Genomic DNA, 111,179 nt, shown 5'->3' with positions numbered 1-111,179 from the left:
GGCGCCGTCGGACGTGCTGGTCGACTTCACCAAGCCGCATGTCGTGAAAGACCATGTGCTGCTCGCCATCGACAAGGGACGGCACACGGTGATCGGCACGTCGGGACTGGGTGCTGCCGACTATGCCGACATCGACGCCGCGGCGCGCGCCAACGGCGTCGGCGTCGTTGCCGCTGGCAATTTTTCCATCACCGCCACTCTGATGAAGCGGTTTGCACTTATGGCGGCAAAATACGTGCCGGATGTCGAGGTCATCGATTATGCCAGTGCAAAGAAGCCCGACGCGCCCTCCGGTACCGCACGGGAGCTTGCTGAGGCGCTGGCCGACATCCGCAAGGCCTCAACGGCAAAGCCGGTCTCGGAGGTCTCTGGCGTGCCGGCCACACGCGGGGGTGCGGTCGGCGCAGGCGAGGGGGTGCAAGTGCACGCGCTTCGGCTGCCGTCCTACATCCTGTCCTGCGAGGCGCTGTTCGGTCTGCCAGACGAGCGGTTGACCATACGCCACGACGCCGGCTCTTCCGCGGCGCCTTACGTGGCGGGCACGCTGCTCGCCATCAGAAGGGTACAGCAGATCAAAGGTCTGGTTCGCGGTCTCGACGCGCTGATGGACTGATCCATTTCGGCAGGAATCGGGTGGGAAGCTCTGTCTTGCGAGCATAATTTCCGGTCGACGACACCGGAGATTTTGCCATGACGCTAAAATTCAAAGCCTTGCCAACCGATGCGGTCCGCGCACTTCAGCGCGGCGGGCCGGATGCTTATGGCCTGAAGCCAGAGCGGCAGATTTCAGACGGCGACGGCGTGCCTTGCCGTCATTGCTTGAAGAATGTTGCTGCGGAAGAAGCCTATCTTGTTCTGGCCTATCGGCCTTTTCCGGAGCTGCAGCCTTATGCCGAAACCGGGCCGATCTTCCTTCATGCTGAAGAATGCGAACGCGCTGCCGAGGTTAAGTTGCTTCCCGAAATGCTCGAAAGCAGCGATTACATCGTGCGCGGTTATGGCAAGGACGACCGCATCGTTTACGGCAGCGGCGGCGTCATTCCGACCGACGCCATTGCCGCACGGGCAGAGACGTTGTTCCAACGCGACGACATTGCTTACGTCCACATCCGCTCGGCGCGCAACAATTGCTATCAGTGCCGGATCGACCGCGCGTAACCGGACAGGTCGCACCGGCTTGGGGCTGTCGTACTCCCGTCGCATATCGGCGGTAGAAAGCGACAGTCGATCGATTTACCAACCGCGGATGAACCGGCGGGAATTTTCGACAACCGAGGAAGCGGGGCTTTGGCTCCGCTTTTTTGTTGTCCGGTTATTCCGCGCGCCCGACACTTTTCAGTTTTTCACATAAGAAAAAACCCGTCGGACGAAACCGACGGGCACTGGAGAGGCAGATTCGGACAGCTCAGGCCGCGAGAACGGCCTTCGGCTCGACCAGCTCGTAACCGAGCGCTTCGGCCACTGCGCGATTCGTGACCTTGCCCTTGTGGACGTTCAGCCCGTTGCGCAGATGGTGGTCGTCTACCAGCGCCTTGAGGCCCTTGTCGGCGAGCTGCAGGCCATAATGCAGCGTCGCATTGTTGAGCGCGTAGGCCGAGGTGACCGGCACCGCACCCGGCATGTTGGCGACGCAATAGTGGATGACGCCGTCGACCTCATAGGTCGGCTCGGCATGGGTGGTGGCGTGCGAGGTCTCGAAGCAGCCGCCCTGGTCGATGGCGACGTCGACCAGCACGGCGCCTTTCTTCATGCCCGACAGCATTTCGCGCGTCACCAGCTTGGGCGCTGCTGCCCCCGGGATCAGCACGGCGCCGACGACGATGTCAGCCGAAAAACACTCTTCCTCCAGCGCCTCGACGGTCGAGTAGCGGGTGTGGACGCGGCCGCCAAAGATATCATCGAGCTGACGCAGGCGCGGGAGCGAGCGGTCAATGATGGTGACGTCGGCGCCAAGGCCGGCAGCCATCCGTGCGGCATGCAGGCCGACGACGCCGCCGCCGAGCACAGTGACCTTGCCGGGCAGCACGCCGGGCACGCCGCCAAGCAGCACGCCGCGGCCGCCATTGGCCTTTTGCAGCGCCGTGGCGCCCGCCTGGATCGACAGGCGGCCGGCAACTTCCGACATCGGCGCCAAGAGCGGCAGGCCGCCGCGCTCGTCGGTGACGGTCTCGTATGCTATTGCGGTCACGCCAGAGGCCAGCAGGCCCTTGGTCTGCTCCGGATCCGGAGCAAGATGCAGATAGGTATAGAGGATCTGGCCGTCGCGGAGCTGAACCCATTCGTTGGGCTGCGGCTCCTTGACCTTCACGATCATGTCAGACTTGCCAAAAACGTCGGCGGCCGTCTTGGCGATCGTGGCGCCGGCGGCGCGATACGCGTTGTCATCGGCGCCGATGCCGGCGCCGGCGCCCGTCTCGATAAGCACTTCATGGCCATGCGCGACATATTCGCGGACCGAGCCGGGTGTCAGGCCGACGCGGTATTCATGGTTCTTGATTTCCCGGGGGCAACCGACGCGCATCTTTTTTCTCCTGATCCGGCCCTTTTAGGGCTGTTCCCTGTCTAGAGATAGTGAACCACGAATCGTTCGGTAAGTGTTTGCGAATGCGCTTGCCTGAGAGGTCACTCTTCGATAATCGTTGCGCAAAACATTGGAATTGTCGCAGGAACCCGCAAAAATGCCGCTCGACAGGATTGATATCGCCATTCTCGAGACGTTGCAGAAGGACGGGCGGATACCCAACGCAGCGCTCGCCGAGAAGGTTGGCCTATCGCAGTCGGCCTGTTCGCGGCGGCTGGACAATCTGGAGAAATCCGGAACCATCCGCGGCTATCACGCCCGGCTGTCCAACGCTGCACTTGGGCACCAGATGACGGCGATCGTGCATATATCGCTGTCCGGGCAGTTCGAGAAGACGTTGTCGGATTTCGAGGCGGCGATAAAGCGCTGCCCGAACGTCCTGTCCTGCCATCTGATGTCGGGTGAATATGATTACATCCTGCGCATAGCGGCTAAGGATCTCGTCGACTACGAACGCATCCACAAGGAGTGGCTGTCGGCAATGCCGCATGTGACGAAGATCAATTCGTCCTTTGCCTTGCGCGAAATCGTCGATCGCACAGCCGTGGGAATGAAGCCTGAGCTCGCCTAGGCCCCGAACTCGCCTAGGTGTTGAATGCCTCGGTCACCACACGGTCCATCGGAATGTCGTGCGGCTGTGGGTAGATGGTGACGATGCGCTGCAGATCGTAGCCGACGCCGATGACCAGCGGTTTGAAGGGCATCGCGGCAAGCGTGCGATCGAAGAAGCCGCCGCCATAACCCAGGCGAAACTGCCCGGGATCGATGCCGACGATCGGCGAAATGACGATGTCGGGCAGCACCGGATCGCCCTCGGCCGGTATCGGGATATTCCAGACGCCCTTCTCCAGCCGGTCTCCGTGGGTATAGGCGCGAAAGACAAGCGGCCGGTCTTTCTCGACGACGACGGGCAACGCCGTGCGACCCCCCCGCGCGTTAACGGTCTCCATCCACGGGCGCAGGTCCGGCTCGCCGCGAAACGGCCAGTAGAGGCTGACCATGCGGCCAGCGATGTCGCCGATCACCGCGTCTAGCCCTTCGGCAATGCGCTGCGACATAGCTGCGCGCGTGTCGGCTGAAACGGCAAGGCGGGATACGATCAACCGCTCGCGCTCGGCCTTGCGCCAGCGCCTTACATCGGTCCAGTCGGATAGCGGCGCTTGGAACTCCGGATCGAGCTCGTGCATAAAACAAGGCGGCGAGGCGTATTGCGCTGAGCTTTCGTCTTCATTCCTAGCCATGCTTCACCTGCAATATACTGTTCCAACCAAGTCATATCTGGGACGTAAGCTATATCCGGGAATGAGCCTGCAGCATGCGTATTCACGACATCAAGAGACGAGTCCCAAGCAGTTGCAGCGCAGGTATTGCTGCACTGCACAACGATACTTACATCAGCCTTGGCGAGAGGGATGAGTGAGATGAACATAGCCAACCATCACGTCGTCGTCGTAGGCGCCGGCTTCGGCGGCCTCGAGTTCACCCGCGCACTTGCCGGCGCGCCGGTGCGCATCACCATGATCGACAGGCGCAATCACCATCTGTTTCAGCCGCTGCTCTACCAGGTCGCGACGACGGCGCTGGCCACCTCCGAAGTGGCTTGGCCGATCCGCCATCTCCTGCGCAAGCGCAATGACGTGACGACGCTGCTCGCCACCGTGACCGGAATCGACCGCGACGGCAAGCGCGTGCTGCTGCAGGACGGCGGCACGGTCGCTTACGACACTCTGGTGCTGGCCACCGGCGCGCGGCACGCCTATTTCGGCCATGACGAATGGGAGCCGTTCGCCCCGGGCCTGAAGACTCTGGAGGACGCCACCACCATTCGACGGCGTATTCTTTTGGCTTTCGAGCAGGCCGAGCGGGAAACCGATCCCGCTAAGCGCCAGGCATTGCTGACGCTGGCGGTCGTCGGCGGCGGGCCGACCGGCGTGGAACTGGCCGGCACCATTGCCGAACTGGCGCACGACACGCTGCGCGGCGAGTTCCGCAACATCGACACGCGGCAGACGCGTGTGGTGCTGATTGAGGCCGGCGACCGCGTCCTCTCGAATTTCGCTCCCGAACTCTCCGATTATGCAATGAAGGCGCTCGGACGGCTCGGCGTGACCGTCGAACTCGGCAGGGCAGTTACACGCTGCGATGCCGAGGGTGTCGTCTTCGGCGACACACATTTGCCGGCCAGGACAATTCTTTGGGCGGCGGGCGTCGCCGCTTCGCCGGCCGCCGAATGGCTCGGCACGGCAGCGGACCGCGCAGGCAGGGTGCTTGTCGAGCCCGACCTGAGTGTGCCGGGAAACCCGGAGATTTTCGTCGTCGGTGACGCAGCGCACGTCCTGCGGCCGGATGGCCGGCTGGTGCCGGGCGTCGCGCCCGCCGCCAAGCAGCAGGGACGGCACGTCGCCGCAACGATCAAGGCAAGGCTTGCCGGTGACGCGACACCGCGCCCTTTCAGCTACAGGCATGACGGCGATCTGGCGACGATCGGCAAGCGCGCCGCGGTCATTGATTTCGGCTGGATCAAGCTCACCGGCCGGCTTGCCTGGTGGCTGTGGGGCTTGGCACATATTTACTTCCTGATCGGCTTTCGTAACCGGCTTGCGGTTTCCCTGAGTTGGCTATGGATCTACTTCACCGGTCAGCGCAGCGCGCGGCTGATCACCCAGGGCGACGACGATAAGGGCTGATTGTTCGCCGCCGGACACTCATCGGCGCGTCACCTCCTCTTGATGGAATCGGCTTCTGGACTCGGCTGGATTTCGGCGCGAAGCTTTGCTTCGGGCAGGACTTGTCACGTCGTGGAAGAAAGAGAAAACGAATGTCTCAATTGCGCCACCTCGTCTCACGCCGCGATTTCCTCGCCGGCGTCGCCGCCAGCGGAGCGCTGATCATGCTGCACCCGTTCTCCGCCCGGGCTCAAGCCAATCAGGCGCATCTGAGGATTATGGAGACGACCGACATCCACGTGAACGTGCTGCCTTACGATTACTACGCCGACAAAGCTAACGACACGATGGGGCTGTCGCGAACGGCATCATTGATTGAAGCCGTGCGCAAGGAAGCAACCAACGCGATGCTGATCGATAATGGCGACCTTCTGCAAGGCAACCCGATGGGCGACTACATCGCCTACGAGAGGGGGATGAAGGATGGCGATCTGCATCCGGTCATGAAGGTCATGAACCTGCTCGGCTACGAATGCTCGACGCTCGGCAACCACGAGTTCAACTACGGCCTGTCGTTCATGGACAAGGTGCTGGCCGGTGCCAATTTCCCGTTTGTCTGCGCGAACCTGATCCGCGGCACGGAGCTTGCCGCGAACCCGCGCGACGACAAGCTCTATCTCAAGCCTTACGTCATCCTCGACAGGAAGATCAAGGACGGATCGGGCGCCGAGCAACCGATCAGGATCGGCATCATCGGCTTCGTGCCGCCGCAGATCATGGTCTGGGATCTGAAAAATCTCGAAGGCAGCGTCAAGACGCGCGACATCGTCGAGGCGGCCAAGGCGTGGGTGCCGCAGATGAAGGAAGAAGGCGCCGACATCGTCATTGCGCTCTCCCATTCCGGCATCGACGTGAAGCAAAGCGACCTGATGGAGAATGCCTCCTTCTTCGTTGCCGGTGTCGAAGGTATCGATGCGGTGTTCACCGGCCACCAGCATCTGGTCTTCCCTGGCAAGAAGGACTTTCAGTCGCTGGAAGCTGTCGATACGGCGAAGGGCACGTTGCAAGGCAAGCCCGCCGTCATGGCCGGCTTCTGGGGCTCGCATATGGGGCTGATCGATCTGTTGCTGGAGCGCGACGGATCGACGTGGAAAATCGTCTCGGCGACCTCTGAGGCCAGGCCTATCTTTGAGCGGGTCGACAAGACGAACAAGCCGACGGTCGCTGACGACCAGCGCATCGTCGACGCGCTCAAACAGGACCACGAGGCGACGCTTGCCTATGTGCGCCGGCCGGTCGGCAAAACCTCTGCGCCGCTCTATTCCTATTTTGCGCTGGTCGCCGACGATCCGTCGGTGCAGATCGTCAGCCAGTCGCAGACCTGGTACTTGAAGGACATCCTGAAGAACACCGAGTGGAAGGATATGCCGCTGCTGTCGGCAGCGGCACCGTTCAAGGCGGGAGGGCGCAACGGCGCCGACTATTACACCGACGTGCCGGTGGGTGATATCGCCATCAAGAACGTCGCCGATCTCTACCTCTATCCAAACACGGTGCGCGCCGTCGAAATCACCGGAGCAGAAGTGAAGGAATGGCTGGAAATGTCGGCCGGCATCTTCAACCGGATCGAACCGGGCATAGCCGACCAGGCGCTCATCGACTCCGACTTCCCATCCTATAATTTCGACGTGATCGACGGCGTCACCTACAAGATCGATCTGTCGCAGCCACCGAAATATGATTCGAAGGGTGGGCTGGTGAATGCCGGCTCGAACCGCATCATTGACTTGATATTCGACGGCAAACCAATTGATCCCAAGCGGAAATTCGTCGTCGCCACCAACAACTACCGTGCCGGCGGCGGGGGCAATTTCCCGGAGGTCAATGCCTCGAAGATCATCTACGAAGCGCCCGACACCAACCGCGACGTGATCGTGCGCTACATTATCAGTAAAGGAACCATCAACCCGTCGGCGGACGCCAACTGGTCGTTTGCGCCACTACCGGGAACCAGCGTCATGTTCGAGACCGGCGCCAAGGCGAAGGAGTTTATTGCGCAGGTGAAGTCGCTGAAGATCGAGCCGGCGGGCGAGGGCGAAGCAGGCTTTGCAAAATACCGCGTCACTCTTTGAGGCGAGGATTTGAGCGTCGGCTCGAAACTGTCTCAGCGCTAAGATACTGTCCCGATACGGCCAATCCGTTTGAGACAGGTGTCTCTTCAAGCAGGTGGTGCGAAACGCCGCTTGACGGCAGGCATGACCAGATCCAGCGCGTCCATCGAAATCCCACCGGAATAATCGTCCGGCAGTTGGTCGATCGAGGCGGGGTCGTCGAGGCCTTGTGAAAACTCGCCACCGGAATAGGGACCGAGCAGGTAGACGCGGCTGCCGACGCTGTCCATACGGTCGAGAAAACGATCGGGCCAGCCCCACATCCACTTCGCGACGTTGACGGGAATGAGCAAAGTGCCCTGGCGGCAGGCATGCGGAATGTAGCCACTCCAGCCGAGCGCAGCGTAGCGAAGAATGCAGCGCGTCAGGGATGCGCGGCTCAGCGTGTGCATATCCGGCAACGCTGCCTTCACTGCTTCTATAGGCCTGTCACCGCCATAGACCGTCAGATTGGCGCGCTCGGCCGGCGTCAATGTGGCGAGCCAGGCGGCCAGCATCTCGCCTTCCTTGGGATCGTTGCTTTTGATGTTGATATTGAAGCGCCGGTTCGGGAAGCGCTGTAAGACTTCATCTAGCGACGGCATCATGCCGACACTCTTGCCGCGAAACGGTAAGGTCTTGCCGCCATCGGCAGTGTAGCCATAACCGATATCGAGCGTCTTCAATTCGGACATTGCATGGCTGCGCGTTTCACCCTTGCCGTCGGTGCGACAATCCAGCGTCCAATCGTGGAAGACGGCGAACTTGCCGTCCGTAGTGGGATGGACATCGAGTTCGAGCGCGTCCGCATCGAGCGCGAAGGCGGCTTCCATCGAGGGTATCGTGTTTTCGAGGAAGGAATGGCGCAGCGTCAGCATGCGAGCATGCCGTGCATGTTTCCGATCCGAGGTACGGTCGAAATCCTGAGCCAGGCCGCGATGGGCAAGCACCGAAGGGGTGCCGCCCGGCCGGCTCGACAGCAGCGAGGTGTTGTTGAGCCAGATGCCGCCTGCAGCGACAAGAATTGCAACGAGGGAGATTGTCCGTTTGCGCATGATATGATTCCTGAAGCGGTCGTCGAAACCGACAGGGGTTATCTTTCCAAGGCGCCCTGCAGCGGTAGCGCCATTCTGGCCAGCAGGCAGCGCGGCATACAGACCAAAGGCCGCTAAAATTCGGGGGAGGGTCTCAGCAGGGCCGGAATCGCTATGGTTGCAACCACCCATATGCGCTAGTTTTAGTCATGCGTTATGTCATCGTCATCACGACCGTCACCTTTTTCCTGATCTGGGACGGCATTTACAACCAAGGCCGCTACCTCGACAGGACGGTGAGGGAGGTGACCCGCATCGTGCACTATGTAACCAGCATGGTGTAGTTTCTCTTCGTTGCCACGGTTCGCCGACGCGACAAACCTGCCGATTGACGGCACGCTCCCGCTGACACAAAAGAGCGCCGGTCCAACGGCGAGGAGGCTGGGTTGATCCGGCATATCGTTTTCTTCAGCGCACGGCATAAAGCGGATGTCGAGGCAGTGCGCACGGGTCTCCTGGCGCTTGGCAAGATACCTCATTCGCGTCATTTCGAGGTAACGCTCAACACCAAGGTCGACCCGCTCTCGGATGAGATTGATGTGGTCGTCTACGCCGAGTTCGAGGACGAAGCGGCGCTCGCCGCCTACAAGGCGCATCCGCTCTATGCAGAGACGACCAGCCGGGTCAAACCGCTGCGCGAATTGCGTTATTCGGCCGACATCGTTGCAAGTTGACGAGCTGCTGTCCCCTGCGCCCTGATGTGGTCTTGCCGCTGAGTCGCCGGCTAAGCCCTTGAACCATTTTCAGGAATGAGGCACACCGCGCGGGACATGACCGAGAACACCCCCGCAAGCCCTCATCCGCTCGATCACCTGGTGCTGCCGACCGCGAGCCTCGATGTTGCACGGGCGCGCTTGACCTTGCTCGGCTTTACCGTTGCGCCGACAGGTATCCACTCTTTCGGAACGGAAAACTGCTGTGTCTTCCTCCCCGACGGCACCTATCTCGAGCCGCTCGCGGTCGCCGACAGACAGGCCGTGGCAACGGCGATCGCGAACCGCAATGTCTTTGTCGCGCGTGATCGCACTTATCGCGAAGAAAACGGCGATGAAGGATTTTCTGCCGTGGCGCTGGGCACCGAAAGCGCCGCCGCGGACCACGCGCGCTACATGGAAGCCGGATTGTCGGCGGGAGACATGCTCAGCTTTTCGCGCGCCTTCACCGATGCGGCGGGAAAGAGCGACACCGCATCGTTCAAACTGGCCTTCGCGGCTACAGGCAAGGCAACGGACGCTTTTCTCTTCGCCTGCGAGCGGATCAATGCGCCGAACGTCGACCGCACTGCGTTGCAGGCTCACGCCAATGGCGCAACCGGCATTGTCGAAATCGTGGCAGTCAGTGGCGAACCCTTCGAACAACGCAATGTGATTTCGATCGCAGCCGGGATCAAGGCGCAGGGCGGCACTGTCTATGAGCTGCCGAATGCCGTCGTGACCGTTCTGGATCCTGCAGCCTATTCGGCACGCTTCGGCATTCCTGCCGGCGTGCCATCTGAACTCCGCTTTGCTGGGATCGTCTTTTCGATTTGGCACGGCGATGCCGTCGCCAAGCTGCTTGCAGCCAATTCCGTCGAACACCACATGCGCGGCGGTGATATCATCGTGCCGCCGGCGCCAGGCCAGGGCTCAGCCTTCATCTTCCGGGAGATCGCATGAACAAGCTCAATCCACTGATGCCAAATTCCTCCGTTGCGATCGGCAAGGTCATTTTCGGCAACGGTGCGCCCCTGTCGCTAATCGCCGGTCCATGCCAGCTGGAATCGCGGCAGCACGCTTTCGACATGGCCGGTGCGCTAAAGGAATTGACCGAAAGGCTCGGCATTGGGCTCGTCTACAAGACCAGCTACGACAAGGCCAATCGCACGTCTCTTGGCGGCACGCGCGGTGCGGGACTTGAAGCGGCAATGCCGATCTTCGACGACTTGCGCAAGAATTTTTCGCTGCCGATCCTGACCGACGTCCACACTGAGGAACAATGCGCGATCGTCGCTCCGCATGCCGATATCCTGCAGATTCCTGCCTTCCTTAGCCGGCAGACCGATTTGCTGATTGCTGCTGCAAGAACCGGCAAGGTGGTCAATGTGAAGAAGGGCCAATTCCTCGCGCCGTGGGACATGAAGAACGTCGTCGCCAAGATTATCGGCTCCGGCAACGCCAATGTCTTGGTCACCGAGCGCGGCGCATCCTTTGGCTACAACACCCTGGTGTCCGACATGCGGGCGCTGCCGATCATGGCCGAGATCGGCGCGCCGGTGATTTTCGATGCCACCCATTCCGTGCAGCAGCCGGGTGGGCAGGGCGGTTCGTCTGGAGGCGACCGGCGCTTTGTCGAGACGCTGGCGCGCGCGGCCGTCGCGGTTGGCGTCGCCGGCGTCTTCATCGAGACGCACCAGGACCCCGACAACGCGCCTTCCGACGGTCCCAACATGGTGCCGCTAAAGGATCTTCCCGCATTGCTTGAACGGCTGATGGCGTTCGATCGCATCGCCAAAAGCGTGGGTTGAACCAGCAGTTGCGCCACAGCAGCGCCGCCAAGAAAACTTTGAAGAATTTCGAACCCGCCTGGAACCTTAGCCCGCGGCCCTCATTGTCAAAATCTAATGTCAACGACGACGAGGAGCACACCATGACGACCCAGACGGGACACACCGAAGCCATCGCCGCTTCGCGGGTTATCGGCACATCGGTCTACAATACGGAAGGCACTCATATCGGCGACATCGAGGACGTCATGCTCGACAAATTGTCGAACGGAATCATGTTTGCCGTGATCGGTTTTGGCGGATTTCTCGGCATCGGCGAAAAATACCACGCCATTCCGTGGGCGAGCCTTGACTATGACGAGAACAAGGGCGGCTATGTCGTGCCGTTCACCAAAGACCAGCTGATGGCCGCTCCTTCCTATTCGATCAACGAGCTGACCGGCGCCGACGGCGAGGCCGCGCGTGACGCCTCATACAACTACTACAAGGTCGAGCCTTACTGGCACTGACTAAGTCTCCTGGAATCAAAAAAAGGCCCCCGGAAATCGGGGGCCTTTCGATGTGGGTGGCGGGATGCTACTGCGCAATCTGCAGGGCCGGCAAAGGCGACGATCCCTGCGGGGGTTGCTGATTGTCGCACGACGTCAGGAACGCAGCCGCAATCAGGAACAAACTCACAATACCGCTCAACTGGGACATGGCGAAACTCCTCCTGTTTCGCCCCGCGCGACAACAGCCATAGACCAGAAACCGGCATGCGGCGCATGACAAATGATGACAGCGCTTTGTGCTTCGTGAATCCCAAGAGCGGCAATGGGCGCGGGGCAATATTTGCAACTGCCCCGATTGCGTTTTGCGGCGCTTTGGCTAAGAGGTGCGCGACGCTTCAATCGATCAATCGGGGACATCGCAATGACGGCCATCATCGACATTGTCGGGCGTGAAATCCTGGACAGCCGCGGAAATCCGACCGTCGAGGTCGACGTCGTGCTCGAAGACGGCTCGATGGGTCGCGCCGCGGTGCCGTCCGGCGCCTCGACCGGCGCGCATGAGGCAGTCGAACTGCGCGATGGCGGCCCCCGCTATCTCGGCAAGGGCGTGCTGACAGCGGTCGAGGCGGTGAACGGCGAGCTGTTCGAGGCGATCGGCGGCATGGAGGCAGAGAATCAGATCCATATCGACCAGACCATGATCGAGCTCGATGGTACGGCCAACAAGAGCCGGCTCGGCGCCAATGCCATCCTCGGCGTGTCGCTGGCGGTGGCCAAGGCCGCGGCCGAAGCGGCCGGCCTACCGCTCTACCGTTATGTCGGCGGTACCAAGGCCCATGTGCTGCCGGTGCCTATGATGAACATCATCAATGGCGGCGCGCATGCCGACAACCCGATCGATTTCCAGGAATTCATGATCCTGCCGATCGGCGCGCCGACACTGCGCGACGGCGTGCGCTGGGGCTCGGAGATCTTTCATACGCTGCGAAAGAAGCTGAAGGACGCCGGCCACAACACCAATGTCGGCGACGAGGGCGGCTTTGCCCCCAACCTGAAGAGCGCGCCGGCCGCGCTCGACTTCATCATGGAATCGATCGAGCAGGCTGGCTTCAAGCCTGGCGAGGAGGTTGCACTAGGCCTCGACTGCGCGGCGACCGAATTCTTCAAGGATGGCAACTACGTCTATGAAGGCGAGAGGAAAACCCGCGACCCGAAGGCGCAGGCCAAATATCTGGCCAAACTCGCTGCCGACTACCCGATCATCACCATTGAGGACGGCCTGGCCGAGGATGACTGGGACGGTTGGAAAATGCTGACTGATCTCATCGGCAAGCAAACGCAGCTGGTTGGTGACGATCTGTTCGTCACCAACACGGCGCGGCTGCGCGACGGCATCCGCATGGGTGTCGCCAATTCGATTCTGGTCAAGGTCAACCAGATCGGCTCGCTTACCGAAACGCTCGACGCCGTCGAGACCGCGCACAAGGCCGGCTATACCGCGGTGATGTCGCACCGCTCGGGCGAGACCGAGGATTCGACCATCGCCGACCTCGCCGTTGCCACCAATTGCGGGCAGATCAAGACGGGCTCGCTGTCACGCTCGGATCGCATGGCCAAGTACAACCAGCTCATCCGCATCGAAGAGGAGCTCGGCAAGCAGGCGCGATATGCCGGCAAGTCGATCGTGAAAAGCTGATTTTCGAGAGAAAATCCGTGGCGGCGAGGGCGGGGACATTCCCGCCCTTTTTTGCTTCCTGGCTCCGAATCCAGCAATCCGTAACCGTCCATTAAGCACAATCGGGCGACAAAGGCGGCGTAGAGGATTCGGACCATGTGGACACGCCAGCATAAGCAAAGAAACACCGGCCGGCTGATCATCCCCTCGCTCTGCGTGGTGTTCCTGACTTATTTCGGCTTCCATGCCTATCATGGCGAGTTCGGCATCTATTCCAAGTATCAGCTCGAAGCTGAGACTGCCGAATTGCAGGGCAGGCTCGATGCCGTCAAGGCGCGCCGGATCGATCTAGAGCGCCGCGTTCAGCTGATGCATGAGGGCACGCTGGAGAAGGACATGCTGGACGAGCAGGCGCGCAAGGCGCTTAATCTGTCACACGCCGACGAGATCACCATCATGCTGCCGGCCGCAAGGTAACCTGATTTCAGTTAATCAGCGATATTTGCAATGATTTTAATTGCTTAGATGCATGACAGCCATGCGTTTTCGGCATGGCGAAAGCCTTCCCTGCATGTTAGCCTGCCTCAAATCGGTGGGAGAACTGATCTCCCTCGCTGTCCGCCAAGAGACGCCAACAGGGAGTGATGCATGGCCACCGCCACCAGAAAAGCGCCTGCCAAATCCAAATCAGACGGCAAAACGCCGGGCCTTTCCACCCCAAAGCCTGTTGAATTCACCAAGGACCAGGAGCTTGCCGCCTACCGGCACATGCTGCTCATCCGCCGCTTCGAGGAAAAGGCCGGCCAGCTTTACGGCATGGGCTTCATCGGCGGTTTCTGCCACCTCTACATCGGCCAGGAAGCGGTCGTTACCGGCATGAAGATGGCGCTGATCGATGGCGACCAGATGATCACCGCCTATCGCGACCATGGTCATATGCTGGCCATGGAGTTGTCGCCGCGCGGCGTCATGGCCGAACTGACCGGGCGCCGTAGCGGCCTGTCCAGAGGCAAGGGCGGCTCGATGCACATGTTCTCCAAGGAGAAGCATTTTTACGGCGGCCACGGCATCGTCGGCGCGCAAGTGTCGCTCGGCACCGGCATTGCCTTCGCCAACCGCTATCGCGGCAACAACAATGTGACGCTGACCTATTTCGGCGATGGCGCCGCGAACCAGGGCCAGGTCTACGAAAGCTTCAACATGGCCTCGCTGTGGAAGCTTCCGGTGATCTACATCATCGAGAACAACCGCTACGCCATGGGCACCTCGGTCTCGCGCTCGTCGGCCGAAACGGATTTTTCGCACCGCGGCGCCTCCTTCAAGATTCCAGGCATCCAGGTCGACGGCATGGATGTGCGCGCCGTAAAGGCAGCCGGCGACCTCGCCGCCGAATGGTGCCGCGCCGGCAACGGGCCGCTCATTCTCGAAATGCAGACCTATCGTTACCGCGGCCATTCGATGTCGGATCCGGCAAAATACCGCTCCAAGGAAGAAGTGCAGAAAATGCGCTCCGAACGTGACCCGATCGAGCAGGTCAAAGCACGGCTGCTCGACAAAAAATGGGCAAGCGAGGACGAGCTCAAGGCCATCGACAAGGAAGTCCGCGACGTCGTCGCCGACGCCGCAGAATTTGCCCAGAACGACGCAGAGCCGGATCCGTCCGAGCTCTGGACCGATATCGTACTTTAACGAGAGGGCAAGGACATGCCGATCGAAATTCTCATGCCCGCCCTCTCGCCGACCATGGAAGAGGGTAATGTTTCCAAGTGGTTGAAGAAAGAGGGCGACAAGGTCGCGGCCGGTGACGCCATTGCCGAGATCGAGACCGACAAGGCAACGATGGAAGTCGAAGCCGTGGACGACGGCACGCTTGCCAAGATCGTGGTTCCTGCCGGCACTGAGGGTGTCAAGGTCAACACACTGATCGCTGTGCTGGCCGTCGATGGCGAAGACATCGACGAGGCAGGCGAAGGCATCGGCGAGGAGGCTGTTGAGGCGCAAGCAGCAGCGCCCGCTGCCGCTCCGGCCCCCGCGGCTGCGCCGACCAAGAGCGAAGCGGCAGCACCTGTTGCCGCCGCGCCCAAGCTGGAAATTGCCGCCGATCCGGACATCCCGGCCGGCACCGAAATGATCTCGACCACGGTGCGTGAAGCATTGCGCGACGCAATGGCTGAGGAAATGCGCCGCGACGGCGATGTCTTTGTCATGGGCGAGGAGGTTGCCGAGTACCAGGGCGCCTACAAGATCACGCAAGGCCTGTTGCAGGAATTCGGTCCGCGGCGCGTGGTCGACACGCCAATCACCGAGCACGGCTTTGCCGGCGTTGGTGTTGGCGCGGCGATGGCCGGCTTGAAGCCGATCGTCGAATTCATGACCTTCAACTTCGCCATGCAGGCGATCGACCAGATCATCAATTCGGCCGCCAAGACGCTCTATATGTCCGGCGGCCAGATGGGCGCCCCGATCGTCTTTCGCGGCCCGAACGGCGCGGCTGCCCGCGTCGCCGCGCAGCATTCGCAATGCTATGCCGCCTGGTACAGCCATATTCCCGGCCTGAAGGTGGTGATGCCTTATACCGCCGCCGACGCCAAGGGTCTGCTTAAGGCGGCGATCCGCGACCCGAACCCGGTCATCTTCCTCGAAAACGAAATCCTTTACGGCCACTCCTTCGACGTGCCGAAGATGGATGATTTCGTGTTGCCGATCGGCAAGGCGCGCATTCACAAATCCGGCAAGGACGTGACCATCGTCTCGTTCGGCATCGGCATGACCTACGCGATCAAGGCCGAGGCGGAGTTGCGCGGCATGGGCATCGACGCCGAGATCATCGACTTGCGCACCATCCGCCCGCTCGACTTCGACACGATCATCGCCTCGGTCAAAAAGACCAATCGCCTGGTGGTGGTCGAGGAAGGCTTTCCGCAGAACTCGGTCGGCGACCATATCGCCAATCAGGTTTCGCAGCGCGCCTTCGATTTCCTCGACGCACCGGTCATCACCATTGCCGGCAAGGACGTGCCGATGCCCTATGCGGCGAACCTCGAAAAGCTGGCGCTGCCCAATGTCGGCGAGGTCGTCGAGGCGGTCAAAGCCGTCACGTATCGCTGAGCAGGGTGGGAGGACAAAATGCCAATCAACATCACCATGCCGGCGCTTTCGCCTACGATGGAAGAAGGCAACCTTTCCAAGTGGCTCGTCAAGGAAGGCGACAAGGTTTCGCCGGGCGACGTGATTGCCGAGATCGAGACCGACAAGGCAACGATGGAAGTCGAAGCCGTCGACGAAGGTACGGTTGCCAAGCTGGTGGTTCCGGCCGGCACTGAAGGCGTCAAGGTCAATGCGCTGATCGCGGTGCTGGCGGCCGAGGGGGAGGATGCGGCGGCCGCCGCGAAAAGCGGTGACGGTGCTGCGCCGGCAAAGGCTGAGGCTCCGAAAGCGGACGCCTCCAAAGCTGAAACACCAAAGCCCGAAGCGCCGAAGCAGGAGCCTGCTTTACCTAAGGCGGAAGCGGCGCCGGTCGCCAACGGCCATGCAAACGGTGAGCGCATCTTCGCCTCGCCGCTGGCCCGGCGCATTGCCAGCGAAGCCGGTATAGATGTCGCGGCGCTGACCGGCTCCGGCCCCCACGGCCGCGTGGTAAAGGCCGATGTCGATGCCGCAATTTCCAGTGGCGGCGCCAAGACGGCACCAGCAGCAAAAGCGGCGCCCGCCGGCGCTCCGGCATCTGCGGCCACGGCACCCAAGGCGATGTCGGACGAGCAGGTGCTCAAACTATTTGCCGAAGGCTCCTACGAGCTTGTCCCGCACGACAATATGCGCAAGACCATCGCGCGCCGGCTGGTCGAGGCCAAGACCACCATTCCGCATTTCTATCTGACGCTCGACTGCGAGCTCGACGCACTTCTGGCGCTGCGCACGCAGATCAATGCGGCCGCCCCGGTGAAGAAGACTGAGAAAGGCGAAACGCCGGCCTACAAGCTTTCCGTCAATGACATGGTCATCAAGGCTCTGGCCCTGGCGCTGATGGCGGTGCCGGATGCCAATGCGTCGTGGACAGAAAACGCCATGGTCAAGCACAAGCACGCCGATGTCGGCGTTGCCGTGTCGATCCCCGGCGGCCTGATCACCCCGATCATCCGGCGTGCCGACGAAAAGACGCTGTCCGTCATCTCCAACGAGATGAAGGACCTTGCCGGCCGCGCCCGCAGCCGCAAGCTGAAACCGGAAGAATATCAGGGCGGCACCACGGCGGTGTCCAATCTCGGCATGTTCGGCGTCAAGGATTTTTCTGCCGTCATCAACCCGCCGCATGCGACGATCCTGGCGGTTGGCGCCGGCGAGCAACGCGCAGTGGTGAAGAACGGCGAGATCAAGATCGCGACAATCATGTCGGTAACGCTGTCGACCGATCACCGCGCAGTCGACGGTGCGCTCGGCGCCGAGCTGCTCGTCGCCTTCAAGCGTATGATCGAAAATCCAATGGGCATGCTGGTCTAAGAGAAGGGGACAGGGCGGTGCGGAAATTCTTCACCAGCCTTTTTGCCTTCTTCCTTTCCGGTTTGGCCGGCGGATTGGTGGTGCAGTGGCTCGCCGTCGCCACCAATGCCGACGTGGAGTACATCCTTGTATTCATGATCTCGGCTCTCGTCACCATCTTCGCGACGCTCGCATTCTTCATCGCACAATTCATGTCGGATCCACGACGGGCAACAAAACTGACGGCGATCATAGGGGTAGCATTTTTTGTGCTCATTGGAGTTGCTCTGATCGGCTGGACTTTCTCCCAGCCGCCGGGCAACCGCCAGTGGTCGAGCGATCTTCCTATCGTCGCCGGTCTCGTCCTGCCGGGCATCGCTACGGTTCTGGTCCAGTGGCTTTTTGTGCGCTGGCGATTGGGGCGCTCGCAACCAGGTTTCGGCGGGGCAGCCACATGAAGACGGTCCTCTGCTACGGCGATTCGCTTACCTGGGGCTATGACGCGGCAAACCTCGGCCGGCATCCGCTGGAAGATCGCTGGCCGAGCGTGATGCAGGCGGCATTGGGCAGCGGCGTCGAGGTCATCGCCGAAGGCCTGAATGGCCGAACCACCGCCTTCGACGATCACTTGGCCGGGGCGGACCGCAATGGCGCAAGGCTGTTGCCAACAATCCTGACGACGCATGCGCCGATCGATTTGATCATCATCATGCTCGGCGCCAACGATATGAAGCCGTGGATTCACGGCAATCCGGTCGCGGCCAAGCAAGGCATGCAACGCCTGATCGATATCGTGCTCGGCCACGATTACCCGTTCGATTGGCCGGCGCCGCAGATCCTGATCGTCGCACCGCCCGTAGTCAGCCGCACGGAGAATGCCGAATTCAAGGAAATGTTCGCCGGCGGCGATGAGGCCTCGCTGCGATTGGCGGCGCAGTATTCCGCCCTTGCCGACGCAGCCGGCTGCGGCTTCTTCGATGCCGGCTCGGTGGCCAAAACGACGCCGCTCGACGGCGTCCATCTCGACGCGGAAAATACGCGGAACATCGGGCACGCGCTGGCGCCGCTCGTGCGCCTCATGCTGGAATTGTGAAGGAGAAAGCCGTGGCTGAGAACTACGACGTCATCATCATCGGCTCCGGCCCCGGCGGCTATGTCACGGCCGTGCGCTCCGCTCAGCTCGGCTTCAAGACGGCGATCGTCGAGCGCGAGCACCTTGGCGGCATCTGCCTCAACTGGGGCTGCATTCCGACCAAGGCGCTGCTGCGCTCGGCCGAGATCATGCACTATTCGGATCATCTGAAGGACTACGGCCTGAAGATCGATGGCAAGATCAGCGTCGACACAGCCGCCGTCGTCGATCGCTCGCGAAAGGTCTCGCTGCGGCTCAACGGCGGCGTCGGCTTCCTGATGAAGAAGAACAAGGTCGACGTCATCTGGGGCGAAGCCAAACTGACGAAACCCGGCGAAATCGTCGTGTCGAAATCGTCGAAGAAGCCGATGGAGCCGCAGCCGCCGGCGCCCAAGGGTGTCAAGGGCGAGGGCACCTACAGCGCCAAGCACATCATCCTGGCGACCGGCGCCAGGCCGCGGGCGCTGCCCGGCATCGAGCCGGACGGCAAGCTGATCTGGACCTATTTCGAGGCGATGGTGCCAAAAGAGATGCCGAAATCGCTGCTGGTGATGGGCTCTGGCGCCATCGGCATCGAGTTCGCCTCTTTCTACCGCACCATGGGCGCGGAGGTGACGGTGGTCGAACTGCTGCCGGCAGTGATGCCGGTCGAGGACGCCGAAGTCTCGAAATTCGCGCAAAAGCAGTTCGAAAAGCAAGGCATGAAGATCATCCTAGAAGCCAAGGTGACCAAGGTCGAGAAGGGCACTAACTCGGTCACCGCGCATGTCGAGATGAAGGACGGCAAGGTCGAGAAGATCACCGCCGATCGGATGATCTCGGCCGTCGGCGTACAGGGCAATATCGAGAATCTCGGCCTCGAGACGCTCGGCGTGAAGACGGAACGCGGTTGCGTCGTCGTCGACGGCTACGGCAAGACCAACGTGCCCGGCATCTATGCCATCGGTGACGTCGCCGGACCGCCGATGCTCGCCCACAAGGCCGAGCACGAGGGCGTGGTGTGCGTGGAAAAGATCGCCAATTTCCCCGGCGTGCATGCCACCGACAAGCTGAAGATCCCGGGCTGCACCTATTGCAATCCGCAAGTCGCCTCGGTCGGACTGACGGAAGCCAAAGCGAAAGCCGACGGCAAGGACATCCGCGTCGGCCGCTTCCAGTTCGCGGCAAACGGCAAGGCGATTGCGCTCGGCGAGGACCAAGGCTTCGTCAAGACCATTTTCGACAAGAAGACCGGCCAGTTGCTGGGTGCCCACATGGTTGGCGCAGAAGTAACCGAACTGATCCAGGGCTTCGTCGTGGCGATGAACCTGGAGACCACCGAGGAAGAGCTGATGCACACGATCTTCCCGCACCCGACGCTGTCGGAGATGATGAAGGAGAGTGTACTCGACGCCTATGGTCGCGCGCTGAATGCATGATAAATTAGTTGGGCGAGTCTCACACGAAAGACACAAAGGAACTCGACGGCAGAGCAATTCGTTTCGCACGCATCATCCATCATACAAGGAGAGGGCATATGGAAATGAACGGCGTGGGCTGGGTAGCAGCCATCATCATCGGTGGCCTGGCGGGGTGGCTCGCCGAGATGGTCATGAAGAGCAATACCGGCATCCTCATGAACATCATTCTCGGCATTGTCGGCGCAATCGTGTTGAACGCCATCTTGCAGGCCCTGAACATCGGCATCTTCGGTGTCGGCTGGATCGCCTATCTGATCACCGGCTTCATCGGCGCCTGCATTCTGATTGCGGTTGGACGACTGGTGCGCCGCTAACCTCTGTCGGCACTTGCTATGCGAAAAAGGCCACCGCGGCATGCGTGATCGCGGCCTTTTTCTTTTCGCCGAAAAGTCCTAGATGACGTGGGTAGAGCGAGCGCCGGACAGGCGCTTGCCAATGAGCCGGGTTTCACATGGTCACCGTCCTCGACACGATTGCCAATGCGCCGCGCCTGCGGCATCCCGAAAAGGCGCACAAGCCGGATCAGGACGTTCTGCGCAAGCCTGACTGGATCCGCGTCAAGGCGCCGATGTCTAAAGGCTATGCCGAGACGCGCGAAATCGTTAAGTCTCACAAACTGGTAACGGTTTGCGAAGAGGCGGGCTGCCCCAATATCGGCGAGTGCTGGGAAAAGAAGCACGCCACCTTCATGATTATGGGTGAGATCTGCACACGGGCCTGCGCCTTCTGCAATGTCGCCACCGGCATCCCGACCGCACTCGATCCCGATGAGCCGGCGCGCGTCGCACACGCCGTCAAGCAAATGGGCCTAAGCCATGTCGTCATCACCTCAGTCGACCGTGACGATCTCGCCGATGGCGGAGCTCAGCACTTTGCCGAGGTCATCCGTGCGATCAGGGCGGCAACGCCTCTGACGACGATCGAAATCCTGACGCCCGACTTCCTGCGCAAGGAAGGCGCGCTGGAGATTGTGGTGGCTGCCAAGCCCGACGTTTTCAACCACAATCTGGAGACCGTGCCGTCGAACTATCTGACGGTCCGGCCGGGCGCCCGCTATTTCCATTCGATCAGGCTGTTGCAGCGGGTCAAAGAGCTCGATCCGTCGATCTTCACCAAATCCGGCATCATGGTTGGCCTCGGCGAGGAGCGGAACGAGATCCTGCAGCTGATGGACGATTTGCGTTCGGCCAATGTCGACTTCATGACCATCGGCCAGTACCTGCAGCCGTCGAAGAAGCACCATCCGGTGATACGCTTCGTCACGCCGGAGGAATTCAAGTCCTTCGAGACGATCGGCAAGACCAAAGGCTTCCTGCTGGTGGCGTCGAGCCCGCTGACGCGCTCGTCGCACCATGCCGGCGACGATTTCGCCAGACTACGCGCGGCGCGCGAAGCGTTTCTCAGGAAGTCCGCCTAACAAACTGGTTTCATGCCACAATTCGAAGCCCATCGCCGCGTCGCGCATACGCCTGAACAGATGTTCGCTCTGGTCGCCGATGTCGAATCCTATCCGCAATTCCTGCCGCTTTGCGAGGCACTGACGGTCCGCTCGCGCAAGGAACGCAACGGACGCACGCTGCTCATCGCCGACATGAGCATTGGCTACAAGGCGATCCGCGAGACTTTCACCACGCAGGTGCTGCTGAAGCCTGACGAGAACGCCATCGACGTCAAATACATCGACGGCCCGTTCAAATATCTGAGCAATGTCTGGCGCTTCGACCCGGGGGACGGCCGCGGTTGCAACGTCTGCTTCTTTATCGACTATGAGTTCAAGAGCCGCATTTTGGGTGCGGTCATGGGAACCATGTTCGACCGCGCCTTCCGCATGTTCTCCGAGGCGTTCGAGAAACGGGCCGAAATCATCTACGGCGCGCCATCGGCAGCCTGATCCGCAGCGAGCGCGCGCAGACCCAGCTCAAGCGCATGCCGGACCGTCTCCCTGCGGATGAAATCCCGGCCCTTGTCGGCGAACAGCTGGCATTCGCTGACTACCGGCCGGCCAGCCACGGCAACGCCGAACCAGACCAGGCCGACAGGTTTTTCCGCCGAGCCGCCGCCCGGTCCGGCGATGCCGGTCACCGCCAGGGCGAGCCCGGCCGGCGAATGGGCCAAGGCCCCGGCCGCCATCTCCACGGCAATCTCTCGCGAGACCGCGCCGTGCGCCTCGAGCGTAGCGGTCGAGACGCCGAGCATCTCGGTCTTGGCCTTGTTGGAATAGGTGACAAAGCCGCGATCGACCACCGCGGAAGAGCCGGCAATGTCGGTCAGCGCGGCGATGATCATGCCGCCGGTGCAGCTCTCGGCCGTCACCAGCATGATGCCGCGCTGCTGGCAGGCTTGAAGCAGGGCATCTGCGAGATCGCTATTGCTCATTCAGGGACATCCCCCGGAAATACAACGCTGGCGGTCGCGATGGCCGCTATGCCTTCCTCACGGCCGACGAAGCCGAGCTTCTCATTGGTTGTCGCCTTGATAGAGATGCGGTCGCGCGAAATTCGCAGCATTGCCGAAAGCGCTTCGGTCATGGCCTCTCGATGAGGGCCGACGCGCGGCGCCTCGCAGATCAGCGTGATATCGGCGTTGGCGATGCGGCCGCCGCGCTCTCGCACCAGCTTGGCCGCGTGTTCGACGAAGATGCGTGAAGCGGCCCCTTTCCATTGCGGGTCGGCGGGCGGGAAATGCGTGCCGATGTCACCGGCGCCGCAGGTGGCGAGCAGGGCGTCGGTCAAGGCGTGCAGACCGACATCGGCATCCGAATGGCCGGACAATTTCTTGTCATGCGGGATAGCGACGCCGCACAGGGTGACATGGTCGCCGGGCTCGAAGGCGTGGACGTCGTAGCCGTTGCCGGTTCGGATGTCCGGAAAACGTGGGGCGCTGGAAAGCCGCTGATCCGCCATTGCAATATCCCGTGCCCAGGTCAGTTTGACATTGTCCGGTGAGCCGGGAACGATCTTCACCGGAATGTGCGCCCATTCGGCGATTGCCGCATCGTCGGTGAAATCCGCCTTGCCCAGATGATGAGCCTTTTCGTGCGCAGCCAGGATCGGCCAGAACGGAAAGCCTTGCGGTGTCTGTGCGGCATGAAGCCCGGCCCTGGACACGGTTTCGCCGATCATGCCTTCGGCCGTTTCGCGCTTCAGCGTATCGGCAACGGGCAAGGCAGGCAGTGCTCCCTGGCGCTCGCCAATGGCGGCGATCGTGCGGTCTATCAGTTCCGCGTCGACAAACGGCCGAGCCGCATCATGGATCAGGACCCGGCCCGGCGCATGGCTTCTCAACGCCAGCAGTCCAAGGCGAACGGACTCCTGCCGTGACGTACCACCGGTCACAGCAACGACACGGTCGGCATTTGCGCCGGCGGCGCGACGGAAAAGCGCGCCGTCATCGGCATGGATAGCAACCACGACAGGTCCAATCTTCGGATGCGTCAGAAAGGCGTCGAGTGTGCGTGCAATAACGGCGCCGCCGCCAATCTGCTGATATTGCTTCGGCCCATTGGCCTGTCCGGCGCGCGCGCCGCGGCCGGCAGCAACGATGACCACGGCGACTTTGTCGTCGGCAGCATGCTTTTCGCTCACATCTCTCATGGCGAGACGCTTAGCGCATGATCCAGAAAAGTGGTATCGCTTTCAGAAGACCCAGGATTGATGCGGTCCGGCGATCCTTTTTTTCCCAAATGCGCCTTAATGTCACGACATTGCGCGTTGCACATTGCCGTCGTTCTGGCTAGAGAATGTGCAGCAATCGAAGGTGCTTGGTTTTTGTGCATGCCTGATGTGACCAAATTGGCTTCGCCGCTGGATGTGGGTGGCGTGAGAATCCGCAATCGCGTGTTTCTCGCGCCGATGTCGGGCATCACCGACGAGCCGTTCCGGCAGCGCGCCCATGCCCATGGCGCCGGGCTGGCTGTATCGGAAATGGTGGCGAGCGGTGAGCTTGCAAAGGGCAGGGCTGGCTCGGGCCTGCGGATCCGTCATTCCGGGCTGCCTGTCCACATGGTCCAGCTTGCCGGCCGCGAGGCGGTGCACATGGCCGAGGGCGCGCGAATCGCGGCCGGCGAGGGTGCTGACATCATCGACATCAACATGGGCTGTCCGGCCAAGAAGGTGACGGGCGGCTATGCCGGTTCGGCACTGATGCGAGACCTCGACCACGCGCTGTCGCTGATCGAAGCGGTAGTCGGGGCGGTCGAGGTGCCGGTCACGGTCAAAATGCGGCTCGGCTGGGACGAAGGTGCGCTCAACGCCCCGATGCTGGCCCGACGCGCCGAGCAGGCCGGGGTGAAGATGGTTACGGTGCACGGCCGCACACGTTGCCAGTTCTATCAGGGCAAAGCCGACTGGCGCGCCATCGCACGCGTCAAGCAGGCCGTCTCGATCCCGGTCGTTGCCAATGGCGATGTCGGCTCGCCGGCAGAGGCTGCGTCGATCCTCGACCAGTCCGGCGCCGACGCGGTGATGATCGGCCGTGCGCACTATGGCGCGCCGTGGACTGCCGGCAGCATTGTAGCGGCCGCGCGGGCAGAGCCGGTATCCGGCATGCCGGACAGCCCGCAAGCGCTGAGCGACTACGTCATTGCCCATTACGAAGACATGCTGACGCTCTATGGCGTGGAAAGCGGATTGCGCCAGGCGCGCAAGCATCTCGGCTGGTATCTCGACCGCCACGCCGCCACAAGCGACGACCGGCGCAAGGCCATACTCACATCTTTCGAGCCTGGGCATGTCATTGCCTTGCTGCGCGACATGTTCTCAAGCGCTCCCGAAGCGGCGAACCTGCGGAGGGCGGCATGAACGCCACCGTCACACAGAGCACGGATATGGCGGACGCCGCGCATATTGTGCTCAACACCATTCGTCGGCCGGTGATCATGGTCGATCCGCAAGGCTTCATCACCTTCGCCAATGCCGATGCCGAGGATTTTTTCCGTTCGAGTGCCACGATGCTCGCCCGCAACACGCTGCACAAGCTCATTCCTTTCGGCAGTCCGCTGCTGACGCTTGTCGACCAGGTGCGCGAGCGCCGGGCGCCAGTCAACGAATACCGGGTGGACGTGTCGTCGCCGCGTCTCGGCATCGAGAAGGTAGTCGACCTCTACGTCGCGCCGGTAACGGAATTTCCAGGCTCCGTCGTGGTGATGTTCCAGGAACGCTCAATGGCCGACAAGATCGACCGGCAGATGACACATCGCGGCGCGGCGCGCTCGGTCACCGGCCTCGCCGCGATGCTTGCCCATGAGATCAAGAACCCGCTGTCCGGCATTCGTGGTGCCGCGCAGCTGCTTGAGCTGTCGGCGTCCGACGAGGATCGCGCACTGACCAGGCTGATCACCGACGAGACCGACCGCATTGTCTCGCTGGTCGACCGCATGGAGGTGTTTTCCGACGAGCGGCCGATCGACCGCTACCCTGTCAACATCCATGTCGTGCTCGACCATGTCAAAGCAATCGCCAAGAACGGTTTTGCCAAGCGGATCAAGATATTGGAGGATTATGATCCATCATTGCCTCCGGTTTTTGCCAATCGCGACCAGCTCATCCAGGTCTTCCTCAATCTGGTAAAAAATGCCGCCGAGGCGATCGGCAGCGATCCACAGGGCGAGATCATGCTATCGACCGCCTTCCGCCCGGGCATTCGCGTTTCTGTACCCGGGACTCAGGATCGCGTGTCGCTGCCATTGGAATTCTGCGTACGCGACAACGGTTCGGGTGTCTCCGAGGATATCCTGCCGATCCTGTTCGATCCCTTCATCACCACCAAGCCGAACGGCTCCGGTCTCGGTCTGGCGCTGGTGGCAAAGATCGTCGGCGAGCATGGTGGCATCATTGAATGCGAATCGACGCCGCGCGGGACCACCTTCCGCATCCTGATGCCGGCGTGGAAAGAAACCCAGTTTGGCACCGACGACGACGGTGAAGGAGACCGCAAATGACCGTTCGCGGCAATATTCTCGTCGCCGACGACGATGCGGCCATCCGCACTGTCCTCAACCAAGCGCTTTCGCGCGTCGGCCACGACGTGCGTGTCACCTCCAACGCTTCGACGCTGTGGCGCTGGGTTGCGGCGGGCGAGGGCGATCTGGTTATCACCGACGTTGTCATGCCTGACGAGAACGCCTTCGATATGCTGCCGCGCATCAAGAAGGCGCGACCGGAACTGCCGGTCATCGTCATGAGTGCCCAGAACACGTTCATGACAGCAATTCGTGCCTCCGAAACCGGGGCCTATGAGTATCTGCCGAAACCGTTCGACCTGACCGAGCTGCTCAACATCGTCAACCGCGCACTTTCCGAGCCGCGGCGGCCGAAGATCGATACGCGGGCCGACGAGCCGCCGGAAACGATGCCGCTGGTCGGCCGCTCGGCGGCCATGCAAGACATCTACCGCATGCTGGCGCGCATGATGCAGACCGACCTGACGGTCATGATCAGCGGAGAGTCGGGTACCGGTAAGGAACTGGTGGCGCGCGCGCTGCATGAATATGGCCGCCGCCGAGGCGGTCCCTTCGTCGCCATCAACATGGCAGCGATCCCGCGCGACTTGATCGAATCGGAGTTGTTCGGGCACGAGAAGGGCGCCTTTACCGGCGCGCAGAACCGCTCCACCGGCCGTTTCGAGCAGGCCGAAGGCGGCACGCTCTTCCTCGACGAGATCGGCGACATGCCGATGGAAGCGCAGACGCGGCTGCTGCGTGTGTTGCAGCAGGGCGAATACACCACGGTCGGCGGCCGCACACCGATCAAGACCGACGTGCGCATCGTCGCTGCCACCAACAAGGACCTGCGCACGCTGATCAATCAGGGGCTTTTCCGCGAGGATCTGTTCTACCGCTTGAACGTTGTGCCGCTCAGGCTGCCGGCGCTGCGCGAGCGATCGGAGGACATTCCGGACCTCGTCCGGCACTTCTTCAAGCTCGGCGCCAGTGAAGGCCTGCAGACCAAGCGCATTTCCACCGGCGGCATCGAGCTGATGAAGCGCTATCCGTGGCCCGGTAACGTGCGCGAACTCGAAAACCTCATCCGCAGGCTGGCTGCACTGTATTCGCAGGACGAGATTTCCGCCGAGATCATCGAGGCGGAGTTGAAGACCGGCGAAAGACCTGTCGTTCCAGGTGGCGGCAACCTCATTCCCGATGACCTTTCCATCGGCCAGGCGGTGGAGCATTTCCTGCAGCGCTATTTTGCCTCGTTTGCCGGCGACTTGCCGCCGGCCGGGCTCTATCAGCGAATCCTCTCCGAGGTCGAATATCCGCTGGTCCTCGCCTCGATGACCGCAACGCGCGGTAACCAGATCAAGGCTGCCGAACTGCTGGGGCTCAACCGCAACACGCTGCGCAAGAAGATTCGCGAACTCGGCGTCAACGTCTACAAGTCCTCCAGGCAGATCTAGACGAACCCCTTACGAGCGCTTTCCAGGGGATCGATCACCGAAAGATTTCCGTCTCGGCCACACTTGTTGCATAATCGCCACAATGCGTTGCATACATCCGACGCAATCACTGGCTCTAGACGGCGACATGGCCCTGCACGCACCGACACTGAGTAAACCGCTTTTCAGCAATACCGGCGCGCGAGACGGTCGCCGGCTGCTTGCGCTGCCCGGTGTGATCGCCGTTGCCGGTGCGCTGGTGACGGCGGCGATCTCCTTCGCCATTCTGGTTGGCGCGACGCCGATCACGCCCGACGCGAGGACGACGCTGGCGCTGATTGCGCTTAATGCGGCGTTCGTCCTGTTTCTGATCTTGCTGGTCGGCCGCGAGGTGCATCGCATTCTGATGGCACGCCGGCACGGCAAGGCTGCGTCGCGCCTGCATGTGCGCATCGTTGCGATGTTTGCACTGGTCGCCGCCATTCCCGCGATCATGGTGGCGATCATCGCGTCGATCACGCTCGACATCGGCCTCGACCGCTGGTTCGAGATCCGCACCAAGACGATCGTCAATTCGTCGTTGTCGATCGCCGACGCCTATGTGCAGGAAAACGCACGAAATCTTCAGGGCACGACGTTGTCGATGGCTTACGACCTCGACGCTTCGCGCACGCTCTACGGCCTCGATCGTACCGGTTTCCTCGACCTCATGAACAAGGAGGCGGTGGGACGCTCGCTGGCGCACGCAGCACTCATCAAGCCCGATGGTTCCTTCGTCATGAGCGCCAAGACCGACGCGGACTTTGCCATGCCGGAGCCGCCTGAGGGCGCCGTGGCAAGCGCTGCCGACGGCAAGCCGGTGCTGATAGAACCGCGCACCCGCAACATCATGGGTGCCATCGTCAAGCTGCGCGAGATCGACGGCCTCTATCTCTACACCATCCGCCTCGTCGATCCCGAGGTGATCAAGGCACGGCAGATCGTCAAATCCAACACCGCCGAATATCGAGGTCTCGAAGACAACCGCCGCACCTCGCAAGTGGCTTTCGCGCTTCCCTATCTGTCGCTGACGCTGATCATCATCCTGTCCGCCATCTGGACTGGCATTGCGGTGGCCGACCGCTTGGTGCGGCCGATTCGTCAACTCATCGGCGCGGCCGATGAGGTCGCCACCGGCAATCTCGACGTGGCCGTGCCTGTCCGCCCCTCCGATGGCGACGTGGCCTCGCTCGGCGACACATTCAACAAGATGCTGATGGAATTGAAATCGCAGCGCAACGAGATCCTGTCGGCCAAGGATCTGATCGATGAACGGCGGCGCTTTTCGGAGGCGGTGCTTGCCGGCGTCACCGCCGGGGTCATCGGCGTCGATCCATATGGCATCGTCACCATCGTCAACCGTTCGGCCGAAACGATGCTGGCCATATCCGCCACGGCAGCGCTTGGGCAGAACCTTTCCGCCGTGCTGCCGCATGTCGGCCGCGTCTTCGAGATCGGCCGCAAGTCGGGCAGGCCGGTCTATCGCGAACAGGTCACCTTCTATCGTGCCGGCACTGAACGAACCTTCAACGTGCAGATCACGATCGAAGCCGGCGACGACGGTTCGGAGGATAAATCCTATGTCGTGACAGTCGACGACATTACCGATCTGGTCCAGGCACAGCGTTCCTCCGCATGGGCCGACGTGGCGCGGCGCATTGCCCACGAGATCAAGAACCCGCTGACGCCGATCCAGCTTTCGGCCGAGCGCATCAAGCGCCGCTACGGCAAGGTCATCACCGAGGACCGTGAGGTTTTCGATCAATGCACCGACACCATCATCCGGCAAGTGGAGGACATCGGCCGCATGGTCGACGAGTTCTCGGCGTTCGCCCGCATGCCGAAACCGGAAATGAAGGCAATCGATCTGCGCGATTCGTTGCGCGAGGCCTCGTTCTTGGTCGAAGTGAGCCGCGCCGACATCACCTTCGAGCGCGTCTTCGGCAACGACCCGCTCAAAGGCACGTTCGACAGCCGCCTGATGGCGCAGGCGTTCGGCAACGTCATCAAGAATGCTGCCGAAGCAATCGACGGACTTGATGCAGAGGATCGTCCGCACGGCATAATCCGGATTCAAGCCGGGCGTCAGAATGGCGCGATTCGAATCGACGTCATCGACAACGGCAGGGGCTTGCCCCGCGAAAACCGGCAGCGCTTGCTCGAGCCTTACATGACGACACGCGAGAAAGGCACCGGGCTTGGCCTCGCTATCGTCAAGAAGATCGTGGAGGACCATGGCGGGCGACTCGAATTGCACGATGCACCAGCGGACTTCCACGATGGGCGGGGCGCAATGATCAGCATCATCCTGCCGGTTGCCGCCACCGTTCCGATACGCGGCGAGGGCAAGACGGAACACGAAAAAGAAACTGAAAAGGTCGGTAATGGCGTCTGATATTCTCATCGTCGATGACGAGGAAGACATCCGCGAACTCGTCGCCGGTATCCTGAGCGACGAAGGTCACGAAACACGCACGGCGTTTGATGCCGACAGCGCGCTGGCGGCGGTCGCCGACCGGGCACCCAGGCTGATCTTCCTCGACATCTGGCTGCAGGGCTCGCGGCTCGATGGCCTGGCCTTGCTGGACGAGATCAAGACGATGCACCCGAACCTGCCGGTGGTGATGATCTCGGGCCACGGCAATATCGAAACGGCAGTTTCGGCCATCCGCCGCGGCGCCTATGATTTCATCGAAAAGCCATTCAAGGCCGACAGGCTGATCCTCATTGCCGAACGGGCGCTCGAAACCTCCAAATTGAGACGCGAGGTTTCGGATCTCAAGCTGCGCAGCGGCGAGACTTTCGACCTCATCGGCATGTCGTCGGCAATGAGCCAATTGCGCCAGACCATCGAGCGCGTCGCGCCGACCAACAGCCGCGTCATGATCATTGGCCCCTCCGGCTCGGGCAAGGAACTGGCCGCGCGCGCCATCCACGCGCTCTCGGCGCGCAAGAGTGCACCGTTTGTGACGCTGAGCGCCGCCAACATCACCCCGGAGCGTATGGAGATCGAGCTGTTCGGCACCGAATCGAATGGCGTCGAACGCAAGGTCGGTGCGCTGGAGGAGGCCCATCGCGGCATTCTCTACATAGATGAAGTGGCCGACATGCCGCGCGAGACGCAGAACAAGATCCTGCGCGTGCTGGTCGAACAGCAGTTCGAGCGGGTAGGGGGCACCAAGCGGGTCAAGGTCGACGTGCGCATCATCTCGTCGACCTCGCAGAACCTGGAAGCCATGATCGCCGACGGCCGTTTCCGCGAAGACCTTTATCATCGCCTGGCCGTGGTTCCGGTCATGGTGCCGGGACTGGCCGAGCGTCGCGAGGACATTCCTTATCTGGTCGACAATTTCATGAAGCAGATCGCTCGCCAGGCCGGCATCAAGCCGCGCCGCATCGGCGACGACGCGCTGGCGGTATTGCAGGCGCACAACTGGCCGGGCAACGTTCGGCAGTTGCGAAACAATGTCGAGCGGCTGATGATCCTGGCGCGCGGCGACGATGTCGATGCGCCGATCACCGCCGATCTCCTGCCTGCCGAGATCGGCGACGTCATGCCGCGCACTCCAAACAAATCCGATCAGCACATAATGGCGCTGCCGCTGCGGGAAGCGCGCGAACAATTCGAGAAGGACTATCTGATCGCCCAGATCAACCGTTTTGGCGGCAACATCTCGAAGACAGCAGAGTTTATCGGCATGGAACGCTCTGCATTGCACCGCAAGCTGAAGTCGCTGGGCGTCTGATAGCCACACCAGTCGTGGCCCACGCAATTATCCGTTACGGCCGTCTTGGAATCGCATAAGAAAGCTGGGACTTCTTCCAGGGATTAGCCATGTCGCGCATTGCCTATGTGAACGGGCGCTACGTCGCTCACGCCGAAGCTTCCGTGCACATCGAGGACCGTGGCTATCAATTCGCCGACGGCGTCTACGAGGTCTGCGAGGTGGCACGAGGCTTCATCGTCGACATGCCGCGCCATCTCGCCCGATTGAACCGCTCACTTACCGAACTCTCGATCGATTGGCCGATCACGCGCGGCGTGCTGCCGCTCGTCATGCGCGAGGTGGTGCGCCGCAACCATGTCGTCGACGGCCTGGTCTATGTCCAGGTGACACGCGGTGTCGCCAGCCGCGAGTTTTTCTTCCCGCCGGCGGGCACGAAGCCGTCGCTGGTGGTGACCGCCAAAAAAGCCGATCCTGCAGCTGCCGTGAGGCGGGCCGAGAGCGGGATCCGGGTTATCACGGTGCCGGAGAACCGCTGGGATAGGGTCGATATCAAGTCGGTCGGCCTGTTGCCGAACGTGCTGGCCAAGCAGAAAGCCAAGGAAGCCGGCGCTCAGGAGGCCTGGTTCGTCGATGTCGACGGCACCGTCAAGGAAGGTGGATCGTCGAATGCCTGGATCATCACCAGGGACGGCGTGCTGGTGACGCGCCCCGCCGAGCACGGCATCCTGCGTGGCATCACCCGCACGACGCTGTTCGATGTCGCCGCCAAGCTCGGCCTGAAGATCGAAGAGCGCGGCTTTTCGGTTGCCGAAGCCAAGGCCGCGCGTGAGGTTTTCATCAGCTCCGCCACCACGATCGCCATGCCGGTGGTGGCGATCGATGGCGCTCCCGTCGCCAACGGCCACCCGGGCTCGATAACAGTTTCATTACGGCAGGCCTTTTTTGACGTTGCGGAAAAAAGTCCAGCCTGATAACCGCACAGATGGAATGAACATCAATATATCTCGTTCTGCTTGTCGTTACTGACGGCAAGATGGTGTTTGCGTGCTTGACATGTGCCGGCTAATTTGGCGCATTGGCCTGCAAACCGAAGGGGATCGGCGAAAGACAAGAACAATGGCGGAACGATCGCAAAATCTTCAGGACCTGTTCCTGAATTCAGTTCGCAAGAGCAAAAACCCACTCACCATCTTTCTCATCAACGGCGTGAAGCTGACCGGCGTGGTCACTTCGTTCGACAATTTCTGCGTTCTGCTGCGTCGCGACGGCCATTCCCAGCTTGTCTACAAGCACGCTATTTCCACGATCATGCCGAGCCAGCCGGTTCAGATGTTCGATGGTGAGGAAAGCCAGGGCGCCTGATTGGCACGCGAGAAAGACGCGGACCGCAGCGTTCGCGGAAAACCAGCACACCAGACCGGGACAGAGGCCAACGGTCCGACCCGGGCGGTGGTCATCGTGCCGGTGCTTACCCGGCAGCCGCGTGGCGACGACGATACCAATCGCCCGCGCCTGACCCGTTCTGCCGAGGCCCGTCGCGACGAGGCGGTCGGCCTCGCCAGCGCCATCGACCTTGACCTGGTCCACACGGCGGTGGTGACCGTCAACGATCCACGTCCGGCGACCTTGCTCGGCAGCGGCAAGGTCGCGGAGTTCGCCGAGATCGTCAAAGAGGGCCACGCGGAAGTGGTCATTGTCGATCATCCGCTGACCCCGGTACAGCAGCGCAACCTCGAAAAAGAGTTGAACGCCAAGGTGCTCGACCGCACCGGGCTGATCCTGGAGATTTTCGGCGAGCGCGCCCGCACCAAGGAAGGCACGCTGCAGGTCGACCTTGCCCATCTCAACTACCAGAAGGGCCGCCTTGTGCGGAGCTGGACCCACCTCGAGCGCCAGCGCGGCGGCGCCGGTTTTCTCGGCGGCCCTGGCGAGACCCAGATCGAGTCGGATCGGCGTGTGCTGCAGGACAAGATCACCAAGCTGAAGCACGAGCTCGAAACCGTGCGCCGCACCCGCGACCTGCACCGCGCCAAGCGCAAGAAGGTGCCGTTTCCGGTGGTGGCGATCGTCGGCTACACCAACGCCGGCAAGTCGACGCTGTTCAACCGGCTGACCGGAGCAGGGGTGCTGGCGGAAGACATGCTGTTTGCCACGCTCGACCCGACGCTGCGCCGCGTGCGCCTGCTGCACGGAACGCCGATCATCCTTTCCGACACGGTCGGCTTCATTTCCGACCTGCCAACGCATCTGGTCGCGGCCTTCAGGGCGACGCTGGAGGAAGTGGTCGAGGCAGACCTCGTCATTCACCTGCGCGACATCTCCGATCCCGATACGGCCGCGCAGGCCGAAGATGTCGAGCGCATCCTTGCCGATCTCGGCGTCGATGCCCGCGACAGCAAGCGCGTCATCGAAGTGTGGAACAAGATCGACCGGCTCGACGAAGGCAACCGGGCGCGGCTGCTTGCCGATGGTGCTGACGGCAAGAAGGCACCGCCGATCGCCATATCGGCGGTAACCGGCGAGGGCATCGATGCGCTGAAGGCGATCATCGAGACGATGATGTCGGGCGAACTGGAGACGTTCACTGTCACGCTCAAGCCCGACCAACTCGGCGTCGTCGACTGGCTTTACCGCAACGGCGACATCGTCTCGCGTGATGACAATGAGGATGGCAGCGTGACCATCGCGCTCAAGGCCACGCACAGCGCTCGGCAAGAGATTGAAAGCCGATTGCGTCGTCAAAACAACGGGTAGGGGCGTTTACTTCGCGCTTTTTGCCTGCTGCCAGAGCGCTTCCATCTCGTCCAGCGTCGCCTCTTCGAGGCTGTTTCCCGACGCTTGCAGCGCCTGCTCGACATAGTGGAAGCGCGACCGGAATTTTTCGTTGGTGCCGCTGAGTGCCGCTTCGGAATCAATTTTGAGGTGCCGGCCGAGATTGACGACCGCAAACAGCATGTCGCCGAACTCGTCCTTGATCGGCGCGCTGTCGCCGTTGGCCAGCGCTTCGCGCAACTCGCCGATCTCCTCCTCAATCTTTTCCAGGATCGGTGCCGCCTCGCTCCAGTCGAAGCCGACGCGGGCGGCCTTTTCCTGCAGTTTGAGCGCCCGGGTCAGCGCGGGTAGGGCGACCGGCACGCTGTCGAGAAAGCCCTTGCCATGGTCTTCCGGGTCGAGCCCACGGGCGAGGCGCGCACTGCGCTTCTCCGCCTTTTCCTCTGCCTTGATCTTTTCCCACATGCCCTTGGCCATGCCGGCGCTGCGCGCCTTTTCGTCGCCGAAAACATGCGGGTGGCGGCGGATCATTTTTGTGGTGATGGCCTTGACCACGTCACCGAATGAAAATTCGCCGGCCTCCTCGGCCATTTGCGCGTGGTAGACCACTTGCAGCAGGAGATCGCCGAGTTCATCGCGCAGATCGTCCAGGTCGCCGCGCGCGATGGCGTCCGCCACTTCGTAGGCTTCCTCGATCGTGTATGGCGCGATTGTCGAAAAATCCTGCTCGATATCCCACGGGCAGCCGGTTTCCGGTGCTCGTAGCGCGGCCATGATCTCGATCAGCCGGGAAATGTCTTTCGAGGGTTTCATCAGGCGAACGCTATCCTGTACACGGCTGTGCGGCCAACGGCTTCAGCCGGTGAGGGCGCCTTGTCCACAGATGGGCGGCCAGACCATGATACGAAAGTGGAAGCCGGTTTCCGAAAAAAGATCCTAGTTAGCAAAAGTGTCAGTCGAGCACGGAGACGATCGCCTTGGCGAGCGCATCCATGCTGTCCTCGGGCAGGCCCGCAACGTTGATGCGGCTGTCGCCGACCATGTAGATGCCATGCTCGGCGCGCAGCCGCTCGACTTGCGCTTCCGACAGGCCAAGCCGGGAAAACATGCCGCGATGGCTGGCGACGAAATCGAAACGGTCGGAGTTGGACTGCCGCCGCAGCGCCTCGGCGAACTGGACGCGCAGCCGCAGCATGCGCAGCCGCATCTCTTCAAGCTCTGCCTCCCAGTCGGAACGCAATGCGGGGTCTTCAAGCACGATGCGCACCGCCGCCGCGCCGTGGTCCGGCGGCATCGAATACATGGCGCGCGCCGCCGACAGCATCTGGCCCATCGCCAAATCCGCCTGCGCGCCGTCTTTCGCCATGATCAGCGCTGCACCGACGCGGTCGCGATAGACGGCAAAGTTCTTCGAGCAGCTCGAGGCAACCACCATTTCCGGAACTTTTGCCGCTAGCATGCGCAAGCCGGCGGCATCCGCATCAAGCCCCTCGCCAAAGCCCTGATAGGCGATGTCGACAAAGGGCAGCAGGCCGCGCTCAACGACAAGATCTGCAATGGCAGCCCATTGCGAGATGTCTAGATTGGCGCCTGTCGGGTTATGGCAACAGCCATGCAACAATACGACGTCGCCAGGATTCGCGGCTCTCAATGCATTCAGCATGTCGTCGAAGCGAACCGCACCAGAAGCAGCGTCGAAATAGGGATATTCGCGTATCTGCAGGCCAGCGGCGCGCAACACCGGCATGTGGTTCGGCCAGGTCGGATCCGACAGCCAGACCGTCGCGTCGGGGCGGGTCCTTTTCAGCAGCTCTGCCACCAGCCGCAGCGCGCCGGAGCCGCCGGGGGCTTGCGCCGCACGAATGCGCGTCATGTCGGCGGTTGGGCCGAACACCAACCTGGCCATCGCCGCGTTGAAGGCGGTATCGCCGGCAAGGCCGAGATAGGTCTTGGTATCCTGGCCTTGCAGCAGCCGCTTTTCGGCTTCGCGCACCGCGCGCATCACCGGCGTCTTGCCCTCGCGATCCTTGTAGACGCCCACCCCAAGATCGACCTTGTCGGGACGCGGATCAGCGCGATAGAGGCCGATCAAGGCAAGGATCTTGTCGGCAGGCGCGGGCTGGAGATTTTCGAACATCGATAAGGTTCCGTTGGCGGCGGAGTGATACGCAAACCAGCCGTGCTTTGCCAGCAGTTTCATATGCGCCAACTCGGCGTCGGGTTTGCCTCGAGGGCGGCCAATACTATCTGCCGCGCGAGGGCAGGCGCGATATCTCCCAGGAGAGAGCGCGGCGAGCCGCCCAAGATAAATTCGGGGAAAGCGGGATTAAAATCACGACCTGCTCCGTAAACAGGACATGAAACGGCCGATGCCACGCTTCGATATTCTGGGACAGCTCGGTTCGCTGCGCCGCTATGCACGCTCGCTGACACGCGACAGCGCCGATGCAGAGGATCTGGTGCATGATGCGCTGGTGCGTGCCTATGAGCGACGCGGCAGCTTCCGCTCCGGCGGAAACCTTCGCGTATGGCTGCTGTCGATCGTCCACAACGCGTTCATCGACGGATTGCGATCCCGCAAATCGGAAGCAATGCGCATCGAACAGGCCGGCTATCTCGCCGAGGCGAATGTCCGGGCTCCGCAGGAACATTCGGTCCGTCTGGCGCAGGTGCGCGACGCTTTTTTCAGATTGCCGGAAGAGCAACGTTGCGCGCTGCATCTCGTCGCCATCGAGGGACTTAGCTACAGCGAGGCTGCCGAGGTCAGCGGCGTGCCGCTGGGGACGCTGATCTCGCGCATCGGCAGGGCGCGTGCGGCCCTGCGCGAGATGGAGGACGCGGTGCCGGCACGCGCGAAAGGCCATCTGAAGATCGTCGGAGGTCGATGATGAACCAACTGCGCGATCCCGTGACCGACACCGATCTCGACGCCTATGTCGACGATCAGCTGGACGTGGCTCGTCGCATCGAGGTCGAGGCGTTCCTTTCGGCCCGCCCGGAAGCGGCCGCGCGGGTGATGTCCGACTTACGGATGCGTGACGAATTGCGCGTGGCGCTTGCCGGATCGAAAGGCATGGCGCGGCCCGCGACGGCCGATGCCGCACGGCGGCTGGAACGGGGATTGGCGCGCGGCCGCGTCCTTGGTGCTTTGCAGAGAGCGGCGGCAGTCGCCGTCTTCGTCGCTGCCGGCTGGCTTGCGAACGGGCTCATCGGACCGATATCGGTGACGGAAGTCGTCGCTTCGACCCATCCGCCGGCCTATGTGGAGGACGCGGTCCGGGCGCACCGCACGACGCTCGTGCGCGAGGCGATGTCGTCGCAACCCGAAGCACCCGGCTACAACGCCGACGAAATCCGCGCCGCGACTGCGATCGTGATGCCATCGCTGCCAGCGGACTGGACGGTCCGTGACGTGCAGATCTATCCATCGCAATTCGGCCCGAGCGTCGAGATGGCCGTCGAGACAAAAGAGATGGGGCTGGTCTCGCTGTTCGCCATCCGACCCGGAACATTCGATGTCGTCAAACCGACTGTCGTTCTCTCGGGCGAAGTTTCCTCGGCCTATTTCCAGATCGGCGAGGTCGCCTACGCGGTCGTCGGACGCAGCGATGTCGGCGGTCTCGATCGCACGGCCGAAGCGCTCGCCAAAACGCTTTACTGATCGACCTTCAAGAAGGAGAACCACATGAACAATCTCGGATATATCGGGGCCCGAGCCGGAGCCGTCTACGACGAAGGCCTGCGCCGGCACATGCTGCGCGTCTATAACTACATGGGCCTTGGCCTCGTCGTCACGGGCGTGATCGCGTTCGTGGTGGCTTCCACGCCCGCCCTTTACGTGCCGATCTTCTCCACCCCACTGAAATGGGTGGTGATGCTTGCCCCGCTGGCCTTTGTGCTCTTGTTCTCGTTTCGGATGCAGACGATGTCGGCAGCCGGCGCCCAGGCGATGTTTTGGGCATTCTGCGCCGTCATGGGCCTGTCGCTGGTTTCCGTGTTCCTAGTCTTTACCGGCACCAGCATCGCACGCACCTTCTTTATCGCCGCCACCATGTTCGGCGCGACCAGCCTTTACGGCTACACGACCAAACGCGACCTGACGCAGTTCTCGTCGTTCCTGATCATGGGCCTGATCGGCGTGGTGATCGCCAGCATCGTCAATATCTTCCTGGGCTCGACCGCGCTCCAGTTCGCGATCTCGGTGATCGGCATCGCCGTCTTCATCGGCCTCACCGCCTGGGATACCCAGACTATCAAGGAGCAGTATGCGGAAAACTTCGGTGCGGAATCACAGCAGAAGCTCGCTGTCTTCGGTGCATTCTCGCTCTATCTGAACTTCATCAACATCTTCCAACTGCTGTTGAACTTCACCGGCGAGCGCGAATAGCCGGCGTTGGACCAAGACCGGAGTTGGACATCATGGACAGAAACGATCAGCAAGCGATCGGACAGCTCTTCGAGAAGTTGGCGAGCGTCGAGCGCCAGGCGCCGCCGCGCGATGCCGAAGCAGAGCGCTTCATCCAGGACCAGATCATCCAGCAGCCTGGGGCGCCATATTACATGGCCCAGACGATTGTGATGCAGGAGCAGGCCCTGAACGCAGCTCAGGCGCGCATCGAAGAACTGGAAGAGCAGGCGCAGCAGCCGGCCGGCGGTGGACCGCTGAGCGGCTTCTTCGGCCGCAGCGGCGGCAGGCGCTCAGGCTCGGTTCCGCGGGTAGGGCGCACCGCCTCCGTCGCAACTGAAGGGCCGCAGGACACACCACAGCGGGCAGGCGGCGGGTTCCTTGCCGGCGCCGCGCAGACCGCGATGGGCGTGGCGGGCGGCGTGCTGCTCGGCAACGCGATCGCCGGCATGTTTGGTGGCAGCGAAGCCAAGGCAGCCGAACAGCCGACGCCGCAGCCGGACGAAGCCGATCAGGCAGGCGATGCCAGCTCCAACAATGGCGGTGACTTCGGTGATATGGAGTTCTGACGAGCGACCCAGCCTGTGCCGGTGCTGGCGCTGGTGACGATTGCCGGTCAGCATAGGCGAGGTGGCGAGGGCAACATCCGGGAAGCGAGCCCCCGCCGGCGGCTAATAGCCCAGGCGCTTCAGTTCAGTCTTGACCGCCGCGATGGTCTTGAAGCGGAAGTGCTTCGTTGTGCCATCGCGCCAATGGCAGTCGCATGTGGCATCGAACTTCCGGCTCGCTTTCAATTGAGTCAGCGCCTTCTGGCCCGGCTTGGGATCATCGAAGATGCGAACTTCGTAGAGCGTCCCTTCGACATCGTAGTGCATCTGAGCCCAGGAAAGTATCACGATCAGTTCCTTTGCCGGGTCGTGGTCGGCGTTGGCGAGGCCGAGCGCTATGTCCGGTGTGTCGCCCTCTTGTTCACCGAGCGTGACCTGGATTGCACGATACCTGTTGTCAGCTAGCCGTTGCAGCGCGACGAGCGGGCGTTCCGGATAGTCCTCAGCGGTCTGGTAATCGACAAAGAGTGTCTGGAGGCCGTTCCAGCTCACGGCTGTGGTGTGCGGATCAGCATTGTCGGCGAACCCAACAACACGTTTGGCGAAAGCCAGGTCGTTCTCGCCTAGCGCACGATCAAGGTCCTGCGCTCGCGCGCCCGTGAGCGCGCACGCGAGGGTGAGGGCAAGACTTGCAAGCAGCGGGAGTGTCTTCATGATTCGCAACCCTAGCATGCCCGTTGCCTCCTCAGCGCTATAGCGAATGTCTAAGAGTGACCGGTCTGATCTCGCCGCCAACGGATGCTATAGGCTTTAGTCGCATAAGATAGATTATGGAACTGGCGTGGCCGGTTGGATGTGGCGTGAAGATAGCACCTCGCGAGATCCAACCCGGGAACCCAGCCGTAAAAACTTGGTCCTTCACGCTGATTCGTAAGGGATTTCGATCGTCATGCCGTCATAAGCAGGCTCGACGTTGGCCGGCGTCTGGGCCATTACCGTGGCGTAGTCGAGCGGAACATGCATATGCGTCAGCACCGCGTTCTTCGGCGCTAGTCTTTCGATCCAGCCAAGCGCCTGGCCAAGCGACAGATGGCTCGGGTGGACGGTGTATTGCAGCGCGTCGATGACGAGCATGTCCAGCCCGCGCAAACGCTCGGCCGTCGCGTCCGGAAAGTCGCTGACGTCAGGGCAATAAGCCAGCCCGCCGATGCGGAAACCCAGCGAGGTGATGTCGCCATGGAGCTGCAGCAGCGGTTCGAGGGTGAGGGCGCCGCCCTCGCCTTCGATCACCACCGGCCTGTGGTGGTCGATGATATGGGCGTCGACGATCGGCGGATACGAACTGCCTTTCGGTGTTTCGAAACAGTAGCGGAACGCCTCGCGTAGGCGCAGCATGGTGGCCTGATCGGCATGGATGTCGATCCGGTGGCGCTGCTCGAGCACGAAGCCGCGCAAATCGTCTATACCGTGGATATGGTCGGCATGCGGATGTGTATAGACCACCGCATCGATGCGCTTGACCGATGCCAGCAGCATCTGCTCGCGGAAATCCGGGCCGGTGTCGATGACGACCGTGGTCCGGGCGCCATTCGCCGCGATCCGCTCGACGAGCGCTGCGGTGCGCGTGCGCCGGTTCCGGGGGTTCGCGGGATCGCAATTGCCCCAGTCGCCGGTGATGCGTGGCGTGCCCGGCGATGAGCCGCAGCCGAGGACGGTAAGACGCAACCGGTCGCTCATGCGTCAGGCGCCCGGCGCGCTCGGGCGCGGCATTTTCCTGAATAGCCGGAAGAAATTATCCGTGGTGATACCAGCGATCTCGGCCTCGCGGACGCCGATCGTCTCGGCCAGTATCTTGGCTGTATGCGCGACGTAGGCAGGCTCATTGCGCTTGCCGCGAAACGGTATCGGCGCAAGGTATGGCGCGTCGGTTTCGACCAGCAGACGGTCGCGCGGCACATCGGCGGCGACGGCGCGCAACTCGGCGGAGTTCTTGAAGGTCAGGATGCCGGAAAAGGAAACGTAGCCGCCGAGCGCCACACCGATCTCGGCCAGCCTGCGTCCGGACGAAAAACAGTGCAGGATGAAGGGGAAGGCGCCCTTCCCTGTTTCTTCTTCGAGGATATCAGCCATGTCATCGTCGGCGTCGCGCGAATGGATGACCAGCGGCAGACCGGTCACGCGCGCCGCGGCGATGTGTGTGCGAAATCCCTGTGCCTGTGCATCGCGCGGCGCATGATCGTAGAAATAATCGAGCCCGGCCTCGCCGATCGCCACCACTTTTCGATGAGCGGACAGCCGCACCAGGTCATCGACAGTCACATCAAGCTCTTCAGCCGCATTGTGCGGATGGGTGCCCACCGAGCAATAGACCTCATCGAAAGTCTCGGCAATCTCAAGCACTTGGCTAAATCGCTTCACTCTCGTCGAGATCGTCACCATTCGGCCGATGCCGGCCGTAAGGGCGCGGGCGACGATGGCCGCCCGCTCTTCGGCGAAATCCGGAAAGTCGAGATGGCAGTGACTGTCGACCAGCATCAGGCGCTTGTATCCGTTTGCTCGACATAACGTGGAAATACCGGTTCCGGCGCCGGCAGCGCCGTGCCGGATACCAGCGCATGGCCTTCCGCGACATGCTCGAAATTACGGCTGCTGGCCGGCACCGCCAAAAGGTCTAGCAGCTTTGCCGCCGACTGCGGAATGAAGGGCTGGCACAGCAACCCGACACGCCGGATCACCTCAGCGGTCGTCCACAGCACCGTTTCCATGCGCGCCGGATCGGTCTTCTTCAGCGCCCATGGCTCCTGCCCAGCGAAATAGCGGTTGGCTTCGGCCACCACGCCAAAGATCGCCGCCAGAGCAAGGTGGATGCCCTGGTCGGCCATCGTCCTGCGCGCCGTGACAAGGGCGGTATCTGCCTGATCGAGGATCGCTTTGTCGGCATTACTCGATTCGCCGCGCTTAGGCACCGCGCCGCCGCAGTTCTTGGCGATCATCGACAGCGAGCGCTGCGCCAGATTGCCGAGATCGTTGGCGAGGTCGGCATTGGTGCGGTTGACGATTGCCTCATGGCTGTAGCTGCCGTCCTGGCCGAACGGCACTTCGCGCATGAAGAAATAGCGCACCTGGTCGAGGCCGTAGTGCTCGATCATCGCGAACGGGTCGACGACATTGCCGACCGACTTCGACATTTTCTCGCCACGGTTGAACAGAAAACCATGCGCGAACACGCGCTTCGGCAATTCGATGCCGGCCGACATCAGGAATGCCGGCCAGTAGACCGCGTGGAAGCGGATGATGTCCTTGCCGATGACGTGGACGTTCGCCGGCCAGAAAGACCATCTCTCATTGGCCGGATCCGGATAACCGGCCGCGGTGATGTAGTTGGTTAGGGCATCGACCCAGACATACATCACATGCTTCTCATCGCCGGGCACCGGCACGCCCCATTTGAATGTGGTGCGCGAGATCGACAGATCCTTCAGGCCGGATTTGACAAAGCTGATGATTTCATTGCGCCGCTCCGCCGGTCCGACGAATTCGGGGCTGTTCTCGTAGAGCGCGAGCAGTCTGTCCTGATAGGCGGAAAGGCGGAAGAAATAGCTCTCTTCCTCGGTCCATTCGACAGGCGAGCCGAGCGGTTCGCGGCGCACGCCGTCGTCACCGACCTTGGTTTCGGCCTCGTCGAAATAGGCTTCCTGCCGCACCGAATACCAGCCGCTGTAGCGGTCGAGGTAGATGTCGCCATTCTCAGCCATGCGCGTCCAGATCGCCTGGCAGGCCTTGTAATGACGCTCTTCGGTGGTGCGGATGAAAACGTCGTTCGAGCAACCAGTCGCTTCGAGCATCGAGCGGAAGATCGCCGAGTTGCGATCGGCAAGCGCTTTCGGCGTTAGGCCTTCGGCGTCCGCCGTCTGCTGCATCTTCAAACCGTGCTCGTCGGTTCCCGAGACGAAGAAGACGTCCTTGCCATCGAGCCGCTGAAAGCGGGCCAGTGTGTCGCTGGCGATGACATTGTAGGCATGGCCGATATGCGGCTTGCCGTTCGGATAGAAAATCGGCGTCGTGACGTAGTATTTTTCGCGTGCCATGGATGAGCCGTCATGAATGTCTGAATGAAAGATGTCGCGGTGAGATATCGCATCGAAACGGCAATTGCCATCCGACGCCAATGTGGTGGCTTTCGAAGTTCCTGCGATTGATTGGGAATCAATACTCAGGGGCTTCAAAGCCACGCCAGCGGCCGTCACATTCGCATTGCAGAATTCAGGCGGTCGATCATGGTCAGGGCGTGCTGCTTTTTGTCGAGATTGTAGGTCTCGGTTTCAGATATAGCGTTCAAAGCCTCGTGCCAAGTATCCGATAGCGTTTTGGCCCGCGCGAGATCGCCGGCGAGCGCGGCCTGGCTGGCGCCGGCCGACAGCAGATCAAGCGCGCGGCGATTGAATATCTCGAACGGGATCGCCTGGTCGCGGCCGGCGACCGCCTCGGCAAGACGGTAGGCGCCTGCGACATCTATCTTCTTGGACATCACCAGAGCGTCGAGGGTGGCGGCGATTTCAAGCCCGCCATACTGCGTCAACAGGATCGCATTGCGCGCGCTGCCCCCTGCCCGCTGCGCCAGCGCCGCGCGCGCCGCAGGATCCTCCGGTGGCGGCGGCTCGATGCCCTCCAGAACCGTCATCAAGCTCTCGGCATCGAGCGGCGCCAACCGCACCATCTGGCAGCGCGACCGGATCGTCGGCAGCAGACTGCCCGGCGCATGGACGATGAGGATGAACAAGGTGCGCGCGGGTGGCTCTTCAAGATTCTTCAGCAAGGCATTGGCAGCATTGGTGTTCATGTCGTCGGCGGGATCGACGATAACCACCCGGTAGCTGCCGTCGTGCGAGGTCAGCGACAGAAAACGGCTGACCTTGCGGATTTCGTCGACCGTGACCACCGTCTTGAAGCTCCTGGTCTTGTCGTTCGCGGGGCGTGTAAGATGCAGCACCGAAGGATGTGCCCCGGTGGCGATCTGGCGAAACAGCGACGAAGCCGGATCTGGAACGGCAAGGCTTTCCGGCGCCTGCTCGAAGGCCGGGTGCTTCAACAGATGATGCGCCAGGTGAAAGGCCAGCGTCGCCTTGCCGATGCCAACCGGTCCGGCAAAGATCAGTGCGTGCGGTAGCTTTCCCGAGCGATAAGCAGTGGCGAGCATGTTGGCCGCCTGCAGGTGACCGACAAGACGCGGCGTCTCGGATGGCTCGGGCACTCCGTCCAGCGTGTCGTGCTGTTCGGGCGCGATGCGTTCGAAAATCATGCCGGCGCCGCCTGCCTTCTTTGCGCCGGCATCATCCTCTCGAGAGCCGTGAAGACCGTGGCGGTAACGACATGCTCCACCGCATCTAGGTCGGCTGACGCATCGACGACGACGCAGCGTTCGGGTTCAGCTGCGGCGATCGCGAGAAACGCCTCGCGCCGACGTTGGTGGATGGCCAATGTTTCCTTCTCGAAGCGGTCCGGTCCGTCAGTGCTGCCCCGCCGGGCGGTAGCGCGCCTCAGGCCCTCGGCGGGGTCGATGTCGAAGATCAGTGTCATGTCCGGCACCATGCCATTGATGGCGACCTTCTCCAATGCGTCCATGAATGCCGGGTCGAGGCCGCCGGTGACGCCCTGGTAGACGCGCGAGGAATCCATGAAACGATCGCAAAGTACGACCGAACCGCGATCGACCGCCGGCCGGATGACCTGTTCGACATGGTCGGATCGCGCTGCGGCGAAAAGCAGAGCTTCCATCTTGGGGCCGAACGGCTCGGCTGCGCCTGAAAGCAGGACATGCCTGACCGCCTCCGCGCCCGGCGAGCCACCCGGCTCACGTGTCACCAGCACGTCGTATTTCTTGGCGCGCATCTTCTTTGCCAGCCGCTCGATCTGCGTCGACTTGCCTGCTCCTTCGCCGCCTTCAAAAGTGATGAAAAATCCGCGCGCCAAAGCCTTTGTCCATACTTCGGGGACCGTATAGTCCCGGCGGGAAAAAAGGTCCACCGCGACGGTGCTAACGCAGCCAGCCGACGGCCAGTTCCTTGGCGGCATCGAGCGCGCGCTGCGGCAGCGAACCGACACCGATCGACTCGGCGGCAAACAGCGGCGTCTCCTGGCTCAGCGTATCGCCGATCCAGACGCGCAGCGCACCCACCGGCTGCCCCTCCTCCACCGGCGCTGCCACCGGTCCGTCATAGACGATCCTGGCGGTGAGCTTGTCGCGGTTGGTGATCGGCAGGAATATCTGCACCGGTCCTTTTGCCCTTAACGCGACACCGGACTTGGCGCCGCCAAAGACCTGGGCTTCGCCAACCACTTCGTCCTTGGCGAATATTTCAGTCTTCTCGAAGGAGCGAACGCCCCAGTCGAGCAGCTTTCGCGCTTCCTCAGCACGCTCGCGGTCGTTTGCCAGGCCGCTCATCGCCGCGATCAACCTTGTGCCATTGTGGCTGACCGAGCCGACGATGCCGAAGCCGGATTGCTCGCTGGCGCCGACCGAGAGGCCGTCGGCGCCTATATCCATGGCCAGAAGCGGATTGCGGTTCCTCTGGGAAATCTTGTTCCAGGTAAAATCCTTCTGGCCGTAATAGCGGTAGAGATCCGGGTAGCTGCGCCAGATATGCAGGGCCAGAAGCGCGAGTTCGCGAACGCTCGTTTGCTGCCCATCGGCCGGCAGACCGGTGGCATTGACGAAGGTCGATTTCTGCAAGCCGATCTGGCGGGCACGCTCGGTCATCTGCGCCGCGAAGTTTGCCTCGGACCCGGCCATCCCTTCAGCGATGACGATACAGCCGTCATTGGCCGCCTGCACTGTCACGCCCTGGATCAGGTCTTCCAGCCGGATCGTCGACTTGAGCTTGGCGAACATGGTCGATGTCCCCGAAGGAGCGCCGCCTTTGCGCCAGGCGTTCTCGCTCACCACGAAGGTGTCGTCGAGCGTCATGCGCCCTGATTTGATGGCGTCGAAGACCACTTCCATCGTCATCAGCTTGGCTAGCGAGGCCGGCGGGATCAACCTGTCGGCGTCCTTCGAAAACAGCACGGTTCCGGTTTCGGCATCGATCATGAAGGCCTGCGCGGCCTTGGTCTCGAAAAGCTGTGCTGAGGCCGGCGCAAGCGAGAGCAGCAGCAGGCCGAGCGCCATAAGCCCGGTGAAAGGGTAAAAAAATTTCATCAGGTTCGACCAGTGAGCCGGCGCTTTTGCAAGTTGGCAGAAGCTATCAGGCTTTTGCCTGGCGGATCAATCGCGCACGAAAAAACCAGGCAGCCCCGAGCTCAGTTGCGTACAGCAAGCGCATCCGGCGCACCATGCGACCACGCTGCCTGCAGCATCTCGTCCAGGCTGCCACGGCCGTCGGCAAAGAGGTTGACCGAGAACCAGTCCTTGCCTTCAAGTTCCGAGCGCTGGATCTCGGTCTTGCCGAAGCTGGAAAGCTGGGCCGCCACACGCTCCGCTTCGGCGGAATCCTCGAACGAACCCGCCGCGACATAGTCCGTGGGCGACCCGGTTGGAGGAGCTTGCCGCTTCCACGATTGAAGAATTTCGGCGGGCGACATGCCGGCGCCATCCAGCCCGGCAAACGCGTTGGAGGCGCGCTGCACGCGCTCGTCCGCGTAAGACAGCGACGCCACGGTGAACGGCGATTGCGCCGGCAGGTTGATCTCCGGACGCTCGGGCACGATCGGGCCGAAATCGGGCAGTACAATGTCTCCCGAAGCAGATGCTTGCACCGCCATGACAGGCCCTGCATCGGATCCCTGCCCGGAATTCGTCAGCTGACCGGGGAACGGCACGGCAGCAGCGCTCACCGGCAGGCTTGGCGACGGCCCATTCATCGCGACCATGACACCGCTGGGCAGACCGTCCGACGGATCCGGCGCCCTGTTGCCTGGACGATACGAAGCCATAAGATACTGCCCGTCATTGCCTTCGAGCGGCGCACGGCCGACATATTCGACCTTCACCTCGGCCGTACCGATATTGGCATAATCGAGCATTTCAGCAGCGCGCTTCGACACATCGATGATGCGTCCATCGTGATAGGGTCCGCGATCGTTGACGCGCACAATCACCGAGCTGCCGGTCTTCATGTTGGTGACCCGCGCATAGCTCGGCAGCGGCATGGTCGGATGCGCCGCCGTCAGATCTGCCATGTCGTAGACTTCGCCGTTGGCGGTCAACCGGCCGTGGAACGCCTCACCGTACCAGGACGCGAGGCCAACCTTGGCGTAACGTTTGTCTTCCTTCGGATAATACCATTTGCCGCGCACCTGATAGGGCTTGCCGAGTTGATCGCGTCCCCGAGACGTTTTGAACATCACGCGCGGGCTGGCTTTCACGCCATACTCGGCTTCGGAAAAATATTCCTTGGAGCGAGGTTTCTTGTTGATCATCGCCTTTTGCTGCGGCCCGGCACATGCCGCAAGAAAGGCTGCCGACAAGGCAAACAACGCGAAAGCGGAAGCGCGACGAAGACGCGGGCGCGCCGTGGTCTGCATATTTTGATTGTCCCCTATAGCATCGACGAAGGTACCGCAGCATGAACGTCAGCGGTGCCAAAGCACCCACTCCAGAAACGCCGGCGACGCCCTACCCCAATCCTTTTTGTGCGCAGGAATTGTTTATCACCGTATTAACGGATTGTGGTCGGAACCGGGCGAGATTGTGGCGCGGACCGTCTCGCCGGTCGACATGAAAGTCATCGCTGATCGATCAGCAACGCCGTACACGGCGCGCTTTGCCCTTGCCTTGGCCTGGCTGCCAGCGCAGATTCAGGGACCGAAGATCACAAGCTCGGTGAACGTCAGATCTCCAGGTGCGGGTGGTCTGGGACCCTTGAAGTATTTCGGCCCCTTGTTGGGCCGGTACCATCCCACCAAACCTGGAATCGGCTCCTTGGCGTCGACAAAGCAAACCAGGATTCCGCTTCGCAAGAGAAAGCGCCCCATCGCACCGGCGCAACGGCTCAAATCTGCGAGCGAGCGGCAATAGATGACCTGATGGCACCGGACAACACCGTGCAACATTCGGCGCGGCATCAACACCAGGGGGAACGCTGCTCCGTCGCAAATGCAGATCAACGACAGGCAGCCCAGCGCGACGTGTTCCGAGAGTATGTATCTCTCATTCTCGGGCAGCATCGCCAATTCCGGAAGACCGGGACGCACTTCGAGCACGCGACTTGACCGCTGCGCCGAACTTAAAGCCGGCAAGAAGGTAAATTGTCCACTGGAGAAGAGCCGAAAGCCAAGCGCCCGGTTGGCTTTCAACGTCGCTTGTGCCGGCGAAATGTTCGTGTAGGTCACGTCCTTCCGCTTGAGAACCGCCGCAACCAACATGGCACCATAGGGACGGAATTCTGCATCGACTGACCAGCTTGAAAGATTGCAGCGGATTTCCTCGCTCTCCGACCCTTGATAGCGAGCATAAAGGGTGAGCACAACGCCGACGATCCGACCGGCATGCTCCAAAGCAAAGCCATATTGTGGGAACTCGGCAATCGCAGGCCGCTGCGACAAACGGGTCAAAGCCTGGATCCAGTAACTCCGGTTACGCGCCGGAAAGCCTCTGCACAGGCAATCGACCACCCCCTCCCAGTCGGTTTCGCGGATTGGTCTACAGCGGAGACCGGGCGGGAGAGCGCCAAGTACGGCCAAAATCAACTCCAGAATACGATTTTACTTACATGTGCCTAATGCGCCCAACATATCAGCGCGCAACGATTAATAGTCCGTGCGGGTTTTAAAAACGATTTTCCACACCCAGCACAAACACAGCTCGCCATGACGCTGCTCACCGTCCTGGATCGCGCCGAAAGCTGCGGCCGCCACGGTTGACTTGGTGTTGAATGCGGCTTTAGAGGAATGAAGCGCGAACCGGTCGGGGAACGTCCTGGTGCCAATCCGGTACCGATTGCTCGAACCCGCTCCTCTCGCGATATCCTAAGTGATTGAAAAATCACCTTGGAGGGATGGCCGAGCGGTTTAAGGCACCGGTCTTGAAAACCGGCGTGGGTGCAAGCCCACCGTGGGTTCGAATCCCACTCCCTCCGCCATTTTGAAGCCAATTTCTTCGTTCCTGCGCGCACGACGTCGAGTTTCCGGGCGCAAGGCGGACCACCGCCCGCCATGAGCGCCACCGCATTCGCCGGCGCACTCGATGTGGTCGACAACATCCGGCCATTCTACACCGACAGCAGCATGAAAACGCTGAAGCCGATGCCGGAATTCAAGGTTGTCTTCATGGCCATGCCGAAAGCCCAGCGCAACATGATCCAGCGCAACATGATCCAGCGCAACATGATGATGAGAGAATGCCAAGATGCGGCCCAGGGCAAGCCTTACGCGGAGTTCTGCGGCGACGTGAATGCACTGGCCGGAATGAAGTAGCCGCTCCTGATCCCCAATCGGGAATGAATACTATCGAATGCATGGATGATGGCGAGCGGTGCCCGCCATCATTCGGAGTGGCGGTGCTCAACGACCGAACACTTCTTTCACGGTATCAACAACCTGCCGCAAAGCGAAAACTGTCACCCGCCGCGCCAAGCACGGACAGACCGGCGGCTGGCGCTTCGTCGGGTTGATTTCTCCGCCCGAATATGATGCTTCTCCCGCCTATGAATAAACTATTTTCTGCGGTTCTCGCATGGATGATACTGGCTTGGCCGGCCAGCGCGATGGACAGCGCATTGCGCGCCGGCCTGCTGAAACTCGATCCGCAAACCCGGCTGGAGCAGCGATGCGACGCCGAAATTCTCGACCGGATTACCCGCGACGACCACAAATACAAAGCCGATCGTGTCGTCGCCTACGCTTTTGCGACGCCCGAAATGGGCGCCGATGCGATCAAGAGCCCGGGTGCTGCGTTTCGTAGCAAAGGACAATGGTACCGGCTGAAATTCAAATGCGAGACAGCGCCGGACCATATGGAAGTCCTGCAGCTCCGCTACCGGATCGGTGATGAAATTCCGGAAAGCGACTGGCCCAAATACAATCTCTATAACTAGGCATTCGCGACCCGTGGCCGCATTTTGCCGGTGTTTCGGGCCGATCGTCGCAAACTCTGTATATTGCCGCAATAACGGGCGGTTTGCCGACCTTGTTCCAACCAGTCCCTTGACGCCCGGGAACCATACACGTTAGGGCCCTCCAGGCATTCGACGCGAACGGTCGGCCAACCAGCAAGGGACTTCCAGTCGATGGAAATTTTCACTGCCGCGGGCTTCTCTGCCCTGCTCCAGGTCATCGCCATCGATCTCGTGCTTGCAGGCGATAACGCCATCGTCATCGGCCTGGCCGCGGCGGGCTTGCCGGTCGAGCAGCGCAAGAGAGCGATTCTCATCGGCGTGGTGGCGGCGACGGTGCTGCGTATCGGTTTTGCCGCGATCACCGTCACCCTGCTGCAGATTGTCGGCCTGCTGCTGGCCGGCGGTATCTTGCTGCTGTGGGTGTGCTGGAAGATGTATCGCGAGCTGCGCACGTCCGATGCCGACGAGGTGGAGGCGACCGAAGCGTTGTCCAATTCCGATATCAACAGCGATGATATGGTGGCCGGCAAGGCGCGCAAGAAGACCTTGGGTCAGGCAGCATTGCAGATCGTCATCGCCGACGTGTCGATGTCGCTCGACAACGTGCTGGCGGTCGCCGGCGCAGCGCGCGATCACTTCCAGGTGCTGGTGATAGGCCTCGTCCTGTCGATCGCGCTGATGGGCCTTGCCGCGAGCTTCATCGCCAAGCTCCTGCACCGCCATCGCTGGATCGCCTATATCGGCCTTTTGATCATCTTCTATGTCGCACTCGACATGATCTACCGGGGCGCGGTGGAGGTCTTGCCGCATGTCAGCAGTGCGGTGAGCTGACGCGTCGACTCGAATTCGCATCGGCCGGCCTTTCAGCTTCGGCGAGCCTTCGGCGACACTGGCGGTTGCGTTTCGCCGCAGCCGCTGCCCATACCAATGCCCCGACAAGTGTGATACTGCGCCGCCAATCCTGAAAATCCGGAAAGCTTTGATGTCCGCCCCTCGCGTTAGTTTCGTCAGTCTTGGATGCCCGAAAGCCCTTGTGGATTCGGAGCGCATCATCACGCGCCTGCGCGCCGAAGGCTACGAGATCGCCCGCAAGCACGACGGTGCCGACCTGGTCGTCGTCAACACCTGTGGCTTCCTCGATTCGGCCCGCGACGAATCGCTCAACGCTATCGGCTCGGCACTTTCGGAGAATGGAAAAGTCATCGTCACCGGCTGCCTCGGCGCCGAGCCGGACGTCATCCGTGAAAGACATCCCAACGTCCTCGCCATCACCGGCCCGCAAGCTTATGAGAGCGTGATGGCGGCGGTGCATGAGGCAGCACCGCCGAGCCACGATCCCTACATCGACCTTTTGCCGCCGCAGGGCGTCAAGCTCACGCCGCGCCACTATGCGTATCTCAAGATTTCGGAAGGTTGCAACAACCGCTGCACCTTCTGCATCATACCGGCGCTGCGTGGCGACCTCGTATCGCGGCCGGCCGCCGACGTGTTGCGCGAAGCCGAGAAGCTGGCCAAGGCGGGGGTCAAGGAGATCCTCGTCATCTCGCAGGATACCAGCGCCTACGGCATCGACATCAAATACCAGGCCAGCATGTTCGGCGATCGCGAAGTGCGGGCGAAATTCCTCGATCTATCGGAAGAACTGGGCAAGCTCGGTGTCTGGGTGCGCATGCACTATGTCTATCCCTACCCGCATGTCGCAGACGTCATCCCACTGATGGCCGAAGGCAAGATCCTTCCCTATCTCGACATTCCGTTCCAGCACGCCTCGCCGCAGGTGCTGAAGAACATGCGCCGGCCCGCTCATGGCGAAAAGACGCTCGAGCGCATTCGCGGCTGGCGCGAAGTCTGCCCGGACCTTGCCATCCGCTCCACCTTCATCGTCGGCTTCCCCGGCGAGACGGATGACGATTTCGAGATGCTGCTCGACTGGCTGGACGAGGCCAGGATCGACCGCGCCGGCTGTTTCAAATACGAGCCGGTCAGAGGCGCCCTCTCCAACGGGCTCGGCCTCGAGCAAGTGCCGCAGGAGATCAAGGAAGCCCGCTGGCATCGCTTCATGCAGCGCCAGCAGAAGATTTCGGCAACGCAGCTCACCAAGAAAATCGGCAAGCGCCTGCCGGTCCTGATCGACGAGGCGCATGGCAATTCGGCCAAGGGCCGGACCAAATACGACGCGCCCGAAATCGACGGTTCGGTCCATATCCAGTCGCGGCGGCCACTGCGCGCCGGCGACATCGTCACGGTCAAGATCGACCGCGCCGACGCTTACGACCTCTACGGCTCGGCGGTCTGATATCATTCAGTCCAAAATAAAAGGGCGCCGCGTAGGCGCCCTTTGGTTCGATTTGTTTTCGCCTGCTTACTGCGGCAGCTTGTCGTCAACGCCCTTCACGTAGAAATTCATGCCGAGCAGCGTGCCGTCGTCCGCGACCTCGCCTTCCTTCAGCCACGGTGTGCCGTCCTGCTTGGCGATCGGCCCGGTGAAGGGGTTCCAGCCGTCGGCGATCTTCTTGGTGGTGGCCTCGGCCATCGCCTTCACGTCGTCGGGCATGTTGGTGAACGGCGCCAGCTTGACGGCGCCGTCCTTGATGCCGAGCCAGACATTGTCGGGCTTCCAGGTGCCGTCGAGCGCCGCCTGGACCCGGCTAATGTAGTACGGTCCCCACTCGTCGGTCAGCGAGGTCAGCTGCGCGTGCGGCGCGAACTTGATCATGTCGGAGGACTGGCCGAAGCCGTGCAGCTTGCGCTCCTCAGCCACCTGCAAGGCAGCGGTCGAGTCGGTGTGCTGGACGATGATATCGGCGCCCTGGTCGAACAATGCTTTGGCAGCGTCGGCCTCCTTGCCGGGATCGAACCAGGAGTTCACCCACACGATCTTCGCCTTGAAGTTCGGGTTGATCGACTGTGCGCCGAGCATAAAGGAATTTATGCCCATCACCACTTCCGGGATCGGGAAGGAAACGATGTAGCCGGCGACGCCCGACTTCGATTGCTTGGCGGCGATCTGGCCAAGCACGTAGCGGCCTTCATAGAAACGCGCATTGTAGATGCCGAGATTTTCGGCCGTCTTGTAACCGGTGGCGTGCTCGAACATCACCTTGGGAAATTTCTTGGCGATCTTCACTTCCGGGTCCATGAAGCCGAAGGACGTGCCGAAAATGATCTTGCATCCCTCGCGCGCCAGGCGCTCGAAGGCGCGATCGGCATCGGGGCCTTCGGAGACGTTTTCGAGATAGGCGGTCTCGACCTTGTCGCCGAGTGCCTTTTCCACCTCGAGGCGGCCTTGGTCGTGCTGGTAGGAGTAGCCGAAATCGCCGATCGGGCCGGTGTAGACCCAGCAGGCCTTCAGCTTGTCCGCCGCCTGGGCTGAGGCCGCCAATGACAATGCGGCCGTCGTCGCCATCAGGGCAATAAGCAGTTTTTTCATTGTGTTACCTCTCTGAGTTAAGCCTTGGAGCTTCCGTCTTTTTGTTGTCAACGATCCGGAACGAATGGCTGGCCCAAGGATGCCGGCGTGTTCATCATCGTCAAACGCTTGTTGCGCGAGATTAGAACGAGAACCACGATGGTTGCCAGATAGGGCAGCGAAGAAAGCAGTTGCGAGGGGACCGGAATGCCGAATGCCTGTGCATGAAGCTGGCCGATCCAGACCGCGCCGAAAATATAGGCGCCGGCCAGCACCCGCCACGGCCGCCAGGAAGCGAAGACGACCAGAGCCAGCGCGATCCAGCCGCGGCCGGCGGTCATGTTCTCCACCCATTGCGGTGTGTAGACCAGCGACAGGTGGCCGCCGGCAAGGCCGGCACAAGCGCCGCCGAAAATCACTGAGAGATAGCGGTAGCGGATGACGTGGATGCCAAGCGCATGGGCGGATGCATGGCTGTCGCCGATCGAGCGCAGCGTGAGCCCGGTGCGGGTCTTGAACAGGAACCACATCACGGCGGCGGTCAGCGCGATCGAGATGTAGAAGATTGGATCCTGGCCGAACAGCAGCCTGCCAATGACCGGGATTGCGGTCAGGCCGGGAATATCGAGGTTTGGCAGCCTTTCGCCGGGCTGGCCGACAAAATTCGTCCCCATCATGCCGGAAAGACCGAGGCCGAGCAGTGTCAGCGACAGGCCGGTTGCCACCTGGTTGGTGGCCAGCGACAGCGTCATGACGGCGAACAGCAGCGAGAACACTGCCCCCATGGCAATTGCCGCCAACAGCCCTATCCACGGCGAGCCGGTGAGATAGCCGGCGCCGAAGCCGCCAACCGCACCCATGATCATCATTCCTTCGACGCCGAGATTGAGCACACCGGAACGTTCGACCACCAGTTCGCCGATCGCCGCGATCAGCAGCGGCGTCGCCGCCGTCGCGATGGTCAAAAGGATGTTGACGGTGATGTCCATCAGCGAGCTTCCTCCAGCTTCGGGACTGTCTCGAGTTTCGGCGCAGCAAAGCCGATCAGGCGGATGCGATAGTGAATGAGCGTGTCGCAGCCGAGCACGAAGAACAACAGCATGCCCTGGAACACGCGCGCCACCTTGTCGGAGATGCCGAGCGCGCTTTGCACCGCCTCGCCGCCGAGATAGGTCAGCGCCAGCACAAGGCCGGCGGCAACGATGCCGAGCGGATTGAGCCGGCCGAGGAATCCGACGATGATGGCGGTAAATCCGTAGCCGGGCGAGATCACCGGCTGCAACTGCCCGATGGCGCCCGAGACCTCCGAAATCCCGGCAAGTCCGGCCAGTGCGCCCGACAGCAGGAAGGCAAAGAAGACCATGCGGTTAAGGCCAAACCCGGCGAAGCGCCCTGCCCTCGGACTTGAGCCGAGCACGCGGACCTCGAAGCCTTTCAGCATACGGCTCATCAGGATCCAGATCAGTATCGCCGCGACCAGCGCGAAGACAAATCCCCAGTTTGCCCGGCCGGATTCCGGGAGGAGTTCCGGCAGTATGGCCGAGTCGTTGAACTGGATGGTTTGCGGGAAACCGTGGCCCTGCGGATCGCGCCACGGCCCGCGTACCAGCCAATCGAGGAAGAGCTGGGCGACATAGACCAGCATCAGGCTGGTCAGGATCTCGTTGGTGTTGAAGCGCGTCTTCAGCAGTGCCGGGATTGCAGCATAGGCGGCCCCACCGACCATGCCGAAAAGAAGCATCAGCGGCAGCACCAATGGGCCTTCGAACTGCGGAAACAGCACGGGGGAGATCGAGCCGACAATGCCGCCCAGGATGAACTGGCCTTCGGCGCCGATGTTCCAGATGTTGGCCTTGTAGCAGACCGACAGTCCGACCGCGATCAGGATCAGAGGGGCGGCCTTGATAGCCAGCTCATGCAGCTGCCAGACCTGGCTGATCGGTTCGATGAAGTAGATACGGAACGCGGTCAACGGGTTGACACCGAGCAGCGCGAACATGATGGCACCGGCAATGATCGTCAAAACGAAAGCGATGAAAGGCGAGAGTGCCGAAAACAGCATCGAGCGCTGCGGGCGTTTTACAAGTTCGAGGCGCATCAAGCCGTCTCCAGCGTATGTTCGGCATGCCCAGGTTCGGCGCCGCCCATCAGCAGCCCGATCTTCTCGAATGTCGCTTCAGCTATCGGCAGCGGCTTCGACAATTCGCCATTGTGCATGACCGTGATCGCATCGGAAATCTCGAACAGTTCGTCGAGGTCCTGGCTGATCACCAGCACCGCCGAGCCGCTGCGTGCCAGTTCGATCAGTGCCTGGCGGATGTGGGCCGCCGCACCCGCGTCGACGCCCCAGGTCGGCTGATTGACCACCATGACGCTTGGCCGGCGGTCGAGTTCGCGGCCGACGATGAATTTCTGCAGATTGCCGCCCGAAAGAGCCGCAGCCTCCGGATCCGGCGCGCTCTTGCGCACGTCCATCGCCTTTATGATGCGCTGGGCAGCGGTATAGATCGCATCGCCCTTGACCATTCCACCGGCGCCGACAAACATCTTGCCATCGGTGGCGTGGCGCGACAGAAGCAGGTTCTCCGAAAGCTTCATGCGCGGTGCTGCGCCATGGCCGAGCCGCTCTTCCGGGACGAAGGCAGCGCCCATCAGGCGCCTGCCGGTGATGGTGAGGCCGCCGGCATCCTTACCACGGATGCGGACCGAGCCGGCATCCTGCTGCAGCACCTCGCCGGAAACGGACTCGAAGAATTCGCCCTGGCCGTTGCCGGCGACACCGGCAATGCCGATCACCTCGCCAGCGCGGACCTCGAGATTGATGTTCCTGAGCGGGATCGAGAACGGGGTCGCCGGCTTGCGGGTGAGTTCGCGGATTTGAAGCAGCGCCGGCGCGGTCTCGATACCCTCGGCCGGCGCCCGCACCACGGCCTGCACCTCGTTGCCGACCATCATCCGCGCCAACGAAGACGCGGTTTCCTGGCGCGGATTGCAATGGCCGACCACCTTGCCGTGACGCAGCACGGTGGCGCGGTCGCAGATGCGTTTGACCTCTTCCAGCCGGTGCGAAATGTAGAGGATAGACTTTCCTTCCGAACGCAGCCGTTCGAGCGTCTCGAACAGCTTATCGGCCTCCTGCGGCGTCAGCACCGAAGTTGGCTCGTCGAGAATGATGAGTTGCGGCGTCTGCAGCAGGCAGCGGATGATTTCGATACGCTGGCGCTCGCCGACCGACAGATCACCGACCAGCGATAGTGGATCGAGAGGCAGGCCGTAACTGTAGGAGAGCGCCCTCGCCTTGGCCGCGATCGTGCTGATCGGCGAGCCGTCATCCAGCGACAGCGCGATATTCTCCGCCGCCGTCAGCGCTTCGAACAGCGAAAAATGCTGGAAAACCATGCCGATGCCGAGCTTTTTTGCAGCGCCGGGGCTGGTGATCCTGACCGCCTGGCCATTCCAGAAAATCTCGCCGGAATTAGGTTCCAGCGATCCAAACAGCATTTTCACCAGCGTCGACTTGCCGGCGCCGTTCTCGCCAAGCAACGCATGGATCTCGCCCTTGGCGATGTTGAGATCGACATGGTCGCACGCCGTCAGCGTGCCGAATATCTTTGTGAGGCCGCGAACCTCCAGCAGGTTTGCGCCGTCCTGATCTGCACTCACGGTGCCTCCATCTGGTTTGCCAGACATGTTCTGTGTTCCCGCAAACATCGTATGCGCGGCCTGCTCTCTACGGTAAGCGCCTCACGACTTGAAAGAGCTTCAAGAATTTCAGCGGAAACTCAAGCGGTAAAGAGCAGTTCGCAAGAACGGCGGCGTCGGCGGGCCGAAACTGCGGGCGCTCAAGGGATAAGTATCGTTGTCCCGGTGGTCCTGCGCCCTTCAAGATCGGAATGTGCCTTGCCGGCATCGCTGAGCGCGTAACGCTGGTTGATCTTGATCTTGACGGCGCCGCTGAGCACCACATCGAACAATGCGGCGGCGGAAGCCTCGAGGTCGTCGCGCTTGGCATTGTAGACGAACAGCGTTGGCCGCGTTGCGAACAGCGAGCCCTTCTGCGCCAGCAACGAGATGCTGAAGGGCGGGATCGGCCCAGACGATTGACCGAAGCTGACGAAAGTGCCGAGCGGCCGCAGGCAATCGAGCGAGGCTGGAAATGTGTCGTTGCCGACCGAATCATAGACAACGTCGCATTTCTTGCCACCGGTGATAGCGGCAACGCCGGCGATGAAATCCTGTTCGCGATAGTTGATCACGTGATCGAAGCCATGCGCCTTGGCGAGCTCGATCTTGTCGGTTGAACTCGCGGTGCCGATCACCGTCGCGCCGAGATGCTTGGCCCATTGGCCGAGGATCAGGCCGACACCGCCTGCCGCCGCGTGGAACAGGATCGTATCGCCAGCCTTCACTTTGAAGGTACGGCGCAACAGATACTCGGCGGTCATCCCCTTCAGCATCATCGCCGCGGCCTGTTCGTCGCTGATGCCGTCGGGCACCTTCACCACGCGGTCGGCGGCGATCACGCGCTGCCCGGCATAGGCACCGGTGGTCACCGCATAGGCGACCCGATCCCCGGGCTTCAGCCAGTCGACATCTGTGCCGACCTCCAAAACCACGCCGGCCGCCTCGCCGCCGGGAATCAGCGGAAATCCGCCCTGCGGCGGATAAAGGCCCGAGCGATAATAGACGTCGATGAAATTGAGACCGATCGCGGTGTGCTTGACCAGGATCTGTCCCGAGCCCGGCTGCCCGGGATCGGCATCCTCATAGGTCAGGACCTCCGGGCCGCCATGGGCATGGATGCGGATCGCTTTGGACATTTTCAGTCTCTCTTGGGATCAGGCTTTCTTGTCCGGCTTGGCGCCGAGATTTGGAAAGAACTGCATGATAGCGCCGATGCAAGCGAGGTAAAGCCCGGTGACCGTAATCCCGATTTTGATGAAATCGCTGACCTGCTCGCCCAGCACGCCGATCTGGTCGTAGAAGGAAGCAAGTGCGGCCTGCGCCAGCGCCAGCGCGCCGAAAGCGCACCAAAGAAGCGTCATGCCGAGATTGATTGGCCGCAGCCGCTTCACCCGCACCGGATGGATGAAATTGATCGGCACGAAGGTGAGAATGCCGGCCACCACGACCATGGCGAAGGAAACCCATTGTCCTGGTTCGATGACGAACAGCGTGAACACCACCATGTTCCAGACGACCGGAAAGCCTTTGAAGAAATTCTCCTTCGTCTTCATGCCGGTATCGGCATAGTAGATTGCGCTCGACACCACGATTATCGCCGCCGACAGGAACGACAGGCGCTCGCCCATGAAGCCGCGCTGATAGAGCGCGAAGGCCGGAATCAACACGTAGGTCACGTAGTCGATGATGTTGTCGAGCAGTTCGCCCGACCATGTCGGCAGGATTTCCTTGACGTCGAGCTTCCTGGCGATCGGCCCGTCGATGCCGTCGACGAAAAGCGCCAGGCCCAGCCACCAGAACATCGCCGTCCAGCGCTGCTCGCTTGCTGCCACTAGCGACAGAAACGCCAGGAATGAGCCCGACGCGGTCAAGAGATGGACCGAGAACGCCCGCGCCTGCGGCCATGTGACTTTCTTCTTCGGCCGCGGAATCCGGTCGGCGATTTTCCTGGCCGTCGTCTTCTTGCTCACGGGCCCCGCCAGTCCAGCTTGCAGATTTCGGCCGAACGGCCGGCAAAGTTCCAGTTGCGGCCAAAGGCCCGCATTTTGCTCTTGTCGGATTTGGCGACGATGATTTCCGGCGCAATCCAGTATTCCGAATTGCTGATGACCGTATCCTTGTCGCGATCCTTGCCGGTGATTGGCGTCACCGCGCCATCGATGATCTTCGGTATCTGCAAGATGCGCGTTTTCTCACGCGTCTCGTAGGTGATCGGCACCTGCTCGGCGCCGAGGAACTTTCCGACCAGGATGGAGAGCAGCGATGTGGTTCCGCCAGCCTTGCCGGTGAAGATCTTGGTCAGTGCCTTCACAGCGTAGACCGAGGCGCGCTTGTCGATGAACAGACCGGCCGTCCAGTTGCCGCGACTCATATAACCGGGGATTTCCATGATCAGCCCAAGATTGAGACCGGACAGGTCGACCTCGCCGAAATGGCCGGCATCGATGCGGAACCCCGCCCAGGTCTGGCAATAGCCCTCGGTCGGCGGATGACTGCCGAGCGACAGAACGCAAGGGCAAAAAACCGTGCAATTGCAGGAGAGGACGAGCTCTCCCTTCATTGCCCAGTTTTGATCTGTCATCGAATTCTCCCCCTCATGGCGAGACTACTAGTAGCGCGGCTGCCCAGACAAGCAGTATCGCACCGGCCAACCGCGTCGGCAGATTGCCTGCCGTCTGTTTTTCGACCACGCTGAACAGGCCGATCAGCGCCATCCAGAATACGTTCATCACACCGACGGCAAACATTACCAGCATCAGCGCCCAGCAGCATCCAAGGCACCACAGGCCCTGCTCCATGCCGAGCCGGAAAATGCGAATGGACCTGGCGCTCCAGTTGGCGAACAGGACCGAGACCGGATTTCGGCACTTCTCCAAACAGGCTTCCTTCAACCAGCTGAACTGATAGAGACCAGCGATCGACAGCGCGGCTGCTCCGGCAATTCCAACCAGCGGATCGAGCATCTGCCCGGATGACGCGAATGCATCGACTGCGAGCGTCAGGGCCGCGAACATTGCCGAGGCGGCAAGCCAGACGCTCAAATATCCAGCGACCAGGATCAGCGGATGGACGACCGGCTCCCTCTTGATCCGGGCGGTATCTGCGATCTCGCAATAGGTGCGGATCATCGGCGCCGCGGAGGGCAGCATGGTCGCGATGGCCATCAACAACCACATCGCGGTGAGTGCCCCGCCTTGCGCGCCTACGCTTGCGCGAAGCGGCGCCGGCGCAAGGCAGAGGGCGAAGAAACGCGCAAGGAAATCCGGCAGCGGCAGTTGCGGCAGGTATCTCAGCATCGTGTCGCCGGGTGCATTGGTGCCCGGGAGCCGGCTTACGGCACCACGAACTGCCATTGCGCCGAGAAGGAGCCAGGCAAGGGCGATGCCCATGCCGGCAACAACGCTCACGGTCAGTCGAGGGCTGCGCGCAACGCTCGCCATCGCGCGGCCGGTACCGTCGAGGTGGCTGAAATCGTCTTGTTGGCCGGTCATGGCAACCGAATGGGCCGAATCGCCGCGTTGATCAAGCCGCATCACCTGACCTATATGGACCAGCAGGTCGGACAGGCCTCACCTCGCAATCCGGAAGCCGAATTTGGACCATCGGGAAACAGCACGGATACTGGTCGCCGGCAGCGGCCCTGCGGGGCTGATCGCGGCGCTTGGCTTTGCCGAGGCGGGCTTTCCCGTGACGCTCGTCGGACCCGAGGCAGCCGGCCCCGATGGCCGGACGACAGCCTTGATGAACCCTGCCCTGAAGATGTTCGAACGGCTCGGGATCTTCGACGGAACCAGGCAGCACGCAGCGCCGCTCAAGGTGATGCGCATCGTTGACGCAACCAACCGGCTGATCCGCAGCCCGACAGTGACCTTTCGCGCCAGCGAGATCAACGAAGAGCAATTCGGGCTGAACTTGCCCAACAGCGTTCTCAACCGCACGCTAGCCGAGGCTGTCGCGCATTCGGGCATCGAATGGCGAAAGTCGATGGTGGAGGCATGGCGCCTCGATGCCGACCATGCCCATGCCGTTCTCGCCGACGGCAGCGAGGTTGAGGCGTCGTTGGCGGTTGCCGCCGATGGCCGTCAGTCGCCGGCCCGCGAGGCAGCCGGCATCCGGACCTCGGTCCGATCCTATCCGCAGGCGGCGCTGGTGCTCAATTTCGGTCACCGCAGCGACCATGCCTTCACCTCGACCGAATTCCACACCGAGACCGGTCCGTTCACACAGGTTCCCCTGCCCGGCAACCGGTCCAGCCTTGTCTGGGTGCTCGAGCCCGATATCGCCAGGGACCTTGCAGCACTCGACGACGCCGAGCTTTCGACGCGGGTCGAACAGCGGATGCAATCGATGCTGGGCCGCGTGTCGGTTGAGCCCGGCCGGCAGGTCTACCCCCTTTCAGCGGTGAGCCCGTGGCGGTTTGCGCAGCGCCGCGTAGCCCTTGTCGGCGAAGCCGCCCATGTGTTTCCCCCAATCGGCGCGCAAGGCCTTAATCTCGGCATCCGGGACATCGACGACCTGATCGGTACCGCAAGCAGAAACCGCTCGGACCCGGGCGCCGTCCAGGCGCTTGCAGCCTATGATTTCAAGCGGCGGCCGGACATTCTGGCGCGCAGCAGCGCGGTCAACCTGCTGAACATGTCGTTGCTTTCCGACATGCTGCCGGCTCAGCTGGTGCGCAGCGCTGGCCTGGGCGCGCTTGAGGGGTTTGCGCCGTTGCGGGCGTTTTTCATGCGCGAGGGTCTTCGACCCGGCAGCGGTTTTGCGGCGTTTTTTGGCGGATTGCGAAAAGCGGCTGCGCGATAGCGATCTTGGGCACCGCCCTTTATCCGCATCTTGCGATGCTCAACCCGGCATCAAGGGGATCGGGATTGAATTGACGCGGCGTCTGCGCCAAATAATGACGATGTCGACCGTAAGTTCTGGGCCAATCTTTGCCGGATTGGTGCGTAGGAGTCTAAAGTCCTGGAGCGTTTTCTTGCGTGTTTCGGGATGGGTGGCGTTCAAGAAGTTCAAGTGGTGAGTGCGATGAAGACAGCCAAATTCTCGATCGGACAGGTAGTTCGCCACCGGCTGTTTCCGTTCCGCGGCGTCATTTTCGACGTCGATCCGCAATTCGCCAATACCGACGAATGGTACGAGGCGATCCCCGCTGACGTGCGGCCGCGCAAGGACCAGCCTTTCTATCATCTGCTCGCCGAGAATTCGGAGACGGAATACATCGCCTATGTGTCCGAGCAGAATTTACTCGAGGACCGGTCGGGCGAACCGGTCCGGCATCCGCAGATAGGTGAGATGTTCGATAAGAAGCCAGACGGGCGCTACGAGCCGAAGCACCAATTGAGACATTGACTTAGCCGGGATCTGGCTGGGCTGGGACAGGCTTGAGACATCGCTGGACCCGACAAACGGCCGGTCCAAACGAAAAAAGCGGGGCATGAACCCCGCTTTTTTATTCGTCCGAAACCCGTCGATCAGTTGGCGGTCTTCGCCTTTTCCTGCTCTTCCTTGAGCTTCTTGGCAAAGTCCTGATTGTTCTTGGCGACGAACTCCTGGAGCTTTTTCTGCCGGTCCTCGATGTCCGACTGCTGCAGCGGCGGGCCGTCGAAGGCGCCGCTGAAGCCGGTGAGCGCAATCTTGATCGGGTTCGGCTGGTTCTGGAAATTGACTGAAGTGAGCGTCAGCGCCGATCCCTTCTTGAAGGATGCGACGAGCTGATCGGTCAGCGGCACTTCCGCCACGCAGCGATCCGGGAAACAGATCACATAATCGAGCTTCTGCGCCTTGCCGCCGTCGATTTGGAGGCCGATGCCGGGAGGAACCAGACGGCCGGTCGGAACCGTCACCTGGAACACCTTGCGGTTCACCTTGCCCTTCAATTCGATCAGGCTGACGCCGGTGATGAGCTGGCCGTTGCCGGCGGTGGTGATGTTCTGGACATTGCAGATGTCGACGTCTTCCTGCTTGGTGCAGGCCTTGAACCAGCCTTGCGGAATCTGCTGTTGCTGCTGCGCGGAAGCAGCGGGAATCCCGGCGCCCAGAATGCCGACCACGCCAGCGGCCATGACCGACAGGCGGTACGCGTTGCTGTTCAGGCTCGTCATGTCGTGCATTCCTCTCAAATGATCCCGGAACCGGCTTTTTCGCGCCGTGTGGTCCAGCTACCTGTTGCCGAAATGAGGCAACAGAATGACTTCGGACGGCGTGTTACACTGCAAGCGATGGCGAATCCAGCCCGGGCCTCGCGAATCTTGGCCGAGGGATTGGGTCAAGGGGTTGGCCGGTGCACGACCGGCTCATGTATGCTGCGCATCGAATCGGGAAGGAGACGGTCATGGGCCGCGTTGTCGTTTGGCTGATCGCCGCAATCTTGTTTGTCGGCCTTTCCCTGCAGCCGGCCCTGTCGGAACCGAAGCACGCGCTTGCCATGCAGGGCGAACCGGCCCTGCCGGCCGACTATGATCATTTCAACTACGTCAATCCCGACGCGCCGAAAGGCGGCAGCATTACTTACTGCGTCGTCGGCAGCTTCGACAATCTCAATCCGTTCATACTGAGAAGCCTGCGCACCACCGCGCGTGGCATGATGGATCAAGCCTTTGGCAATCTTGTTTTCGAGCCGTTGATGCAGCGCAACTACGACGAGGCCTTCAGTCTCTACGGCCTGCTCGCCGATACCGCCGACATGGATCCCGAGCGCAAGAGCATCGAATTCCACCTCGATCCCAGGGCCAAATGGTCGGACGGCGAGCCAGTGACGCCGGAAGACGTGTTGTTCACCTATGACGTCTTCACCGAGAAGGGCCGACCACCTTACAGCCAGCGAATGAAAGCGATTGCCAAGCTCGAAAAGACCGGCGACCGCAGTGTGCGCTTCACCTTCAACGATAAGGCGGACCGCGAATTTCCCCTGATCATTGCGCTGACGCCGATCATCCCGAAACACGGCTTCAACAAGGACACCTTCGACAGGACGACGCTGAAGCCGGTGATCGGCAGCGGGCCTTACACAGTGGCGCAAGTCGTGCCGGGCCAGCGCATCGTGTTCAAGCGCAATCCGGCCTATTGGGGCAAGGACGTGCCGTCCAAGCGCGGCTTCGACAATTACGACCAGATCACCATCGAATATTTCCTCAACGCCAACGCCAAGCAGGAAGCGTTCAAGAAAGGCATCTGCGCCATCGACGAGGACAGCGACCCGGTCAAACGCGAGCGCGATCTCGACTTTCCGGCCTTCCACAGGGGCGAGGTCATCGCCGAAACTTTCGACACCGGCATTCCGCCGGTGGTCAACGGTTTCCTGTTCAACACGCGGCTGCCGAAATTTTCCAATCCGGTCGTGCGGCGCGCGCTCGGCATGCTCTACGATTTCGAATGGGCCAACAAGAATCTGTTCGGCGGCAAATACACGCGCACGATGAGCTTTTGGCAGAATTCCGAACTGTCCGCGCTCGGCCACCCGGCTAGCGAACAGGAAAAGGCCCTGCTGGCCCCCTATCCCGGCCGCGTGCCTGCAGATGTCATGGACGGCACCTACAGGCCGCCCGTCACCGACGGCTCCGGCCAGGACCGCAAGGTGCTGAAGGCGGCATTCGAGCTGCTGAAGAGCGCAGGCTATACGGTGCAGGACGGCGCGATGCTCGATCCCGAGGGAAAGCCATTCGGCTTCGAGATCCTGACCGCCTCGCAGGACGAAGAGCGACTTGCCGCTATCTATCAGCGCACGCTTGAGAAGCTCGGCATCGATGTCGGCATCCGCAGCCTCGACGGTGATCAGATCCAGTCGCGCAAGCAGCGTTTCGATTTCGAGGTGCTGGTCGGCTCGACCGGTTTCAACAACTCACTGTCGCCCGGTATCGAGCAAACCGGGCGCTGGGGATCCGCGGCCGCCAAGGCCGAAGGATCGTTCAACCTCGCCGGCGTCGCAGATCCGGCGGTGGATGCGGCGATCGAGGCGATGCTGAGAGCCCGTTCGAAGGAGGACTATGTCGCCGCCGTCCGCGTTCTCGACCGGCTGTTGATCTCAGGCAATTACATGGTGCCGACGCAGCACAACAACCGGCAATGGCTCGCTTATTGGAACTATCTGGAACATCCGCAAAAGACGCCCATATACGGTTATCAGTTGCCGACCTGGTGGCGCAAACCGAAGTGACCTCTTCAGAACAGGAGATCAAGATGAACGACGAGAACTCGATTACCGTCGATGTGGTCTCCGACGTGGTGTGCCCCTGGTGCTTTATCGGCCAGAAACGGCTCGACAAGGCGATTGCCGCCGTCGACATCGACGTTCACATACGCTGGCGGCCCTTCCAGCTCGACCCGACGATTCCGCCCGAAGGCAAGAACCGCCGCGACTACATGGTGGCGAAATTCGGCAGCGAGCAACGCATCCGCGAAATCCATGCCCGGATCGAGCCGTTGGGCGAGGCTGAAGGGATTTCCTTCGCCTTCGACGCCATCAAGGTCGCGCCCAATACGCTGGATGCGCACCGTCTCATTCGCTGGGCCGGGACGGCCGGCGAGGCGGTTCAGAACCGGCTGGTGCGCCGGCTGTTCCAGCTGAATTTCGAGGAAGGCGCCAATCTCGGCGATCATGCCGTGCTGATCGAAGCGGCCCGCGAGGCCGGCATGGATGCCTCCGTGGTCGAAACGCTTCTGCCGACCGACGCGGATGTCGAGGCGGTGCGCGCCGAAATCGCCACCGCTTCGCGCATGGGCATATCGGGCGTGCCGTGCTTTCTGCTTGAAGGCAAATATGCGGTGATGGGCGCCCAGGACGCCGATACGCTTGCCGATGCACTCCGCCAGGTCGCCGCGGCCAAGGCACGCGGCGAACTGGAAACGGCCAACTGAGCCGGACTATTGCACCGTCACCTTGGCCTTGCTGACGAAAAAGCCATGGCCATGCTTGCCGGTGCAGGTCAATCCCTTGGTGGATGACTGGCAGAAAAACGGCCCCTTGCTCCAGCTATTGCCGTAAGCCAGCTTGGTGACGTCGCCGCAGCAGCCTTGCTCGCCCGGATTCTTGATCAGCGTCGCCGGGCCTTTCGGGCCGAGGATGATGGTGACGTAGCTGGGCTCGACGCGCGAACAGCTCAGTTCCGGTCCGGCATCCTGCGGCTCGTAGGTGCTGGTGCCGCCCTTCGGCGTGTAGATGCAGCCAATATTGCCGGACGGCGTGTTGAACTCGATCTGTCCCTCGGCGTTTGCGGGAACGGTCTGGCTGCCGGCATATGTTTGCGGCAGCCAGGCGAACGTTGCGAGCATCGCCACAAACAATGTCCGTGCAAGCATGAAGAACTTCCCCCCGGTTCAAACCTGGATGCGTCCGGCAGGTTCGATCCGAAGCGCATCTTTGTCAAACGCAGTTTGCGCGCGCTCTAAAAAAGTACGGTCTGATCGATGTTGGTCTGCATCCTGACTGTAACGGCAAAGTCAGTGCTTGGCCGATTACGGGGTCCTGACAAGGCGGCTTCAACCACGAATCATACGGTCACGTTCTGGCCGCCGACGAGGTCGGACCTGACCGTAAAGGCGGACTGAAGATCGGTTCAGGCTGTGAAGATCGACCGCTGGGCGGCGCTTCTATGTTCACAAAGCTGTGTGAAGACCTTCCCTAGGGGAAGGTCTCTACTTGCTCCGGCGCAGGCAAGTAACTACTTGAAATGGCGTTGGTATTCCACCCCTCGAAACGTAACAGCCTAACGCCGCGATCATTCATTCTGTTGCTCCACTGCAACGGCCCGCGAGCTAAGCCACCTGCGGCCGGAGAAAAGCTAATGGAAAATGATCAATTGGTGTTACTGTCCGTAACAAAAGAAAAATCGTTTGGGCGGGATAGTGATTCGGGTCGATAGACCAACGCGACATTCAATATCGGAAAAATGGCTCCGCGGTGCCGCAAGGCAGTCGCCCCTGACGCCCGTATCGTCGATGCGCAGCTTCTGGGGGCTGATGCGGGCCTACTGGTTCTCGGACCGTTGGAAGGAAGCCTGGACGCTGACGCTGGTGATCGCGCTGGTCACCGCGCTGTCCAGCAAGGCCGACGTCTGGTTTACTGTGGCCTTGGCAGAGCTGCAGACTTCGATCGCTTTTTTCCACGATGCCGCGAATACCACGCCACTTAAGACAATACTGACCAACGCCGGTTTGCTCGTGCTGCTGGTCGTGCTCAAGGACGTGGGTATTGCTGGCATTCGCAACCTTGTTTCCAAGACATTGCATCGCAAATGGCGTGGCTGGGTGGACAGCCGCTTCAACGAGGCGCTGCTCGACACCAACCATACGCATTTCCATGCCCAGCATGGTTCTTCCGGCCACGCAGCTCCCGACAACATCGACCAGCGCGTGCAGGAATCCATCAAGGCCATGACCGGCGGGGCCATCGGGCTTGCTATGGGTGTGCTAAGCGTCTTCACATCGTTCTACTTTCTCGGCGGCGAATTGCTGAAAAACTCTGTCGAGGTGAAGGGGCTGGAGTTTCTCGGCAGCTACGGCAGCGCCGTCCTTGCTCTCCTGGCAATCGCTGTCTATGTGCCGTTCAACACCTGGATCGCGGTGAAACTCGGCCGAATGCTGGAGTGGCTAAACGTCAGAATGCAGCAGGCCGAAGGCAATTACCGCAGCGAGTTGATCACGTTCCTGCGCCGCAGTTTTCATGTCGCCGCATCGCAAGGCGAGAATGTGCAGAAGACTGTGCACAGCCAGCGTTATGTCGACATTGACCGTACCTGGGCCAGACTGAACATCGTCAATACCGGCTACGCCTCGTTCGAGCTGATCTATAATTTCATCGGCGCCCGCATTGTCGCTTACGGGCCTGGGCTAGTACCCTTCATCCACAACGGTCTCGACCTCAAGGGTTATTTAACGGCCTCCGAGCAGGTCAATAAGCTGATCAGCAACTGTTCGTGGTTCATCCATGTGATGCCGGAGATCGCCACCTTGCGCGCCAACAGCCAGCGCGTCGTCGAATTGGCGCAGGCGATCGAAAACGTCCAGCATCCGCAGGAATTCTACAGCCTGACCGGCCGGTCCGACTTCCGCTACGATCGTCAGAACCCGGTCTTCGGCCTGACCATCCAGAAGCTCGAACTGGCGCATCAGGGCGAGGACGCAACGCCCTTCCTGAGTGCCGCGAATTTGCGCTTCCGGCGTGGCGAATGGACGTTCCTCAAGGGCGAATCCGGTTGCGGCAAGACCTCGCTGATCAAGGCGATCAACGGCCTGTGGCCTTACGGGCGCGGTACGATTGTCTTCCCGGAAGGGGTCAGGAGTTTCTACGCCGCCCAGGAGGTGAAGCTGCAGCAGGTTTCACTGAAGCAACTGGTCTGCCTGCCCGGTTCGGAGCACGATTTCGCCGACGCGCAGGTCGCATCCGCCCTGCACAAGGCCGGCCTCGGCGATTTCATCGAGCATTTGGCCGATGAGAGACGTGAAGGAAAGATCTGGGATCAGGTTCTCTCGGGTGGGCAGAAACAGAAGCTGGTTGTCGCCCGCATCGTGCTGCAGCAGCCGGGATTGCTGTTCCTCGATGAAGCCACTGGCGCGCTCGACCCCGATGGACGGATCGCCTTCCACCAGGCGATCAAGGACAATTGCCCTGATGCAACTGTGATCTCGATCATGCATGAGGCGACGCCGCCGAGATCGCTCGCGGGCACCGAATTCTACCACAGCGTGGTTGCGATCGCCGACGGCGTCGCCACCAAGAAGCCGCTGGTTCCGAGCTTGCCAGTCGAGCTCACCACCATCCTCACGCAGCCGACGCGGCCGGCCGAGGACAAGTGGCTGCGCTTTCCCCGCCGGCTGAAGCAGAGATAGCCGCGACGCCACTGTCGTTGCCGGCCAGCCTGCCACCTAGCCCGATCACAGTCTCGCGATCCAATCGGTCTGCCGCCGTTTTAACCCGCTCTCGCGATTGACTCGGCAAGGCGCGCTCCTAAGTTGCGCCGGCTCGCAGAGATCCCTACCCGAACCCGCGAGCAGAAAGGTCACCGCGCCATGCCTGGCGACAGTCACAGTCGAACGCAACCGCCGTCCGCTTGACGTGACCTGACCGGCTCACGTCCTGCCGGACGGCAAGGAGTGAGACATGAACGAGTTTTCCCCCTGGCGGGCGGCGATGCCATCGCCATCGCCCGCGTGCTTGCAAACGAACACATCGCTGACATCGTCGAGGCCTTGAACCAGGAGCCCCGCGAGACGGCATCGGAGCTGCTTTGCGAAGTGCCGTTCGAGCGGCTGGTCGAGATCTTCGACCAGCCGAAGCTCAACGGCGCATCCGAACTGGTCGAGGCGCTGCCCCGCATCAAGGCAGGCAGACTGCTTGCCGCCATGTCGGTCGACCGCGCCGCCGACATACTGCGCGATCTGAACGAGCCGGCTCGTTCCGAACTGCTTGGTGGCCTAGCGCCACCGCTGCGCGCGACGCTGCTTGCCATTCTCGGCTATCCCGAGGGCAGCGCCGCCTCGCTCATGACGACCGAATATGTCAGCGTGCCGCCGGACTGGAGCGTGGCCCGCACGCTGGATTATATCCGCAAGGTGGAGCGGACGCGCGAAACCGTCTACGCGATCTACATCGTCGATCCACAAACGCATGTCCTGTTGCGCTCGACCAGCCTGCGTCGACTGATCGCTGGCGAGCCCGACGAGCTGATCATGGCAATAGCGCCGGATCGTGCGCCTATCACCGTTTCACCGCTGACCGATAGTGAAAAGGTTGCTCAATTGATCTCGAAATATGATCTGCTCGCCGTTCCGGTCGTGGACAACGGCAAGCTCCTCGGCATCGTCACCATCGACGACATCATCGACACGATGATCTCGGAAACGACCGAGGACGTGCATCGTTTCGGCGGCATGGAGGCTCTCGACGAGCCCTATATGAAGATGGGCTTTCTGGCGATGATCCAGAAACGCGCCGGCTGGCTGTGCGCGCTGTTTATCAGCGAGATGCTGACCGCCAACGCGATGCAGAGCTACGAGGGCGAGCTGGAAAAGGCGATCGTGCTGACCCTGTTCATTCCATTGATCATGAGCTCCGGCGGCAATTCCGGCTCGCAGGCGACCTCGCTCGTCATCCGGGCGCTGGCGCTGCGCGAAATCGGCCTCGGCGACTGGTGGCGGGTGGCATTGCGCGAGCTGCCCACCGGCCTGGTGCTTGGCTCGATCCTTGGCGTGGTCGGCGTCTGCCGCATCGCGCTCTGGCAGTATCTCGGCTTCTACGACTACGGCCCCCATTGGCCGCTGATCGCAATGACGATCGGCGCCACGCTGGTTGGCATCGTCACCTTCGGCTCGTTGTCTGGATCGATGTTGCCGTTCGCCCTGAAGCGGATCGGCTTCGATCCGGCCAGCGCATCGGCTCCGTTCGTCGCCACACTGGTCGACGTCACCGGGCTGGTGATTTATTTTTCTGTGGCGCTGGTGATCCTGCGCGGGACGTTGCTGTAAAAAGACTCACGCCCTTCCATCGCGGCAATCTCGTTGCCGCGATGAGTTATTGTCGCGTCAGACGCGCTCACCATCCCTCACCCGGTAAGTCGGCTTGTACATGGTGACGAGTTCTTCCGCCGCGGTCGGATGCACCGCCATGGTACGATCGAAATCATCCTTGGTCAGCCCCGCCTTCAGCGGTATGCCGAGGAGCTGTGCCATTTCGCCGGCATCCGGCCCGAGGATGTGGGCGCCGAGGACTCTTTTCGAGGCGCCGTCGACGACCAGCTTCATCAGCATCTTTTCGTCGCGGCCGGAAAGCGTGTGCCGCATCGGCCGGAAGGTGGCGCGGTAGATTTCAAGATCCGAGAAGCGTTTTGCCGCCTCATCCTCCGACAGGCCGACCGTGCCGATCTCGGGCTGCGAAAAGACTGCGGTCGCGATCGTGTCATGGTCGGGCGCCGTCGGCTTGTCCTTGAAGGCGGTCTCGACGAAGCACATCGCCTCGTGGATTGCCACCGGCGTCAATTGCACGCGGTGGGTGACGTCACCGATCGCCCAGATGTTGTCGATGTTGGTGCGGGAGTATTCGTCGACGTGGATTGCCCCGGTCTTGGTCATCTCGATGCCGACGCCCTCCAGGCCCATGTTCTCGGTATTGGGAATGCGGCCGATGGCGAGCATGACCTGGTCGACCGTCAGCACCGTGCCGCCGGTGACAAGCGCGTCGAGTCGGCCGTCAGGCCGCTTCCTGACCCACTCGGACACGGCGTGGCAGAGGATTTTTATCCCCTTCTTTTCCATCGTTTCGTGCAGCATACGTCTGAGGTCCATGTCGAAACGGCTGAGGATCTCCTTGCCGCGGTAGACCAGCGTCGTGTCGACGCCAAGGCCGTGAAAGATATTGGCGAATTCGACGGCGATATAGCCGCCGCCCTCGATCATGATTGCCTTCGGCAACTCCTTTAGATCGAAGGCCTCGTTGGAAAAGATGCAGTGCTCATGGCCGGGCAATGCCGGATGCGGCGCCGGGCGCCCGCCGGTAGCGATCAGGATCTGGTCGGCGCTAACGCTGCGATCCTCACCGAGAAGATGCACCACATGCGGATCGACCAGGGTGGCGCGCGAGTGAAAGACCTCGCCGCCGGCGCCCTGCACGTTCTTCTTGTAGATGGCCTCCAGCCGGCTGATCTCGCGATCCTTGTTGGCGACCAGCGTCTGCCAGTCGAAACGCGCCTCAGGCACCGTCCAGCCATACCCGGCGGCGTCGGCGAAATGCTCGGGGAATTGCGAAGCGTAGACATAGAGTTTCTTCGGCACGCAGCCGCGGATGACGCAGGTGCCGCCGTAGCGGAATTCCTCGGCGATACCGACCCGCTTGCCGAGTGCGGCCGCGACGCGCGCCGCCCTCACCCCACCGGAGCCGCCGCCGATGACGAAAAGATCGTAGTCGTAACCGGCCATGGCTGAACTCCTTGCCCCTCAAACTCCGAGACAGGTAGGCTGCCGACTATCAAAAGAAAAGCCCGGACTTGCCGGGCTTTCTGGTCCAGTGGCGGTCAGGCCGCTCGGAAGTCCGCAATCAATTCGGTGTGGCGTCCGCGGGAGCTGCGCCATCGGCCGGAGCGGTACCGTCGGCAGGTGCAGCCGGCGCCTTGGCATTCGCCGCAGCACCCAGGGTCTCGCCGACCTGCTGGGCGAGATCGCGAGCCAGGCCGTTCTGCCAGATCTCGGCAGCCTTCACCAGTTCGCGCGTCACGATCGGGCCGTTGTCGAGCAGCTTCTTGCCGGAATCGGAATTGTAGAAGGCGGCAATTTCATTGAGTTCCTTTTCCGAGAACACCTTTGCATAGGCTAGCGCCGCTTCCTTTTCCAGGTCGGCGCGGCGCGATGCCAAGGCCATCGCCTTCTCGTTGATCGTCTTGGCGATCAGTTCCTGCATGTCCGGGTTCTTCTGGATCAGCTGCTGCTCCAGTGCCGCGGCCGCTTGCGGCAGGATGCTGTCGAACGTATCCGTCGCATGGATCGCCGCGACGGCGGCGCGCGCCGCCTTCAAATGCGCATCGGTGACGTCCTGCGAAAACGCAGGCGACGAAAACGCGAAAACGGCCGAGGCCGCCAGAATGGCAAAAAAGCGGCCAACCCGGTTATGCAACATCATGATCGGTAAAACTCCCTGATTTTCGGGCGGCATGGACGGTTTGGATGCCGTCGCCGCCGGCTATGATGGCCGTTGATGCCAGCCCGATGAAAAGACCATGCTCGACCACGCCCGGAATGGCGTGGAGAGCATTCGAAAGCGCTCTTGTATCCGGAATGCGGCCAAAAGATGCATCGAGGATAAAATGGCCGCCGTCTGTAACAAATGGCTGGCTCCCCGTCATCCTCAATGTAACGGGGCCGGAAAGGCCAAGGTTTGCAGCCGCCGCGCCGACCGCAATTTCGGTGGCGCGCAGGCCAAACCGGTTGACTTCGATGGGCAGCGGAAAACGGCCGATCATCTCGACCATCTTGGAGCTGTCGGCGATGACGATCATGCGGGCGGAGGCCGCCGCGACGATCTTTTCGCGCAGTAGCGCGCCGCCGCCGCCCTTGACCAACGTCAGCGCCGGATCGATCTCGTCGGCGCCGTCGATGGTGAGGTCGAGCTCGGGCGTTTCCTCGAAGGTCGACAGAGGCACACCAAGCTCGTTGCAAAGGACGGCGGTGCGCTCCGAGGTCGGCACGCCGATGACCGTCAGGCCAGTGGCGACCTTGTCGGCGAGCAGCCGCACGAACTCGTCCGCTGTCGTGCCGGTGCCGATACCGAGCCGCATGCCATCCGTGACATGGGCAAGCGCTGCCCGCGCGGCCTCAACCTTCAATTGCCTCGCATCCATGCCGGGTCCCAAGATTTGTTTTGGCGCTCGTAGCATTTTTGCCGGGCTGGTCAAAGGACCTTGCCCGCGGTGGATAAGCCGGCTTGCCTGAACGGGCCGCAGCGGCTATCGCCTGCCGGCAATCAAATCGTCACAGGACAGGCCATGACCCGACCGATCATCGTGTTCGACCTCGACGGGACGCTGATCGACACGGCGCCGGACCTGCTCGACAGTCTCAACCACAGCCTTGCCGCCAGCCAGCTCGCGGCCGTCGACGAAGCCGGCTTCAAGCGCTTCGTCGGCCATGGCGGCCGGGTGATGATCGAGCGCGCTCACGCAGCGCAGCATAGGTCGCTGGCAGTGGAGGAGCACGACCGCCTGCTCAAGCTGTTTCTGGACCATTACACCGTTAACATCCCCGGCAAATCGCGCCCCTACCCCGGCGTCCCCGAGGCGATCGCACGGTTCGAGGCAGCCGGTTACCTGCTGGCCATCTGCACCAATAAATACGAGGCCAATTCGGTGGCATTGATCGAGGCGCTCGGCCTGACCAGGCATTTCGCGGCGATCTGCGGTCAGGACAGTTTTCCGTTCCGCAAGCCCGACCCGCGCCATCTCACGCAGACCATCGCGCGCGCCGGCGGCGACCCGCACCGTGCACTGATGGTCGGTGATTCGCAGACCGACATCGACACGGCAAAGGCCGCCGGGATTCCGGTGGTGGCAGTCGATTTCGGGTACACCGACCGCCATGTGCGAGAGTTCGAACCGTCGGCGGTAATCTCGCATTTCGATTCTCTGACGCTCGACCTGGTACAAGGACTGATGGCCTCGGCAGAAGGCTGAAGCCGGGCATCAGGCGGACCGCAGATGACGACCGACAAGTGGTTGACTTCGCAGGCCGGCCTCCCTTATATCGCGGCGCGCTTGGCCTTCGGGCAACGAGCGGGCGATTAGCTCAGCGGGAGAGCACACCCTTCACACGGGTGGGGTCGCAGGTTCAATCCCTGCATCGCCCACCATCTGCTTTCCTGAATCAATTCAAGCCAAGCCAGAGCGGCTAGCAGCTGCAGGTAGCCCCCTCGCCGCCAAAATTCTTTTGGGCAAAATTCAAAGCGCTGCTGTAGCTCGTATAGCTCTGGAACTGGCAAACGTTGGAGCCGGCCCGCACCTTCATCTGCTCGATATCCCAGAACGAAACCTCGATACGGTCGTCGGCGCAATAGACTGTATAGCGCTCAGGTTCAAGCGCTGCGGCTTTCTGCACAGGCATCGAAATGGCCAGGATGGAAAGTGTGAAAAGTACAAATATGATGGCATGACGCGTTTGCATGTAGACCCCCGAATGACCACCGGCACTATTATGGCCGCGATGTTGAGACGACGCATCATGATTTTAAGCAGTCGCCGTGTTCTTTCGGCGGCCATAAATCAGGTACGGACGTCTCCCTGTAGCGCAACGCTCCGCGATCCCGGAACAAACCTGCATGGAAACGAGTTTCTACTGATCGAGATGTGAGGGAAAGCCATGTCCAGACTTGTTTTGGCGGCCGCCGTGCTGCTTGTCGGCGGATCGGCCTTTGCCGCGGACGAAAATCCGGTGCCGCCGCAGAATGCCAAGAAGCTGTCGGAAATCATTGCTAAAGTCGAGCAGCGCGACGACTTCCGCTACATCAAGGAAATCGATTGGGACAGCGGCGCCTACACCGTCATTTATTACACGAACGACAAGGCCAAAGTCGAAATCACCTATGATCCGGTGACAACCGCGCCGAAATGAAGCTGTCCGCCAACGGTCCAGATTCTAAAAAGTGACGCGCCTCGAAGGCCCCCGGCCTTCGGCACACCCTTGCGTAGATATGACTTTGATGGCTGACTGGGTGCTATCATTGCGCGCGGGGGTGGGCATGGCGACGGCGAAGCACGTATTGAAGCGCGTTCTGATGATGCTCGCCGGTTATTTCGTTGCGGTATTGGTGGGCTTGATCGCGGTGGCGGCGATCTATGGCGGGCTGAGCTCGCTGCCAAATGCACCGAACTATTTCGACGTCATGGGTGTCACACCCGTCGCGGTGCTTCTGGTGCCGCCGCTTGGTATGTTCATCTATTTTCTGACGATCGTGCTGACCGCCCTGCAGACACTGATCTTCGCACTGATTGCCGAGTTTTTCTCGCTGCGCAGTTTTTGGCTGCATATGATCTTCGGCGCCGCGGCCGCGGTTGGCGGCTTCGCCTTGATCTGGCCCAGTGTACCAGACGACACGAACCCGGAGCGTTGGGCCGATATCGGTATCATTGCCGCGGCAGGCATTGTTGCCGGCCTGGTCTATTGGCTGATCGCCGGGCGCGACGCCGGCTTCCGGCGTCCGCTGTTTCAGCGCTAGAACCGTATCTCAGCTAGCCGGCGAACGCACCGCTTCGGTGCTGTCGAGCGCCTGCTGCAGCCGTGTGTCGCGGCCGTAGACGTCGTTGAAATATTCGACGGTGCCGGACAGGTCCGGCCATGCGGTGAAATAGGCGACATAGACCGGGATCTTGCGTGTCACGTCTTCGGTCGAATGTCCGTGTTTCAGTCTGTCCTCGATGTAGTCGACCGAGGTGCCGAGAACGGCAGCCGCCATGCCGCGCGGATCCTGCAAGCGAACGCAGCCATGGCTGAGCGCGCGCATGTCGCGCTGGAAAAACGACTTCTGCGGCGTATCGTGCATGTAGATGGCATGCTTGTTGGGGAACAGTATCTTCAGCTCGCCCAGCGCATTGGCCTCGCTCGGCAGCTGGCGCACGCCGTAAGGTATCTTTGCGCCGTAGGCGCCCCAATTGACCGAGGAGGAGGGAATGCGCTTGCCGCGGGCATTGACCACCTCATAGCCGGCGCGGTCGAGATAGCCCGGATCCCGGCGCAGCCGCGGCAACATCTCGTTGACCAGGATCGACTGCGGCACGCCCCAATAGGGATGGAAGTCGACCTGCTCGATCTGATCATAGAAGAAAGCAGTCTGGTTGGTGGGCCTGCCAACGACGGCGCGGGTCTTCAGCTTCTCCTCGCCGTCGTCGATGTAGCTCGCGGTGAAAGCCGGCTGGTTGATGAAGACGCGCGGACTGCCGAGATCAGAAGGCAACCAGCGCAACTCTTCGAGCGCAACCCGAACCTTCTGAATTTTGTCGGCCTTGGACGTTCCGGCCAACGATGCAACGGTACGCGGGCCGATGACGCCGTCGCCTTTCATGCCTGCCCGTTTCTGCACCGCCTTGATCACCGGCACCAGCTCCGGATCGTAAACCTGGCTGGTGGCGAGCCTCGCCAGGACCTCGCCATAGGCGCCGCCCATCTCGTCATCGAGATTGCGCGCGATCTTTGTCAAAAGCCTCGGCAGCTCGGGGCTGGTCTGCCCCGGCTTCAACAGTAGATTGGGATCGATGGTGATTTCGTCTTCGGCGCTGGCCTGGAGCGCTTCCAGTTCGACGCGCAGCGCCTGATACTCGGCGTTCTGTGGATGCCGCGATTCGAGGTAGGTGCGCACTTGCTGGGTATGGGCCAGCGTCTTCAGCACCCCTTCCATGTCGAGCGGCTTCGGCGGAAAATCGTAGTAGCCGGTCATGCGGTTGGGATCGACGCGGCCGCTTTGTGCGTCACGGGCGTAGCGCAGGACGCGGGCCGACAGCGCCATCTCGAAGCGGACCAGCTCTTTCAGGCGTTCATCGGCATTGCCCGCCGATGCGCCTGCTGCCGGAACTTCGACGGTGTAGTCGGCGGGCGTCAGGCCGTAGCTCGCGGCCTCGCCCAGCACCCGCACGGCATCCTCGGCACGGCTGCTGGGACTGGTTCCCGTCACCCAGATGAAATCCGGATTGGCCGAGTAATAGGCGATCAGCGCCTTGGCGATGTCCTTCTCGGCGTAGAGGTCATATCCGTCGAGCCCGGCAATGGCTTCGCGGAATGCAGCCCCGGTGGCCGCCGGCTCGAATGCAGCATCCTGAGGCGTTGCCGGTTCAGGCGCTGCCGACAGTGCCGAAAAATCGACGCGCACCAGCGGATCGCTTTTGTAGGTGTAATAGGACGGGCTGCTGATTTGCGCACCACCGCCGGAAGCGGCCGGCGCCTTGGGCTTCGGCTTGTATTTTGACGGTGGCGGCGGAAAGTTACCTTTCGGCGGCGCGTGTTTGACGCCGCCGCCGAAAAGCATATCGAAGAACCCTTGCGCTTCAGCCTTCGGCGCCCCGAGGGCCAGCATTGCCGCGGCCACCGCAAAAGGCAGCACGGTTGCTTTGTTTCCAAGGAGTTTCATGGATCACCCGCTCCGGTTGAACCGGATCCCGTTCCGCACCGCTGTCACGGTCTCGCCCACCGCATGGCGGATGTAAGGCGTGACTACACTGATTCATACTGATTTCGTTAAGCTTCCATAAATTTCGGAACGTCTGTTGCAGAACGGTTTCACAAGATCGTGACGGGTCGAGCCGATCCGCCATCGCCCCCGATCAATGGTAGCGCCCGTGAGCCAAGCCTCAAGCGTTGGCGCCGCCGTCGATGGTCAATGCCGCGCCTGTCACGAAGCGCCCTTCGGGACCGGCAAGCCAGGCGACCATGCCGGCGATCTCGTCGGCCGTGCCGAAGCGAGGCATCGCCATCTTCTGGCGCTGATGCTCGGCGTGCGGGCCGGCTGCCGGATTCATGTCGGTATCGGTCGACCCCGGATGGACGACATTGGCGGTGATGCCGCGCGGACCGAGATCGCGTGCAAAGGCCTTGGTCAGGCCAACCAAGGCGGCCTTGCTGGCCGAATAGGCGCTCAGGCCGGCGTCGGTGGCACGCTCCGCCAGATTGCTGCCGATCGAGATGATCCGGCCACCCTCGCCCATATGCGCTGCTGCCGCCTTGGCGGCGACGAACGGGGCTCTGAGGTTTACCTCCATTGTCTCGTCGAAGTCGGCAAGCGACAGGGCATCGATCGGCGCAGCGCGCCAGATGCCGGCGCTGTTGACGAGGATGTCGAGCCGCCCGAAGGCTTTTGCTGCCTCATCGACTGCCGCCTCGATCGCCGCAGCATCGCGATTGTCGGCCTTGATGGCAAAGGCCCGGCCGCCGGCCGCCTCGATTTCCCTGACCACCGCACGCGCCCCTTCCTCGCCATTCACATAGGTGATCGCCACGCCTGCGCCGTCGGCCGCGAGCCTTCTTGCGATCGCCGCACCAATGCCGCGGCTGCCGCCGGTGACGAGGGCGGCCTTGCCGTTCAAGCTTCTGTATGACATCTGCTTCTCCATTTTGTAGTGATTGATACATAAATATTTGCCAGCCTTGCTGAACCACGTCAACTGAATTATGTATCGACCAATACAGAAAGGATGCCATGCCGGAACGAGGCCGCCCCCGCACCTTCGATCGAGCCGCCGCCTTGCGGCGCGCAATGGAAGTGTTTTGGGCCAAGGGTTATGAGGGCGCGTCGATAAGCGACCTGACCGCTGCAATGGGCATCAACTCACCCAGCCTCTATGCCGCCTTCGGCAGCAAGGAAGCGCTGTTTCTCGAGGCAACCGAGCTTTACACGCGGGTCGAGGGAACCGAGATCTGGTCCGCGCTGGAAAAGGCGCCGACCGCGCGCCAGGCCGTCGAGCGGTTCCTGCGGCAGACAGCCAAGGCGTATTCGCAGACCGGTCGCCCGCAAGGCTGCCTGATCGCGCTCGGCGCATTGCACCAGGACTCAAGCCGCGGCGCCATCTGCGATGATCTGCGCCGTCGCCGCGCCGAAAACCGCGAAGCCTTGCTGAGACGGCTCGAGCGTGGCGTGGCCGAGGGGGAGTTGCCGGCCGATTTCGACTGCGGCACGGCCGCGACCTTCTATGCGACCGTGCAGCACGGCATGTCGATCCAGGCGCGCGACGGCGCGTCGCGCTCGGCTCTTCTGGAGACGGTGGCCGGGGCAATGGCGGCTTGGATTGCGATGGCCGGCACCGGGGCGGCGTGACGATCGAACCCGGCAGACAAGAACAGACATTCAGATCACTGCAGAGACGGCTCCAGCCTGCCCGCAACGAAGCCAACGGCACGCTCCACCACACCCTTGTCGGCAAGAATGCGGCGGTGGCCGAGCCCGTCGGCCCAGTACAGCCGCACATGGTTTCCGGCGCGCGCATAGAGCCTTGCATGATCGGCGGACACTTCGCGGTCGTCCGGCGCGTGGATCACCAGCGTCGGCAGCGGCGTGCTTGCCAGTTGGCGGTCGCCGGTGAACTCGTGCAACGGCCGGCCGGCGATGCGCTCGACTCGGTCGGCCATGGCGACCTGCGAGCGCGAGCCGACATTCAGCATGCGGCTGAAATCAGCAAAGATCGCTGGCAGGGAGCTCGGCGCGGCGATAAGCACCAGTCGCCCGGCCGCCAATCGCGGGATGTTCCTGATCGAACCAGCGACGGCATTGGCGGCAACGGCACCACCAAAGGAATGGCCGACGATGGCGGCAAACGGCCCGAACCATTCGCCGGCAACCCGTGCCGCATCGACCGCACTGACCAGGGTAAGCCGGCGGCCCTGCGACTGGCCGTGGCCCGGCAGGTCGAGCGAGACCACCTTGTAGCCGGCATCGCGATAGGCTTCGATCAATGTGCGCATGTATTCGGTGCGCGAACGCCAACCATGGATGACGAGCACGGTGCCGGCAGTTGCCCTGCCCGGCTCGGGCCGGAATTCATGCACCATGACGCAGCCGGTTCTGGTCTTTAGCCGGTGATGGCGCGCTTGGGTCATGAAATCGGCGGCGCGATCGATTGCGCGGCGCTCACCTTGGCTCAAGCTCTTTTCGTGCGGCGTGCGGCAGAACAGCTCGAATGCGGCGCGCCCGGTGAGTCGCGGCGCCACATGCTCGGCCACGCCGAACGTGCCCCGGATGACCTTCAGTCCAAATGATGCCATAGTGGCGATCCATTCATTGGTTCAAGCATGAACATAATAGTTCAAACATGAACATTAAGCAAGACCTGCCCTGGGACAACCCGCGTTTTCGCAACTGGGTCGCGGTGGCGCGTGCCTGCCACGTGGTGGAACGCACCCTGGCGGTGAAGCTGGCGCCACTCGACCTGAAGCCGGCGCAGCTCGACGTGCTGATGAACCTCTACCGCCATCCCGGCATGTCGCAGCACGACCTCGCTCGCCGCCTGCTGGTCGGCCGCTCCAACATCACCATGCTTTTGCCGCAGTTGGAGACCCGCGGCCTGCTGCGCCGCGAGGGCGACGAGAAGGACAAGCGCGTGCTGCGGCTGACGTTGACCGAGGCCGGCGAGGCACTGCTGATGCAGGCGCTGAAGGTCCACATGACACTGATCGAAAAGGCGATGAGCCAGTCGACGCCGGAACAATGCGACATGATCGGCGAACAGATGCGCAAGGTTGCCGAGGTGTTGAAGACCGCCTGACGGCTTCACCACCAAATTCCCTCACCACCAAATTTCTTCACCACATCGATTTTTTCGCGCGCTCCGGCCATTCCCTGTCGTAGACCTCGCCGTCGATGTTCTTGCGGCTAGTGATCTCCAGGATCTGTCCGGGGGTCGGCAGCGATCTCGGGTCGACATGCCTTGCCGGATTCCACAGTTCCGACCGGTGGATGGCGCGGGCGCACTGGAAATAGACCGCATCGACCTCGACGATTGTCACCGATCGCGCCGGCTTGCCCCCGACTGCGAACGAGACGCAGAGCCCGGGATCGGTGGTGATGCGGGCGCGGCCATTGACGCGCAGCGTCGTGCCGGAACCCGGCACCAGGAACAGAAGCGCGACGCGCGGATCGCGAAGGATGTTCCTCAGCGAATCGGCACGGTTGTTGCCGCGCCGGTCGGGCATCATCAGCGTTTTCGGATCGTGGATGCGGACGAAGCCGGCGAGGTCGCCGCGCGGCGAGCAGTCCAGCCCTTCCGGCCCGCAGGTTGCGAGTGCAGCAAACGGCGAAGATTCGATGAAAGCAGCGTATTCAGGAATCAGCTGGTCGAGTTCCTTGACCACCGACGCCTCGCCGGGCAGGCCATAGAGAGCTTCGAGCTGTTCGACGCTGGTGATCATGGACATGTTTTCGTCTCCAAACCTTTGCCGGCGCTACTCTAGACGCATGACGTTTTCACGACACGATGCCCGTTTGTCGTTCATCAGGAAACGGGTGTCGAGGGACCGCGAACAAGCGCAAACCGCTTTCGTGCTGACAGATACGGAGGTCAAAAATGGATAAACAGCTCGGCCGGCGACGCACCGCCATGGAACTTATTGAAAACATGTTCAATGTTGAAATGCGTTTCCTGCAATCAGGGTCGAAGAGCCTCGATATGCTTGCCAGCGCATTTCATGCCGAGATTGTCGTGCATGAGCCGCGTTCCCTGCCCTATGCCGGTGACTGGAACGGCCTCGACGGTGTTGGCGCCCTTTTCCGCAAGATGCGGGAAATCTGGAGCGACGTGGCGGTGGAGGACCTTCAGGTCGCCCAAAACGATGATACGGTGTTCATGAGCTGCTCGCTTTCGCTGACATCGCGGGCCAATGGTGCAACCATCAAACAGCCGTTTGCCGAAGTCTTGCGCTTCAAGGATGATCGGCTGATCGAAGGCACGCCGTTTTATCACGACACCAGCGAGATACTGGCGATCCTGCGTTGACCGGAGCGTCCCGCGGGATCCATTCAACGGTCGCGGCTTAGCCCCTTCTCTTCCAGCTCGGCGAGATAGGCGGCCCAGCGCGCATCCTTCTCATGACCCAGCGTATGCAGGTAATTCCAGGTGAAGATGCCGGTGTCGTGGAAATCGTCGAAGGTGATGCGCACGGCATAGTTGCCGACCGGCTCGATCTTAAGGATCGCTACATTGCGCTTGCCGGGAACGGTGACGCGCTGTTCGGGCGAATGGCCCTGCACCTCGGCCGACGGCGAGGCGACGCGCAGCAACTCGGCCGGCAATTCGAACGGCTGATGGCCCGGAAAGGTCACGGAAAGCAGCTTGCGATCCTTCGAGACCCTGAGTTCCTTCGGCGCTGTCATGTGGTGGATCCTGCGGAGAACCACCCTTCCCTACGCCGCTTCGTGTCGAGGGAAAAGGCCGTTTCAGAACTTCCGACATAATCTGTCGGCGCCGGAATGTTACCGAAGATTGCGAGCTTCTATCTTGAATGGCAAGTTGGCTCGTATCACATAGCCATATATAACGAAGCCGTTCACGGCCACGGGAAGCGCATAAGCATGGATATGATCGATCCTTTCGGTCGCACGATCACCTACCTGCGCGTGTCGGTCACCGACCGCTGCGATTTCCGCTGCACCTATTGCATGGCCGAGGACATGACGTTCCTGCCGAAGAAGGACCTGCTGTCGCTGGAAGAGCTCGACCGGCTCTGCACGGTCTTCATCGAAAAGGGTGTGCGCAAGCTCCGCCTCACCGGCGGTGAGCCGCTTGTGCGCAAGAACATCATGCACCTGGTACGCCAGCTTTCGCGGCATCTCGAGAGTGGTGCGCTGGAAGAGCTGACACTGACCACCAACGGATCGCAGCTTTCCCGCTTTGCCGCCGAGCTCGCCGACTGCGGCGTCAAGCGCATTAACGTCTCGCTGGATACGCTGGATGCCGACAAATTCCGCCAGATCACCCGCTGGGGCAATCTGGACAAGGTTATGGAAGGCATCAACGCCGCGCAGGCGGCGGGGCTGAAGGTAAAGCTCAACGCCGTGGCCTTGAAGGACTTCAATGATGCCGAATTGCCGGACATGCTGCGTTGGGCGCATGGTCGCGGTATGGATCTGACGGTCATCGAAACCATGCCGATGGGCGAGATCGACGCCGACCGCACCGACCAGTATTTGCCGCTGTCGCTGCTGCGCGCGGCACTCGAGCGCCAGTTCACCCTAAGCGACATCCCTTACAAGACCGGCGGCCCGGCCCGCTATGTCCATGTCGCCGAGACCGGCGGGCGGCTGGGCTTCATCACGCCGATGACGCATAATTTCTGCGAAAGCTGCAACCGGGTCCGGCTGACCTGCACCGGCACTCTTTACATGTGCCTCGGCCAGGAAGATGCCGCAGACCTGCGCGCGCCGCTGCGTGCGTCGGAAGGCAATGAGCTGGTCGCCGATGCCATCGACGAAGCAATCGGCCGAAAGCCCAAAGGCCATGACTTCATCATCGATCGCCGCACCAACCGTCCCTCGGTGTCGCGGCATATGAGCGTCACCGGCGGCTGATTTTTCGCCGATTTCGTGCAAGAATAATCGCCTTGGTATCGGCGCGAGGCAAGGCGTGCAGCGGTTTTTTGCGGTCCTGACGGTTTTCGGTGTGATGGCGGGGACCATGGCAGTCGCCGCGCCATTTACCTATACGAACGAGCGCTTCGGTACCGCCTGCACCTTTCCGGATGAAATCTTCACTCTTCGCCAGCCCGAGCCGGACAATGGCGATGGACAACAATGGCTCACTGCCGATGGCGCCAGCCTGATCTGTTCAGGTATCCTCAATATCGATGATGACACCCCGACAGCCTTCGTCTCCGCTGAGAGAGCCAGCAAGGAACCTGGCTACAAGCTCGCCTACAGCAAGACCGGCAAGGACTGGGCGGTGCTGTCGGGCATCAAAGGCGGGAACATCTTCTACGAACGCCGCCTGTTCGGAAAAGACGGTGTCATCCGCACGGTCTGGATCGACTACCCGCCAGCCCTGAAATCGAAATACGACCCGCTCGTCGGAGCCATCGCCGGCAGCCTCAGGGGACCGTGAGCATCAGGCGACGTCAGAACTTATTCGCAGCCTATTGTTTTTGCTAGCGAGTCACGGTTGTTGACGCGTGTAGTCGTATCGTACGGCAAGCCATTTCTTGCCGCTGCCATTGGCCTGGAGGAAATGCTGCTCGGCCACTTCGTGATTGTCGCCGTCCCTGGAAATGATGAAATCGGAGGCCGTGAACCGCCCTTCGACCTCGGGGCCGAACCCGACAAAACCAAGCGGCTCGAACAGCAGTGAAATCTTGCCGTCCTCCCCGCCACCAAAACTCCAGGCGGGCATGATCCCTGCCGGGAAACGGGTGTCCATGGAGACATACTTCCAGCGGCCCTCCACCCGGTCATAGCTCAAATAGGCTATCCGCTGGAAGTCTGGGACTTTCGACCCGGGCGCCGGGCGCATCACCTCCTGCATGAAGGGGCCGATCATCGTGCGCTCGGCCACCAGCCCGGTCATCACGATCGGCTGGACGCCGGGCGTTGGCCAGATCGTGTTGACGACGGTCCATTTCCCGACGCGGCGAGCGAGCTCATCCGCTTCGTGACCCGGCGTGGACATCCGTTCGACTGCCGACGCCGAAGCGTCGTTCTCGGCGAACGCAGGCGCTATCGCCATGAGGATAACCGCCAGTGCAGAAGAGAACCGGAAAGCCGACGAAACGTGCCGCCTGCTGCCTGTGCCAAGCCTGTCCGCATTGCCTCGTGCATTCATCATGGACCACCTCCCCAGACAAGATCAGAAGCCTACAATGACCAATTTGATGAATCTTGCCGAGCAAATTTGATCTCGTCGAAAAATTTTCGTCGAGCCGCAGTGTGATCGATTTGCCCTGCGAACCCATCCTTTAGAACGGCACCTTTTCGGGATCACACCCAGAAAAGGTCTTGTCCGCAAACGGTCACCGGATTTACCGCAAGCCCATTCGGGCCTAGCCTCTGCTCTGGAGCGGTTCTTCGCCCAGTGGGGGAATACGATATGCGCAAACTCATTCTTTCTCTTGCATTGCTCAACCTCGCGGCCCTGCCCGCGGCGGCCCAGTCGATCGGCGGCACCTATGCCGTGGCCGGCACCAACTTCGATGGGTCGTCCTATGGTGGCGACGCGACGATCACGCTGACCAGCGAGACGACCTGCACGATCCATTGGGAGACAGGCGGCTCGTCCTCGGACGGTATCTGCATGCGGAACGACGATGCCTTCTCCGCCGGCTATGTCATGGGCAAGGCGGTTGGCCTTGTCGTCTACAAAATGCAGGAAGACGGCTCGCTGCATGGCCTGTGGACGATTGCCGGCAAGGAAGGCAACGGCACCGAGGTACTGACGCCCAAATAAGTCCTGCCGCTCTTGCGCGGCAGATGTCACGGGCCACAGAAAGGCTGTGGCCCAGCCCTTTGACGTTGCTGTTTTGCGGGTGCCTGCTAGACGCTTGCTGCAGGACTCACCCGGTAATCGCCTTGCCTCTTTCGCTAAATCTGCGCGGCGCGTTGTTCATGATGGTGGCCATGGCTGGCTTCACCCTCAACGACGCTATCACCAAATTCTCGTCGGAATCGATGAACATGGCGCAGGTCATGCTGATCCGCGGCGCCTTCGCTTCGCTTTTCGTTGGCCTGCTTGCGTGGCAACGCGGCGCGCTTGCCCGGCCAGGTTCGATGCTGCAGCCGACAGTTGCGCTGCGCGTCGCCAGCGAGGCCGGCGCCACCGTGTCGTTCCTGGTTGCTCTGGCAGATCTTCCGATCGCCAATGTCTCCGCCGTGCTGCAGGCGCTGCCGCTGGCGGTGACGATGGGCGCCGCGCTTGTGTTCAACGAGGGCGTCGGCTGGCGGCGCTGGCTGGCTATTGCCGTCGGTTTTGCCGGCGTGCTGATCATCGTGCGGCCGGGCTTCGAAGGGTTCAGCGTCTTTTCTCTGCTGGCGCTGGCCAGCGTCGCATGCTGTGCGGTGCGCGATCTCGCCACCAAGCGGATACCGCAGGCAATTCCGACATTGCTGGTGTCGACCGCTACCGCGCTTGCCATGACAGTTCTGGGCGCGGCACTGCTTTCGCCGATGGGCGGCTGGACGCCGATGACAGGAAAAAGCACGGCGTTCCTGGCGCTGGCGGCGGTGCTTGTGCTCATCGGCTACCAGTTCATCATCACGGCCATGCGGGTGGGCGATATCTCCTTCATCGCGCCGTTCCGCTACACCGCCCTGCTCTGGTCGATCCTGCTTGGCTTCACAGTCTTCGGCGATGTCCCCGATCTGCCGATGATCCTCGGTGCCACGATCATCATCGCGTCAGGCCTCTATGCACTCTACCGCGAACGGATCGTCGGCCGGCAAAAGACGGCTGCCGAAAGCGCTGGACCGGACATGGCGCCGGACGGCATATAGGCGTGACCGTCGACGACCGTCTGATTTGAAAACTGGATTTTGGTCATTGGGTCTAGGCAGCAAACGATGGGCCGACATATCGCAGGGATCATTCTGGCCGGCGGCCGGTCGAGCCGGATGGGCGGCGGCGACAAGACCCTGCTTGCGCTTGGCGACGGTACTCTGCTCGACCGTGTCGTTTCGCGCCTTGGCCCACAGGTCGGACCGCTTGCGCTTAGCGCCAATGGCGATCCAGCACGGTTTGCCGCGACGGGGCTTCCGGTGCTTGCCGATACCGTCAAAGGTTATGCCGGGCCGCTTGCCGGGATCCTGACCGGTCTCGAATGGGCTTCCGACACGACTTGCCAGGCGCTGGTCACGGCTGCCGGCGATACGCCTTTCCTGCCCAGGGACATGGTCGAGCGGCTGCTCGCAGCAGCCTATGCACGCCCGGGCTCTATCGCGGTCGCCTGTTCCGGCGGCAAACGACATCCGACCTTTGCACTCTGGCCGCTAGGGTTAGATCAGGCCTTGCGACAATTTCTCGTCGAGGAAGACAACCGGCGCGTTGCGGCGTTCATCGACCGGCACGGTTTTGTCGAGGTGGAATTTCCCATCCTGAAATCCGGCGGGGCCGAGATCGATCCGTTCTTCAACATCAACACTCCCGACGACCTTGCCCAGGCCGCGCATCTGTTGCAGAGCATCGGGCCATGAAAAGACGTATCTTCGGCATCACCGGCTGGAAGAACTCCGGCAAGACGACATTGACCGAAAAGCTGGTGGCCGAACTCGTCCGGCGCGGCTGGAAAGTGTCGACGGTAAAACACGCCCATCATGATTTCGACATCGACAAACCCGGAGCGGACAGCTTTCGCCACCGGCAGGCGGGAGCGATGGAGGTCGCGGTCGTGTCGGGCAGGCGCTGGGCGCTGATGCACGAATTGCGCGGCGAGGACGAGCCGACGCTAGACGCGATCCTGTCACGGCTGGCACCCTCCGATATCGTGCTGGTCGAGGGTTACAAGCGCGAGGCGCACAAGAAAATCGAGACGCGACGGCTCGAGGCCAAGGACCGGACACCACTCTCGGCAGGCGATCCACACATTGTCGCCATCGCCTCCGACTTCCCCATTGTCGGCGTAGACCTGCCGGCCTTCGATCTCGACGACACGAATTCGATAGCTGACTTCATCGAGCGCGCCACCGGCCTGTCGCGCTGAAGATGCGGCAGAAGACAGTTTCCGCCCACTTACTTTCCAATTTAGGCGTCTGACCCAGCGTCATCGCTTTCTGACCATGACCTTCCCTCAAGCGACGGTTTTGCAGTTGCTTTTTCTTGGGAAAGAATGGGAGTATCGCGCCAGCGGGCGGTCAAAAGCACCGCCCACAGAGCCGTTCGGGAACGACGGCCGGGACCAACAGAGAGGACCATTATGCGTATTGCACTGCGTATCGCGCTCGCCGCATCGGCTGCGCTGCTGACGCTTGGCGTTGCCCAGGCCCAGGAAAAAACCTTGAGGATCGGCACCGAGGGAGCCTATCCCCCATTCAACAACCTCACCGCCGACGGCCAGCTCGTAGGCTTCGATATCGACATTGCCAAGGCGCTCTGCGACGAGATGAAGGTGAAGTGCACCTTTGTCGCGCAGGACTGGGACGGCATCATTCCAGCCCTTCAGGCAGGCAAGTTCGACGCCATCGTCGCGTCGATGTCGATCACGCCGGAACGCGCCGAGAAGGTCGACTTCACCCACAAATATTACAATACGCCGCCGGCGATCGCCGCGCCCAAGGACACTGACATCAAGGGTGTCACTAAGGAAGATTTGGCCGGCAAGACGATCGGCGTGCAAGCGTCCACCACGCATTTCAACTATTCGACCAAGACTTATACCGACAGCACCGTCAAGCCGTATCCGACCGCGCAGGAATACCAGCTCGATCTGGCCAATGGCAGGCTCGATGCCGCCAATGACGACGTCGTCGTGCTGCAGCAATGGCTGGATTCGCCGGACGGTGCCTGCTGCAAGCTGGTCGGCACAATCCAGCCGGTTATCGAAATGCACGGTCCGGGCGCCGGCATTGCCGTGCGCAAGGGCGAGACCGATCTGGTCAACCAGTTCAATGCGGCGATCGACGCCATCCGCGCGAACGGAAAGTACAAGGAAATCAACGACAAGTACTTCAAATTCGACGTCTATGGCGGCGAGTCCTGATCGACCGACATAGGACGACGTGAACGGCGGGAGATTCCCGCCGTTCTTATAAGGATGCCGCGCACGAGGGGTGACGCGGTTTGGGTCTCAAAAAGCTTTAAGGAGAACAGGCAGGCGGATGCAGAGCGCACTGACGCTTCTCAGTTGGGGACCCGAAGGCTGGCTCGACGACATCGCCGCGGGTGTGTTTGTCACGGTATGTCTTGCGCTGGCCACTCTGCCCTTCGGGCTGACGCTCGGCTTTTTCGTGGCGCTGGCCAAACAGTCGGAAGAGCCCTCGCTGAGACTGGCCGGGAACATCTACACCACGATTTTTCGCGGAATACCCGAGCTGCTCACACTGTTTCTGATCTTCTTCGGCATCCCATTGATCCTGCAGTACATTGTCCGGCTAGTGAGCCCCGGAACGTCCGCCGACGTCAACAGCTTCGTCGCCGGCATGATCGCGCTGTGCTTCATTTTTTCCTCTTATTCCAGCGAGGTGTTTTTATCCGCGTTCCGCGCGATTCCAAAAGGGCAATATGAGGGAGGCTATTCAGTTGGCCTGTCCAGCGGCCAGACGATGCGGCTGATCGTGCTGCCGCAGTTGATCCGCATAGCGTTGCCCGGACTTGCAAATCTCTGGCTTATCCTGCTCAAGGACACCGCCCTCGTCTCGGCAGTCGGCCTCAACGAGATCCTCCGGCAGAGTGGGGTTGCCGCTCGCGTCACCAAGCATGCCTTCCTGTTTTATGGTTTTGCCGGCCTGATTTATCTCCTGCTGGCGATCGTCTCCTCCTTCGGCATCAATGCGATCGAACGAGCGGTCGGCGGCAGCGAGGTCAAGAGATGAGCCTGGCCACCGACACGCTGAAGGTCGACCGGCCGCCGCCGCCCGCACGCGGCTGGTCGCGCCAACGCATCCTCGGCCATGTTCTGGTCGGCCTGTGGATCGCACTCGGCATTGGCATGGTTGTCTACCTGGTCGCTGCGTGGAACCCGGAGTTCTTCCAGAAATATGCACCCGGTTACATATCCGGCCTCGGCATCACCCTGTTGCTGGTTGCCATCTCGATTGTGCTTGGTGCGATCCTGTCTGTGCCGATCGCCTATGCACGCATGTCGAAGAACCCGATCCTTTCGGGGTTCGCCTATGCCTATGTCTATTTCTTTCGCGGCACGCCGCTGTTGGCGCAGACCTTTCTGGTCTACTACGGGTTGGGCTCCTTCCGGCCGGAGCTCGAGATGGTCGGCCTGTGGGGCTTCTTCCGCGAGGCGTTCAACTGCGCGATCTTCGCCTTTTCGCTGAATACGGCCGCGTACCAGGCCGAGATTTTGCGTGGCGCGATCGAGAGCGTGCCGAGGGGCCAATGGGAAGGTGCCGCCTCGCTCGGCCTGCACAAACTGCAGACGATGTGGAAAATCATCCTGCCGCAGGCGCTGATTGTGGCGCTGCGCCCCTATGGCAACGAGATCATCCTGATGATCAAGGGCTCGGCAATCGTCGCCATCATCACGGTCTACGATTTGATGGGCATAACCCGGCTCACCTATGCGCGCACCTTCGACTTTCAGTCGTATATCTGGGCGGCGATCATCTATCTGATCATCGTCGAAACATTGCGCCACGGCGTCGAGTGGATCGAACGCCGCATCACCATCCATCTGCACCGCTGACTCCCATCGCCTTGCCTGATCCGGTAAGAAGACCGCAAAGCAGGCTTCTAAGGGATTCGAAAACATGGCTTCGGTGGCATTTCTCGGTCTTGGCGTCATGGGCTATCCGATGGCCGGGCATCTCAAGAACAAGGGCGGTCACGACGTCACCGTCTACAACCGTACCAGGGCCAAGGCCGAGCAGTGGATTGCCCAGCATGGTGGCAGCTTCGCAGCGACGCCAGCGGAGGCGGCCGAGGGCAAGGACTTCGTCTTTTCCTGCGTCGGCAATGACGACGATCTGCGCTCGGTAACGACCGGCACCGGAGGCGCCTTCAATTCAGTGAAGAAAGGCGCCATCTTCATCGATAATACCACCGCATCGGCCGAGGTCGCGCGCGAACTGGCGCAGCAGGCGCAAGCGCTCGGGTTTTCGTTTCTCGACGCCCCCGTTTCCGGCGGTCAGGCAGGCGCCGAGAACGGCGTTCTGACCGTGATGGTCGGCGGCGAGCCAGACGCCTTCGACAGGGCCAAGCCGGTCATAGATGCTTATGCCCGCATGGTCGGGTTGATGGGACCGGCAGGGGCTGGCCAGCTCACCAAGATGATCAACCAGATCTGCATCGCCGGCCTCGTTCAGGGACTGGCCGAAGGTATCCATTTCGGCAAGCAGGCCGGGCTCGACATCGAAAAGGTCATCGAGGTGATTTCCAAGGGCGCCGCTGGTTCCTGGCAGATGGAGAACCGCCACAAGACAATGAATGCCGGCAAATATGATTTCGGCTTCGCCATCGACTGGATGCGCAAGGATCTTGGCATCTGCCTTGCCGAGGCCGACCGCAACGGCGCCAAACTGCCGGTGACGGCACTTGTCGACCAGTTCTACAAGGACGTGCAGGCGATGGGCGGCAAGCGCTGGGACACGTCCTCGCTGCTGGCAAGGCTGGAGAAGTAGGTTCGCCGTGGCCGAGCTTTCGCCTCAATCCAGCGCCGACGAAATCGTCGCTCATCTGCGCTCGATTGGCTCGGAGGAAAATCGCCTTGGCATGCTGCGCTACGGCATCAAGATCGAACGTGCGCTCGGTATCTCGCATGGCGTGCAGCGGCAGATTGCCAAGAAAATCAAGCGCAACCATGAGCGTGCCTTCGAGCTTTGGCAGACAGGCATCATGGAGGCGCAGTTCATTGCTTCCGTGACAGCCGATCCGGAGCGGTTCTCCGCCGCGGATGCAAGACGATGGGCGGCGACTTTCGATTCCTGGGATATCGTCGACGGGGTCTCCGACCTCTTTGTCGATTCGGATTGCTGGAAGGAATTGATCGCCGAATTCGCGGTCGACGAACGGGAATTCGTTCGGCGCACGGCTTTTGCGATGATGGCCTGGTCGGTGGTTCACCGGAAGAAGGAACCCGAGACGACCTTCCTCGAATTTCTGTCGATCATCGACGCGCATGCGACCGACGGCCGCAACTTTGTGAAGAAGGCTGTGAACTGGGCACTTCGTTCGATCGGCAAGCGATCGATGAATTTGCACGGCCCTGCCCTTGCCCTGGCGCAAAAACTGGCAGCCTCGACGGACAAGACTGCACGCTGGATCGGCAAGGACGCCGTGAAGGAACTTTCCGATGCCAAGACGCTCGAACGGCTCGCCACCAGAAAAGCTTGACCTGAGCGAAGTGCGCTTCACGGAGGTGACGCAATCGACGCGCGCCGATTTCGAAAACCTGTTCGAGCAACCCGGCGGGCCGAAATACTGCTGGTGTATGGCTTGGCGCAATCTCGACCGCCGCGAGCATGTCGAGAACGTCGAGAAGAAACGCGCGATGATGGCGCTGATCGACGCCGGCACGCCGGTCGGCTTTGTCGCCCAGAACGATGGCCGGACCGTCGGCTGGTGCTCGGTCGCGCCGCGCGAGACCTACCGCAAGCTGTCACGGCAGCAGGACGACCGCGAGGCGGGGATCTGGTCGATCGTCTGCTTCTTTGTGCCTAGAGCGTTGCGCGGCGGCGGGCTGGCGAGCGCATTGCTTGATGCAGCCATCGATCACGCCTTTGCCAAAGGCGCCACGACGATCGAGGCCTATCCGGTCGACCAGGCGTCGCCGAGCTACAGCTTTATGGGTTTTCGGGACATGTTCGCCGCCCGCGGCTTTCGCGAGATCGGCATGACCGGCTCGCGCCGGCATGTGATGCGGCTTGAACGTTGACCTTGGCGACAGCGGCAGCTTTACTTGCTGGCATAGGCCGCAGATCAAGGCTCAGCAAGTGGAGCAGGAATGAAAAACCGTCTCAAGTCAGGCGCGACGCTTGCAGCCGCAGTGTTCGCGTCTGTTGTCGCAGGCAACGCTTGCGCCGGGACGATGCATATTTTCTGGAAGGATCTGCGCCCGGCGAGCCAGGCAGCCGCCGAAAGCGTCGGGCTGCCGATGATCGCGGCCGAAATGCCGGATCATGGCGAGACGCTGTCACTCAACTTGCAGGACAAGACCGTACAACTCGCGGGCTATGCACTGCCGGTCGATCGCGACGGCGATCTCGTCTATCAATTCCTGCTGGTGCCCTGGACGGGAGCCTGCAGCCATATGCCGACGCCGCCGCCCAACCAGATCGTCCTCGTTACGCCTGCCCAACCCTACCGGATGTCTGAGGCCTACCAGCCGGTTTCGGTAACCGGCGCATTGCAGCCCGGCATGGAGAAGAGTCAGCTTTTTATCCTTGACGGTGTAAGCGTCATCCAGTGGGGCTACACTGTGCGCAAGGCCGAGGTGGTCGACGTCGACACCGTGCCGGACACGATCACGCTGCCGGTCAACTCGCCCTGGACTTTCCTCAACAAAAAGAAGAACTAAGCAGAAAAATCTCAGGCAGCGTTGGCGCCAGACTCCTTGTCGAGCACCATGTAATCCAGCGGCATCTCGGTCGTGTATTTGATCTGCTCCATGGCGAAGGAAGACGACACGTCGCGGATCTCGATCTTGGCGATCAGCCGCTTGTAGAAGGCGTCGTAGGCGGCGATGTCGGGCACCACGACGCGCAAGAGATAGTCGACGTCGCCGCTCATGCGGTAGAATTCGACCACTTCGGGAAATTCCTGGATAACTTCCGAAAAGCGCCGCAGCCATTCATGGCTGTGCGAATTGGTGCGGATCGAGACGAACACGGTGACCCGCACATTGACCTTTTCATGATCGAGGATGGCGACACGCCGCTTGATGACGCCCTCTTCCTCGAGCTTCTGGATGCGCCGCCAGCACGGCGTCGTAGACAGGCCCACCTTCTTGGCGACGTCGGCGACTGCAAGCGTCGCATCCTCCTGAAGGAGGCGGAGGATTTTTCTATCGAGGCGGTCCATTGGGTGCTCCCCTGATGCAAGTCGTCCAAAGTGCGCAGCGGCCTTGGCACAACGACATGCATAAAAACAAGAATTTAACGCGCGTCCCCTCATGCGCGACGCGCTTCGAGGAATGGATTACCATATTCTCTCTTGCTCAAGCCTATTACAAGAAAGAAATTCTGTTGAATAGCGCAAAAGCGAGTGATTTCTTGCCGAATGCCTAGCCGAGGCGATAGCGGATTTCCGATCTCAGAAAGGGCAGCAAATCCATTTCAAACCATGGATTGCGCTTCAGCCAGCCGGTGTTGCGCCAGGACGGGTGCGGCAGCGGCAGGACTTTCGGGTCGGTCGCCGCCGCCCAGATGGCACGCCAATCCATGACCGTTTCCGTCAGCGAGGGACGGCGCGCCGCGCCCATATGCCAGCTTTGCGCGTAGATGCCGATCGTCAGCACCATATCGACTTGCGGCATCAGCGCCATCAGCGATGTGCGCCATGCCGGCGCACATTCGCGGCGCGGCGGCAGGTCGGCGCCCTTGGCGTCCTGACCTGGAAAGCAAAAGCCCATTGGCACGATGGCAAACTTGTCCGTGTCATAGAATTCCTCGCTGCCGACGCCTAGCCAGCTTCGCAGTCGGTCGCCGGAGGCGTCGGTGAACGGCATGCCTGACACGTGGACCTTGGTACCCGGCGCCTGGCTGGCAATCAGGATACGGGCGCTCGAAGATGGCCTGAGCACGGGCCGCGGTTGGTGCGGCAACGGCCTGCCGGCCGGCCTATCGACGCAGATGCGGCAGGCGCGTACCCTCGCCGCCAGGGCTTCCAGCTCTTCGCTCATTCGGAACTCATTGTCAGGCGGCTGCACTCGGCCGGCTGGAGATTTCTCGATACCAGCGCAGCACGTTGGTGCACTCTTCGGGTACCTTGATGCGAGCCGGCTTCATGAAGTCGATGGCGACCAGCCCGGTGATGTCGGCGATCGAATAGGCATCACCGGCGACGAATTCCCTGCCGGCGAGCTCAGTGTCCAGAAATCTCAGGAATTCGATCGCCTTCGGCTTGTTGGCCTCACCCCATTCGGGGATTTGCGGGATCTCCCATTCCCTCATTGCGGGGTGGATATGCCGGAACGCCGCGGCGACACAGCCGAACAGATTGAACTCCACACGCCTTTGCCACATCTCGACGATCGCCTTGCCGAGCGCGCCACGCCCGAACAAAGCCGGCTCGGGGTGCAGTTCCTCGAAGTAACGACAGATTGCGACGGATTCGGTGATGATGGTGCCATCGTCGAGCTCGAGCACCGGCAGACGCTTCAGCGGATTGCGCGAGCTGACCGGCTGCTCTTTGTGCTCCAGCGCGCCCATGTCGACCGGCACCAGCGGAACCTGAAGTCCCTTTTCGGCCAGAAAAATCCGAACCCGACGTGGATTGGGCGCCCGCCCGCCGTCGAACAGCTTCATCTCTATCCTCCTCGTCCGTCCCGACGAACTATAGGCACAGCTCACCAGAAGCGAAAAATTTCGCGCAAGGCATCGCCGATCGACGCCAAGGTGCCGTGCTTTCTTTCGACCATCTCGTGGCCGTGGCTCTCGCGCCAGTTCTTCGGCTCGTCGAAAGTTCCGGCCCAGATGCCGGCTTTGCCCGCGCGCGCAGCAGCTTCCTCGGTCTCGAAATCGCCAAAGGCGACCGCCCAGCCGGCCTCGACCTGCGCGCGGTTGAGATCCTTGCCGCCGACTTTGCAGTCGCCGAGCAGCCTGCCGTAGCGGTCGCGCTGCCAGCCGCTGCAGGAGACGGCTTTTCCGGCTATCAACCGCACCAGGGACTGCCGCGCGAGCTTGCCGCAGGGATAATCGGCACCGTCCTTGCGGCAGATCTGCGAATACTCCGGCGCGTCGATGCCACGCATGCGGATACGCTCGCTGGCGAGGGTGATGCTATCGCCGTCATTGACGATGGCCGCGCCCTCCGTCTTGCGCGTCTCCACCCGGTCGAGGCGCGCCGCCAGGAGGATCAGCAGGCCGAGCACGATGAGTGTCAGCCCATAGTCCATTAGTCGGCGCCACAGGCTTCGCGGACGCGGCGCATAGTATCGCCGGCGCGGCCATCGCGACCACGAACGGCTCATATGGCAAACCGTTGGTTAATCATTCGAACGTAGCTTAACGAATTGAAATTGCTGCCCGCGTAAATTGAAGACTTCATGCCCCTGCAACGCTCGACCACGGCGGACAAGTTTATTGTGGACCGCAGGAAACGCCATCGCAACAGCGATGTCGCGCGCGCGGTGCGCAAGACGCGCGACCGTCTTTCGCAGCAAGCCGGAAATCCCGACTTCGACCGCGAGCTTTTGAAACTCCACGCGCTTTCGATGACCGGCGGCGTGATCGTCATCCCGCTGCTCGTTCTGGCAACGGCCGCGGCAGGCTTGCTCGCGGGCATCGGCAAGGAGATCGGCGTCTGGGCGCTGTTCACATTCATCTGCTATACCATCGTTGCATTCATGGCCAGACGCGTCACTCAAGCGTCCGAGCTCAACCCGCTGGAAACGCATGGGGATTTCCTGATCGGCCATTTTCTTTGCGGGCTTGGCTGGGCCTGGTTCGCATGGCTCGGCTGCGAAACTTGCCAAATGGATCAGTTCCAGGTCACCAAGGCGGTGGTGCTGCTGCTCGCCATGTCGGCAACCGCGATCCTGGCCTCGTCCCTGCGCGGTGCACTGTTGGCGACCTTCGCCCTCCCGGTCGCCATCTATGCTTATGCCAGTGCGAAATTATGGATGCCGGTCGAAGTGATCATGGCAGGCTTGCTGATCGCGTCGCTGCCTTTCTTCGCCTATGTAGCGCGCCAGCTCAACCGTTCCTCGCTGATGCTGCTGTCGTTCCGCTCCGAAAAGGATGCGCTGATCGCCGAACTGGAGACGGCGAAATCGATGTCGGACGAGGCACGGCGGCGGGCGGAAGACGCCAATCTGGCGAAATCGCGTTTCCTGGCCTCGATGAGCCACGAACTGCGCACACCGCTCAACGCCATTCTCGGCTTTTCCGAAGTGATGGCCAACGAGGTGCTCGGCCCGATGAGCAACCCGACCTATCGCGACTATGCCCGTGACGTGCACGACTCCGGGCAGCATCTGCTCGACCTGATCAACGAAATCCTCGATTTGTCGCGCATCGAAGCGGGCCGCTATCAGCTCAACGAGGAGCCGATGATGCTGCTCTCCGTCGTCGAGGATTGCTGCCACATGATGGAGCTGAAGGCGCGCAACAAGGACATCCGCATCGTCCAGGATTTCGAAAACGCGTTGCCGCGCTTGTTCGCCGACGAACGCGCGGTGCGGCAGATTGCGCTCAACCTCTTGTCCAATGCCATCAAGTTCACCGCCACCGGCGGCGAAATCCGCGTGCGAGTCGGCTGGACGGCGGGCGGCGGGCAATATCTCTCCGTCAAGGACAATGGGCCGGGCATACCGGAGGACGAGATTCCCATCGTGCTCTCGGCCTTCGGCCAGGGCTCGATCGCCATCAAGAGCGCCGAACAGGGCACCGGGCTAGGCCTGCCGATCGTGCAAGGCCTGCTGGCCATGCATGGCGGCGAATTCCAGCTCCATTCCAGGCTGCGCGAAGGCACCGAGGCGATCGCCATCTTCCCGCTGAGCCGGGTGATGGAGGAACTGCCGGCGCTGCCGACCAAGGCGGTTGCTTCGCGCCGGCGCTGAATGCCTAGCCGCGGACTGCTGCCGCCATGCCTGAACTGGTCAGCGCGGCCGCCTTGACCAGGCCGGCGGCAAGAGCCGCCCCTACCCCCTCGCCTTGACTGACGCCCAGATCGAGCAGCGGGCGAAGGCCGAGGCGCTCGGCGGCCTTGGCATGACCAGGTTCCGGCGACAGACTTGCAAGGAGACAATGATCGAGCGCGGCTGGGTTGGCGGTATGCAGGACACCAGCGGCCGCAGTTACCGCAAACCCATCGAGCAGCACCGGGATCTTCTGCATCCGCGCCGCCAGAATGGCGCCGCAGATCGCTGCGAATTCCCGTCCGCCGACCCGGCGCAGCGCTTCCAGCGGGTCCTTGAGGCTCGCGCCGTGAAACGCGATCGCGGCATCGACCACCTCCGCCTTGCGCCTCTGCATTGCCGCGTCGGCCCCCGATCCGGGGCCGATCCAGTCGGCGCCGGTGCCGCCGAACAGTGCCGCACACAGCGCCGCGGCAACAGTCGAATTGCCGACGCCGAGGTCGCCAAGGCAAAGCAGGTCGGTGCCGCCGGCAATCGCTTCCATGCCGAAGGCCATGGTGGCGGCGCAACCGCGCTCGTCCAGTGCCGCATCCTCGGTGATGTCGGCTGTCGGAATGTGCAGAGCCAGATCGAACACCTTCAAGCCGAGATCGTTGGCTATGCAGATCTGGTTGATCGCTGCACCGCCGGCGGCGCAGAGCTCGACTGCATTTGCCGTGGCGGCGGCGGGGCGCGGCGAAATGCCGTGGCGGGTGACGCCATGATTGCCGGCAAAGATCGCCACCAATGGCCGCGTCACCGCCGGCGGCGCGCGACCGCTCCAGCCGGCGAGCCAGGCGGCGATGTCCTCGATGCGGCCGAGCGAGCCTTCGGGCTTGTCTGCCTTGGCAAACAACTGGCGCACGCGGGTGTTGGCCGCCATATCTGCCGGCGGCAGGCTCACCAGGAGGTCGCGAAAATCGTCGAAAGGCAGCGCGCTGGTCATGTCGATGGCGATCGTCCGTGTGAATTGATGAGCGGCATAGCCGCCTTGGCCAGCCGGCACAACCTCAAGCCGGCACAACCTCCAGGCCCGGTACAACTTCGCGGTATTGACGCGAAAGCACCCGTTGGCGGCGCATCCCGGAGGGCTTGCATTGACTTTGTCGTTGCACCATGTGGAGGCTAGCCAAGGAAATCCTTATGACGGCCATTGAATCTCCGTGTATCCTGGTCTGCTCGATCGACATGAAAACCGGCTTCTGTTTCGGTTGCGGGCGCACGCGCGAGGAAATCGCCGCCTGGATCGATATGACCCCACAAACCCGCCGCAGCGTCATGGCCGAGCTGCCGGCAAGGCTGGAAACAGTCGAGCGACGCCCCCGCCGGGAAACCCGTCGCAGCCGCATGGCACGCGAACGCGACGCCCTCTCGTGAACCGGCCGCAGAGATGAACCGACTGTTGTGGATTCTGATCGTCGCGATCGGGGCGGGTGTACTCCTGCTCATGCTCAACGATTCCGCCGGCAGTACATTCGGCATTGAGAATTACGATTTCAGCCAGCTGATCTGGCTTGGCGCTTTAGCAGCACTCGTCGGCGCCGGCCTGCTCAGATCGGGCAGGCCGTTGGGCACTATGGCCCGCAGCCTTGGCGCCTGGGGTGCAATCGTACTGGCGCTGATCGCCGGCTATCAGTACCGCTATGAATTGCAGGATTTCGCCAGCCGCATCACCGCTGGCCTTGTTCCCGGCAGTCCGCTGGCGCTGGGCGTGGAAGAAGGCCATGCCACCGTCACCCTGGACAAGGCCGGCAGCGGCCATTTCGAAGCGCGCGTCACGATCAACGGCACGCCGATCCTGACGGTTGTCGACACCGGCGCAACCAGCACCGTGCTGACCGCCGAGGACGCGCTGGCGGTCGGGTTCAATTCGGCGGCTCTCCGCTTCACCATACCGATCTCTACCGCCAACGGCATGACACGCGCCGCCGCCGTAAGAACCGATGAACTGTCGATCGGCGGCATCGTGCGCAAGGACATGCCCATCATGATCGCCGCACCCGGCACGCTCGGCCAGAGCCTGCTCGGCATGAATTTCATCGGCTCGCTATCGGGCTTCGACGTACGCGGTGACCGCATGGTGTTGCGGGATTAAGTTTTTCCTCAGGCCGCCTCTGCGGTCCTGCCGAAATCGACCTCTGCGAAAGCCGCCTTGAGCACCTGCGGTCCGGCACCCTGCTTTGTCGCCTCGGTGGAGAGGATCTGCCGGTAGCGGCGCGCACCGGGCAGGCCGTGAAACAGCCCGACCATGTGCCGGGTGACATGCCCCAGCCGTCCACCCTTTTTGATATGGCGTGCGGCGTAATCCGCCATCGCATCGATCAGTGCGGCAAAATCGAACGGCTCAGCTGTGCCGCCGTAAAACGCGGCATCGATGCCGGTCAGTATCCCTGGCGTGTGATAGGCGGCGCGGCCGAGCATGGCGCCATCGACATGGTCGAGATGCGTCAGCGCCTCTGCGAGAGATTGAATGCCGCCGTTGATGCCGATGAATTTGTTTTTCTTTCTGGCTTTCAGCCGATAGACGCGGCCATAGTCGAGCGGTGGGATGTCGCGATTTTCCTTTGGGCTCAGTCCTTCCAGCCAGGCCTTGCGGGCGTGCACCCACAGCGCGTCTGCGCCGGCCGCGAAAACACCGTCGGCCAACGAATCGAGTGCCGGTTCCGGATCCTGCTCATCGACGCCGATGCGGCATTTGACGGTAACCGGTATTTTCACCGCCGCCTTCATCGCCGCGACGCAATCCGCGACGAGCACGGGCGCCTTCATCAGGCAGGCGCCGAAGGTGCCCGACTGGACGCGGTCGGACGGACAGCCGACATTGAGGTTGATTTCATCATAGCCGAAGGCTTCGCCGATGCGCGCCGCCGCGGCCAGCTTTCCCGGATCGGCGCCGCCGAGTTGCAGAGCCACCGGATGTTCGCTGTCGTCGAAGCCGAGCAGCCGCTCGCGTGCGCCGTGGATGACCGCCTCGGCCACCACCATCTCGGTGTAGAGCAGCGCCTCCCGCGTCAGCTGGCGATGGAAGAACCGGCAATGCCTATCCGTCCAATCCATCATCGGTGCCACGGCAACTTTGTGGCGTAACGTATTCATTTTACTATTTTCTCTGTCTCAGTCCGTCCGATACTCCGTTCGAATGACAGAGCAATTTGGCAAGAGATGCACACCCAACTAAAACCCGATATACGATTTTGCCGCCGCAACTGAAAGCAATTTGGTCACGTCACACACCTCGCTGCACGCACCAATTAGACGCCTGCCATGGAACGATGAACCGCGCCGGCGGCATACCAGTCAGCCAAGGCGAAGCGTGTTGCGGGCGATCTGCCACGCGGATTCGACGTGTCGCCGGGCTGCCGCCTCCGCCTCTTCCGGCTTGCGCGACCTGATGGCATCCATGATTTCGGTCATTTCGGCGATCGCCGGCTCGCGACGGTTCTCCGACGCGATCGTCATCGAGCGGAGCTGGTTGATGCGGACGTTCAGACCCGTCACGATTTCCCAGGCTATGCGCTTGTCGGCCGCCTCGAACAGCGTTTCGTAGAACTTGGTCGTCGCCCGCATCACCTCCACCGGCGCGCGGGACGCCCACGCGTCAAGCAAGTTCGTCAAGGCGGCATCGAGCGAAGCGATCTGCGCGTCGGTCGCCGATAGCGCGCAAGTCCGTGCGGCGATGCCCTCCAGCAGCGCCCGCAATTCGTAGATTTCGTCGGTGCGGCCGAGATCCGGCCTGGCCACGGCCGGCCCATGGCCCGGTATCATCTGCACCAGGCCTTCAGCCTCCAACTGCCGCAGAACCTCGCGCACGACGGAACGGCTCACTCCAAGCTGATCGCAAAGCGGCCGTTCGATCAGCCTTTCGCCGGGCTGGAAATAGAAGCCCATGATCGCCTCGCGCATGCGCTCCAGTGCCAGCGCCCTCAACGTCTTGGCCGAGCGGTCGATCCGCAGCGTATCGTCTGACATTTCTTCTCCGCCTCGCTTGGGCCGCCACAAAACAGATTCCGCAGCCGATTGACAAGGTCCTTGGCGCTCCATAGCATGGTATACCATAAGACGATATAGAGGTGACAGTGCTACATGGTGCCATCGCGACCGAGGATTTTATGAAACCGGCCATCCGAAAGACCGTCACCTATATCGAGAACACGCTTATCGAGGGCGGCAAGGCAGCGCCCAAACCATTGCGCCTGATCGGCGTTGCCGCGGTTCTGACGAATCCCTGGGCCGGCCGCGGTTTCATCGAGGATCTGTCCCCGGAGATCCGCGCCATTGCTCCCATCCTCGGCGAGATGCTGACCCGGGAGATCCTCGCCGTCGCCGGTTCCGGCGAGGCGATAGAAGGCTATGGCAAGGCCGCAATCTGCGGAACTTCGGGCGAGATCGAGCACGCATCGGCGCTGATCCATACGCTGCATTTCGGCAATCACTACCGTCGCGCGGTCGGCGCCAAGACCTATCTCGCCTTCACCAATCTGCGCGGCGGGCCGAATACGCCGATCACGATCCCGCTGATGGACAAGAACAACGAAGGCCGCCGCTCTCACTATCTGACCGTGCACTTCCAGATCGGTGACGCACCGGCGCCCGACGAGTTGGTGGTGGCGCTTGGCGCTTCGATCGGCGGCCGCCCGCACCATCGTATCGGCGACCGCTATCAGGATCTGAAAGAGGTCGGAGATCTGCATGGCTGATACCGCCGCCTCCGCATGGGTCCGGGACATGGCTCCCGATGGAACCGCCTTCATCCGCGCCGGCTCCGGCGCGCCGGTTCTGCTCATTCACGGCGTCGGCATGAACGCGACGATCTGGCACGACCAGATTGCATCGATGAAAGACCATTACGAGCTGATCTCCATCGACATGCTCGGCCACGGCGCTTCACCGCTGCCGCCGGAAGACGCCGCCCTGTCGGATTTCGCCGATCAGGCGCTGCGCCTGCTCGACCATCTTGGCCTTGCTTCGGTGTCGATCGTCGGCCATTCGATGGGCGCGCTGGTCGCCCTGGAAATCGCCCTTCGCGTGCCTTCGCGCATCCGCTCCGTCGTCTGCCTCAACGCGGTGTTCCGCCGCCCCCCAGCGCTGGCGCAGGCCGTGCGCGAACGTGCGGCAGCACTCGGCTCGCATGGCGATGCTTCGGCCGTCTCGGCAACGCTTGCCCGCTGGTTCGGCGACCCGCTGCCGGCGAGCCTTGCCGGCGCGGCCGCCACCGCTCGCGCCGCCCTTGAAAGCGTCGACCCCGAAGGCTACGCGCGCACCTATCGCCTTTTTGCCCATGCCGATGCCGAGCATGCCGATGCTCTCCCCCGCCTTGCCGCGCCGGCCCTGTTCATGACCGGGTCGCAGGACAGCAATTCGACGCCGGCCATGTCGGCGGCGATGGCGAGGCTCACGCCGCGCGGCCAATGCCTTGCCATCAGCGGAGAAAGGCACATGATGGCAATGGCTTCTCCTGAAAAAGTGACCAAACACATCACGGAATTTCTCGACACGGCAGGAGACGCCGGCGTGAAGCCGGAGACGGATACCGTCTTTGACAGCGGCGAATTCCGGCGCGCACTCGGCTCGTTCCTGACCGGCGTCACTATCGTCACAACGATCGGCGCGGAAGGCGAACCGCGCGGCTTCACCGCCAACTCGTTCACCTCGGTCTCGCTCGAGCCGCCGCTGGTGCTTGTCTGCATCGCCAAGAGGGCGCTGGGACACAGTGCTTTTTCGACATCGAGAGGTTTCGCCATCAACATCCTGTCGGAGAGCCAGAAGGCCCATTCCGGCATCTTCGCTTCCAAAGCAGCGGACAAGTTCGCGGCCGTGGCCTGGCAACCGGGCCGCACCGGCAATCCGCTGATTGACGGCTGCGTTGCGGTGTTCGATTGCGGCATGGAGCAGCTGGTCGATGCTGGCGATCACTCGATCCTCATCGGCCGCGTCCGCGACTTCAGCCACAACGGCGCCCAGCCCCTCGGCTATTGCAGAGGCACCTACGTCACGCCCGGCCTCAGCCAGGAGGCGCTGGCGGCAGCTCCCCCCGATACGGAGGTCGGCGCCATTCTCGAGAACGATGGCCGTGTGCTGTTCGTCGAAACGGCCGACGGGTTTCATGAATTGCCTGCCGGACGCGGACTGGGCACGCCAAACGATGCGCGCAGCCTCAAGGGGCGCCTTGCCGCCAGGGCCATAGACGCCCAGCTCGGCTTCCTGTTCGCGGTGTGGGACGATGCCGCCGAACCTTGGCGCACGCATGTTTATTATCGCGGAACGGTCGAGGGCCCCTATTCCGACGATCGCCAGATGCGGCTTGTCGACATCGAGCAGATCGCCGATCTGAACATCGCCGATCCCGCGGTTCGTTCGATGCTTGCCCGTTATGCGCGCGAGCGTGCGGAAGATGCATTCGGCGTCTATGTCGGCAACGAGGTCGAAGGCGAAGTCCGGCCGCTCGCCAAGCCCTCGCCTTCTCAAATTCCTCTTTCCGGCCGCGGGTGAAACCGATGAAGTTTTCGCTTTTCGTGCACATGGAGCGATCGGATCCGGCCAAGCCGCATTCCGAGCTTGTCGGCGAGCTGGAGGAGCTGGTTCTGCAGGCGGAAGAGGCAGGATTCGAGACTGCCTGGATCGGCGAGCATCACGGGATGGAATTCACCATCTCGCCGAACCCGTTCATCAACATCGCCTGGCTCGCCGCCAAAACCAGGCGCATCCGGCTCGGAACAGGAACCATCGTCGCGCCGTTCTGGCACCCGATCAAGCTTGCCGGCGAAGCAGCGATGGCCGACGTCATCACCGGCGGCCGTCTAGACATCGGCATTGCGCGCGGCGCCTACGCTTACGAATACCAGCGGCTTTTCCCAGGCCTCGAGGCCTGGGGTGCCGGCCAGCGTATGCGCGAGATGGTGCCGGCGATCCGCGGCCTGTGGGATGGCGATTTCGAACTCGCCGGCGAATTCTGGTCGTTTCCTTCAACCACCTCGTCGCCCAAACCGTTGCAAAAGCCTTATCCGCCGATCTGGGTGGCCGCACGCGATCCGAACTCGCACGACTTTGCGGTTTCCAGAAAATGCAACGTCCAGGTGACGCCGCTTGCCTCCGGCGATGGCGAAGTGGCCAGCCTGATGGAGCGTTTCAACGCGGCGTGCAATGCCCACCCCGACGTATCAAGGCCGGAGATCATGCTGCTGATGCATACTTTCGTTGCCGAGGACGCCGCGGAGGCTGACCGGCTCGCGCAGGATCTGTCGCAGTTCTACTGCCAGTTCGGCGCCTGGTTCCAGAACAAGAAGCCGGTGCACCAGGGCATAATGGAAGCGCTGACCGAGGACGAGATCGTGGCGTTGCCGCAATATGCGCCAGACAAGATCAGGCAGAACCTTGTCATTGGCGAAGCCGACGAGGTGATCGCCAGGCTGAAAGCCTACGAAGCGCTCGGCTACGATCAGTATTCGATCTGGATCGACAGCGGCCTTTCCCATCGGCGCAAGAAGAAATCGCTGCAGCTCTTCATCGACAGGGTGATGCCGGCCTTTTCCGAGCCGAAAGTTCGATTGCGATGAGCACCACTCAATTCAGGAACTATATAGACGGCAGCTTCGTCGAAGTGGCGGCGACCTTCGACAGCATCGATCCCTCGACGGGCGCGCCATGGGCGACGATGCCCGCTGCATCGTCTGATGATGTCGACCGCGCCGTTGAAGCCGCTCACCGGGCGCTGCGCTCCGCCCCGTGGGCAGCCATGACGGCAACGGCACGCGGCAAGCTTCTGGTGCGGCTCGGCGATCTGGTGGTCGCCAATGCCGACCGGCTGGCTGAACTCGAGACGCGCGACACCGGCAAGATCATCCGCGAGACCCGCGCCCAGATCGCCTATGTCGGCGACTATTACCGCTATTATGGCGGGCTGGCCGACAAGCACGAGGGCTCGTTTGTCCCCATCGACAAGGCCGACATGGAAGTGACCATCCGGCCGGAGCCAATTGGCGTCGTCGCCGCCATTGTGCCGTGGAATTCGCAGCTCTTCCTGTCCGCCGTCAAGCTCGGGCCGGCGCTGGCGGCCGGCTGCACCATCGTTCTGAAAGCATCGGAAGACGGCCCTGCCCCGTTGCTGGCCTTCGCCGAACTCGTCCATGAGGCGGGATTTCCCGCCGGGACCGTCAACATCCTGACCGGCTTCGGCCACGATTGCGGTCACCGGCTGACCAGTCATCCACTCGTCGCCCGCGTCGCCTTCACCGGCGGTCCCTCGACCGCTCGGCAGATCGTCAGGAATACGGCGGAAAACCTCGCCTTCACGACGCTCGAGCTCGGCGGCAAAAGCCCGGTCGTGGTGTTCGCCGATGCCGATCTGGACAGCGCCGCCAACGCGGTCGTTGCCGGCATCTTCGCTGCCACCGGCCAGAGCTGCGTCGCCGGCTCGCGGCTGCTGGTCCAGCGCTCCGTGAAGGACGAATTCCTCGCCCGGCTCAAGCGCAAGGCCGAGGCGATCAGGATTGGCGATCCGCAGGATCCCGCGATCGAAATGGGACCGCTCGCCACCTCGCGCCAGCGCGAATGGATAGAGAAGATCATTGCTGAAAGCTTGGCCGCGGGCGGGCAACTGGTCACCGGCGGCATCCGCCCCGCGGGCATGTCGGACGGCTTCTATTACGCGCCGACGATTATCGACGCGCCTGATCAGACCCTTGCCTGCGTGCGCGAAGAGCTCTTCGGCCCGGTGCTATGTGTGCTAGCCTTCGACAGCGAAGCTGAAGCGCTTTCGCTCGCCAACGAGACTAAGTTCGGCCTGGCGTCCGGCGTGTTCACCACCAATCTGGCAAAAGCCCACCGCATGGCGCGCGGCATCCATGCCGGCGTGGTCTGGATCAACACCTATCGGGCGGTCTCGCCGCTGGTTCCGTTTGGCGGCTACGGCCAATCCGGGCTCGGCCGCGAGGGCGGCCTCGATGCGATCCGCGACTACACGCGTTCGAAATCGGTGTGGATACGCACCTCCGACGACCCGATTCCCGATCCTTTTGTCATGCGGTAGCCGCCGCTGGCCGGAGATGCGCGATCAAGGCGAAAACGACCGATCGCGAACAGACAACAACGAAAACAACAGAGGAGAACGACATGAAACTGATCATCACCGGCATCCTTGCCGGATTTATTGCAACGACAGTTCTGGCAACGACGGCCGCAAAGGCCGAGGACATGGTGTTCACCAGCTGGGGCGGGACGACCCAGGAAGCGCAGACCAAATCCTGGGCCGAGCCGTTCACCGCTGCATCCGGCATCAAGGTCATGCAGGACGGCCCGACCGACTACGGCAAGCTGAAGGCGATGGTAGACAGCGGCAGTGTCAACTGGGACGTCGTCGACGTCGAGATGGATTTCGCCATCAAGGCGGCCAAGGACGGTCTGCTGGAGCCGATCGACTTCAAGACCGTGCCGAAGGCCGACCTCGATCCGCGCTTCACCACCGATCACGCCGTCGGCAGTTTCTACTATTCGTTCGTGCTCGCCTGGAACAAGGGCGCCGTTTCGGGTGAACCGGCCGGCTGGGCCGACATGTTCGACCTGCAGAAATTCCCGGGCAAGCGGACCTTCTACAAATGGTCGGCGCCCGGTGTCATCGAGATCGCGCTGCTGGCCGATGGTGTTCCGGCGGACAAGCTCTATCCGCTGGATCTCGATCGCGCTTTCAAGAAACTCGACACCATCAAGTCGGACATCGTCTGGTGGGGCGGCGGGGCGGAGTCGCAGCAATTGATCGCATCCGGCGAAGCAACGTTCGGCCAGCTGTGGAACGGCCGCGTCTTCGCACTGGACAAGGATGGCGCCGATGTCGGTGTCTCCTGGAACCAGAACCTGACCGCAGCCGACGTTCTGGTGGTACCGAAGGGTGCCAAGAACAAGGATACGGCGATGAAATTCCTCGCTGCGGCGAGCGGCCCCGCTGGCCAGGCCAAATTTGCCGAAGCCAGCGGTTATGCGCCGATCAACACCAAGGCCAAGGCAGAGATGCCGGCCGATGCCGTGAAATCGCTGCCGGACGCTCATGTCGACGGACAGATCAATCTCGACATGAACTACTGGGCCGCCAATCGCGACACCATCGCCGCGCGCTGGTATGCCTGGCAGGCGAAATAAGCCCGCCCTTGAACCGCAATGGACGAGACGGTTCGCGCCGTCTCGTCCCGTAGCCGGGTCGCTGTCATGTCGGTCGAAACACGCCGGAACTTTGGAACGGTGCGGGTGCCGGCAGGTCTCAATGGCCTGCTGCCGGCCCTGATTCTGATTATGCTGTTCTTCGTCGTCCCCGTGCTGGCGCTGCTTTTGCGCAGTGTCACGGAGCCCGAGCCAGGCTTGCAGAACTATGCTGCCCTGCTTGGTGACGGCACCTATGCGCGGGTGTTCTTCAACACATTCCTGGTCGCGGCGTTGGTCACCATCGTCACGGTCCTTGTCGCCTTTCCGGTCGCCTGGATGCTGGCGATCATGCCTTCGGGACTGGCCTCGATCATCTTCGGCATCATCATTCTGTCGATGTGGACGAACCTGCTCACCCGCACCTATGCCTGGATGGTGCTCCTGCAGCGTACCGGCGTCATCAACCGGACGCTGATGACCATCGGCGTCATCGACCAGCCGCTGCCGCTCATCAACAATCTCACCGGCGTCACCATCGGCATGGTCTATATCATGCTGCCCTTCATGATCCTGCCGCTGGTCGGCACGTTACGGGCGATCGATCCGATGACGCTGCGTGCGGCGTCGCTGTGCGGCGCAAGCCCTTTCCAGGCGTTCCGCCGCATCCTCCTGCCGCTGTCGCTGCCCGGCGTCGCCGCCGGTGGCCTGATGGTCTTCGTCATGTCGCTCGGCTACTTCGTCACGCCGGCACTGCTCGGCGGCACGTCGAACATGATGCTTGCCGAAATGATCGCGCAGATGGTCCAGTCGCTGCTCAACTGGGGGCTCGGCAGCGCCGCAGCCTTCATCCTGCTTGTCGTCACCATGGCTCTCTACGCGCTGCAGCTGCGCCTTGTCGGTGCCAGGCGCATTAGCGGAGGCATCTGAGATGCTGCTCGACTATGACCGCATGGGTGGACTGCGGGTTGCCCTGCTCGGCTTCACCGCGCTGGTCGCCGGCTTTCTTCTGTTGCCGGTGGTCTTCATCGTCCTGCTCTCCTTCGGCTCGTCGCGCTGGCTGGCCTTTCCGCCGCCCGGCTGGACGCTCAAATGGTACCAGGAGCTTTTTGCCGATCCGGCCTGGCTCGACGCCGCGCTGACCAGCGCTCGGATCGCCACCATGACGGCGATCCTGGCAGTGGCGATCGGCCAGCTCGCCTCCTTTGCTCTGGTTCGCGGACGGTTTGCCGGACGTGAGATCCTGCGCGGCCTGCTGCTGACGCCGATGGTCCTGCCCGTCGTCGTCTTCGCCATCGCCATCTACGCCTTCTTCCTTCGCCTCGGCCTCGGCGGTACCACCATCGGCTTCGTCATCGCCCACACCGTGTTGGCGCTGCCCTTCGCCATCATCCCGATCGCCGCGGCGCTCGAAGGGTTCGACAAGTCGATCGAGGACGCGGCAATCGTCTGCGGGGCAAGCCCGCTCGAGGCCAGGCTCAGGATCACCTTGCCGTCGATCCGGATCGGCATCTTCTCCGCCGCGATCTTTTCCTTCCTCGCGTCGTGGGACGAAGTCGTGGTGGCGATCTTCATGGCCAGCCCCAGCTTGCAAACCTTGCCCGTCAAGATCTGGGGCAGTCTGCGGTCGGACCTCAGTCCGGTGATCGCCGCCGCCTCCAGCCTGCTGGTCGGGCTGACGCTTGCCCTGATGGTGATGACGGCGCTGCTGCAGCGAAAGTTCCGGACATGACCCACCCTTTCCTCTCCATCCGCAATCTGCGCAAGGCGTTCGGGGCGATCGTCGCCGTGCACGACGTCACGCTGGACATTCCCAGGGGCGAGTTCCTGACCTTCCTCGGGCCCTCCGGTTCGGGAAAATCGACGACGCTCTACGCGATCGCCGGCTTTCAGGACCCGACTTCCGGCGATGTCTTGCTGGAAGGAAAATCACTGCTTGCAGTGCCTTCGCACAAGCGCAACATCGGCATGGTCTTCCAGCGCTACACGCTGTTTCCGCATCTGACGGTGGCCGAAAACGTCGCTTTTCCGCTGCGGGTTCGCCGCCGGCCGGACGCCGAGGTGAAGAAAAAGGTCGCCGACATGCTGGCCCTGGTGCGGCTCGAAAGCTTTGCCGGGCGCTTACCCGGCGCGCTGTCGGGCGGCCAGCAGCAGCGCGTCGCGCTGGCCCGGGCGCTGGCCTACGATCCTCCGATCCTTTTGATGGACGAGCCATTGTCGGCGCTCGACAAGAAGCTGCGCGAGGAAATCCAGGGCGAAATCCGCCGCATCCATCGCCAGACCGGCGTCACCATTCTCTACGTCACCCACGATCAGGAAGAGGCGCTGCATCTGTCGGACCGGATCGCCCTGTTCAAGGATGGCCGCATCGAGCAGACCGGCACCGGCGAGGATCTCTATCTCAGGCCGGCGACCGACTTCGTCGCCGGCTTCATCGGCAATTCGAATTTCCTCGCCGCCGAACATCTCGACACCACCAACGGCACGACAACGATCCGCATGACAGACGGTTCGGTCATATCCGGAGTGAGGCCCAACGGCACGTTCGGCAAAGGCCAGAAGACCAGGCTGATGATCCGGCCCGAAGCCTTTAGCATGGAGCGGAGCCCGGCGTGCGCGGAGCTGAATGTCGAGATCGTCGATATCGCATTTTACGGCGAGCGCCGGCGGATCGTCGCGCGCACCCCCGCTGGACAGGAGGTTGACATCAGGCCGACCTCCGCCGCCATGCAATCGCAGGGTGTGTCGCCCTGCAGCCGGCAGGTCTTTTTCGATCCGGCGGCGGCGTTCCTGTTTCCGGCTTGACTAAGCCGCGGTGGATCGCCGCCATCCAACGCTTCGCAGCGATGGAGGCGTGCTTAGGACAAGTTGTGGTTCGGTCCATCATCAGCTTCGTCGGCAAGCGCGTAACGTGTTCGACACTACCGGCGGCTGATTGGATGGCGGGGGGCAGCTCCTCTGTCCATTGACAGTCGTCATGCTCGGTTGGAAGATGAAGAAGGTCAGCGGCGATAGCCATACGGGAAGGCAATGGTCCAACCGCCAGATACCGGACACCATCCTGGCAGCGTCGTCGCGGTCATCGTCATTTGTTTGATCATCGTTGCTTTGTTCTTCATAGGCTTCAGATACTCAAGGCCGGGCCAGGGTACTCTCGTTATTCCTGGCGGTACGCAGCAGCAACCGTGAATCCGACCCCCTGGCGCTGATGCGGAGCGGTTCTCAGCCTGCCAAAGTGCCCCTGCGGGACTGGGGGACGCCGCAGAAAGGTCCGGTGCTTCGCAGCCGGTCTTTTGCATCCGCCGCGGCATTCCTTTCCCACCCAAACAACCAGCCTGGCCGGTGTGAGGTCGATCATACTTGGAGACGACGAGCCCTTCATCCACCAGGTACTAGGTCGTGAACCCATAAATGGGAATGAGGGAGATGGGTGAAAAGCGATCGTTGCGTCGTTTGACAGATCGCGCATATTGTCGAG

Annotated in this window: 115 protein-coding genes, 2 tRNA genes and 2 pseudogenes (1 of these 119 running past the window's edge); 75 read left to right on the top strand and 44 right to left on the bottom strand. The window is 61.8% G+C overall.

Annotation, left to right across the window (positions count from 1 at the left end; all coding sequences use genetic code 11):
• Window positions 1-613: the 3' portion of a 4-hydroxy-tetrahydrodipicolinate reductase gene (gene dapB, locus NKI95_RS23175; protein WP_352719532.1), read on the top strand. The gene continues 194 nt to the left of window position 1, outside the view; 613 of the gene's 807 nt are visible here — the last part of the coding sequence; the start codon falls outside the window, past its left edge; the stop codon is at window positions 611-613.
• 77 nt (window positions 614-690) lie between these two features.
• Window positions 691-1,158 carry a DUF1203 domain-containing protein gene (locus tag NKI95_RS23170; RefSeq protein WP_352719516.1) on the top strand — a complete coding sequence of 156 codons (468 nt, stop codon included), beginning with the start codon at window positions 691-693 and terminating at the stop codon, window positions 1,156-1,158.
• A 247-nt stretch (window positions 1,159-1,405) separates the two neighbouring features.
• On the opposite strand, the gene ald is transcribed toward NKI95_RS23170, so the two are convergent.
• Window positions 1,406-2,521 carry an alanine dehydrogenase gene (gene ald / locus NKI95_RS23165; RefSeq protein WP_352719515.1) on the bottom strand — a complete coding sequence of 372 codons (1,116 nt, stop codon included), beginning with the start codon at window positions 2,519-2,521 and terminating at the stop codon, window positions 1,406-1,408.
• Between the two features lie 157 nt (window positions 2,522-2,678).
• Between ald and NKI95_RS23160 the strand changes: the two genes are divergently transcribed.
• Complete coding sequence (locus tag NKI95_RS23160; RefSeq protein ID WP_023675099.1) at window positions 2,679-3,152, top strand: Lrp/AsnC family transcriptional regulator; 474 nt, start codon at window positions 2,679-2,681, stop codon at window positions 3,150-3,152.
• A 13-nt stretch (window positions 3,153-3,165) separates the two neighbouring features.
• On the opposite strand, the gene NKI95_RS23155 is transcribed toward NKI95_RS23160, so the two are convergent.
• Window positions 3,166-3,822, bottom strand: coding sequence for a 5-formyltetrahydrofolate cyclo-ligase (locus tag NKI95_RS23155; protein ID WP_352719514.1), 657 nt, complete (start codon window positions 3,820-3,822; stop codon window positions 3,166-3,168).
• Between the two features lie 180 nt (window positions 3,823-4,002).
• Between NKI95_RS23155 and NKI95_RS23150 the strand changes: the two genes are divergently transcribed.
• Window positions 4,003-5,268 (top strand): NAD(P)/FAD-dependent oxidoreductase, encoded by a 1,266-nt coding sequence (locus NKI95_RS23150; protein ID WP_352719530.1) that lies wholly within the window; start codon window positions 4,003-4,005, stop codon window positions 5,266-5,268.
• A 131-nt stretch (window positions 5,269-5,399) separates the two neighbouring features.
• Entirely contained in the window at window positions 5,400-7,379 is a 1,980-nt protein-coding gene (locus NKI95_RS23145) for a bifunctional 2',3'-cyclic-nucleotide 2'-phosphodiesterase/3'-nucleotidase (protein ID WP_352719512.1), read from the top strand.
• 86 nt (window positions 7,380-7,465) lie between these two features.
• On the opposite strand, the gene NKI95_RS23140 is transcribed toward NKI95_RS23145, so the two are convergent.
• Window positions 7,466-8,455 (bottom strand): glycerophosphodiester phosphodiesterase family protein, encoded by a 990-nt coding sequence (locus tag NKI95_RS23140; protein ID WP_502909231.1) that lies wholly within the window; start codon window positions 8,453-8,455, stop codon window positions 7,466-7,468.
• A gap of 185 nt (window positions 8,456-8,640) precedes the next feature.
• Here NKI95_RS23140 and NKI95_RS23135 point away from each other — a divergent pair, with 185 nt between their 5' ends.
• The 5 genes from NKI95_RS23135 (at window position 8,641) to NKI95_RS23115 (ending at window position 11,482) form a co-directional block, all read left to right on the top strand.
• Window positions 8,641-8,775 carry a hypothetical protein gene (locus tag NKI95_RS23135; protein WP_292655342.1) on the top strand — a complete coding sequence of 45 codons (135 nt, stop codon included), beginning with the start codon at window positions 8,641-8,643 and terminating at the stop codon, window positions 8,773-8,775.
• A 102-nt stretch (window positions 8,776-8,877) separates the two neighbouring features.
• Window positions 8,878-9,165: a Dabb family protein gene (locus NKI95_RS23130; protein ID WP_254817185.1), complete on the top strand. Its 288-nt coding sequence runs from the start codon at window positions 8,878-8,880 to the stop codon at window positions 9,163-9,165.
• Window positions 9,166-9,261: 96 nt separating this feature from the next.
• Window positions 9,262-10,146, top strand: a complete 885-nt coding sequence (locus NKI95_RS23125) for a VOC family protein (protein WP_352719509.1) — start codon at window positions 9,262-9,264, stop codon at window positions 10,144-10,146.
• Window positions 10,143-10,994, top strand: coding sequence for a 3-deoxy-8-phosphooctulonate synthase (gene kdsA / locus NKI95_RS23120; RefSeq protein WP_352719508.1), 852 nt, complete (start codon window positions 10,143-10,145; stop codon window positions 10,992-10,994). The genes NKI95_RS23125 and kdsA overlap by 4 nt, the downstream gene beginning before the upstream one ends.
• A 122-nt stretch (window positions 10,995-11,116) precedes the next feature.
• Window positions 11,117-11,482, top strand: coding sequence for a PRC-barrel domain-containing protein (locus NKI95_RS23115; RefSeq protein ID WP_023675091.1), 366 nt, complete (start codon window positions 11,117-11,119; stop codon window positions 11,480-11,482).
• Window positions 11,483-11,549: 67 nt separating this feature from the next.
• On the opposite strand, the gene NKI95_RS23110 is transcribed toward NKI95_RS23115, so the two are convergent.
• Window positions 11,550-11,672 (bottom strand): hypothetical protein, encoded by a 123-nt coding sequence (locus tag NKI95_RS23110; RefSeq protein WP_084642452.1) that lies wholly within the window; start codon window positions 11,670-11,672, stop codon window positions 11,550-11,552.
• A gap of 213 nt (window positions 11,673-11,885) precedes the next feature.
• Here NKI95_RS23110 and eno point away from each other — a divergent pair, with 213 nt between their 5' ends.
• The 11 genes from eno (at window position 11,886) to NKI95_RS23055 (ending at window position 22,098) form a co-directional block, all read left to right on the top strand.
• Window positions 11,886-13,160 carry a phosphopyruvate hydratase gene (eno, locus tag NKI95_RS23105; RefSeq protein WP_352719507.1) on the top strand — a complete coding sequence of 425 codons (1,275 nt, stop codon included), beginning with the start codon at window positions 11,886-11,888 and terminating at the stop codon, window positions 13,158-13,160.
• Between the two features lie 135 nt (window positions 13,161-13,295).
• Complete coding sequence (locus NKI95_RS23100) at window positions 13,296-13,616, top strand: FtsB family cell division protein (protein ID WP_352719506.1); 321 nt, start codon at window positions 13,296-13,298, stop codon at window positions 13,614-13,616.
• A 171-nt stretch (window positions 13,617-13,787) separates the two neighbouring features.
• Window positions 13,788-14,828, top strand: coding sequence for a pyruvate dehydrogenase (acetyl-transferring) E1 component subunit alpha (gene pdhA / locus NKI95_RS23095; RefSeq protein ID WP_352507419.1), 1,041 nt, complete (start codon window positions 13,788-13,790; stop codon window positions 14,826-14,828).
• 15 nt (window positions 14,829-14,843) lie between these two features.
• Window positions 14,844-16,247 carry a pyruvate dehydrogenase complex E1 component subunit beta gene (locus NKI95_RS23090; protein ID WP_352466155.1) on the top strand — a complete coding sequence of 468 codons (1,404 nt, stop codon included), beginning with the start codon at window positions 14,844-14,846 and terminating at the stop codon, window positions 16,245-16,247.
• An 18-nt stretch (window positions 16,248-16,265) separates the two neighbouring features.
• On the top strand, window positions 16,266-17,636 hold the full coding sequence (locus tag NKI95_RS23085; protein WP_352466156.1) for a pyruvate dehydrogenase complex dihydrolipoamide acetyltransferase: 1,371 nt from the start codon (window positions 16,266-16,268) through the stop codon (window positions 17,634-17,636).
• Window positions 17,637-17,653: 17 nt separating this feature from the next.
• Window positions 17,654-18,073, top strand: a complete 420-nt coding sequence (locus NKI95_RS23080) for a hypothetical protein (protein WP_352719505.1) — start codon at window positions 17,654-17,656, stop codon at window positions 18,071-18,073.
• Window positions 18,070-18,708, top strand: a complete 639-nt coding sequence (locus NKI95_RS23075) for an SGNH/GDSL hydrolase family protein (protein WP_352719504.1) — start codon at window positions 18,070-18,072, stop codon at window positions 18,706-18,708. The genes NKI95_RS23080 and NKI95_RS23075 overlap by 4 nt, the downstream gene beginning before the upstream one ends.
• 11 nt (window positions 18,709-18,719) lie before the next feature.
• Window positions 18,720-20,165, top strand: a complete 1,446-nt coding sequence (gene lpdA, locus NKI95_RS23070) for a dihydrolipoyl dehydrogenase (RefSeq protein WP_352719503.1) — start codon at window positions 18,720-18,722, stop codon at window positions 20,163-20,165.
• A 98-nt stretch (window positions 20,166-20,263) separates the two neighbouring features.
• The gene (locus NKI95_RS23065; protein ID WP_292655302.1) at window positions 20,264-20,521 is read left to right on the top strand and encodes a GlsB/YeaQ/YmgE family stress response membrane protein; all 258 of its coding nucleotides are present in this window, start codon (window positions 20,264-20,266) and stop codon (window positions 20,519-20,521) included.
• A gap of 137 nt (window positions 20,522-20,658) precedes the next feature.
• Window positions 20,659-21,624, top strand: a complete 966-nt coding sequence (gene lipA, locus NKI95_RS23060; protein ID WP_352719502.1) for a lipoyl synthase — start codon at window positions 20,659-20,661, stop codon at window positions 21,622-21,624.
• Window positions 21,625-21,636: 12 nt separating this feature from the next.
• Entirely contained in the window at window positions 21,637-22,098 is a 462-nt protein-coding gene (locus NKI95_RS23055) for a type II toxin-antitoxin system RatA family toxin (protein ID WP_292655295.1), read from the top strand.
• Here the strand turns inward: NKI95_RS23055 and NKI95_RS23050 are convergent.
• Both NKI95_RS23050 and NKI95_RS23045 read right to left on the bottom strand, forming a co-directional pair.
• Complete coding sequence (locus NKI95_RS23050) at window positions 22,074-22,583, bottom strand: CinA family protein (RefSeq protein WP_352719501.1); 510 nt, start codon at window positions 22,581-22,583, stop codon at window positions 22,074-22,076. The genes NKI95_RS23055 and NKI95_RS23050 overlap by 25 nt on opposite strands.
• A complete protein-coding gene (locus NKI95_RS23045) occupies window positions 22,580-23,800 on the bottom strand; it encodes a bifunctional 2-C-methyl-D-erythritol 4-phosphate cytidylyltransferase/2-C-methyl-D-erythritol 2,4-cyclodiphosphate synthase (RefSeq protein ID WP_352719500.1) in 1,221 nt (406 codons plus the stop codon). The genes NKI95_RS23050 and NKI95_RS23045 overlap by 4 nt, the downstream gene beginning before the upstream one ends.
• A gap of 180 nt (window positions 23,801-23,980) precedes the next feature.
• Here NKI95_RS23045 and dusB point away from each other — a divergent pair, with 180 nt between their 5' ends.
• The 8 genes from dusB (at window position 23,981) to hflX (ending at window position 34,102) form a co-directional block, all read left to right on the top strand.
• Window positions 23,981-25,006: a tRNA dihydrouridine synthase DusB gene (dusB, locus tag NKI95_RS23040; protein ID WP_352719499.1), complete on the top strand. Its 1,026-nt coding sequence runs from the start codon at window positions 23,981-23,983 to the stop codon at window positions 25,004-25,006.
• Window positions 25,003-26,145, top strand: a complete 1,143-nt coding sequence (locus NKI95_RS23035) for a two-component system sensor histidine kinase NtrB (protein ID WP_023675075.1) — start codon at window positions 25,003-25,005, stop codon at window positions 26,143-26,145. Before dusB ends, NKI95_RS23035 begins: the two co-directional genes overlap by 4 nt.
• Window positions 26,142-27,602 carry a nitrogen regulation protein NR(I) gene (gene ntrC / locus NKI95_RS23030; RefSeq protein ID WP_352466165.1) on the top strand — a complete coding sequence of 487 codons (1,461 nt, stop codon included), beginning with the start codon at window positions 26,142-26,144 and terminating at the stop codon, window positions 27,600-27,602. Before NKI95_RS23035 ends, ntrC begins: the two co-directional genes overlap by 4 nt.
• Before the next feature lie 127 nt (window positions 27,603-27,729).
• The gene (locus tag NKI95_RS23025; protein ID WP_352719498.1) at window positions 27,730-30,015 is read left to right on the top strand and encodes a sensor histidine kinase NtrY-like; all 2,286 of its coding nucleotides are present in this window, start codon (window positions 27,730-27,732) and stop codon (window positions 30,013-30,015) included.
• Window positions 30,005-31,366 carry a nitrogen assimilation response regulator NtrX gene (ntrX, locus tag NKI95_RS23020; RefSeq protein ID WP_254817201.1) on the top strand — a complete coding sequence of 454 codons (1,362 nt, stop codon included), beginning with the start codon at window positions 30,005-30,007 and terminating at the stop codon, window positions 31,364-31,366. Before NKI95_RS23025 ends, ntrX begins: the two co-directional genes overlap by 11 nt.
• Window positions 31,367-31,455: 89 nt before the next feature.
• Window positions 31,456-32,319 (top strand): D-amino-acid transaminase, encoded by an 864-nt coding sequence (locus tag NKI95_RS23015; RefSeq protein WP_352719497.1) that lies wholly within the window; start codon window positions 31,456-31,458, stop codon window positions 32,317-32,319.
• Between the two features lie 145 nt (window positions 32,320-32,464).
• A complete protein-coding gene (gene hfq / locus NKI95_RS23010) occupies window positions 32,465-32,710 on the top strand; it encodes an RNA chaperone Hfq (RefSeq protein ID WP_006202172.1) in 246 nt (81 codons plus the stop codon).
• A complete protein-coding gene (gene hflX, locus NKI95_RS23005) occupies window positions 32,711-34,102 on the top strand; it encodes a GTPase HflX (protein WP_352719496.1) in 1,392 nt (463 codons plus the stop codon).
• Between the two features lie 6 nt (window positions 34,103-34,108).
• On the opposite strand, the gene mazG is transcribed toward hflX, so the two are convergent.
• On the bottom strand, window positions 34,109-34,933 hold the full coding sequence (mazG, locus tag NKI95_RS23000; RefSeq protein ID WP_352719495.1) for a nucleoside triphosphate pyrophosphohydrolase: 825 nt from the start codon (window positions 34,931-34,933) through the stop codon (window positions 34,109-34,111).
• Window positions 34,934-35,072: 139 nt separating this feature from the next.
• Window positions 35,073-36,257, bottom strand: coding sequence for an amino acid aminotransferase (locus tag NKI95_RS22995; RefSeq protein ID WP_352719494.1), 1,185 nt, complete (start codon window positions 36,255-36,257; stop codon window positions 35,073-35,075).
• Window positions 36,258-36,477: 220 nt separating this feature from the next.
• Between NKI95_RS22995 and NKI95_RS22990 the strand changes: the two genes are divergently transcribed.
• From NKI95_RS22990 to NKI95_RS22975, 4 genes are read left to right on the top strand one after another with little or no spacing between them, the layout of a single operon-like run.
• Window positions 36,478-37,008 (top strand): sigma-70 family RNA polymerase sigma factor, encoded by a 531-nt coding sequence (locus NKI95_RS22990; protein ID WP_502908422.1) that lies wholly within the window; start codon window positions 36,478-36,480, stop codon window positions 37,006-37,008.
• Window positions 37,008-37,781: an anti-sigma factor family protein gene (locus NKI95_RS22985; protein ID WP_352719492.1), complete on the top strand. Its 774-nt coding sequence runs from the start codon at window positions 37,008-37,010 to the stop codon at window positions 37,779-37,781. The genes NKI95_RS22990 and NKI95_RS22985 overlap by 1 nt, the downstream gene beginning before the upstream one ends.
• 24 nt (window positions 37,782-37,805) lie before the next feature.
• Complete coding sequence (locus NKI95_RS22980; protein ID WP_352719491.1) at window positions 37,806-38,507, top strand: Bax inhibitor-1/YccA family protein; 702 nt, start codon at window positions 37,806-37,808, stop codon at window positions 38,505-38,507.
• A gap of 32 nt (window positions 38,508-38,539) precedes the next feature.
• On the top strand, window positions 38,540-39,094 hold the full coding sequence (locus tag NKI95_RS22975) for a DUF2076 domain-containing protein (RefSeq protein ID WP_352719490.1): 555 nt from the start codon (window positions 38,540-38,542) through the stop codon (window positions 39,092-39,094).
• Window positions 39,095-39,196: 102 nt separating this feature from the next.
• Here the strand turns inward: NKI95_RS22975 and NKI95_RS22970 are convergent, their stop codons facing one another.
• The 9 genes from NKI95_RS22970 to NKI95_RS22930 form a co-directional block, all read right to left on the bottom strand.
• On the bottom strand, window positions 39,197-39,787 hold the full coding sequence (locus NKI95_RS22970) for a hypothetical protein (RefSeq protein ID WP_352719489.1): 591 nt from the start codon (window positions 39,785-39,787) through the stop codon (window positions 39,197-39,199).
• A gap of 204 nt (window positions 39,788-39,991) precedes the next feature.
• Complete coding sequence (locus NKI95_RS22965) at window positions 39,992-40,810, bottom strand: MBL fold metallo-hydrolase (RefSeq protein ID WP_352719488.1); 819 nt, start codon at window positions 40,808-40,810, stop codon at window positions 39,992-39,994.
• Between the two features lie 3 nt (window positions 40,811-40,813).
• Entirely contained in the window at window positions 40,814-41,608 is a 795-nt protein-coding gene (locus NKI95_RS22960; protein WP_352719487.1) for a TatD family hydrolase, read from the bottom strand.
• Window positions 41,608-43,194 carry a methionine--tRNA ligase gene (gene metG, locus NKI95_RS22955; RefSeq protein WP_352719528.1) on the bottom strand — a complete coding sequence of 529 codons (1,587 nt, stop codon included), beginning with the start codon at window positions 43,192-43,194 and terminating at the stop codon, window positions 41,608-41,610. Before metG ends, NKI95_RS22960 begins: the two co-directional genes overlap by 1 nt.
• 122 nt (window positions 43,195-43,316) lie before the next feature.
• Entirely contained in the window at window positions 43,317-44,372 is a 1,056-nt protein-coding gene (locus NKI95_RS22950; RefSeq protein WP_352466178.1) for a DNA polymerase III subunit delta', read from the bottom strand.
• Window positions 44,369-45,043: a dTMP kinase gene (gene tmk, locus NKI95_RS22945; protein ID WP_352719486.1), complete on the bottom strand. Its 675-nt coding sequence runs from the start codon at window positions 45,041-45,043 to the stop codon at window positions 44,369-44,371. Before tmk ends, NKI95_RS22950 begins: the two co-directional genes overlap by 4 nt.
• A gap of 64 nt (window positions 45,044-45,107) precedes the next feature.
• The gene (locus tag NKI95_RS22940; protein ID WP_502909229.1) at window positions 45,108-46,268 is read right to left on the bottom strand and encodes a D-alanyl-D-alanine carboxypeptidase family protein; all 1,161 of its coding nucleotides are present in this window, start codon (window positions 46,266-46,268) and stop codon (window positions 45,108-45,110) included.
• A 101-nt stretch (window positions 46,269-46,369) separates the two neighbouring features.
• Window positions 46,370-47,593: a septal ring lytic transglycosylase RlpA family protein gene (locus NKI95_RS22935; protein ID WP_352719485.1), complete on the bottom strand. Its 1,224-nt coding sequence runs from the start codon at window positions 47,591-47,593 to the stop codon at window positions 46,370-46,372.
• A gap of 273 nt (window positions 47,594-47,866) precedes the next feature.
• Window positions 47,867-48,622 carry a hypothetical protein gene (locus NKI95_RS22930; RefSeq protein ID WP_352719484.1) on the bottom strand — a complete coding sequence of 252 codons (756 nt, stop codon included), beginning with the start codon at window positions 48,620-48,622 and terminating at the stop codon, window positions 47,867-47,869.
• Window positions 48,623-49,059: 437 nt separating this feature from the next.
• On the opposite strand from NKI95_RS22930, the gene NKI95_RS22925 reads away from it, so the two are divergent.
• From NKI95_RS22925 to rimO, 5 genes are all read left to right on the top strand, one after another.
• Window positions 49,060-49,149 (top strand) — tRNA-Ser (locus NKI95_RS22925).
• 73 nt (window positions 49,150-49,222) lie between these two features.
• Window positions 49,223-49,483, top strand: coding sequence for a hypothetical protein (locus tag NKI95_RS22920; RefSeq protein ID WP_352719483.1), 261 nt, complete (start codon window positions 49,223-49,225; stop codon window positions 49,481-49,483).
• Window positions 49,484-49,695: 212 nt separating this feature from the next.
• Window positions 49,696-50,103, top strand: coding sequence for a DUF930 domain-containing protein (locus tag NKI95_RS22915; RefSeq protein WP_352466186.1), 408 nt, complete (start codon window positions 49,696-49,698; stop codon window positions 50,101-50,103).
• Between the two features lie 192 nt (window positions 50,104-50,295).
• Entirely contained in the window at window positions 50,296-50,955 is a 660-nt protein-coding gene (locus tag NKI95_RS22910) for a TerC family protein (protein WP_292653611.1), read from the top strand.
• A gap of 151 nt (window positions 50,956-51,106) precedes the next feature.
• Window positions 51,107-52,420 (top strand): 30S ribosomal protein S12 methylthiotransferase RimO, encoded by a 1,314-nt coding sequence (gene rimO / locus NKI95_RS22905; RefSeq protein WP_352719482.1) that lies wholly within the window; start codon window positions 51,107-51,109, stop codon window positions 52,418-52,420.
• A gap of 66 nt (window positions 52,421-52,486) precedes the next feature.
• Here rimO and NKI95_RS22900 read toward each other — a convergent pair whose 3' ends face one another.
• The 8 genes from NKI95_RS22900 to NKI95_RS22865 form a co-directional block, all read right to left on the bottom strand.
• Window positions 52,487-53,554, bottom strand: coding sequence for a BMP family ABC transporter substrate-binding protein (locus NKI95_RS22900; protein ID WP_352719481.1), 1,068 nt, complete (start codon window positions 53,552-53,554; stop codon window positions 52,487-52,489).
• Window positions 53,555-53,601: 47 nt separating this feature from the next.
• Entirely contained in the window at window positions 53,602-54,522 is a 921-nt protein-coding gene (locus NKI95_RS22895; protein ID WP_352719479.1) for an ABC transporter permease, read from the bottom strand.
• Complete coding sequence (locus NKI95_RS22890; protein WP_352719478.1) at window positions 54,522-55,634, bottom strand: ABC transporter permease; 1,113 nt, start codon at window positions 55,632-55,634, stop codon at window positions 54,522-54,524. Before NKI95_RS22890 ends, NKI95_RS22895 begins: the two co-directional genes overlap by 1 nt.
• Window positions 55,631-57,223, bottom strand: coding sequence for an ABC transporter ATP-binding protein (locus NKI95_RS22885; RefSeq protein ID WP_502909228.1), 1,593 nt, complete (start codon window positions 57,221-57,223; stop codon window positions 55,631-55,633). Before NKI95_RS22885 ends, NKI95_RS22890 begins: the two co-directional genes overlap by 4 nt.
• A 152-nt stretch (window positions 57,224-57,375) precedes the next feature.
• Window positions 57,376-58,353 (bottom strand): quinone oxidoreductase family protein, encoded by a 978-nt coding sequence (locus NKI95_RS22880; RefSeq protein ID WP_352719476.1) that lies wholly within the window; start codon window positions 58,351-58,353, stop codon window positions 57,376-57,378.
• Between the two features lie 18 nt (window positions 58,354-58,371).
• A complete protein-coding gene (gene pcsA, locus NKI95_RS22875; RefSeq protein ID WP_352719475.1) occupies window positions 58,372-59,187 on the bottom strand; it encodes a phosphatidylcholine synthase in 816 nt (271 codons plus the stop codon).
• Complete coding sequence (locus NKI95_RS22870; RefSeq protein ID WP_352719474.1) at window positions 59,184-59,798, bottom strand: DUF1326 domain-containing protein; 615 nt, start codon at window positions 59,796-59,798, stop codon at window positions 59,184-59,186. Before NKI95_RS22870 ends, pcsA begins: the two co-directional genes overlap by 4 nt.
• 13 nt (window positions 59,799-59,811) lie before the next feature.
• The gene (locus tag NKI95_RS22865) at window positions 59,812-60,708 is read right to left on the bottom strand and encodes a DUF2182 domain-containing protein (RefSeq protein ID WP_352719473.1); all 897 of its coding nucleotides are present in this window, start codon (window positions 60,706-60,708) and stop codon (window positions 59,812-59,814) included.
• Between the two features lie 103 nt (window positions 60,709-60,811).
• Between NKI95_RS22865 and NKI95_RS22860 the strand changes: the two genes are divergently transcribed.
• Together NKI95_RS22860 and hspQ are read left to right on the top strand one after the other, a co-directional pair.
• A complete protein-coding gene (locus NKI95_RS22860) occupies window positions 60,812-62,020 on the top strand; it encodes a UbiH/UbiF family hydroxylase (RefSeq protein WP_352719472.1) in 1,209 nt (402 codons plus the stop codon).
• A 222-nt stretch (window positions 62,021-62,242) separates the two neighbouring features.
• A complete protein-coding gene (gene hspQ, locus NKI95_RS22855) occupies window positions 62,243-62,566 on the top strand; it encodes a heat shock protein HspQ (RefSeq protein ID WP_023675043.1) in 324 nt (107 codons plus the stop codon).
• Window positions 62,567-62,688: 122 nt separating this feature from the next.
• On the opposite strand, the gene NKI95_RS22850 is transcribed toward hspQ, so the two are convergent.
• Window positions 62,689-63,318, bottom strand: coding sequence for an invasion associated locus B family protein (locus NKI95_RS22850; RefSeq protein ID WP_352719471.1), 630 nt, complete (start codon window positions 63,316-63,318; stop codon window positions 62,689-62,691).
• Between the two features lie 230 nt (window positions 63,319-63,548).
• On the opposite strand from NKI95_RS22850, the gene NKI95_RS22845 reads away from it, so the two are divergent.
• Together NKI95_RS22845 and NKI95_RS22840 are read left to right on the top strand one after the other, a co-directional pair.
• Entirely contained in the window at window positions 63,549-65,369 is a 1,821-nt protein-coding gene (locus NKI95_RS22845; RefSeq protein ID WP_352719470.1) for an extracellular solute-binding protein, read from the top strand.
• 23 nt (window positions 65,370-65,392) lie between these two features.
• On the top strand, window positions 65,393-66,070 hold the full coding sequence (locus NKI95_RS22840) for a DsbA family oxidoreductase (protein WP_352719469.1): 678 nt from the start codon (window positions 65,393-65,395) through the stop codon (window positions 66,068-66,070).
• A 6-nt stretch (window positions 66,071-66,076) separates the two neighbouring features.
• Here the strand turns inward: NKI95_RS22840 and NKI95_RS22835 are convergent, their stop codons facing one another.
• Window positions 66,077-66,511: a hypothetical protein gene (locus tag NKI95_RS22835; protein ID WP_352719468.1), complete on the bottom strand. Its 435-nt coding sequence runs from the start codon at window positions 66,509-66,511 to the stop codon at window positions 66,077-66,079.
• Between the two features lie 639 nt (window positions 66,512-67,150).
• On the opposite strand from NKI95_RS22835, the gene NKI95_RS22830 reads away from it, so the two are divergent.
• Window positions 67,151-69,040 carry an ABC transporter ATP-binding protein/permease gene (locus tag NKI95_RS22830; RefSeq protein WP_352719467.1) on the top strand — a complete coding sequence of 630 codons (1,890 nt, stop codon included), beginning with the start codon at window positions 67,151-67,153 and terminating at the stop codon, window positions 69,038-69,040.
• A gap of 264 nt (window positions 69,041-69,304) precedes the next feature.
• A complete protein-coding gene (gene mgtE / locus NKI95_RS22825; RefSeq protein ID WP_352719466.1) occupies window positions 69,305-70,675 on the top strand; it encodes a magnesium transporter in 1,371 nt (456 codons plus the stop codon).
• Between the two features lie 57 nt (window positions 70,676-70,732).
• Here the strand turns inward: mgtE and gor are convergent, their stop codons facing one another.
• The 3 genes from gor to rpiA form a co-directional block, all read right to left on the bottom strand.
• The gene (gor, locus tag NKI95_RS22820) at window positions 70,733-72,121 is read right to left on the bottom strand and encodes a glutathione-disulfide reductase (protein ID WP_352719465.1); all 1,389 of its coding nucleotides are present in this window, start codon (window positions 72,119-72,121) and stop codon (window positions 70,733-70,735) included.
• Between the two features lie 118 nt (window positions 72,122-72,239).
• Entirely contained in the window at window positions 72,240-72,818 is a 579-nt protein-coding gene (locus NKI95_RS22815; RefSeq protein ID WP_352448901.1) for a DUF2059 domain-containing protein, read from the bottom strand.
• Window positions 72,805-73,536, bottom strand: a complete 732-nt coding sequence (gene rpiA / locus NKI95_RS22810) for a ribose-5-phosphate isomerase RpiA (RefSeq protein ID WP_352719464.1) — start codon at window positions 73,534-73,536, stop codon at window positions 72,805-72,807. The genes NKI95_RS22815 and rpiA overlap by 14 nt, the downstream gene beginning before the upstream one ends.
• 144 nt (window positions 73,537-73,680) lie before the next feature.
• On the opposite strand from rpiA, the gene NKI95_RS22805 reads away from it, so the two are divergent.
• Together NKI95_RS22805 and NKI95_RS22800 are read left to right on the top strand one after the other, a co-directional pair.
• On the top strand, window positions 73,681-74,364 hold the full coding sequence (locus NKI95_RS22805) for a phosphoglycolate phosphatase (RefSeq protein ID WP_352719463.1): 684 nt from the start codon (window positions 73,681-73,683) through the stop codon (window positions 74,362-74,364).
• A 101-nt stretch (window positions 74,365-74,465) separates the two neighbouring features.
• Window positions 74,466-74,540 (top strand) — tRNA-Val (locus tag NKI95_RS22800).
• 38 nt (window positions 74,541-74,578) lie between these two features.
• Here NKI95_RS22800 and NKI95_RS22795 read toward each other — a convergent pair.
• Window positions 74,579-74,791, bottom strand: a complete 213-nt coding sequence (locus tag NKI95_RS22795) for a hypothetical protein (protein ID WP_352466207.1) — start codon at window positions 74,789-74,791, stop codon at window positions 74,579-74,581.
• Between the two features lie 255 nt (window positions 74,792-75,046).
• Between NKI95_RS22795 and NKI95_RS22790 the strand changes: the two genes are divergently transcribed.
• Window positions 75,047-75,298 (top strand): PepSY domain-containing protein, encoded by a 252-nt coding sequence (locus NKI95_RS22790; protein WP_292653589.1) that lies wholly within the window; start codon window positions 75,047-75,049, stop codon window positions 75,296-75,298.
• A gap of 127 nt (window positions 75,299-75,425) precedes the next feature.
• The gene (locus tag NKI95_RS22785; RefSeq protein WP_292653588.1) at window positions 75,426-75,902 is read left to right on the top strand and encodes a hypothetical protein; all 477 of its coding nucleotides are present in this window, start codon (window positions 75,426-75,428) and stop codon (window positions 75,900-75,902) included.
• Between the two features lie 9 nt (window positions 75,903-75,911).
• On the opposite strand, the gene NKI95_RS22780 is transcribed toward NKI95_RS22785, so the two are convergent.
• Entirely contained in the window at window positions 75,912-77,804 is a 1,893-nt protein-coding gene (locus NKI95_RS22780; RefSeq protein ID WP_352719461.1) for a L,D-transpeptidase family protein, read from the bottom strand.
• 220 nt (window positions 77,805-78,024) lie between these two features.
• The gene (locus NKI95_RS22775; protein ID WP_352719460.1) at window positions 78,025-78,771 is read right to left on the bottom strand and encodes a 3-oxoacyl-ACP reductase family protein; all 747 of its coding nucleotides are present in this window, start codon (window positions 78,769-78,771) and stop codon (window positions 78,025-78,027) included.
• A 98-nt stretch (window positions 78,772-78,869) separates the two neighbouring features.
• Between NKI95_RS22775 and NKI95_RS22770 the strand changes: the two genes are divergently transcribed.
• Complete coding sequence (locus NKI95_RS22770) at window positions 78,870-79,484, top strand: TetR/AcrR family transcriptional regulator (RefSeq protein ID WP_352719459.1); 615 nt, start codon at window positions 78,870-78,872, stop codon at window positions 79,482-79,484.
• 35 nt (window positions 79,485-79,519) lie between these two features.
• On the opposite strand, the gene NKI95_RS22765 is transcribed toward NKI95_RS22770, so the two are convergent.
• Complete coding sequence (locus NKI95_RS22765) at window positions 79,520-80,428, bottom strand: alpha/beta hydrolase (protein WP_352719458.1); 909 nt, start codon at window positions 80,426-80,428, stop codon at window positions 79,520-79,522.
• 47 nt (window positions 80,429-80,475) lie between these two features.
• Here NKI95_RS22765 and NKI95_RS22760 point away from each other — a divergent pair, with 47 nt between their 5' ends.
• On the top strand, window positions 80,476-80,928 hold the full coding sequence (locus tag NKI95_RS22760; RefSeq protein WP_352466212.1) for a MarR family winged helix-turn-helix transcriptional regulator: 453 nt from the start codon (window positions 80,476-80,478) through the stop codon (window positions 80,926-80,928).
• 37 nt (window positions 80,929-80,965) lie between these two features.
• On the opposite strand, the gene NKI95_RS22755 is transcribed toward NKI95_RS22760, so the two are convergent.
• Window positions 80,966-81,577, bottom strand: coding sequence for a pyridoxamine 5'-phosphate oxidase family protein (locus NKI95_RS22755; protein WP_352719457.1), 612 nt, complete (start codon window positions 81,575-81,577; stop codon window positions 80,966-80,968).
• A 149-nt stretch (window positions 81,578-81,726) separates the two neighbouring features.
• Here NKI95_RS22755 and NKI95_RS22750 point away from each other — a divergent pair, with 149 nt between their 5' ends.
• On the top strand, window positions 81,727-82,155 hold the full coding sequence (locus NKI95_RS22750; RefSeq protein WP_352466214.1) for a nuclear transport factor 2 family protein: 429 nt from the start codon (window positions 81,727-81,729) through the stop codon (window positions 82,153-82,155).
• A gap of 23 nt (window positions 82,156-82,178) precedes the next feature.
• Here NKI95_RS22750 and NKI95_RS22745 read toward each other — a convergent pair whose 3' ends face one another.
• Window positions 82,179-82,532, bottom strand: coding sequence for a gamma-butyrobetaine hydroxylase family protein (locus NKI95_RS22745; RefSeq protein WP_023717628.1), 354 nt, complete (start codon window positions 82,530-82,532; stop codon window positions 82,179-82,181).
• 198 nt (window positions 82,533-82,730) lie between these two features.
• Between NKI95_RS22745 and moaA the strand changes: the two genes are divergently transcribed.
• Window positions 82,731-83,726, top strand: coding sequence for a GTP 3',8-cyclase MoaA (moaA, locus tag NKI95_RS22740; RefSeq protein WP_352719456.1), 996 nt, complete (start codon window positions 82,731-82,733; stop codon window positions 83,724-83,726).
• Window positions 83,727-83,832: 106 nt separating this feature from the next.
• Complete coding sequence (locus tag NKI95_RS22735) at window positions 83,833-84,255, top strand: hypothetical protein (protein ID WP_352719455.1); 423 nt, start codon at window positions 83,833-83,835, stop codon at window positions 84,253-84,255.
• A gap of 51 nt (window positions 84,256-84,306) precedes the next feature.
• Here NKI95_RS22735 and NKI95_RS22730 read toward each other — a convergent pair whose 3' ends face one another.
• Window positions 84,307-84,972: a hypothetical protein gene (locus NKI95_RS22730; RefSeq protein WP_352719454.1), complete on the bottom strand. Its 666-nt coding sequence runs from the start codon at window positions 84,970-84,972 to the stop codon at window positions 84,307-84,309.
• A 261-nt stretch (window positions 84,973-85,233) separates the two neighbouring features.
• Here NKI95_RS22730 and NKI95_RS22725 point away from each other — a divergent pair, with 261 nt between their 5' ends.
• The 11 genes and pseudogenes from NKI95_RS22725 to NKI95_RS22675 all read left to right on the top strand — a co-directional run bounded on the left by NKI95_RS22725 (window position 85,234) and on the right by NKI95_RS22675 (window position 93,316).
• Window positions 85,234-85,590, top strand: coding sequence for a hypothetical protein (locus tag NKI95_RS22725; RefSeq protein ID WP_352719453.1), 357 nt, complete (start codon window positions 85,234-85,236; stop codon window positions 85,588-85,590).
• 122 nt (window positions 85,591-85,712) lie between these two features.
• Complete coding sequence (locus NKI95_RS22720) at window positions 85,713-86,633, top strand: DMT family transporter (protein WP_352719452.1); 921 nt, start codon at window positions 85,713-85,715, stop codon at window positions 86,631-86,633.
• A 66-nt stretch (window positions 86,634-86,699) separates the two neighbouring features.
• Entirely contained in the window at window positions 86,700-87,329 is a 630-nt protein-coding gene (gene mobA / locus NKI95_RS22715; RefSeq protein ID WP_352719451.1) for a molybdenum cofactor guanylyltransferase MobA, read from the top strand.
• Window positions 87,326-87,835, top strand: coding sequence for a molybdopterin-guanine dinucleotide biosynthesis protein B (mobB, locus tag NKI95_RS22710; protein ID WP_352719450.1), 510 nt, complete (start codon window positions 87,326-87,328; stop codon window positions 87,833-87,835). The genes mobA and mobB overlap by 4 nt, the downstream gene beginning before the upstream one ends.
• A gap of 213 nt (window positions 87,836-88,048) precedes the next feature.
• Window positions 88,049-88,831, top strand: a complete 783-nt coding sequence (locus NKI95_RS22705; protein ID WP_352719449.1) for an ABC transporter substrate-binding protein — start codon at window positions 88,049-88,051, stop codon at window positions 88,829-88,831.
• Window positions 88,832-88,949: 118 nt separating this feature from the next.
• Window positions 88,950-89,663: an ABC transporter permease gene (locus tag NKI95_RS22700; protein WP_023675013.1), complete on the top strand. Its 714-nt coding sequence runs from the start codon at window positions 88,950-88,952 to the stop codon at window positions 89,661-89,663.
• Window positions 89,660-90,487: an ABC transporter permease gene (locus NKI95_RS22695; protein WP_352502421.1), complete on the top strand. Its 828-nt coding sequence runs from the start codon at window positions 89,660-89,662 to the stop codon at window positions 90,485-90,487. Before NKI95_RS22700 ends, NKI95_RS22695 begins: the two co-directional genes overlap by 4 nt.
• Window positions 90,488-90,545: 58 nt before the next feature.
• A pseudogene (locus NKI95_RS22690) lies at window positions 90,546-91,421 on the top strand (NAD(P)-dependent oxidoreductase); the annotation flags it as partial.
• A 7-nt stretch (window positions 91,422-91,428) separates the two neighbouring features.
• On the top strand, window positions 91,429-92,133 hold the full coding sequence (locus NKI95_RS22685; protein ID WP_352719448.1) for a DNA alkylation repair protein: 705 nt from the start codon (window positions 91,429-91,431) through the stop codon (window positions 92,131-92,133).
• Window positions 92,093-92,674 carry a GNAT family N-acetyltransferase gene (locus tag NKI95_RS22680; RefSeq protein WP_352719447.1) on the top strand — a complete coding sequence of 194 codons (582 nt, stop codon included), beginning with the start codon at window positions 92,093-92,095 and terminating at the stop codon, window positions 92,672-92,674. Before NKI95_RS22685 ends, NKI95_RS22680 begins: the two co-directional genes overlap by 41 nt.
• Before the next feature lie 69 nt (window positions 92,675-92,743).
• Window positions 92,744-93,316 (top strand): DUF3299 domain-containing protein, encoded by a 573-nt coding sequence (locus tag NKI95_RS22675; RefSeq protein WP_352719446.1) that lies wholly within the window; start codon window positions 92,744-92,746, stop codon window positions 93,314-93,316.
• Between the two features lie 11 nt (window positions 93,317-93,327).
• Here the strand turns inward: NKI95_RS22675 and NKI95_RS22670 are convergent, their stop codons facing one another.
• The 4 genes and pseudogenes from NKI95_RS22670 to NKI95_RS22655 form a co-directional block, all read right to left on the bottom strand.
• Complete coding sequence (locus tag NKI95_RS22670; protein ID WP_006333679.1) at window positions 93,328-93,819, bottom strand: Lrp/AsnC family transcriptional regulator; 492 nt, start codon at window positions 93,817-93,819, stop codon at window positions 93,328-93,330.
• Between the two features lie 202 nt (window positions 93,820-94,021).
• A pseudogene (locus tag NKI95_RS22665) lies at window positions 94,022-94,713 on the bottom strand (uracil-DNA glycosylase family protein).
• Window positions 94,653-95,264 carry a glutathione S-transferase gene (locus NKI95_RS22660; protein ID WP_352466226.1) on the bottom strand — a complete coding sequence of 204 codons (612 nt, stop codon included), beginning with the start codon at window positions 95,262-95,264 and terminating at the stop codon, window positions 94,653-94,655. Before NKI95_RS22660 ends, NKI95_RS22665 begins: the two are co-directional and overlap by 61 nt.
• A 41-nt stretch (window positions 95,265-95,305) precedes the next feature.
• Window positions 95,306-95,929: a thermonuclease family protein gene (locus NKI95_RS22655; protein WP_352719445.1), complete on the bottom strand. Its 624-nt coding sequence runs from the start codon at window positions 95,927-95,929 to the stop codon at window positions 95,306-95,308.
• 75 nt (window positions 95,930-96,004) lie between these two features.
• Here NKI95_RS22655 and NKI95_RS22650 point away from each other — a divergent pair, with 75 nt between their 5' ends.
• A complete protein-coding gene (locus NKI95_RS22650) occupies window positions 96,005-97,519 on the top strand; it encodes a sensor histidine kinase (protein ID WP_352719444.1) in 1,515 nt (504 codons plus the stop codon).
• A 4-nt stretch (window positions 97,520-97,523) separates the two neighbouring features.
• On the opposite strand, the gene NKI95_RS22645 is transcribed toward NKI95_RS22650, so the two are convergent.
• Window positions 97,524-98,522: a nicotinate-nucleotide--dimethylbenzimidazole phosphoribosyltransferase gene (locus NKI95_RS22645; protein ID WP_352719524.1), complete on the bottom strand. Its 999-nt coding sequence runs from the start codon at window positions 98,520-98,522 to the stop codon at window positions 97,524-97,526.
• Between the two features lie 197 nt (window positions 98,523-98,719).
• Here NKI95_RS22645 and NKI95_RS22640 point away from each other — a divergent pair, with 197 nt between their 5' ends.
• Both NKI95_RS22640 and NKI95_RS22635 read left to right on the top strand, forming a co-directional pair.
• On the top strand, window positions 98,720-98,953 hold the full coding sequence (locus NKI95_RS22640) for a DUF1289 domain-containing protein (RefSeq protein ID WP_031193575.1): 234 nt from the start codon (window positions 98,720-98,722) through the stop codon (window positions 98,951-98,953).
• A 13-nt stretch (window positions 98,954-98,966) separates the two neighbouring features.
• Window positions 98,967-99,671 (top strand): TIGR02281 family clan AA aspartic protease, encoded by a 705-nt coding sequence (locus tag NKI95_RS22635; protein ID WP_352719443.1) that lies wholly within the window; start codon window positions 98,967-98,969, stop codon window positions 99,669-99,671.
• Window positions 99,672-99,679: 8 nt separating this feature from the next.
• Here NKI95_RS22635 and dusA read toward each other — a convergent pair whose 3' ends face one another.
• Together dusA and NKI95_RS22625 are read right to left on the bottom strand one after the other, a co-directional pair.
• On the bottom strand, window positions 99,680-100,672 hold the full coding sequence (gene dusA, locus NKI95_RS22630) for a tRNA dihydrouridine(20/20a) synthase DusA (RefSeq protein ID WP_352719442.1): 993 nt from the start codon (window positions 100,670-100,672) through the stop codon (window positions 99,680-99,682).
• A 201-nt stretch (window positions 100,673-100,873) separates the two neighbouring features.
• A complete protein-coding gene (locus NKI95_RS22625) occupies window positions 100,874-101,545 on the bottom strand; it encodes a GntR family transcriptional regulator (RefSeq protein WP_352719441.1) in 672 nt (223 codons plus the stop codon).
• Between the two features lie 140 nt (window positions 101,546-101,685).
• Between NKI95_RS22625 and NKI95_RS22620 the strand changes: the two genes are divergently transcribed.
• The 8 genes from NKI95_RS22620 (at window position 101,686) to NKI95_RS22585 (ending at window position 110,506) form a co-directional block, all read left to right on the top strand.
• Entirely contained in the window at window positions 101,686-102,273 is a 588-nt protein-coding gene (locus NKI95_RS22620; protein ID WP_352719440.1) for an amino acid synthesis family protein, read from the top strand.
• Complete coding sequence (locus NKI95_RS22615) at window positions 102,266-104,065, top strand: alpha/beta fold hydrolase (protein ID WP_352719439.1); 1,800 nt, start codon at window positions 102,266-102,268, stop codon at window positions 104,063-104,065. The genes NKI95_RS22620 and NKI95_RS22615 overlap by 8 nt, the downstream gene beginning before the upstream one ends.
• A gap of 5 nt (window positions 104,066-104,070) precedes the next feature.
• Window positions 104,071-105,129 carry an LLM class flavin-dependent oxidoreductase gene (locus NKI95_RS22610; RefSeq protein ID WP_352719438.1) on the top strand — a complete coding sequence of 353 codons (1,059 nt, stop codon included), beginning with the start codon at window positions 104,071-104,073 and terminating at the stop codon, window positions 105,127-105,129.
• Window positions 105,126-106,601, top strand: coding sequence for an aldehyde dehydrogenase (locus NKI95_RS22605; RefSeq protein WP_352719437.1), 1,476 nt, complete (start codon window positions 105,126-105,128; stop codon window positions 106,599-106,601). Before NKI95_RS22610 ends, NKI95_RS22605 begins: the two co-directional genes overlap by 4 nt.
• Window positions 106,602-106,684: 83 nt before the next feature.
• A complete protein-coding gene (locus NKI95_RS22600; RefSeq protein ID WP_352719435.1) occupies window positions 106,685-107,704 on the top strand; it encodes an ABC transporter substrate-binding protein in 1,020 nt (339 codons plus the stop codon).
• 66 nt (window positions 107,705-107,770) lie between these two features.
• The gene (locus NKI95_RS22595; RefSeq protein ID WP_502908356.1) at window positions 107,771-108,631 is read left to right on the top strand and encodes an ABC transporter permease; all 861 of its coding nucleotides are present in this window, start codon (window positions 107,771-107,773) and stop codon (window positions 108,629-108,631) included.
• Window position 108,632: 1 nt separating this feature from the next.
• A complete protein-coding gene (locus NKI95_RS22590) occupies window positions 108,633-109,433 on the top strand; it encodes an ABC transporter permease (RefSeq protein WP_352719434.1) in 801 nt (266 codons plus the stop codon).
• On the top strand, window positions 109,430-110,506 hold the full coding sequence (locus NKI95_RS22585) for an ABC transporter ATP-binding protein (protein WP_352719433.1): 1,077 nt from the start codon (window positions 109,430-109,432) through the stop codon (window positions 110,504-110,506). Before NKI95_RS22590 ends, NKI95_RS22585 begins: the two co-directional genes overlap by 4 nt.
• Window positions 110,507-111,179: the final 673 nt, after the last annotated feature.

The sequence above is a fragment of the Mesorhizobium sp. M0306 genome (assembly GCF_040321655.1).
In the GTDB taxonomy this organism is placed as follows: domain Bacteria; phylum Pseudomonadota; class Alphaproteobacteria; order Rhizobiales; family Rhizobiaceae; genus Mesorhizobium.
Note: the sequence above shows the minus strand (reverse complement) of the source record. Positions and strands in the feature narration are given on the sequence as shown.

Bases quoted from the DNA above. Each gene is read 5' to 3' on its own strand.
- NKI95_RS23085 (WP_352466156.1), top strand. From the start codon at position 16,266: ATGCCAATCAACATCACCATGCCGGCGCTTTCGCCTACGATGGAAGAA.
- NKI95_RS23160 (WP_023675099.1), top strand. From the start codon at position 2,679: ATGCCGCTCGACAGGATTGATATCGCCATTCTCGAGACGTTGCAGAAG.
- eno (WP_352719507.1), top strand. From the start codon at position 11,886: ATGACGGCCATCATCGACATTGTCGGGCGTGAAATCCTGGACAGCCGC.
- NKI95_RS22830 (WP_352719467.1), top strand. From the start codon at position 67,151: ATGCGCAGCTTCTGGGGGCTGATGCGGGCCTACTGGTTCTCGGACCGT.
- dusA (WP_352719442.1), bottom strand. From the start codon at position 100,672: ATGAATACGTTACGCCACAAAGTTGCCGTGGCACCGATGATGGATTGG.
- NKI95_RS22625 (WP_352719441.1), bottom strand. From the start codon at position 101,545: ATGTCAGACGATACGCTGCGGATCGACCGCTCGGCCAAGACGTTGAGG.
- NKI95_RS22900 (WP_352719481.1), bottom strand. From the start codon at position 53,554: ATGAAAAAACTGCTTATTGCCCTGATGGCGACGACGGCCGCATTGTCA.
- NKI95_RS22865 (WP_352719473.1), bottom strand. From the start codon at position 60,708: ATGACCGGCCAACAAGACGATTTCAGCCACCTCGACGGTACCGGCCGC.
- NKI95_RS22605 (WP_352719437.1), top strand. From the start codon at position 105,126: ATGAGCACCACTCAATTCAGGAACTATATAGACGGCAGCTTCGTCGAA.
- NKI95_RS22610 (WP_352719438.1), top strand. From the start codon at position 104,071: ATGAAGTTTTCGCTTTTCGTGCACATGGAGCGATCGGATCCGGCCAAG.
- ntrC (WP_352466165.1), top strand. From the start codon at position 26,142: ATGACCGTTCGCGGCAATATTCTCGTCGCCGACGACGATGCGGCCATC.
- NKI95_RS22700 (WP_023675013.1), top strand. From the start codon at position 88,950: ATGCAGAGCGCACTGACGCTTCTCAGTTGGGGACCCGAAGGCTGGCTC.
- NKI95_RS23170 (WP_352719516.1), top strand. From the start codon at position 691: ATGACGCTAAAATTCAAAGCCTTGCCAACCGATGCGGTCCGCGCACTT.
- NKI95_RS22695 (WP_352502421.1), top strand. From the start codon at position 89,660: ATGAGCCTGGCCACCGACACGCTGAAGGTCGACCGGCCGCCGCCGCCC.
- NKI95_RS22885 (WP_502909228.1), bottom strand. From the start codon at position 57,223: ATGTCTGGCAAACCAGATGGAGGCACCGTGAGTGCAGATCAGGACGGC.
- NKI95_RS22765 (WP_352719458.1), bottom strand. From the start codon at position 80,428: ATGGCATCATTTGGACTGAAGGTCATCCGGGGCACGTTCGGCGTGGCC.
- NKI95_RS22760 (WP_352466212.1), top strand. From the start codon at position 80,476: ATGAACATTAAGCAAGACCTGCCCTGGGACAACCCGCGTTTTCGCAAC.
- NKI95_RS22640 (WP_031193575.1), top strand. From the start codon at position 98,720: ATGACGGCCATTGAATCTCCGTGTATCCTGGTCTGCTCGATCGACATG.
- NKI95_RS22910 (WP_292653611.1), top strand. From the start codon at position 50,296: ATGGAAATTTTCACTGCCGCGGGCTTCTCTGCCCTGCTCCAGGTCATC.
- NKI95_RS22595 (WP_502908356.1), top strand. From the start codon at position 107,771: ATGTCGGTCGAAACACGCCGGAACTTTGGAACGGTGCGGGTGCCGGCA.
- NKI95_RS22635 (WP_352719443.1), top strand. From the start codon at position 98,967: ATGAACCGACTGTTGTGGATTCTGATCGTCGCGATCGGGGCGGGTGTA.
- NKI95_RS22755 (WP_352719457.1), bottom strand. From the start codon at position 81,577: ATGTCCATGATCACCAGCGTCGAACAGCTCGAAGCTCTCTATGGCCTG.
- NKI95_RS22835 (WP_352719468.1), bottom strand. From the start codon at position 66,511: ATGCTTGCACGGACATTGTTTGTGGCGATGCTCGCAACGTTCGCCTGG.
- NKI95_RS22935 (WP_352719485.1), bottom strand. From the start codon at position 47,593: ATGCAGACCACGGCGCGCCCGCGTCTTCGTCGCGCTTCCGCTTTCGCG.
- mazG (WP_352719495.1), bottom strand. From the start codon at position 34,933: ATGAAACCCTCGAAAGACATTTCCCGGCTGATCGAGATCATGGCCGCG.
- NKI95_RS22645 (WP_352719524.1), bottom strand. From the start codon at position 98,522: ATGACCAGCGCGCTGCCTTTCGACGATTTTCGCGACCTCCTGGTGAGC.
- NKI95_RS22650 (WP_352719444.1), top strand. From the start codon at position 96,005: ATGCCCCTGCAACGCTCGACCACGGCGGACAAGTTTATTGTGGACCGC.
- NKI95_RS23035 (WP_023675075.1), top strand. From the start codon at position 25,003: ATGAACGCCACCGTCACACAGAGCACGGATATGGCGGACGCCGCGCAT.
- NKI95_RS22805 (WP_352719463.1), top strand. From the start codon at position 73,681: ATGACCCGACCGATCATCGTGTTCGACCTCGACGGGACGCTGATCGAC.
- hspQ (WP_023675043.1), top strand. From the start codon at position 62,243: ATGAAGACAGCCAAATTCTCGATCGGACAGGTAGTTCGCCACCGGCTG.
- NKI95_RS22915 (WP_352466186.1), top strand. From the start codon at position 49,696: ATGATGCTTCTCCCGCCTATGAATAAACTATTTTCTGCGGTTCTCGCA.
- NKI95_RS22735 (WP_352719455.1), top strand. From the start codon at position 83,833: ATGGCAGTCGCCGCGCCATTTACCTATACGAACGAGCGCTTCGGTACC.
- hfq (WP_006202172.1), top strand. From the start codon at position 32,465: ATGGCGGAACGATCGCAAAATCTTCAGGACCTGTTCCTGAATTCAGTT.
- NKI95_RS22960 (WP_352719487.1), bottom strand. From the start codon at position 41,608: ATGCTGGTCGACAGTCACTGCCATCTCGACTTTCCGGATTTCGCCGAA.
- NKI95_RS22850 (WP_352719471.1), bottom strand. From the start codon at position 63,318: ATGACGAGCCTGAACAGCAACGCGTACCGCCTGTCGGTCATGGCCGCT.
- NKI95_RS22790 (WP_292653589.1), top strand. From the start codon at position 75,047: ATGTCCAGACTTGTTTTGGCGGCCGCCGTGCTGCTTGTCGGCGGATCG.
- ald (WP_352719515.1), bottom strand. From the start codon at position 2,521: ATGCGCGTCGGTTGCCCCCGGGAAATCAAGAACCATGAATACCGCGTC.
- NKI95_RS22620 (WP_352719440.1), top strand. From the start codon at position 101,686: ATGAAACCGGCCATCCGAAAGACCGTCACCTATATCGAGAACACGCTT.
- NKI95_RS22880 (WP_352719476.1), bottom strand. From the start codon at position 58,353: ATGTCCAAAGCGATCCGCATCCATGCCCATGGCGGCCCGGAGGTCCTG.
- NKI95_RS22980 (WP_352719491.1), top strand. From the start codon at position 37,806: ATGAACAATCTCGGATATATCGGGGCCCGAGCCGGAGCCGTCTACGAC.
- NKI95_RS23015 (WP_352719497.1), top strand. From the start codon at position 31,456: ATGTCGCGCATTGCCTATGTGAACGGGCGCTACGTCGCTCACGCCGAA.
- NKI95_RS22995 (WP_352719494.1), bottom strand. From the start codon at position 36,257: ATGTTCGAAAATCTCCAGCCCGCGCCTGCCGACAAGATCCTTGCCTTG.
- NKI95_RS23135 (WP_292655342.1), top strand. From the start codon at position 8,641: ATGCGTTATGTCATCGTCATCACGACCGTCACCTTTTTCCTGATCTGG.
- NKI95_RS22815 (WP_352448901.1), bottom strand. From the start codon at position 72,818: ATGATGTTGCATAACCGGGTTGGCCGCTTTTTTGCCATTCTGGCGGCC.
- NKI95_RS22600 (WP_352719435.1), top strand. From the start codon at position 106,685: ATGAAACTGATCATCACCGGCATCCTTGCCGGATTTATTGCAACGACA.
- NKI95_RS23065 (WP_292655302.1), top strand. From the start codon at position 20,264: ATGGAAATGAACGGCGTGGGCTGGGTAGCAGCCATCATCATCGGTGGC.
- NKI95_RS22615 (WP_352719439.1), top strand. From the start codon at position 102,266: ATGGCTGATACCGCCGCCTCCGCATGGGTCCGGGACATGGCTCCCGAT.
- gor (WP_352719465.1), bottom strand. From the start codon at position 72,121: ATGGCCGGTTACGACTACGATCTTTTCGTCATCGGCGGCGGCTCCGGT.
- NKI95_RS22705 (WP_352719449.1), top strand. From the start codon at position 88,049: ATGCGTATTGCACTGCGTATCGCGCTCGCCGCATCGGCTGCGCTGCTG.
- dusB (WP_352719499.1), top strand. From the start codon at position 23,981: ATGCCTGATGTGACCAAATTGGCTTCGCCGCTGGATGTGGGTGGCGTG.
- NKI95_RS23145 (WP_352719512.1), top strand. From the start codon at position 5,400: ATGTCTCAATTGCGCCACCTCGTCTCACGCCGCGATTTCCTCGCCGGC.
- NKI95_RS22670 (WP_006333679.1), bottom strand. From the start codon at position 93,819: ATGGACCGCCTCGATAGAAAAATCCTCCGCCTCCTTCAGGAGGATGCG.
- NKI95_RS23100 (WP_352719506.1), top strand. From the start codon at position 13,296: ATGTGGACACGCCAGCATAAGCAAAGAAACACCGGCCGGCTGATCATC.
- NKI95_RS22970 (WP_352719489.1), bottom strand. From the start codon at position 39,787: ATGAAGACACTCCCGCTGCTTGCAAGTCTTGCCCTCACCCTCGCGTGC.
- NKI95_RS22750 (WP_352466214.1), top strand. From the start codon at position 81,727: ATGGATAAACAGCTCGGCCGGCGACGCACCGCCATGGAACTTATTGAA.
- NKI95_RS22780 (WP_352719461.1), bottom strand. From the start codon at position 77,804: ATGAAACTCCTTGGAAACAAAGCAACCGTGCTGCCTTTTGCGGTGGCC.
- NKI95_RS22845 (WP_352719470.1), top strand. From the start codon at position 63,549: ATGGGCCGCGTTGTCGTTTGGCTGATCGCCGCAATCTTGTTTGTCGGC.
- NKI95_RS22950 (WP_352466178.1), bottom strand. From the start codon at position 44,372: ATGATTTTCGAACGCATCGCGCCCGAACAGCACGACACGCTGGACGGA.
- NKI95_RS23045 (WP_352719500.1), bottom strand. From the start codon at position 23,800: ATGAGAGATGTGAGCGAAAAGCATGCTGCCGACGACAAAGTCGCCGTG.
- NKI95_RS22785 (WP_292653588.1), top strand. From the start codon at position 75,426: ATGGCGACGGCGAAGCACGTATTGAAGCGCGTTCTGATGATGCTCGCC.
- NKI95_RS22725 (WP_352719453.1), top strand. From the start codon at position 85,234: ATGCGCAAACTCATTCTTTCTCTTGCATTGCTCAACCTCGCGGCCCTG.
- NKI95_RS23025 (WP_352719498.1), top strand. From the start codon at position 27,730: ATGGCCCTGCACGCACCGACACTGAGTAAACCGCTTTTCAGCAATACC.
- NKI95_RS22840 (WP_352719469.1), top strand. From the start codon at position 65,393: ATGAACGACGAGAACTCGATTACCGTCGATGTGGTCTCCGACGTGGTG.
- NKI95_RS23090 (WP_352466155.1), top strand. From the start codon at position 14,844: ATGCCGATCGAAATTCTCATGCCCGCCCTCTCGCCGACCATGGAAGAG.
- NKI95_RS23125 (WP_352719509.1), top strand. From the start codon at position 9,262: ATGACCGAGAACACCCCCGCAAGCCCTCATCCGCTCGATCACCTGGTG.
- NKI95_RS22745 (WP_023717628.1), bottom strand. From the start codon at position 82,532: ATGACAGCGCCGAAGGAACTCAGGGTCTCGAAGGATCGCAAGCTGCTT.
- pdhA (WP_352507419.1), top strand. From the start codon at position 13,788: ATGGCCACCGCCACCAGAAAAGCGCCTGCCAAATCCAAATCAGACGGC.
- NKI95_RS22675 (WP_352719446.1), top strand. From the start codon at position 92,744: ATGAAAAACCGTCTCAAGTCAGGCGCGACGCTTGCAGCCGCAGTGTTC.
- NKI95_RS22660 (WP_352466226.1), bottom strand. From the start codon at position 95,264: ATGAAGCTGTTCGACGGCGGGCGGGCGCCCAATCCACGTCGGGTTCGG.
- NKI95_RS23050 (WP_352719501.1), bottom strand. From the start codon at position 22,583: ATGAGCAATAGCGATCTCGCAGATGCCCTGCTTCAAGCCTGCCAGCAG.
- NKI95_RS22975 (WP_352719490.1), top strand. From the start codon at position 38,540: ATGGACAGAAACGATCAGCAAGCGATCGGACAGCTCTTCGAGAAGTTG.
- NKI95_RS23055 (WP_292655295.1), top strand. From the start codon at position 21,637: ATGCCACAATTCGAAGCCCATCGCCGCGTCGCGCATACGCCTGAACAG.
- mobB (WP_352719450.1), top strand. From the start codon at position 87,326: ATGAAAAGACGTATCTTCGGCATCACCGGCTGGAAGAACTCCGGCAAG.
- lipA (WP_352719502.1), top strand. From the start codon at position 20,659: ATGGTCACCGTCCTCGACACGATTGCCAATGCGCCGCGCCTGCGGCAT.
- NKI95_RS22870 (WP_352719474.1), bottom strand. From the start codon at position 59,798: ATGACAGATCAAAACTGGGCAATGAAGGGAGAGCTCGTCCTCTCCTGC.
- NKI95_RS22985 (WP_352719492.1), top strand. From the start codon at position 37,008: ATGAACCAACTGCGCGATCCCGTGACCGACACCGATCTCGACGCCTAT.
- NKI95_RS23150 (WP_352719530.1), top strand. From the start codon at position 4,003: ATGAACATAGCCAACCATCACGTCGTCGTCGTAGGCGCCGGCTTCGGC.
- NKI95_RS22965 (WP_352719488.1), bottom strand. From the start codon at position 40,810: ATGAGCGACCGGTTGCGTCTTACCGTCCTCGGCTGCGGCTCATCGCCG.
- kdsA (WP_352719508.1), top strand. From the start codon at position 10,143: ATGAACAAGCTCAATCCACTGATGCCAAATTCCTCCGTTGCGATCGGC.
- rimO (WP_352719482.1), top strand. From the start codon at position 51,107: ATGTCCGCCCCTCGCGTTAGTTTCGTCAGTCTTGGATGCCCGAAAGCC.
- NKI95_RS22770 (WP_352719459.1), top strand. From the start codon at position 78,870: ATGCCGGAACGAGGCCGCCCCCGCACCTTCGATCGAGCCGCCGCCTTG.
- NKI95_RS22680 (WP_352719447.1), top strand. From the start codon at position 92,093: ATGCCAAGACGCTCGAACGGCTCGCCACCAGAAAAGCTTGACCTGAGC.
- NKI95_RS23115 (WP_023675091.1), top strand. From the start codon at position 11,117: ATGACGACCCAGACGGGACACACCGAAGCCATCGCCGCTTCGCGGGTT.
- NKI95_RS22940 (WP_502909229.1), bottom strand. From the start codon at position 46,268: ATGAAATTTTTTTACCCTTTCACCGGGCTTATGGCGCTCGGCCTGCTG.
- NKI95_RS22990 (WP_502908422.1), top strand. From the start codon at position 36,478: ATGAAACGGCCGATGCCACGCTTCGATATTCTGGGACAGCTCGGTTCG.
- NKI95_RS22920 (WP_352719483.1), top strand. From the start codon at position 49,223: ATGAGCGCCACCGCATTCGCCGGCGCACTCGATGTGGTCGACAACATC.
- rpiA (WP_352719464.1), bottom strand. From the start codon at position 73,536: ATGGATGCGAGGCAATTGAAGGTTGAGGCCGCGCGGGCAGCGCTTGCC.
- NKI95_RS22590 (WP_352719434.1), top strand. From the start codon at position 108,633: ATGCTGCTCGACTATGACCGCATGGGTGGACTGCGGGTTGCCCTGCTC.
- moaA (WP_352719456.1), top strand. From the start codon at position 82,731: ATGGATATGATCGATCCTTTCGGTCGCACGATCACCTACCTGCGCGTG.
- mobA (WP_352719451.1), top strand. From the start codon at position 86,700: ATGGGCCGACATATCGCAGGGATCATTCTGGCCGGCGGCCGGTCGAGC.
- NKI95_RS23155 (WP_352719514.1), bottom strand. From the start codon at position 3,822: ATGGCTAGGAATGAAGACGAAAGCTCAGCGCAATACGCCTCGCCGCCT.
- NKI95_RS22585 (WP_352719433.1), top strand. From the start codon at position 109,430: ATGACCCACCCTTTCCTCTCCATCCGCAATCTGCGCAAGGCGTTCGGG.
- NKI95_RS22655 (WP_352719445.1), bottom strand. From the start codon at position 95,929: ATGAGCCGTTCGTGGTCGCGATGGCCGCGCCGGCGATACTATGCGCCG.
- NKI95_RS22730 (WP_352719454.1), bottom strand. From the start codon at position 84,972: ATGATGAATGCACGAGGCAATGCGGACAGGCTTGGCACAGGCAGCAGG.
- NKI95_RS23110 (WP_084642452.1), bottom strand. From the start codon at position 11,672: ATGTCCCAGTTGAGCGGTATTGTGAGTTTGTTCCTGATTGCGGCTGCG.
- NKI95_RS22775 (WP_352719460.1), bottom strand. From the start codon at position 78,771: ATGTCATACAGAAGCTTGAACGGCAAGGCCGCCCTCGTCACCGGCGGC.
- NKI95_RS22795 (WP_352466207.1), bottom strand. From the start codon at position 74,791: ATGCCTGTGCAGAAAGCCGCAGCGCTTGAACCTGAGCGCTATACAGTC.
- NKI95_RS22895 (WP_352719479.1), bottom strand. From the start codon at position 54,522: ATGGACATCACCGTCAACATCCTTTTGACCATCGCGACGGCGGCGACG.
- NKI95_RS23075 (WP_352719504.1), top strand. From the start codon at position 18,070: ATGAAGACGGTCCTCTGCTACGGCGATTCGCTTACCTGGGGCTATGAC.
- ntrX (WP_254817201.1), top strand. From the start codon at position 30,005: ATGGCGTCTGATATTCTCATCGTCGATGACGAGGAAGACATCCGCGAA.